At 69.6% G+C, this 112,993-nt stretch carries 110 protein-coding genes and 2 tRNA genes (2 of these 112 only partly in view); 52 read left to right on the forward strand and 60 right to left on the reverse strand.

Annotated features, from left to right (window positions below; translation table 11 throughout):
- From sufB to AC0NZN_RS00565, 9 genes are all read left to right on the forward strand, one after another.
- Positions 1–1,245, forward strand: partial view of a Fe-S cluster assembly protein SufB gene (gene sufB, locus AC0NZN_RS00525; RefSeq protein WP_474590314.1) — the 3' portion only. It extends 174 nt beyond the left edge of the window; 1,245 of the gene's 1,419 nt are visible here — the last part of the coding sequence; its start codon lies off the left edge, out of view; its stop codon occupies positions 1,243–1,245.
- Positions 1,246–1,247: 2 nt separating this feature from the next.
- Positions 1,248–2,414, forward strand: a complete 1,167-nt coding sequence (gene sufD, locus AC0NZN_RS00530; RefSeq protein ID WP_474590315.1) for a Fe-S cluster assembly protein SufD — start codon at positions 1,248–1,250, stop codon at positions 2,412–2,414.
- Positions 2,411–2,740 (forward strand): non-heme iron oxygenase ferredoxin subunit, encoded by a 330-nt coding sequence (locus AC0NZN_RS00535; RefSeq protein ID WP_474590316.1) that lies wholly within the window; start codon positions 2,411–2,413, stop codon positions 2,738–2,740. The genes sufD and AC0NZN_RS00535 overlap by 4 nt, the downstream gene beginning before the upstream one ends.
- A gap of 37 nt (positions 2,741–2,777) precedes the next feature.
- Positions 2,778–3,557 carry a Fe-S cluster assembly ATPase SufC gene (gene sufC / locus AC0NZN_RS00540; protein WP_474590317.1) on the forward strand — a complete coding sequence of 260 codons (780 nt, stop codon included), beginning with the start codon at positions 2,778–2,780 and terminating at the stop codon, positions 3,555–3,557.
- Between the two features lie 9 nt (positions 3,558–3,566).
- Positions 3,567–3,896: a metal-sulfur cluster assembly factor gene (locus AC0NZN_RS00545; RefSeq protein WP_286288828.1), complete on the forward strand. Its 330-nt coding sequence runs from the start codon at positions 3,567–3,569 to the stop codon at positions 3,894–3,896.
- A gap of 13 nt (positions 3,897–3,909) precedes the next feature.
- A complete protein-coding gene (locus AC0NZN_RS00550; RefSeq protein WP_474590318.1) occupies positions 3,910–4,896 on the forward strand; it encodes an epimerase in 987 nt (328 codons plus the stop codon).
- 67 nt (positions 4,897–4,963) lie between these two features.
- Positions 4,964–6,148 (forward strand): MalY/PatB family protein, encoded by a 1,185-nt coding sequence (locus tag AC0NZN_RS00555; RefSeq protein ID WP_474590319.1) that lies wholly within the window; start codon positions 4,964–4,966, stop codon positions 6,146–6,148.
- Complete coding sequence (locus tag AC0NZN_RS00560; RefSeq protein ID WP_474590320.1) at positions 6,145–7,500, forward strand: MFS transporter; 1,356 nt, start codon at positions 6,145–6,147, stop codon at positions 7,498–7,500. The genes AC0NZN_RS00555 and AC0NZN_RS00560 overlap by 4 nt, the downstream gene beginning before the upstream one ends.
- A 182-nt stretch (positions 7,501–7,682) precedes the next feature.
- Positions 7,683–9,281, forward strand: a complete 1,599-nt coding sequence (locus tag AC0NZN_RS00565; protein WP_474590321.1) for an ABC-F family ATP-binding cassette domain-containing protein — start codon at positions 7,683–7,685, stop codon at positions 9,279–9,281.
- A 57-nt stretch (positions 9,282–9,338) separates the two neighbouring features.
- On the opposite strand, the gene AC0NZN_RS00570 is transcribed toward AC0NZN_RS00565, so the two are convergent.
- The 4 genes from AC0NZN_RS00570 to AC0NZN_RS00585 form a co-directional block, all read right to left on the reverse strand.
- Positions 9,339–10,262 (reverse strand): SURF1 family cytochrome oxidase biogenesis protein, encoded by a 924-nt coding sequence (locus tag AC0NZN_RS00570; RefSeq protein ID WP_474590322.1) that lies wholly within the window; start codon positions 10,260–10,262, stop codon positions 9,339–9,341.
- Positions 10,259–10,483 (reverse strand): hypothetical protein, encoded by a 225-nt coding sequence (locus AC0NZN_RS00575; protein ID WP_474590323.1) that lies wholly within the window; start codon positions 10,481–10,483, stop codon positions 10,259–10,261. The genes AC0NZN_RS00570 and AC0NZN_RS00575 overlap by 4 nt, the downstream gene beginning before the upstream one ends.
- A complete protein-coding gene (locus AC0NZN_RS00580) occupies positions 10,480–10,863 on the reverse strand; it encodes a DUF3099 domain-containing protein (RefSeq protein WP_474590324.1) in 384 nt (127 codons plus the stop codon). Before AC0NZN_RS00580 ends, AC0NZN_RS00575 begins: the two co-directional genes overlap by 4 nt.
- A gap of 76 nt (positions 10,864–10,939) precedes the next feature.
- Entirely contained in the window at positions 10,940–11,503 is a 564-nt protein-coding gene (locus AC0NZN_RS00585) for a DUF4190 domain-containing protein (protein WP_474590325.1), read from the reverse strand.
- Between the two features lie 129 nt (positions 11,504–11,632).
- On the opposite strand from AC0NZN_RS00585, the gene fabG reads away from it, so the two are divergent.
- Positions 11,633–12,343, forward strand: a complete 711-nt coding sequence (gene fabG, locus AC0NZN_RS00590) for a 3-oxoacyl-ACP reductase FabG (protein ID WP_474590326.1) — start codon at positions 11,633–11,635, stop codon at positions 12,341–12,343.
- Between the two features lie 18 nt (positions 12,344–12,361).
- Here the strand turns inward: fabG and serB are convergent, their stop codons facing one another.
- Positions 12,362–13,003 (reverse strand): phosphoserine phosphatase SerB, encoded by a 642-nt coding sequence (serB, locus tag AC0NZN_RS00595; protein ID WP_474590327.1) that lies wholly within the window; start codon positions 13,001–13,003, stop codon positions 12,362–12,364.
- Between the two features lie 54 nt (positions 13,004–13,057).
- Positions 13,058–14,302, reverse strand: a complete 1,245-nt coding sequence (locus tag AC0NZN_RS00600) for a glucose-1-phosphate adenylyltransferase (RefSeq protein ID WP_474590328.1) — start codon at positions 14,300–14,302, stop codon at positions 13,058–13,060.
- A 46-nt stretch (positions 14,303–14,348) separates the two neighbouring features.
- Between AC0NZN_RS00600 and glgA the strand changes: the two genes are divergently transcribed.
- The 4 genes from glgA to AC0NZN_RS00620 all read left to right on the forward strand — a co-directional run bounded on the left by glgA (position 14,349) and on the right by AC0NZN_RS00620 (position 17,284).
- The gene (gene glgA, locus AC0NZN_RS00605; RefSeq protein WP_474590329.1) at positions 14,349–15,548 is read left to right on the forward strand and encodes a glycogen synthase; all 1,200 of its coding nucleotides are present in this window, start codon (positions 14,349–14,351) and stop codon (positions 15,546–15,548) included.
- 9 nt (positions 15,549–15,557) lie between these two features.
- Complete coding sequence (locus tag AC0NZN_RS00610; protein ID WP_474590330.1) at positions 15,558–16,343, forward strand: ABC transporter ATP-binding protein; 786 nt, start codon at positions 15,558–15,560, stop codon at positions 16,341–16,343.
- A gap of 125 nt (positions 16,344–16,468) precedes the next feature.
- Positions 16,469–16,729 carry a type B 50S ribosomal protein L31 gene (locus AC0NZN_RS00615; RefSeq protein ID WP_474590331.1) on the forward strand — a complete coding sequence of 87 codons (261 nt, stop codon included), beginning with the start codon at positions 16,469–16,471 and terminating at the stop codon, positions 16,727–16,729.
- Between the two features lie 72 nt (positions 16,730–16,801).
- Entirely contained in the window at positions 16,802–17,284 is a 483-nt protein-coding gene (locus AC0NZN_RS00620; RefSeq protein ID WP_474590332.1) for an ATP-dependent endonuclease, read from the forward strand.
- Here AC0NZN_RS00620 and AC0NZN_RS00625 read toward each other — a convergent pair.
- Positions 17,281–18,006 carry an exonuclease domain-containing protein gene (locus AC0NZN_RS00625; protein ID WP_474590333.1) on the reverse strand — a complete coding sequence of 242 codons (726 nt, stop codon included), beginning with the start codon at positions 18,004–18,006 and terminating at the stop codon, positions 17,281–17,283. The genes AC0NZN_RS00620 and AC0NZN_RS00625 overlap by 4 nt on opposite strands.
- A gap of 80 nt (positions 18,007–18,086) precedes the next feature.
- Between AC0NZN_RS00625 and AC0NZN_RS00630 the strand changes: the two genes are divergently transcribed.
- Positions 18,087–18,986: an alpha/beta fold hydrolase gene (locus tag AC0NZN_RS00630; protein ID WP_474590334.1), complete on the forward strand. Its 900-nt coding sequence runs from the start codon at positions 18,087–18,089 to the stop codon at positions 18,984–18,986.
- Here AC0NZN_RS00630 and AC0NZN_RS00635 read toward each other — a convergent pair.
- Positions 18,946–19,500, reverse strand: a complete 555-nt coding sequence (locus AC0NZN_RS00635) for a CGNR zinc finger domain-containing protein (RefSeq protein WP_474590335.1) — start codon at positions 19,498–19,500, stop codon at positions 18,946–18,948. The two genes, AC0NZN_RS00630 and AC0NZN_RS00635, sit on opposite strands and share 41 nt — an antisense overlap.
- Positions 19,501–19,575: 75 nt before the next feature.
- Between AC0NZN_RS00635 and AC0NZN_RS00640 the strand changes: the two genes are divergently transcribed.
- Positions 19,576–20,562: an EamA family transporter gene (locus tag AC0NZN_RS00640; protein ID WP_474590336.1), complete on the forward strand. Its 987-nt coding sequence runs from the start codon at positions 19,576–19,578 to the stop codon at positions 20,560–20,562.
- Here the strand turns inward: AC0NZN_RS00640 and AC0NZN_RS00645 are convergent.
- The gene (locus AC0NZN_RS00645) at positions 20,537–21,007 is read right to left on the reverse strand and encodes an Lrp/AsnC family transcriptional regulator (protein ID WP_474590337.1); all 471 of its coding nucleotides are present in this window, start codon (positions 21,005–21,007) and stop codon (positions 20,537–20,539) included. The genes AC0NZN_RS00640 and AC0NZN_RS00645 overlap by 26 nt on opposite strands.
- 155 nt (positions 21,008–21,162) lie before the next feature.
- Between AC0NZN_RS00645 and pdhA the strand changes: the two genes are divergently transcribed.
- From pdhA to AC0NZN_RS00660, 3 genes are read left to right on the forward strand one after another with little or no spacing between them, the layout of a single operon-like run.
- A complete protein-coding gene (gene pdhA, locus AC0NZN_RS00650; RefSeq protein ID WP_474590338.1) occupies positions 21,163–22,308 on the forward strand; it encodes a pyruvate dehydrogenase (acetyl-transferring) E1 component subunit alpha in 1,146 nt (381 codons plus the stop codon).
- Positions 22,305–23,369 carry an alpha-ketoacid dehydrogenase subunit beta gene (locus AC0NZN_RS00655; protein ID WP_474590339.1) on the forward strand — a complete coding sequence of 355 codons (1,065 nt, stop codon included), beginning with the start codon at positions 22,305–22,307 and terminating at the stop codon, positions 23,367–23,369. Before pdhA ends, AC0NZN_RS00655 begins: the two co-directional genes overlap by 4 nt.
- The gene (locus AC0NZN_RS00660) at positions 23,366–24,733 is read left to right on the forward strand and encodes a dihydrolipoamide acetyltransferase family protein (protein WP_474590340.1); all 1,368 of its coding nucleotides are present in this window, start codon (positions 23,366–23,368) and stop codon (positions 24,731–24,733) included. The genes AC0NZN_RS00655 and AC0NZN_RS00660 overlap by 4 nt, the downstream gene beginning before the upstream one ends.
- A gap of 20 nt (positions 24,734–24,753) precedes the next feature.
- On the opposite strand, the gene AC0NZN_RS00665 is transcribed toward AC0NZN_RS00660, so the two are convergent.
- Positions 24,754–25,353, reverse strand: a complete 600-nt coding sequence (locus AC0NZN_RS00665) for an SACE_7040 family transcriptional regulator (protein WP_474590341.1) — start codon at positions 25,351–25,353, stop codon at positions 24,754–24,756.
- Positions 25,354–25,458: 105 nt separating this feature from the next.
- On the opposite strand from AC0NZN_RS00665, the gene AC0NZN_RS00670 reads away from it, so the two are divergent.
- Genes AC0NZN_RS00670 through AC0NZN_RS00690 form a run of 5 tightly spaced genes read left to right on the forward strand, consistent with a single transcriptional unit; the run spans position 25,459 to position 31,599 of the window.
- The gene (locus AC0NZN_RS00670) at positions 25,459–27,087 is read left to right on the forward strand and encodes a carboxyl transferase domain-containing protein (protein WP_474590342.1); all 1,629 of its coding nucleotides are present in this window, start codon (positions 25,459–25,461) and stop codon (positions 27,085–27,087) included.
- Between the two features lie 5 nt (positions 27,088–27,092).
- Positions 27,093–29,090: an acetyl/propionyl/methylcrotonyl-CoA carboxylase subunit alpha gene (locus AC0NZN_RS00675; protein WP_474590343.1), complete on the forward strand. Its 1,998-nt coding sequence runs from the start codon at positions 27,093–27,095 to the stop codon at positions 29,088–29,090.
- A gap of 19 nt (positions 29,091–29,109) precedes the next feature.
- Positions 29,110–30,261, forward strand: a complete 1,152-nt coding sequence (locus tag AC0NZN_RS00680) for an acyl-CoA dehydrogenase family protein (RefSeq protein ID WP_474590344.1) — start codon at positions 29,110–29,112, stop codon at positions 30,259–30,261.
- Between the two features lie 4 nt (positions 30,262–30,265).
- Positions 30,266–30,793, forward strand: a complete 528-nt coding sequence (locus tag AC0NZN_RS00685; protein WP_474590345.1) for a MaoC family dehydratase — start codon at positions 30,266–30,268, stop codon at positions 30,791–30,793.
- On the forward strand, positions 30,790–31,599 hold the full coding sequence (locus AC0NZN_RS00690) for an HpcH/HpaI aldolase/citrate lyase family protein (protein WP_474590346.1): 810 nt from the start codon (positions 30,790–30,792) through the stop codon (positions 31,597–31,599). The genes AC0NZN_RS00685 and AC0NZN_RS00690 overlap by 4 nt, the downstream gene beginning before the upstream one ends.
- Positions 31,600–31,644: 45 nt before the next feature.
- Here the strand turns inward: AC0NZN_RS00690 and AC0NZN_RS00695 are convergent, their stop codons facing one another.
- Positions 31,645–32,250, reverse strand: a complete 606-nt coding sequence (locus AC0NZN_RS00695) for a histidine phosphatase family protein (RefSeq protein WP_474590347.1) — start codon at positions 32,248–32,250, stop codon at positions 31,645–31,647.
- 9 nt (positions 32,251–32,259) lie between these two features.
- Positions 32,260–33,111: a Sir2 family NAD-dependent protein deacetylase gene (locus AC0NZN_RS00700; protein WP_474590348.1), complete on the reverse strand. Its 852-nt coding sequence runs from the start codon at positions 33,109–33,111 to the stop codon at positions 32,260–32,262.
- A gap of 178 nt (positions 33,112–33,289) precedes the next feature.
- Between AC0NZN_RS00700 and AC0NZN_RS00705 the strand changes: the two genes are divergently transcribed.
- Positions 33,290–34,084 carry a TrmH family RNA methyltransferase gene (locus AC0NZN_RS00705; protein ID WP_474590349.1) on the forward strand — a complete coding sequence of 265 codons (795 nt, stop codon included), beginning with the start codon at positions 33,290–33,292 and terminating at the stop codon, positions 34,082–34,084.
- A 17-nt stretch (positions 34,085–34,101) separates the two neighbouring features.
- Here AC0NZN_RS00705 and AC0NZN_RS00710 read toward each other — a convergent pair whose 3' ends face one another.
- Positions 34,102–34,791, reverse strand: a complete 690-nt coding sequence (locus AC0NZN_RS00710; protein ID WP_474590350.1) for an SDR family oxidoreductase — start codon at positions 34,789–34,791, stop codon at positions 34,102–34,104.
- Between the two features lies 1 nt (position 34,792).
- A complete protein-coding gene (locus tag AC0NZN_RS00715) occupies positions 34,793–35,653 on the reverse strand; it encodes an SGNH/GDSL hydrolase family protein (RefSeq protein WP_474590351.1) in 861 nt (286 codons plus the stop codon).
- A 159-nt stretch (positions 35,654–35,812) separates the two neighbouring features.
- Here AC0NZN_RS00715 and AC0NZN_RS00720 point away from each other — a divergent pair, with 159 nt between their 5' ends.
- The 3 genes from AC0NZN_RS00720 to AC0NZN_RS00730 all read left to right on the forward strand — a co-directional run bounded on the left by AC0NZN_RS00720 (position 35,813) and on the right by AC0NZN_RS00730 (position 40,068).
- The gene (locus AC0NZN_RS00720) at positions 35,813–37,690 is read left to right on the forward strand and encodes a DEAD/DEAH box helicase (RefSeq protein ID WP_474590352.1); all 1,878 of its coding nucleotides are present in this window, start codon (positions 35,813–35,815) and stop codon (positions 37,688–37,690) included.
- 118 nt (positions 37,691–37,808) lie between these two features.
- Positions 37,809–38,906 carry a VIT1/CCC1 transporter family protein gene (locus AC0NZN_RS00725; RefSeq protein WP_474590353.1) on the forward strand — a complete coding sequence of 366 codons (1,098 nt, stop codon included), beginning with the start codon at positions 37,809–37,811 and terminating at the stop codon, positions 38,904–38,906.
- A 79-nt stretch (positions 38,907–38,985) separates the two neighbouring features.
- Positions 38,986–40,068: a hypothetical protein gene (locus AC0NZN_RS00730; protein ID WP_474590354.1), complete on the forward strand. Its 1,083-nt coding sequence runs from the start codon at positions 38,986–38,988 to the stop codon at positions 40,066–40,068.
- Positions 40,069–40,162: 94 nt separating this feature from the next.
- On the opposite strand, the gene AC0NZN_RS00735 is transcribed toward AC0NZN_RS00730, so the two are convergent.
- Positions 40,163–40,723, reverse strand: coding sequence for a sulfocyanin-like copper-binding protein (locus tag AC0NZN_RS00735; protein WP_474590355.1), 561 nt, complete (start codon positions 40,721–40,723; stop codon positions 40,163–40,165).
- 168 nt (positions 40,724–40,891) lie between these two features.
- A tRNA-Leu gene (locus AC0NZN_RS00740) sits at positions 40,892–40,976 on the reverse strand.
- Between the two features lie 101 nt (positions 40,977–41,077).
- On the opposite strand from AC0NZN_RS00740, the gene AC0NZN_RS00745 reads away from it, so the two are divergent.
- Positions 41,078–42,403, forward strand: a complete 1,326-nt coding sequence (locus AC0NZN_RS00745; RefSeq protein WP_474590356.1) for a M20/M25/M40 family metallo-hydrolase — start codon at positions 41,078–41,080, stop codon at positions 42,401–42,403.
- Between the two features lie 9 nt (positions 42,404–42,412).
- Positions 42,413–43,246, forward strand: a complete 834-nt coding sequence (locus tag AC0NZN_RS00750) for an undecaprenyl-diphosphate phosphatase (RefSeq protein ID WP_474590357.1) — start codon at positions 42,413–42,415, stop codon at positions 43,244–43,246.
- Between the two features lie 51 nt (positions 43,247–43,297).
- Here AC0NZN_RS00750 and AC0NZN_RS00755 read toward each other — a convergent pair whose 3' ends face one another.
- On the reverse strand, positions 43,298–44,173 hold the full coding sequence (locus tag AC0NZN_RS00755) for a PAC2 family protein (RefSeq protein WP_474590358.1): 876 nt from the start codon (positions 44,171–44,173) through the stop codon (positions 43,298–43,300).
- A gap of 93 nt (positions 44,174–44,266) precedes the next feature.
- On the opposite strand from AC0NZN_RS00755, the gene AC0NZN_RS00760 reads away from it, so the two are divergent.
- The 9 genes from AC0NZN_RS00760 to lnt all read left to right on the forward strand — a co-directional run bounded on the left by AC0NZN_RS00760 (position 44,267) and on the right by lnt (position 54,172).
- Positions 44,267–44,968: an HAD family hydrolase gene (locus AC0NZN_RS00760; RefSeq protein WP_474590359.1), complete on the forward strand. Its 702-nt coding sequence runs from the start codon at positions 44,267–44,269 to the stop codon at positions 44,966–44,968.
- The gene (locus tag AC0NZN_RS00765; RefSeq protein ID WP_474590360.1) at positions 44,965–45,990 is read left to right on the forward strand and encodes a tRNA (adenine-N1)-methyltransferase; all 1,026 of its coding nucleotides are present in this window, start codon (positions 44,965–44,967) and stop codon (positions 45,988–45,990) included. Before AC0NZN_RS00760 ends, AC0NZN_RS00765 begins: the two co-directional genes overlap by 4 nt.
- Positions 45,991–46,014: 24 nt before the next feature.
- Entirely contained in the window at positions 46,015–46,956 is a 942-nt protein-coding gene (locus tag AC0NZN_RS00770; protein ID WP_474590361.1) for an FKBP-type peptidyl-prolyl cis-trans isomerase, read from the forward strand.
- Between the two features lie 57 nt (positions 46,957–47,013).
- Positions 47,014–48,009, forward strand: a complete 996-nt coding sequence (locus AC0NZN_RS00775) for a helix-turn-helix transcriptional regulator (protein WP_474590362.1) — start codon at positions 47,014–47,016, stop codon at positions 48,007–48,009.
- The gene (locus AC0NZN_RS00780; RefSeq protein WP_474590363.1) at positions 48,006–48,965 is read left to right on the forward strand and encodes a helix-turn-helix transcriptional regulator; all 960 of its coding nucleotides are present in this window, start codon (positions 48,006–48,008) and stop codon (positions 48,963–48,965) included. Before AC0NZN_RS00775 ends, AC0NZN_RS00780 begins: the two co-directional genes overlap by 4 nt.
- A 62-nt stretch (positions 48,966–49,027) precedes the next feature.
- Complete coding sequence (gene tatA, locus AC0NZN_RS00785) at positions 49,028–49,273, forward strand: Sec-independent protein translocase subunit TatA (protein WP_474590364.1); 246 nt, start codon at positions 49,028–49,030, stop codon at positions 49,271–49,273.
- A 65-nt stretch (positions 49,274–49,338) separates the two neighbouring features.
- Positions 49,339–50,103, forward strand: coding sequence for a twin-arginine translocase subunit TatC (gene tatC, locus AC0NZN_RS00790; RefSeq protein ID WP_474590365.1), 765 nt, complete (start codon positions 49,339–49,341; stop codon positions 50,101–50,103).
- Entirely contained in the window at positions 50,100–52,577 is a 2,478-nt protein-coding gene (locus tag AC0NZN_RS00795; protein WP_474590366.1) for a DEAD/DEAH box helicase, read from the forward strand. Before tatC ends, AC0NZN_RS00795 begins: the two co-directional genes overlap by 4 nt.
- 35 nt (positions 52,578–52,612) lie before the next feature.
- Positions 52,613–54,172 carry an apolipoprotein N-acyltransferase gene (gene lnt / locus AC0NZN_RS00800; RefSeq protein WP_474590367.1) on the forward strand — a complete coding sequence of 520 codons (1,560 nt, stop codon included), beginning with the start codon at positions 52,613–52,615 and terminating at the stop codon, positions 54,170–54,172.
- A 1-nt stretch (position 54,173) separates the two neighbouring features.
- On the opposite strand, the gene AC0NZN_RS00805 is transcribed toward lnt, so the two are convergent.
- The 4 genes from AC0NZN_RS00805 to AC0NZN_RS00820 all read right to left on the reverse strand — a co-directional run bounded on the left by AC0NZN_RS00805 (position 54,174) and on the right by AC0NZN_RS00820 (position 57,053).
- Positions 54,174–54,557 carry an RNA polymerase-binding protein RbpA gene (locus AC0NZN_RS00805; RefSeq protein WP_474590368.1) on the reverse strand — a complete coding sequence of 128 codons (384 nt, stop codon included), beginning with the start codon at positions 54,555–54,557 and terminating at the stop codon, positions 54,174–54,176.
- A 185-nt stretch (positions 54,558–54,742) separates the two neighbouring features.
- A complete protein-coding gene (locus AC0NZN_RS00810) occupies positions 54,743–55,528 on the reverse strand; it encodes a glycerophosphodiester phosphodiesterase family protein (RefSeq protein WP_474590369.1) in 786 nt (261 codons plus the stop codon).
- Entirely contained in the window at positions 55,525–56,565 is a 1,041-nt protein-coding gene (locus AC0NZN_RS00815) for an SPFH domain-containing protein (protein ID WP_474590370.1), read from the reverse strand. Before AC0NZN_RS00815 ends, AC0NZN_RS00810 begins: the two co-directional genes overlap by 4 nt.
- Entirely contained in the window at positions 56,562–57,053 is a 492-nt protein-coding gene (locus AC0NZN_RS00820) for an NfeD family protein (protein WP_474590371.1), read from the reverse strand. Before AC0NZN_RS00820 ends, AC0NZN_RS00815 begins: the two co-directional genes overlap by 4 nt.
- A 166-nt stretch (positions 57,054–57,219) precedes the next feature.
- Here AC0NZN_RS00820 and AC0NZN_RS00825 point away from each other — a divergent pair, with 166 nt between their 5' ends.
- Both AC0NZN_RS00825 and AC0NZN_RS00830 read left to right on the forward strand, forming a co-directional pair.
- Positions 57,220–57,993, forward strand: a complete 774-nt coding sequence (locus tag AC0NZN_RS00825; RefSeq protein WP_474590372.1) for an SDR family oxidoreductase — start codon at positions 57,220–57,222, stop codon at positions 57,991–57,993.
- Between the two features lie 3 nt (positions 57,994–57,996).
- Positions 57,997–59,985 carry a S9 family peptidase gene (locus AC0NZN_RS00830; RefSeq protein WP_474590373.1) on the forward strand — a complete coding sequence of 663 codons (1,989 nt, stop codon included), beginning with the start codon at positions 57,997–57,999 and terminating at the stop codon, positions 59,983–59,985.
- 73 nt (positions 59,986–60,058) lie between these two features.
- On the opposite strand, the gene AC0NZN_RS00835 is transcribed toward AC0NZN_RS00830, so the two are convergent.
- Positions 60,059–60,616 (reverse strand): HdeD family acid-resistance protein, encoded by a 558-nt coding sequence (locus AC0NZN_RS00835; protein WP_474590374.1) that lies wholly within the window; start codon positions 60,614–60,616, stop codon positions 60,059–60,061.
- 80 nt (positions 60,617–60,696) lie between these two features.
- Positions 60,697–61,254 carry an HdeD family acid-resistance protein gene (locus AC0NZN_RS00840; RefSeq protein WP_474590375.1) on the reverse strand — a complete coding sequence of 186 codons (558 nt, stop codon included), beginning with the start codon at positions 61,252–61,254 and terminating at the stop codon, positions 60,697–60,699.
- Positions 61,255–61,442: 188 nt separating this feature from the next.
- On the opposite strand from AC0NZN_RS00840, the gene AC0NZN_RS00845 reads away from it, so the two are divergent.
- Genes AC0NZN_RS00845 through AC0NZN_RS00860 form a run of 4 tightly spaced genes read left to right on the forward strand, consistent with a single transcriptional unit; the run spans position 61,443 to position 65,406 of the window.
- Entirely contained in the window at positions 61,443–62,036 is a 594-nt protein-coding gene (locus tag AC0NZN_RS00845; RefSeq protein WP_474590376.1) for a sulfite oxidase-like oxidoreductase, read from the forward strand.
- Positions 62,033–62,761, forward strand: a complete 729-nt coding sequence (locus AC0NZN_RS00850; protein ID WP_474590377.1) for a ferredoxin reductase — start codon at positions 62,033–62,035, stop codon at positions 62,759–62,761. The genes AC0NZN_RS00845 and AC0NZN_RS00850 overlap by 4 nt, the downstream gene beginning before the upstream one ends.
- Complete coding sequence (locus AC0NZN_RS00855; protein ID WP_474590378.1) at positions 62,758–63,027, forward strand: DUF6510 family protein; 270 nt, start codon at positions 62,758–62,760, stop codon at positions 63,025–63,027. Before AC0NZN_RS00850 ends, AC0NZN_RS00855 begins: the two co-directional genes overlap by 4 nt.
- A 30-nt stretch (positions 63,028–63,057) precedes the next feature.
- A complete protein-coding gene (locus tag AC0NZN_RS00860) occupies positions 63,058–65,406 on the forward strand; it encodes an ATP-binding cassette domain-containing protein (RefSeq protein WP_474590379.1) in 2,349 nt (782 codons plus the stop codon).
- A 51-nt stretch (positions 65,407–65,457) separates the two neighbouring features.
- On the opposite strand, the gene AC0NZN_RS00865 is transcribed toward AC0NZN_RS00860, so the two are convergent.
- Positions 65,458–65,940 carry a MarR family winged helix-turn-helix transcriptional regulator gene (locus tag AC0NZN_RS00865; RefSeq protein ID WP_474590380.1) on the reverse strand — a complete coding sequence of 161 codons (483 nt, stop codon included), beginning with the start codon at positions 65,938–65,940 and terminating at the stop codon, positions 65,458–65,460.
- Positions 65,941–66,078: 138 nt separating this feature from the next.
- On the opposite strand from AC0NZN_RS00865, the gene AC0NZN_RS00870 reads away from it, so the two are divergent.
- Positions 66,079–66,450 (forward strand): cupin domain-containing protein, encoded by a 372-nt coding sequence (locus AC0NZN_RS00870; protein ID WP_474590381.1) that lies wholly within the window; start codon positions 66,079–66,081, stop codon positions 66,448–66,450.
- A 144-nt stretch (positions 66,451–66,594) separates the two neighbouring features.
- On the opposite strand, the gene AC0NZN_RS00875 is transcribed toward AC0NZN_RS00870, so the two are convergent.
- From AC0NZN_RS00875 to AC0NZN_RS00895, 5 genes are read right to left on the reverse strand one after another with little or no spacing between them, the layout of a single operon-like run.
- Positions 66,595–67,671, reverse strand: a complete 1,077-nt coding sequence (locus AC0NZN_RS00875; protein WP_474590382.1) for a sulfite oxidase — start codon at positions 67,669–67,671, stop codon at positions 66,595–66,597.
- A 23-nt stretch (positions 67,672–67,694) separates the two neighbouring features.
- Positions 67,695–68,543 carry an enoyl-CoA hydratase/isomerase family protein gene (locus AC0NZN_RS00880; protein ID WP_474590383.1) on the reverse strand — a complete coding sequence of 283 codons (849 nt, stop codon included), beginning with the start codon at positions 68,541–68,543 and terminating at the stop codon, positions 67,695–67,697.
- 26 nt (positions 68,544–68,569) lie between these two features.
- Complete coding sequence (locus AC0NZN_RS00885) at positions 68,570–69,910, reverse strand: Dyp-type peroxidase (RefSeq protein WP_474590384.1); 1,341 nt, start codon at positions 69,908–69,910, stop codon at positions 68,570–68,572.
- A 1-nt stretch (position 69,911) separates the two neighbouring features.
- Positions 69,912–71,060 (reverse strand): DUF4331 family protein, encoded by a 1,149-nt coding sequence (locus AC0NZN_RS00890; RefSeq protein WP_474590385.1) that lies wholly within the window; start codon positions 71,058–71,060, stop codon positions 69,912–69,914.
- A gap of 5 nt (positions 71,061–71,065) precedes the next feature.
- Entirely contained in the window at positions 71,066–71,614 is a 549-nt protein-coding gene (locus tag AC0NZN_RS00895) for a hypothetical protein (protein ID WP_474590386.1), read from the reverse strand.
- A 290-nt stretch (positions 71,615–71,904) separates the two neighbouring features.
- Here AC0NZN_RS00895 and AC0NZN_RS00900 point away from each other — a divergent pair, with 290 nt between their 5' ends.
- Together AC0NZN_RS00900 and AC0NZN_RS00905 are read left to right on the forward strand one after the other, a co-directional pair.
- Complete coding sequence (locus tag AC0NZN_RS00900) at positions 71,905–74,787, forward strand: DUF8189 domain-containing protein (RefSeq protein WP_474590387.1); 2,883 nt, start codon at positions 71,905–71,907, stop codon at positions 74,785–74,787.
- 270 nt (positions 74,788–75,057) lie between these two features.
- The gene (locus tag AC0NZN_RS00905; RefSeq protein WP_474590388.1) at positions 75,058–76,377 is read left to right on the forward strand and encodes an MFS transporter; all 1,320 of its coding nucleotides are present in this window, start codon (positions 75,058–75,060) and stop codon (positions 76,375–76,377) included.
- 3 nt (positions 76,378–76,380) lie between these two features.
- Here the strand turns inward: AC0NZN_RS00905 and AC0NZN_RS00910 are convergent, their stop codons facing one another.
- Together AC0NZN_RS00910 and AC0NZN_RS00915 are read right to left on the reverse strand one after the other, a co-directional pair.
- Positions 76,381–76,818, reverse strand: coding sequence for an SRPBCC family protein (locus tag AC0NZN_RS00910; protein WP_474590389.1), 438 nt, complete (start codon positions 76,816–76,818; stop codon positions 76,381–76,383).
- A complete protein-coding gene (locus tag AC0NZN_RS00915; RefSeq protein ID WP_474590390.1) occupies positions 76,815–77,195 on the reverse strand; it encodes an ArsR/SmtB family transcription factor in 381 nt (126 codons plus the stop codon). Before AC0NZN_RS00915 ends, AC0NZN_RS00910 begins: the two co-directional genes overlap by 4 nt.
- Positions 77,196–77,286: 91 nt before the next feature.
- On the opposite strand from AC0NZN_RS00915, the gene AC0NZN_RS00920 reads away from it, so the two are divergent.
- Positions 77,287–77,847 (forward strand): dihydrofolate reductase family protein, encoded by a 561-nt coding sequence (locus AC0NZN_RS00920; protein WP_474590391.1) that lies wholly within the window; start codon positions 77,287–77,289, stop codon positions 77,845–77,847.
- 5 nt (positions 77,848–77,852) lie between these two features.
- Here AC0NZN_RS00920 and AC0NZN_RS00925 read toward each other — a convergent pair whose 3' ends face one another.
- Complete coding sequence (locus tag AC0NZN_RS00925; protein ID WP_474590392.1) at positions 77,853–78,608, reverse strand: SGNH/GDSL hydrolase family protein; 756 nt, start codon at positions 78,606–78,608, stop codon at positions 77,853–77,855.
- A gap of 32 nt (positions 78,609–78,640) precedes the next feature.
- Entirely contained in the window at positions 78,641–79,681 is a 1,041-nt protein-coding gene (locus tag AC0NZN_RS00930; protein ID WP_474590393.1) for an LLM class flavin-dependent oxidoreductase, read from the reverse strand.
- A gap of 86 nt (positions 79,682–79,767) precedes the next feature.
- Between AC0NZN_RS00930 and AC0NZN_RS00935 the strand changes: the two genes are divergently transcribed.
- Positions 79,768–80,406, forward strand: a complete 639-nt coding sequence (locus AC0NZN_RS00935) for a phosphoribosyltransferase (protein ID WP_474590394.1) — start codon at positions 79,768–79,770, stop codon at positions 80,404–80,406.
- A gap of 6 nt (positions 80,407–80,412) precedes the next feature.
- On the opposite strand, the gene AC0NZN_RS00940 is transcribed toward AC0NZN_RS00935, so the two are convergent.
- Together AC0NZN_RS00940 and polA are read right to left on the reverse strand one after the other, a co-directional pair.
- Positions 80,413–82,086: a DUF885 domain-containing protein gene (locus AC0NZN_RS00940; protein ID WP_474590395.1), complete on the reverse strand. Its 1,674-nt coding sequence runs from the start codon at positions 82,084–82,086 to the stop codon at positions 80,413–80,415.
- A gap of 90 nt (positions 82,087–82,176) precedes the next feature.
- Complete coding sequence (gene polA / locus AC0NZN_RS00945; protein ID WP_474590396.1) at positions 82,177–84,810, reverse strand: DNA polymerase I; 2,634 nt, start codon at positions 84,808–84,810, stop codon at positions 82,177–82,179.
- A 70-nt stretch (positions 84,811–84,880) separates the two neighbouring features.
- Here polA and AC0NZN_RS00950 point away from each other — a divergent pair, with 70 nt between their 5' ends.
- A complete protein-coding gene (locus AC0NZN_RS00950) occupies positions 84,881–85,306 on the forward strand; it encodes a hotdog fold thioesterase (protein WP_474590397.1) in 426 nt (141 codons plus the stop codon).
- 67 nt (positions 85,307–85,373) lie between these two features.
- Here AC0NZN_RS00950 and AC0NZN_RS00955 read toward each other — a convergent pair whose 3' ends face one another.
- Positions 85,374–85,985, reverse strand: coding sequence for an ANTAR domain-containing response regulator (locus tag AC0NZN_RS00955; RefSeq protein ID WP_320940798.1), 612 nt, complete (start codon positions 85,983–85,985; stop codon positions 85,374–85,376).
- Between the two features lie 39 nt (positions 85,986–86,024).
- Here AC0NZN_RS00955 and AC0NZN_RS00960 point away from each other — a divergent pair.
- A tRNA-Leu gene (locus AC0NZN_RS00960) sits at positions 86,025–86,107 on the forward strand.
- Positions 86,108–86,168: 61 nt separating this feature from the next.
- Here the strand turns inward: AC0NZN_RS00960 and AC0NZN_RS00965 are convergent.
- The 24 genes from AC0NZN_RS00965 to carA all read right to left on the reverse strand — a co-directional run.
- The gene (locus tag AC0NZN_RS00965; RefSeq protein ID WP_474590398.1) at positions 86,169–86,552 is read right to left on the reverse strand and encodes a PLDc N-terminal domain-containing protein; all 384 of its coding nucleotides are present in this window, start codon (positions 86,550–86,552) and stop codon (positions 86,169–86,171) included.
- An 83-nt stretch (positions 86,553–86,635) separates the two neighbouring features.
- The gene (gene pyk / locus AC0NZN_RS00970; RefSeq protein WP_474590399.1) at positions 86,636–88,078 is read right to left on the reverse strand and encodes a pyruvate kinase; all 1,443 of its coding nucleotides are present in this window, start codon (positions 88,076–88,078) and stop codon (positions 86,636–86,638) included.
- Between the two features lie 46 nt (positions 88,079–88,124).
- Positions 88,125–89,591 carry a glutamate synthase subunit beta gene (locus tag AC0NZN_RS00975; protein ID WP_474590400.1) on the reverse strand — a complete coding sequence of 489 codons (1,467 nt, stop codon included), beginning with the start codon at positions 89,589–89,591 and terminating at the stop codon, positions 88,125–88,127.
- Positions 89,584–94,161, reverse strand: coding sequence for a glutamate synthase large subunit (gltB, locus tag AC0NZN_RS00980; protein WP_474590401.1), 4,578 nt, complete (start codon positions 94,159–94,161; stop codon positions 89,584–89,586). Before gltB ends, AC0NZN_RS00975 begins: the two co-directional genes overlap by 8 nt.
- A gap of 51 nt (positions 94,162–94,212) precedes the next feature.
- Entirely contained in the window at positions 94,213–95,193 is a 981-nt protein-coding gene (gene lgt / locus AC0NZN_RS00985) for a prolipoprotein diacylglyceryl transferase (protein WP_474590402.1), read from the reverse strand.
- Between the two features lie 9 nt (positions 95,194–95,202).
- Positions 95,203–96,012, reverse strand: coding sequence for a tryptophan synthase subunit alpha (gene trpA, locus AC0NZN_RS00990; protein ID WP_474590403.1), 810 nt, complete (start codon positions 96,010–96,012; stop codon positions 95,203–95,205).
- Complete coding sequence (gene trpB, locus AC0NZN_RS00995) at positions 96,009–97,220, reverse strand: tryptophan synthase subunit beta (RefSeq protein WP_474590404.1); 1,212 nt, start codon at positions 97,218–97,220, stop codon at positions 96,009–96,011. Before trpB ends, trpA begins: the two co-directional genes overlap by 4 nt.
- Positions 97,217–97,993, reverse strand: coding sequence for an indole-3-glycerol phosphate synthase TrpC (gene trpC, locus AC0NZN_RS01000; protein ID WP_474590405.1), 777 nt, complete (start codon positions 97,991–97,993; stop codon positions 97,217–97,219). The genes trpB and trpC overlap by 4 nt, the downstream gene beginning before the upstream one ends.
- Positions 97,994–97,995: 2 nt before the next feature.
- The gene (locus AC0NZN_RS01005) at positions 97,996–98,229 is read right to left on the reverse strand and encodes a DUF6704 family protein (protein WP_474590406.1); all 234 of its coding nucleotides are present in this window, start codon (positions 98,227–98,229) and stop codon (positions 97,996–97,998) included.
- A 40-nt stretch (positions 98,230–98,269) separates the two neighbouring features.
- Entirely contained in the window at positions 98,270–98,872 is a 603-nt protein-coding gene (locus AC0NZN_RS01010; RefSeq protein ID WP_474590407.1) for a Trp biosynthesis-associated membrane protein, read from the reverse strand.
- A complete protein-coding gene (hisI, locus tag AC0NZN_RS01015; RefSeq protein WP_474590408.1) occupies positions 98,869–99,243 on the reverse strand; it encodes a phosphoribosyl-AMP cyclohydrolase in 375 nt (124 codons plus the stop codon). The genes AC0NZN_RS01010 and hisI overlap by 4 nt, the downstream gene beginning before the upstream one ends.
- Positions 99,240–100,019, reverse strand: coding sequence for an imidazole glycerol phosphate synthase subunit HisF (gene hisF, locus AC0NZN_RS01020; protein ID WP_474590409.1), 780 nt, complete (start codon positions 100,017–100,019; stop codon positions 99,240–99,242). Before hisF ends, hisI begins: the two co-directional genes overlap by 4 nt.
- Position 100,020: 1 nt before the next feature.
- Entirely contained in the window at positions 100,021–100,863 is an 843-nt protein-coding gene (gene hisG, locus AC0NZN_RS01025) for an ATP phosphoribosyltransferase (protein WP_474590410.1), read from the reverse strand.
- Positions 100,864–100,904: 41 nt separating this feature from the next.
- Positions 100,905–101,168: a phosphoribosyl-ATP diphosphatase gene (locus AC0NZN_RS01030; protein ID WP_474590411.1), complete on the reverse strand. Its 264-nt coding sequence runs from the start codon at positions 101,166–101,168 to the stop codon at positions 100,905–100,907.
- Positions 101,169–101,215: 47 nt separating this feature from the next.
- Entirely contained in the window at positions 101,216–101,893 is a 678-nt protein-coding gene (gene rpe, locus AC0NZN_RS01035; protein WP_474590412.1) for a ribulose-phosphate 3-epimerase, read from the reverse strand.
- Between the two features lie 26 nt (positions 101,894–101,919).
- Positions 101,920–103,281 carry an RsmB/NOP family class I SAM-dependent RNA methyltransferase gene (locus tag AC0NZN_RS01040; protein WP_474590413.1) on the reverse strand — a complete coding sequence of 454 codons (1,362 nt, stop codon included), beginning with the start codon at positions 103,279–103,281 and terminating at the stop codon, positions 101,920–101,922.
- A gap of 62 nt (positions 103,282–103,343) precedes the next feature.
- Complete coding sequence (fmt, locus tag AC0NZN_RS01045; protein WP_474590414.1) at positions 103,344–104,264, reverse strand: methionyl-tRNA formyltransferase; 921 nt, start codon at positions 104,262–104,264, stop codon at positions 103,344–103,346.
- Between the two features lie 8 nt (positions 104,265–104,272).
- Complete coding sequence (locus AC0NZN_RS01050; RefSeq protein WP_474590415.1) at positions 104,273–106,270, reverse strand: primosomal protein N' family DNA-binding protein; 1,998 nt, start codon at positions 106,268–106,270, stop codon at positions 104,273–104,275.
- 13 nt (positions 106,271–106,283) lie between these two features.
- Positions 106,284–107,477 carry a methionine adenosyltransferase gene (gene metK, locus AC0NZN_RS01055; RefSeq protein ID WP_474590416.1) on the reverse strand — a complete coding sequence of 398 codons (1,194 nt, stop codon included), beginning with the start codon at positions 107,475–107,477 and terminating at the stop codon, positions 106,284–106,286.
- 102 nt (positions 107,478–107,579) lie between these two features.
- Positions 107,580–107,834 carry a DNA-directed RNA polymerase subunit omega gene (rpoZ, locus tag AC0NZN_RS01060; protein WP_474590417.1) on the reverse strand — a complete coding sequence of 85 codons (255 nt, stop codon included), beginning with the start codon at positions 107,832–107,834 and terminating at the stop codon, positions 107,580–107,582.
- 44 nt (positions 107,835–107,878) lie between these two features.
- Positions 107,879–108,802: a guanylate kinase gene (gmk, locus tag AC0NZN_RS01065; RefSeq protein ID WP_474590418.1), complete on the reverse strand. Its 924-nt coding sequence runs from the start codon at positions 108,800–108,802 to the stop codon at positions 107,879–107,881.
- 7 nt (positions 108,803–108,809) lie between these two features.
- Positions 108,810–109,625, reverse strand: coding sequence for an orotidine-5'-phosphate decarboxylase (pyrF, locus tag AC0NZN_RS01070; protein ID WP_474590419.1), 816 nt, complete (start codon positions 109,623–109,625; stop codon positions 108,810–108,812).
- On the reverse strand, positions 109,622–112,909 hold the full coding sequence (carB, locus tag AC0NZN_RS01075; protein WP_474590420.1) for a carbamoyl-phosphate synthase large subunit: 3,288 nt from the start codon (positions 112,907–112,909) through the stop codon (positions 109,622–109,624). The genes pyrF and carB overlap by 4 nt, the downstream gene beginning before the upstream one ends.
- Positions 112,902–112,993, reverse strand: partial view of a glutamine-hydrolyzing carbamoyl-phosphate synthase small subunit gene (gene carA / locus AC0NZN_RS01080; RefSeq protein ID WP_474590421.1) — the end only. 1,057 nt of this gene lie beyond the right edge of the window; the window shows 92 of its 1,149 coding nt (coding positions 1,058–1,149); the start codon falls outside the window, past its right edge; its stop codon occupies positions 112,902–112,904. The genes carB and carA overlap by 8 nt, the downstream gene beginning before the upstream one ends.

Below are 112,993 nucleotides of genomic sequence, written 5' to 3' on the forward strand. Positions count from 1 at the left end.
AAGGGCCTGCAGCTGTTCGGCCGCAAGCCCATGCCGACGTGGGGCGCCGACCTCAGTGAGATCGACTTCGACAACATCAAGTACTTCGTCCGCTCGACCGAGAAGCAGGCGCAGTCGTGGGAGGACCTCCCCGAGGACATCCGCAACACCTACGAACGCCTCGGCATCCCGGAGGCCGAGCGTCAGCGACTCGTCGCCGGCGTCGCCGCGCAGTACGAGTCCGAGGTCGTCTACCACCAGATCCGCGAGGACCTCGAGGCGCAGGGTGTCATCTTCATGGACACCGACACGGCTCTGCGCGAGCACCCCGAGTTCTTCGAGGAGTACTTCGGCACCGTGATCCCCGCGGGCGACAACAAGTTCGCGGCGCTGAACACCGCGGTGTGGTCCGGCGGCTCTTTCGTGTACGTCCCGAAGGGCGTCCACGTGGAGATCCCGCTCCAGGCGTATTTCCGCATCAACACGGAGAACATGGGCCAGTTCGAGCGGACGCTGATCATCGCCGACGAGGACTCCTACATCCACTACATCGAGGGCTGCACGGCTCCGATCTACAAGAGCGACTCACTGCACTCCGCCGTCGTCGAGATCATCGTCAAGAAGAACGCCCGCGTGCGCTACACGACGATCCAGAACTGGTCGAACAACGTCTACAACCTCGTCACCAAGCGCGCGATCGCGCACGAGGGCGCGACGATGGAGTGGATCGACGGCAACATCGGGTCCAAGGTCACGATGAAATACCCGTCCATCTACCTCATGGGCGAGCACGCCAAGGGGGAGACCCTGTCGGTCGCCTTCGCCGGACCCGGTCAGCACCAGGACGCCGGCGCGAAGATGATCCACATGGCGCCGTACACCCAGTCGTCGATCGTCTCCAAGTCGATCGCGCGCGGGGGCGGCCGGGCGGGCTACCGCGGCGAGGTCCGCGTCGATCCGAACGCCCACCACGCCGCGAACACGGTGCGGTGCGACGCGCTGCTGGTCGACACGATCTCGCGCTCGGACACCTATCCCGCGATCGACATCCGCGTCGACGACGTGCAGCTCGGCCACGAGGCGACCGTCTCGAAGGTCAGCGAGGAGCAGCTGTTCTACCTGCAGTCCCGCGGCCTGCCCGAGGACGAGGCGATGGCCATGATCGTCCGCGGCTTCATCGAGCCGATCGCCCGCGAACTGCCCATGGAGTACGCCCTCGAGCTGAACAAGCTCATCGAGATGGGCATGGAAGGATCGGTCGGCTGAGCATGACGACGACCTATACCGAGACCGAGCCTGCCTTCATTCCGGTCCAGACCCGCTCGGAGCGGCCGCATTCGTTCGATCCTTCCGACTTCGAGCGCCCCACGGGTCGCGAGGTCAATTGGCGTCACACGCCGCTCGACGCGCTTGCGCCCCTGTTCGACGTGGATGCCGCGACTGGCGACCTCGACGTGACGGTGACGGATGCCGCGGCATCCCGTCTGCGCGTCGGCGAGGCTCCGCGGGGAGAGGTGTTCCGTCCGGAGGACCTCCCGTCCGCGATCGCCTGGGTCCGCGCCGAGCAGGCCGACCACGTCGTCCTCGAGGGCGAGCGGGATGAGCCCGTCTTCATCGAGGTCACCGGCCGCGGGGGAGTGGCCCACGCCCACCTCGTGATCGAGGCGCGGCCGAACTCCCACGCAACGGTCGTCCTGCGCCACCGCGGCAGCACGACGCTCGCGCAGAACGTCGAGATCGTCGTCGGCGACGGCGCGCACCTCGAGCTCGTCACGGTCCAGGAGTGGATCGGCGGCAGCGTGCACGCCGCATCGCACCAGGCCCGTGTGGACAAGGATGCGACGCTCCGCCACGTCGTCGTCAGCTTCGGAGGCGCCGTCGTGCGGGTGAACCCCAGCATCGAGCTGGCCGGCACCGGCGCACGCGCCGAGATGTACGGCCTCAGCTACTCCGACGCCGGCCAGCACCTCGAAAGCCAGGTGTACCTCCACCACAAGGGCGCCGAGACCACCGGAGACGTCCTGTACAAGGGCGCTCTGCAGGGCTCGGGCGCACGCAGCGTGTGGATCGGCGACGTGCTCATCGGCCCGGAGGCGATCGGCACCGACTCCTACGAGGCCAACCGCAACCTCGTCCTCACCGACGGCGCGCGCGCCGAGTCGATCCCGAACCTCGAGATCGAGACCGGCGACATCCGGGGCGCGGGCCACGCCAGCGCCACCGGCCGGTTCGACGACGAACAGCTGTTCTACCTGCAGGCGCGCGGCATCCCCGAGCCCGAGGCCCGGCGTCTGGTGGTCCTCGGCTTCCTCAGCGAGATCGTCCAGCGCATCGGCGTCCCGGCGCTCGAGGATGAGCTCACCGAGCTCATCGAGCGCGAGCTCGCCCAGGGCATCTCCGCATCCGCACCCGTCATGAAGGGGGAGTCCGCATGAGCGCGACCCGTGTGTGCTCGCTGAGCGAGCTCGAGCAGGACGCTGCCCGGCGTGTCGTCGTCGACGGCGCCGCGATCGCGGTCGTGCTCGACTCTGCGGGCGAGGTGCACGCCATCGGCGACACCTGCACGCACGGTGACATCTCGCTCGCCGAGGGCTTCGTCGAGGGCGACACCATCGAATGCTGGGCGCACGGCTCGGCCTTCTCGCTGCGCACCGGCCGCCCCCTCAACCTCCCCGCGTACGAGCCCGTCCCGGTCTACGCCGTCCAGATCGACGGCGACGACGTGCTCATCGACCCCAGCGTGACCAAGCCGGCCTCCTGAGCCGACGCGTCCGCACCAGAACCCACGAAGGAAAACCATGTCTGTCCTCGAGATCCGCGACCTGCATGTGACGGTCGAGACCGATGCCGGCACAACGCCCATCCTCAACGGCGTCACGCTCACGATCCGCACGGGTGAGACCCACGCCATCATGGGACCGAACGGCTCCGGCAAGTCCACGCTCGCCTACACGATCGCCGGTCACCCGAAGTACACGGTCACGAGCGGCTCCATAACGCTCGACGGAGAGGACGTCCTGTCCATGACCGTCGACGAGCGCGCGCGCGCCGGGCTCTTCCTCGCCATGCAGTATCCGGTCGAGATCCCCGGCGTCACGGTGACGAACTTCCTGCGCACGGCGAAGACCGCCGTCGACGGCGAGGCGCCCTCGATCCGCACCTGGACCAAGGACGTCAAGCAGGCCATGAAGGACCTGCGGATGGACCCGAAGTTCGCGCAGCGCAACGTCAACGAGGGGTTCTCGGGTGGCGAGAAGAAGCGCCACGAGATCCTGCAGCTCGAGCTTCTCAGACCGAAGCTGGCCGTGCTCGACGAGACCGACTCGGGCCTCGACGTCGATGCGCTGAAGATCGTGTCCGAGGGCGTCAATCGCGCCAAGAGCGAGACGAATCTCGGTGTGCTGCTGATCACGCACTACACGCGCATCCTGCGCTACATCCACCCCGACTTCGTGCACGTCATGGTCGCCGGGCGCATCGTCGAGGAGGGCGGCCCCGAGCTGGCCGACCGTCTCGAGGACGAAGGCTACGACCGCTTCGTCGGCTCGTCCGAGCCTGCGCTCGACGTGGAGGCGTAGAGTCGTCATATGACCGCGACTCTCAGCCCGGAGAAGTTCGACGAGGTCACCGAAGCTCTCAAGGACGTCATGGATCCCGAGCTCGGGATCAATGTCGTCGACCTCGGTCTCATCTACGACCTGGCGTGGGATGACGAGAACGACGCCCTCGTCATCCACATGACGCTGACGTCCGCCGGATGCCCTTTGACGGACGTGCTCGAGGAGCAGACCGCGCAGGCGCTCGACGGCATCGTCGAGCAGTTCCGCATCAACTGGGTGTGGATGCCGCCGTGGGGCCCCGAGCGGATCACCGACGACGGCCGCGACATGATGCGCGCGCTCGGCTTCGCCATCTGAGACGTCCCCCTACGTGACGCGCCCCATCGCCGCCATCGCGGGAGCCAGCGGGTTCATCGGAACCGCACTGCGCCGTGCGCTGGTCGAGGACGGCTACGACATCCGCAGCATCGGCCGCAACGGCCCCGATGCGCGGTGGGATGACCCGGATTCGATCCGCCGCGCCGTCGACGGCGCCGATGTGCTCGTGAACCTCAGCGGCAGGAGCATCAGCTGCCGGTTCACCGATGCGAACCGTGAGGAGATCCTCCGCTCGCGCGTCGACACGACTCGCGCGCTGCACGAGGCCGTGCAGAAGGCAGCGCAGCCGCCGTCCGTGTGGTTCAACGCGAGCACCGCGACGATCTACCGCTACGCACTCGATCGCGCACAGACCGAAGCCGAGGGCGAGATCGGCGAGGGGTTCACGGTGGACGTCGCCCGGGAGTGGGAGCGCGAGTTCTTCGCGGGCGATCTTCCGGGCACGCGGCGCATCGCCCTGCGGCTCGGGGTCGTGCTCGGCGACGGCGAGGCCACCGCGCTGCTGTTCCGTCTGGCACGGCTGGGCCTCGGTGGCCCGCAGTACGACGGCTGGTGGTTCCCGCATCGCCGCTATCGCGGCATCGGCTCGGACCCGACAGGCAATGGTGCGCCGGAGTGGCATCGCTCCGGCGGCCGCCAGCGATTCAGCTGGGTCCACATCGACGATGTGATCGGCGCGATCCGCTTCGCCCGGGACAACCCGGATGTCGCCGGGCCGATCAATCTCGTGGCGCCGGAGTCGGTGGACAACCGCGCCCTCATGGCTGCGCTGCGCCACGTCGTGGGAATGCCGATCGGACTGCCCGCCCCGCGCATGGCCCTGGAGCCCGGGATGTGGGTCCTGCGAGCTGAGCCCGAGCTCGTGCTCAAGAGCACCTGGGTGGCGCCGGAGCGCCTGCTGGAGGCCGGCTACGCATTCCGCTTCGACGATGTCGAGCTGGCCCTGCGCGACGTGCGCTCCTCGAGCGCCGTACGCTGACGGTCCGCTTCGCAGTCCATGGCCGCTGCGGCCTCCGGCCGGCGAGCCGGGGCCGTAGGCTCGAACGGTGACTGCTGCACCTCTTCTCGCCCTGCCCATCGACGCGCTCCGTCAACGGTCGAGCACGAAGTGGCGCCGCTACCCGGCCGACGTCCTGCCGCTGTTCGTGGCAGAGACCGACTTCCCCCTGGCGCCCGCCATCACGGCCCGTCTCGCCCGGGCCGTCGAACTCGGCGACACGGGCTACACGCCGCCGGACCCGGGTATCCGCGACGCATTCGCCGACTTCGCCGTGCGCCGGTTCGGGTGGGATGTCGAGCCCCGCCGCATCCGCACGACGTGCGACGTCATGATGGGCGTCGTCGAGCTGCTGCGCCTCGTGACGAGGCCGGGCGACCGCGTCATCGTGACCCCGCCGGTGTACCCGCCGTTCTACGACGGCGTGCCCGAGGCGGGCTGCCGGCTGGAGCGCGTCCCGCTCCTCGAGACGGAGGATGGCTGGGAACTGGACCTGGCCGGGATCGACGCGGCGTTCGCGGCAGGCGCCACGGCGATGCTGCTGTGCAATCCGCACAACCCCACAGGAACGGTCCACAGCGCGGAGAGCCTGGCGGCTCTGGCCGAGATCGCCGATCGCCATGGCGCCCACATCATCAGCGACGAGATCCACTCGCCCCTGACGCAGCCCGATGTCGTGTTCACGCCGTTCCTCACGGCCTCGGAGGCCGCGGCACGCATCGGACTGACCGTCACGAGCGCCAGCAAGGCGTACAACCTCGCGGGGTTGAAGTGCGCGCTCATGGTGACGGCATCCGATCCCACGACCGCGTTGGTGGACAGTCTGCCCGATGAGGTCGAGTGGCGAACGGGACTCTTCGGCGCCTTGGCCGGCGTGGCGGCGTTCGATCCCGAGAGCGATGCGTGGCTCGACAGCCTGCTCACCACGCTCGACGAGAACCGTCGCCTCCTGGGCGACCTCCTGGCGGAGCACGTGCCCGGCGCGCGCTACCGCATCCCGGATGCCGGCTACCTCGCCTGGGTGGACCTCAGTGCGCTGGGCTGGGGCGACAACCCGGCCGTCAAGATCCTCCGTGACGCCAAGGTCGCGCTGCACTTCGGTCCCATGTTCGGCATCGAGGGCGCGGGCCACGTGCGGATCAACATCGGGTGCTCGCCCGAGGTGCTCCGCGAGGCTGTCGAGCGCATCGGCGCGCTCGCACGGGCGGATGTGCGGGCCGCCACCGCCCCGTGACCGAGCGGATCGATACCCGCGAGAGCATCTGGTCGGGCGGCTACATCGCGGTCACCCTCGGCGCCGTGGCGCTGATCTTCTTCGCCGCGCTGGAGTCGCTCGCGATGACGACGGTCATGCCCGTGGTCAGCCGCGAGCTCGACGGCGCTGCGCTGTACGCGGCCGCGTTCGCCGGCACCCTCGCCACGAGCGTCATCGGGATGGTCGTGGCCGGTGCGTGGTGCGATCGCGGGAGTCCGGTCGCTCCGCTTACCGCCGCGGTCAGCCTGTTCGTCGCGGGCCTGCTCGTGGCGGGACTCGCGCCCACGATGTGGCTGTTCGTCGCGGGACGGCTCCTGCAGGGTCTCGGCGTCGGCGGCCAGATCGTGGCACTGTACGTCGTCGTCGCGCGGGTGTATCCGCCACGCCTGCATGGGCCGCTGTTCGCGGCGTTCTCGGCCACGTGGGTCGTCCCGTCGTTCGTCGGACCGTTCGCCGCGGGAGCCGTCGCGCAGTACCTGCACTGGCGCTGGGTGTTCCTCGGGGTGGCTGTGCTCACGGCCGCGGCGTTCGTGCTCGTCTTCACGCGCCTGCACGGGCGGCGCCTCGGCACGAGCGACCCCTCGAAGGCGCGCATCGGACCGCGGGTCTGGCTCGCGGTCGCCGTCGCGGCGGGCGTGCTGGGGCTCAGTCTCGCGGATCAGCTTGCACCGTGGACGCTCGCGGTGGTCGCCGCATCCGCCGTCGTCCTACTGCTGGCGGTGCTGCCGCTCGTGCCGCGAGGGACGCTCCGGGCCGGCCGGGGCCTCCCGAGCGTGGTGCTCATGCGCGGGCTCATCGCGGGCACCCTCTTCGGCTCCGAGGTGTACCTTCCCTACCTGCTTGTGACGGAGTACGGGTTCAGCGTCACGTGGGCTGGGCTCGCCCTGACGGTCAGCGCTATCGCGTGGGCGATCGGCTCCGCCGTCCAGGGGCGATTCGGCGACCGCCTGGGCAACGCGCGCACCAGCATCATCGGCGTCGCGATGCTGACGACCGCGACGGTGCTCGCCACGGCGACGGCGCTCGGCCATCTGCCGCCTGGCATCGCGATCGCCGGCTGGTCGCTCGCGGGAGGGGGGATGGGCCTCATGTACCCGCGAATGACCATCCTCACCCTGGCGTACTCGACGCCCCAGAACCAAGGCTTCAACTCATCTGCGCTGTCGATCTTCGATGCCGCGGGATCCGCGACGACGATCGCGGTCATGGGTCTCGTCTTCACCGCGCTGCAGACGACGGATGCGGGCTTCGCGGTGGTGTTCGCACTCGGCGCGCTGCTGGCCCTCCTCGCGCTCGTTCCCGGGCTTCGGCTCGGTCACGCGCACGAGTAGCACCGCTGACGCGCCGGCGAGCGGCTCGACCCGCGTGTGTTCACTGCCCCGTTGGCGGTCTGGGTGGCATACGCGGCACGACCCGGTCACCGTCGCGTGGACCACGCCCGTTCCAGGCACCCCCGTATACTGGATGGCTGGCCCGTCGGCCAGCCTCCCTCCCCGCAGAACGGACCTCCGCTGTGCTCGCCGTGCATGACCTCGAGATCCGCGTGGGCGCCCGCGTGCTCATGTCGGATGTGTCCTTCCGCGTGGGCGACGGCGACAAGGTCGGACTCGTCGGGCGCAACGGCGCGGGCAAGACGACCCTCACGAAGGTCCTCGCGGGCGACCTCCTGCCCAGCGCGGGCAAGGTCGAGCGCCACGGAGAGCTCGGCTATCTGCCGCAGGATCCGCGCTCGGGCGACCCCGAGATGCTGGCGCGCACGCGGATCCTCGACGCCCGCGGGCTGGGAACGCTCGCCATCGGGATGCACGAGGCCTCGCTCGCCATGGGCGCCGAAGATGCCGCCGCCGCAGCGAAGGCGATGCGGAAGTACGCGAACCTGACCGAGCGCTTCGAGGCGCTCGGAGGCTACGCGGCCGAGGCGGAGGCCGCATCCATCGCCCATAACCTGTCGCTGCCCGATCGGATTCTCGACCAGCCTCTGAAGACGCTCTCGGGAGGTCAGCGTCGTCGCATCGAGCTCGCCCGCATCCTGTTCTCCGACGCGCAGACGATGATCCTCGACGAGCCGACCAACCACCTCGACGCCGACAGCGTCGTGTGGCTGCGCGAGTTCCTCAAGGGCTACCGGGGCGGTCTGATCGTCATCAGCCACGACGTCGAGCTGGTGGGGGAGACCGTCAACCGGGTCTTCTACCTCGACGCCAACCGCCAGGTCATCGACATCTACAACATGAACTGGAAGAACTACCAGCGCCAGCGCGTCGCGGATGAGGAGCGCCGCAAGAAGGAGCGCGCCAACGCCGAGAAGAAGGCGACCGCGCTCCAGCTGCAGGCCGCGAAGTTCGGCGCCAAGGCGACGAAGGCCGCCGCTGCGCACCAGATGATGGCCCGCGCAGAGAAGCTGCTGTCGGGCCTCGAGGACGTGCGCCAGGACGACCGGGTGGCGAAGCTCCGATTCCCCAAGCCCGCACCGGTGGGAAAGACCCCGCTCATGGGCAAGGGCCTGTCGAAGTCCTACGGCTCGCTCGAGATCTTCACCGACGTCGACCTCGCGATCGACCGCGGCTCCAAGGTCGTGATCCTCGGGCTCAACGGGGCAGGCAAGACGACGCTGCTGCGCATCCTCGCCGGGGTGGATGGAGCGGACACCGGCGTCATCGAACCCGGCCACGGCCTGAAGATCGGCTACTACGCGCAGGAGCACGAGAACCTCGACGTGCACCGCTCCGTGCTCGAGAACATGATGTCGTCGGCCCCGGACATCAACGCCACCGAGGCGCGCAAGGTGCTGGGCTCGTTCCTGTTCACCGGCGACGACGTGCTGAAGCCCGCGGGGGTTCTCTCGGGTGGCGAGAAGACACGCCTGTCCCTTGCGACGCTCGTCGTGTCCAGTGCGAACGTGCTCCTGCTCGACGAGCCCACGAACAACCTCGACCCGGCATCGCGTGAAGAGATCCTCGGCGCACTCGCGCACTACGAGGGTGCGGTCATCCTGGTCTCGCACGATCCGGGTGCGGTCCAGGCGCTGAACCCCGAGCGCGTGCTCATCCTGCCGGACGGCGTGGAGGACATCTGGGGTCGCGACTACATCGACCTCATCACGCTGGCCTGAGCCTCAGCGGCCCGCCTCGCCCGAAGGGCGTCAGCGGCCGGCCTCGCCCGCAGGGCGTCAGCGACCGGCCCGGTCGAGCAGATCGTCTTCGGCCGCCATGTCGCGGTCGATGCGCTTCTTGGGGAAGAGGGCGCGTGCCGATCGGCGGACGGATGCTGCTGCCTCGAGTTCTGCGGCGGCCGCCGGGTCTGAGGCGGCCATGGCGGCGATCGCCGCGGCGTCTTCGGCATCCTCACGGCGCGCACGGCGCTCCGACCGGATGACGTACCAGATGAAGACGAAGCCCATGACGGCGAACAGGATCCACTGCACGCCGTACGACAGGTACGGACCGGGGTCGTCCGAGGGGGCTTCGAGGGCCTGTGGAACGCTCGCGGCCGCCGGGGTCTCGGAGACCATCGTCCCGTACGCGCCGTGCTCGAGCGCCCTGCCGTGCTCGCCGCCGATCGTCGTCGCGATGAGCGGGAGGTTGATGGAGGGAACCTGACCGCGCGGCGCCGCCGCCCCCGAGGACGGCAGCGGCTCGCCCGGCTGCAGTCGTGTGACGACGGTCACCGTGCCCGACGGAGCCGACGGCACGTGGTCGGGCAAGGACTGCGTGTTGCCCGGGGCGAGCCATCCGCGGTCGATGAGGAACACGCGACCGTCGGTGAGGCGGAGCGGAACGAGGACCTCGTACGCCGCCGTGCCGCCGTGCACCCTGTTGCGGACGAGCAGCTGCTCGTCCGCAATGTAGCTGCCCGTCATCGTGACCTGCCGCCACTGGTCGTTCGGATCGAGCGTCGCGCCCGGCCGGAGCAGCTGATCCAGCGCCACGGGCGTCGAGTCGTAGTTGCGCGAGACCAGCGCGAGCTGCTCGGAACGGGCCGCGTTCTTTCCCAGCTGCCAGTTCGAGAGGAACGCGCAGGCGATCGCGAACACGATGGCGACGCCGATGTAGGCCGCCCAGCGGACGGCCGGGGGAGCGTTGCGGCGGCTCATGCGATCGCCTCAGCCTCTGCGGGCAGGGGGAACGGCCGCACCTCGAGGGGGAAGTCGCGGGCGGCGAGGAAATCCTGCAGATAATCGAGGTGCTCATCGCACGCAAGCCATGTCTTGCGCCGGTCGGCAGTGTGGATGCGGGGATTCCGCCACAGGATCTGCCAGCTCGCGTCCGCGACGCATCCGGCGCGCGAGCAGCGCGCCTCACCCGCCGCGATCACTTCGCGGCCTCGTCGGGGGCCCCAGGCTGCTCGACATGCGGAGTCTCCGCGATCCGCAGCACCGGGTGCGCCGCAGCAGACGAGGGGGGAGAGGCCGAGACCGGCGCCGCAGGCGGGAGGGCGCGTTCGGGATTCTCGGCGCGCACCGTCTTCGCATCCTGCCCGACATTGGCGATCACCACGGCGATGTAGGGGAGGAAGATGGCGCCGACGCCGAAGATCCAGGTGTACCAGCCGTACGGCTGGACGACGACCATCAAGACGAAGCACGCGACGCGGATGCCCATCGTCACGAGGTACCGGATCGAGCGTGCGCCGACCTCGTCGCGCGGTGCCCGGGGCAGGGACGTGGCGGAGGGGGTGGATTTCGAGCGCTTCACGGTGCATCCAGACTACGCCGCCTGGGATATGACGAGCGCCCGGCCGGGGATCCGACCGGGCGCTCGCCGAGACGGTTCAGTACGTGCGGTAGTTCTGATAGTTCGCCGCGATCGCCAGACCGAAGACGATGATCAGGATCGCCGCGAGGATGCTCAGCGCGAGGCCGACCCAGCCGAGGATGGTGCCGGTGAGCGCCATGCCATGGCCGCCCTCGCCCGTGCGCTTGATCTGGCCCAGCGACAGGTGGCCCGTGATCACGGCGACCAGGTGCGCGATGAAGGGCAGGAAGACGAATCCCGCGATGCCCGCCACCAGCGAGACGATCGCCAGCGTGTTGGTGCGGGGTCCGGCGGGAGCGGAGTAGGCCGGCGCGGCTGCGTATGTCGGCGCCTGGTACGCGGGCGGAGCGGTGTAGGCCGGGGGCGCCGCGTCGGGTGCCGGAGCGTACGCCGGCGTCGCGGGCGGCGCTTCCGCGGCCGGCGCAGGCTCGGACGCCCACGCGGGTGCGGCAGCAGGCGCCTCTGCGGCAGCAGGCTCGGCCGCAGGTTCCGCAGCGGCCGGCGTCGGCGCGGCCGGCTCCTCGGCGGGTGACGCGGCGGCGGGGACCTCGGGCTTGGGGTCTGGTGTTGTGTCGCTCACGGTAGGGCCTTTCGTAGGCGGATCGGCGGAGGAAATCCGCCTGTGCCTAGATTGGCAACGCCTATGGGGCGTGTCAAACACCCTCGCGCTACGCTGGATCGGTTTTGTCACATACAGACAGGAGCAGTCATGTCCGCAGAGCGCGTCGTCCTCGTCACCGGCGGCAACCGGGGCATCGGACGTGCCATCGCCGAGCGCTTCGTCGCGGAGGGCTACAAGGTCGCCGTGACCGCTCGCAGCGGAGAGGGCCCCGAGGGGACGCTCACGGTTCGCGCGGACGTCACGGATTCGGCGCAGCTGGATGCCGCGTTCCTCGAGGTGGAGAACACGCTCGGTCCGGTGGAGGTCGTCGTCGCGAACGCGGGCATCACGAAGGACACGCTTCTGCTGCGCATGTCGGAGGACGACTTCGACTCGGTCGTCGCTACGAACCTCGGCGGCACCTTCCGCGTGGTCAAGAGGGCATCGAAGGGGATGCTGCGCGCCCGGTGGGGACGCGTCATCCTGATCTCGTCCGTCGTCGGTCTGCTGGGCTCGGCCGGCCAGATCAACTACTCGAGCTCGAAGGCCGCCCTGGTCGGCTTCGCCCGGTCGCTGACGCGGGAGCTCGGCGCCCGCGGCATCACGGCCAACGTCGTCGCGCCCGGCTTCATCGAGACCGACATGACGGCCGAGCTTCCGGCCGAGACGCAGGCCGAGTACAAGAAGAGCATTCCGGCCGGCAGGTTCGCGACGGCAGATGAGGTCGCGGGTGTCGTGACGTGGCTGGCATCGGATGACGCGGCGTATATCTCGGGCGCGGTCATCCCCGTCGACGGCGGCCTCGGCATGGGCCACTGAGCGGACCCGTCCGACGGGTCAGGGCAGCAGCGCGACGACCTGTGAGAGGTCGACCGGGCCGACCACCAGGTCGGCCAGCGCCCGCACGGCGGGCTTGGCGTTGAACGCGAGGCCGAGACCGGCCTCGGCCATCATGAGCAGGTCGTTCGCGCCGTCGCCGATCGCAATCGTGCGACGGCGGGGAACTCCGAGCTGATCGGCCCACTCGAGGAGAGCCGCGGCTTTGGCCGCGGCGTCCACGATTCCGCCGTCGACGAAGCCGGACAGGCGCCCGTTCTCGACCGCCAGGCGATTGGCCCGCCAGACGTCGACGCCGAGCGCCGGCGCGATCTCGTCGAGGATCTCGTGGAATCCGCCCGACACGACTCCCACCGCGCCGCCACGGTGGTGGACGGCGGTCGTCAGCTCCAGGACCCCCGGCGTCGGCTCGATGCGCGACAGCACTCGGGCGAACGCCTCGAGAGGCACACCACGCAGAGCCTCGACGCGCGACCGGAGACTCGACGCGAAGTCGACCTCGCCGCGCATCGCCGCCTCGGTCGCTTCGGCCACCTCGGCCTCGCGACCCGCCTCCGCGGCGATGAGCTCGATGACCTCGTTGCGGATCAGCGTCGAGTCGGCATCGAGGACGACCAGGAACCGGGCACGGCGGGGGAGCATCCCTCCACCGTACCGAGCCGTGACGCGCCACCCGGACGGCGGCGTCTCAGACCGCTATGCCTCGACGCGGATGTTCTTCCCGACCACGGTGATGCCGGAATCCGTCACGGTGAAGCCCCGCGCCAGATCGCGCTCCCGGTCGACACCCACCGTCGCGCCGGGCGCCAGCACCACGTTCTTGTCCAGGATCGCGCGGTGGACGCGCGCACCCGGGCCGACGTTGACCTGGTCGAACAGCACGGAGTCGGTGATCGTCGATCCGCCGCCCGCGAGCGTCCAGGGCCCGACGACGCTGCGCTCCAGGTGCGTGCCCGACAGCACCGACCCCAGCGAGACCACCGAGTCGATCGCCGTGCCGATCCGGCCGACCGAGTCGCGCACGAACTTCGCCGGCGGCGAGTTCACCGCCTGAGCGTGGATCGGCCACTCCGTGTTGTAGAGGTTGAAGACGGGCAGCGTCGAGATCAGATCCCGGTGTGCGTCGAAGAACGAGTCGATCGTTCCGACGTCGCGCCAATAGGCACGGTCGCGATCGGTCGATCCGGGCACGTCGTTGCGCTTGAAGTCGTACACGCCGGCCTCGCCGCGACCGACGAAGTAGGGGACGATGTCGCCGCCCATGTCGTGGTTCGACGCCGACAGCTCGCCGTCCGACTCGACCGCATCGATGAGCGCGTCGGCATCGAAGATGTAGTTGCCCATCGATGCGAGCACCTCGTGCGGCGCGTCCGCGAGACCCGTGGGGTTCTGCGGCTTCTCCAGGAACTCGTTGATGCGCGTCGGGTCGTCGCCGACGACATCGATGACGCCGAACTGGTTCGCGAGCGAGATCGGCTGACGGATGCCGGCCACCGTCGCACGGGCGTCCGATTCGATGTGCGCATCCAGCATCTGGCGGAAGTCCATGCGATAAACGTGGTCGGCGCCGATGACGACGACGATGTCGGGCTTCTCGTCGTTGATGAGGTTCAGGCTCTGGAGGATGGCGTCGGCCGAGCCCGAGAACCACCGCTTGCCGAGGCGCTGCTGCGCGGGCACGGATGCGACGTACGAGTCGAGCAGCGCCGACATGCGCCACGTCTGCGAGATGTGCCTGTCGAGGCTGTGGGACTTGTACTGCGTCAGCACCACGATCTGTCTCAGCCCCGAGTTGATCAGGTTCGAGATGGCGAAGTCGATCAAGCGGTACTGGCCCCCGAACGGCACCGCGGGCTTGGCCCGGTCGGCCGTCAGGGGCATCAGCCGCTTGCCTTCCCCTCCGGCGAGGATGATTCCGAACACTTTCGGCGCTGCTGGCATGGCACCCACCATAGGTGCTCGCCCCAGCCTGTACTAGCGTTTCGTCATGCGCGTCGACATCGTGACCAAGGAGTACCCGCCGGAGATCTACGGGGGAGCAGGCGTGCACGCCGCGGAGCTTGTGAAAGCGCTGCGAACCGAGGACGGCCTCGAGGTGCGGGTGCATGCCTTCGGCGCCGAACGCGACGAGGAGGGCACGACGTCGCACGGCGTCCCACCCGGGCTCGCGGATGCCAACGGCGCCGTCCAGACGCTCGGCACTGACCTCGAGATCGTCACGGATGTGGCGGGCGCCGACGTCGTGCACAGCCACACCTGGTACGCGAACTTCGCCGGTCACCTTTCGTCGCTGCTCTACGGGATCCCGCACGTCGTCACCGCCCACAGCCTGGAGCCGCTGCGCCCGTGGAAGGCCGAGCAGCTCGGCGGCGGCTACCGCGTCTCGAGCTACATCGAGAAGACGGCCTACGAGGGCGCCGCCGCCGTCGTGGCGGTGAGCGACGGGATGCGGCGGGACATCCTCCGCAGCTATCCCTCCCTCGATCCCGCCAAGGTGCGCGTGATCTACAACGGCATCGACGTCGAGGCGTGGCATCCCGTCGACGATCCGGAGTACCTGGCCGCGCAAGGCATCGATCCGGGCCGCCCCTCCGTCGTCTTCGTGGGCAGGATCACCCGTCAGAAGGGTCTGCCGTACCTGCTGCGCGCGGCGGCCCTGCTCCCACCCGAGGTGCAGCTCGTGCTGTGCGCCGGGGCACCGGACACGCCCGAGATCATGGCCGAGGTCCAGGGTCTGGTCCGCGTCCTCCAGGAGACCCGCGACGGCGTCGTGTGGATCGACAGGATGCTCTCGCGCCCCGAGCTCTGCACGATCCTGACTGCGGCGACGACGTTCGTCTGCCCGTCGATCTACGAGCCGCTCGGCATCGTCAACCTCGAGGCGATGGCTTGCGGCGCCGCCGTCGTCGGGACGGCGACGGGCGGCATCCCCGAGGTCGTCGCGGACGGTGTGACGGGCCGGCTCGTGCCGATCGACCAGGTGCAGGACGGCAGCGGCACGCCCATCGATCCGGACGCCTTCGTCGCCGATCTCGCGCGCGTGCTGACGGAGGTGGCGACTGATCCCGAGCGGGCGGCCGCGTACGGCGAGGCTGGGCGGGCCCGCGCCACCGAGGAGTTCAGCTGGGGCGCGATCGCCGCCCAGACGGCCGCACTCTACGCGGAGGTCGCCGCCGAGTCTCGATAGGCTGGGCAGATGCCTGAGGTCCTCGAGTTCGCCGACGTCGTCGTCCGCCGCAGTTCCCGTGACATCGTCGACCAGCTCTCCTGGACCGTTCGGGACGACGAGCGCTGGGTGATCCTCGGACCGAACGGCGCGGGCAAGACGACGCTGCTGCAGCTTGCAGACACGCTGATGCACCCGACATCCGGGATCGTGCGCATTCTGGGGGAGCAGCTCGGCCGCAGCGACGTGTTCGAGCTCCGCCCGCGCATCGGCTTCGCCTCGTCCGCCATGGCACGCCGGGTGCCGCAGGAGGAGACCGTGCTGAACGTCGTCATGACGGCCGCTTATTCGGTCCTCGGGCGCTGGCGCGAGGACTACGACGACATCGACGAGCGCCGCGCATTGCGGGTCCTGGCCGAGTGGCGTCTCGATCACCTCGCCGACCGCACCTTCGGCACCCTGTCCGACGGCGAGCAGAAGCGGGTGCAGATCGCCCGCGCGGTCATGACAGACCCCGAGCTCCTGCTCCTCGACGAGCCGAGCGCGAGCCTCGACCTGGGGGCGCGCGAGGAGCTTCTCGCGCTTCTGAGCGGATACGCGCAGGCGCCGACGACTCCGGCGATGGTCATGGTCACGCACCACGTGGAGGAGGTCCCGGTCGGCTTCACGCACGTGCTTCTCCTCCGCGACGGGCAGGCCGTCGCATCCGGCCCGCTCGCCGACACCCTGACCTCCGACAACCTCACCGCGACATTCGGGATGCCGATCGTGCTCACCGAGGCGGACGGCCGCTACGCCGCGCGCGCCGCGGCCTGACGGCGCGGTTCGGCCTCGATTCCTCGCGTGACCGGGTTGCTGGTAGACTCGATCCTTGGTGCGCTCGCACCGCAGACTTCGTCCGCCCTGGCAAAATCCAGGGCACCACACTTGAAGGACTTCCCATGAAGACTGACATCCACCCCGACTACCAGGCCGTCGTGTTCCGCGACCTCGGCTCGGGCGAGCTGTTCCTCACGCGCTCCACTGTCACGAGCGACAAGACCGTCGAGCTCGAGGGCGTGGAGTATCCCGTCATCGACGTCGAGATCTCGTCCGCCTCGCACCCGTTCTACACGGGCAAGCAGCGCATCCTCGACTCGGCCGGTCGCGTCGAGAAGTTCAACCAGCGCTTCAAGAACTTCGGCGGCGGCTCCTCGAAGTAGTCGAGCCCCTGACGTTCCGAAGGCCCCGCTCCGGCGGGGCCTTCGTCGTTCTCGCGGCGGTACTGTGAGCCCGTGACCGTCATCCTCGTCGAGGGCGAGAGCGACCGGATCGCGGTGCGGACTCTCGCCGCGCGACTCGGGCTGCGCCCGCTCGACGTTCGCATCGCCGGGGGAGCTCAGGGGATGCGCCGGGTCGCGGCCGGGCTCGCGCAACATCGCCGGCTGGGGCTCGTCGACGTCGCTGAGCGCGCCGCGGTGGAACCGTTCGTCGACGAGCTGTTCGTCTGCGACCCGGACCTCGAGGGCGAGCTGATCCGCGCCCTCGGCATCCCCGCCGTCGAGCGGGTGCTGGCGGCAGAGGGCGAACTGGAGTCGTTCCGCCGGCTCCAGCGGCAGCCCGCGCAGCGCGTGCGGTCTGCGCCGGCGCAGCTCGCCCGCTTCATCGGGGGGCGCAGCGGCAACAAGGCGCGCTATGCGGGCCTGCTGACCGCGGCGCTGCCCCTCGCGGACGTCCCCACCCCGCTCGCAGAGCTCCTCGAGCGTGTCCAGCGCTAGCGGATCGGCCAGCGGCCGTCGAGGTGATCATCGGGGTCGATGCGCCCGACCCGCACGAAGTATTCGGTGAGGCTCTCGGCCTGCAGACGCGCCCAGGCGATCTGGCGGGTGTGCAGCTCACCGGCGGTGCGGGGGAGCGCGCCCGCGAAGCGCTCTGCGAGGGCCAGCGCGACCCGGCCGGCGGCGACGGCGTCGGCGGATGCGTCGTGGGCGTCCTCGAGCGCCACCCTGTAGTGCTCCGCCACGACCGACAGCGTGCGTCTGCCGGGACGGTAGCGGTCCATGAACTTGTCGAGCACGAGCGGGTCGATGACGGGGGACGGCCGGTCGATCGGTGCGACGCCGTGACGCACGGCCTCGTATCGCAGCATCGAGAAGTCGAACGGCGCGTTGTAGGCCACGACCGGGTATCCCGCGGCGAAGACCGCCGTCAGGGTCTCCACGACCTCCGCCACGACCTCCGCCGCGGGCCGACCGTGGGCGCGGGCCTGAGCCGTCGAGATGCCGTGCACTGCGCTGGCCTCGGCCGGGATCTCCACGCCGGGGTCCGCCATCCACGCCCGCGATCGCCGTACGGCGCCGTCCGGGCCGAGCACACCCACGTGCGCCGTGACGATGCGATCCCGCTCGACGTCGACGCCGGTCGTCTCGAGGTCGAACACGCCGACGCCGTACGCCCACTCCGGAGAGTCCATCTCGAAGAGCGGTGGGCCGTCGTGCATGCCGCCAACGGTATGCGCGGCCTCCGACAGCGGCCGTCCGGCGCGCCGTCGGCATCGACGCGGACTCGTAGACTCGACAGGTGCCCGCTGTGAATCCCTATGCCGCCCAGCTCGCCGAGATTCCGGTCGAGCGGCGAGAGGTCGAGGTCTGCGCAGGCACGACGGCGTACTGGGTCTACGGGCCCTCCGACGCAGAGACGACGATCGTCGTCGTGCACGGCTTCCGCGGCGAGCACCACGGGCTCGAGCCGGTGGTGGCGCAGCTGCCCGGCATCCGGATCGTGTCGCCCGATCTGCCCGGATTCGGCGAGTCGGCGCCGCTGCCCGGGCGCCGGCACACGCTCGACACCTATGCCGAGTGGCTCACGGCCTTCACCGCGACGACTGCGCCGGGCGCCGTCATCCTGGGCCACAGCTTCGGCTCGATCGTCGCATCCGCCGCCGTCGCCTGGGGGCTGCCGACCGACCGCCTGATCCTCGTGAACCCGATCGGGGCGCCCGCGCTCGAGGGACCTCGTGGCGTTCTCACACGACTCGCGATCTTCTACTACTGGGCGGGGGCACGCCTCCCGCGGCCGGCGGGTGAGGCGCTGCTGCGCAGCCCGCTGATCGTCCGGGCCATGAGCGAGTCGATGGCCAAGACGCGCGAGCCCGAGCTGCGGCGCTTCGTGCATGATCAGCACGACACCTACTTCTCGCAGTTCGCGGACAGGGATGTGCTGCACGACGCGTTCGTGGCGTCCGTCTCACACGACGTGCGCGAGTTCGCTCCCCTGATCGCCCAGCCGGCCCTGCTGGTCGCGGCCCAGAAGGACGACATCACGCCGATCGAGGCCGAGCGCCGGCTGGTCGCGATGTTCTCGGATGCGCAGCTCGTCGAGATCCCGGACGTCGGCCATCTCATCCACTATGAGACGCCGCAGCCCGCGGCCGCCGCCATCATGCGGTTTCTCGCGCCTTCCGACGACGGTACGCGTTGACGTTCATCCGGTTCCCGCAGTTGCCGGTGTCGCAGTAGCGCTTGGACCCGTTCTTCGAGTAGTCGACGTAGACGGCGTCGCAGTCATCGGCCGAGCACACCCGCACCCGGTCGTACTCGTCGGCGCGGATGACGTCCACGAACGCCATGGCCGCCTCGACGAGGATGCGGGTGTGCAGGGGCGAATCGTCGGCCGTCGCGTGGATGTGCCAGTCGTACCCGTCGTGGATCGTCAGCTGCGGGAGCGCGTTGCCGTCGCGCAGCATCTCGTTGACCAGCGGCACCGCGCCGACGCGGTCGACGTCCCACAGGGCGCGCAGGCGGGGACGGATGCCGCGTACGGCGGCGAGCTCGGACGCATCCCGTCGGAGCACGCCCGTGAACGGGTTGACCGCGAGGTACGCGTCGAGGTCCTCGAGGGTCTGCAGGGTGTCTTCGCGATCGATCCCCGGGAGCGAGTTGACGAGGTGCACGGCCGCCACCAGCGACTGGCGTGTGTCATGGATGAAAACCATGTTGACTCCTGACATCCTCGATCGATAGTGTCACCAGTGTAGACAACGTTCACCCATGACAGTCGGATGCCGCCCATGACCGTTTCGACCGCCTCCATCCCCGTCGCCCGTCCGGCACCGTTCGGCCGAGCGCACGTCCGGACGACCGGACTGCTCCTCGGGGTCGGATCGGCCTTGGCGTTCTCATCGAGCGGCCCGCTGGTGAAGCCGCTTCTCGAAGCGGGCTGGTCCCTCGGAGCCGCTCTGCTGATCCGGATGGGCGTCGCGGGGCTGATCCTCTCGCCGGCGCTGATCCGCGCCATCCGGCGGCAGCCCGGCTTCCTGCGCCGTCATTGCACCCTGATCGTCGTGTTCGGTCTGGTGCCGGTCCTCGGCTGTCAGCTCTTCTTCTTCACGGCGATGCAGCGGATGCCGGTGGCGGTCGCCTTGCTCATCCAGTATCTCGCGCCCGTCCTGCTGGTCGCCTTCACGTGGCTGCGCACCCGCCGCGCTCCCTCGGCGCTCGTGCTGTGGGGATCTGCGGTCGCGGTCGTCGGTCTCGTTCTCGTGGTGAACGTCGTCGGCGCGTCCTTCGACCTGGTCGGCACGCTGCTGGCGCTGGCCGCGGCGGTCTGCGTGTGCGTGTACTTCGTCGCGTCCGAGCGTGCCGGAGACGGCCTCCCGCCGCTCGCCCTCGCCGCGGGCGGACTGCTGACCGGAGCGGCGGCCATGGCCATTCTCTGCACGACCGGCCTCATGCCATTCCGCGCGCCTGCGGTCACCGTCGCACTGTCCGGGCTGGAGGTGCCCTGGGTCATCCCGATGATGTGGGTCGCCGCCGTCGGGACGACTCTCGGCTACGCCCTCGGAGTCATGGCGATTCCCCGTCTCGGATCGCGGGTGGCCTCGTTCGTCGGCCTCTCCGAGGTGCTCTTCGCACTCGGATTCGCCTGGCTGCTCCTGGGTGAGACCCCCGCCCCGATCCAATTCGTCGGCGGAGCGCTGATCCTCGTGGGCGTCGTCCTCGTCCGCGCCGACTCGTCGGCGGCGGACGCCGCTATCGCTCCCGCGCCAGGTCCATGAGCGGCGCGACGCGGTGCGGGATGACCTCGCCCATGACGAGGGATGTCTCCGTCCGCTCGACGCCCTCGATCGCCAGGATGCGCGCATCCGTCTCGAAGAGGTGCTGGGTGTCGAGGCACGCCACGCGCACCAGCAGATCGATCTGACCGCTCAGGCCGTGCGCCTGTACGACTTCGGGGATGCGCGCCAGCTCGGCGGTGATCTGGGGGAGTTCGACCTGACGCACCGTGACGTGGATGAACGCCTCGATCGGGAACCCGAGGGCCTTCGTCGACACAGCCCGCTCGAACGACAGGAACGCCCCCTCGCGCTCGAGTCTGGCCATGCGCGCCTGCACGGTGTTGCGCGAGAGCCCGAGGCGATCGGCCAGCGCGACGACGGTCGCCCGATGATCGACTGAGAGTGCGCTGAGGAGCTCCAGATCGACGCGGTCCAAGTTGCTCATGATGCGCAACTTTAGCACGCTCGGCACCGCCTTCGATGGGCAACATGCTCAAGAGAAGTTGTGATGCTTGAGCGGGGTGCGTATCGGACGTACCCTCGCATCAGATCGGCGAAGAAGCCGATGACGACCCGCGGAGCCCAAGAGGCCGATGCGGAATGGAGGTCACGACAATGGTGCACACCCTCACCCCCGCAGCCGAGCTCGGCGCCGACATCGACGACGTCGCTCGACTGATCACCGCCGACGGAGAGCGCATCGCCGACGCCGTCCTTGACCCCTGGGTCGCGGACGTGGATGCCGCGCAGCTGCAGGCCCTCTACCGCGACATGGTCGTGCTCCGGCGCATCGACGCCGAGGGCGTCGCCCTCCAGCGCCAGGGTCAGCTCGGTCTCTGGGCGCCCTGCACCGGCCAGGAGGCCACGCAGATCGGCACCGCGCGCGGTCTGCGCGCAGACGACTTCACCTTCCCCAGCTACCGCGAGATCGGTGTGGTCTACGCCCGCGGCGCCCGGCCGTCGGACTTCGTGCTGTCGTGGCGCGGCGAGGCCCACTCGACGCTCGAGCCCGAGACGATGCACTCGGCCGTTCCACAGATCATCATCGGGGCCCAGACGCTGCACGCGGTCGGCTACGGCATGGGCATCCAGCGCGACGGGACCGACCAGATCGCCGCGACGTACTTCGGCGACGGCGCATCCAGCCAGGGCGATGTGAACGAGGCGATGGTGTTCGCCGCATCCTTCGGCGCCCCCGTCGTCTTCGTCTGCACCAACAACCAGTACGCGATCTCCGAGCCCGTCCGCGTGCAGGCGGCCGCGCCGATCGCCGGGCGCGCGCCGGGCTACGGCATCCCGAGCATGCGCGTCGACGGCAACGACGTGCTCGCGTGCCTCGCCGCGATGCGGTGGGCCGCGGCGCACGCGCGCAGCGGCGCGGGCCCCGCCTTCATCGAGGCGGTCACGTACCGCATGGGTCCGCACACGACCTCGGACGACCCGACGCGCTACCGCGACCCGGCGGAGCTCGAGCGCTGGCGCGCCCGCGACCCGCTCGCGCGGGTGGAGGCGTACCTGCGCTCGCGCGGAGAGTTCGGCGAGGAGTTCGCGGAATCCGTGCAGGCCGCGGCCGACGACATGGCCGCGCAGGTGCGTGCCGCCTGCCTGGGTGCCGTGACGAAGCCCGCGCTCAGCGTCTTCGACAACGTCTACGCCGAGCCCCACACGGGTATCGCCGAGCAGATCGCCGAGTTCACCGCCTACCTCGACGGGTTCGCGGAGGCCGAGGGCGAGGTCGCGCGATGACCCAGCTGACGATGGCGAAAGCCCTGAACGAGGGCCTTCGGCGGGCGATGCAGGACGATGATCGCGTCCTCCTGATGGGCGAGGACATCGGCAAGCTCGGCGGCGTGTTCCGCATCACGGATGGATTGCAGAGCGAGTTCGGCGCGACGCGCGTCGTCGACACCCCCCTCGCCGAGTCGGGGATCGTCGGCACCGCCGTCGGCCTCGCCTACCGCGGCTTCCGCCCCGTCGTCGAGATCCAGTTCGACGGGTTCGTGTACCCGGCCTTCGATCAGATCGTGAGCCAGGTCGCGAAGCTCCACTACCGCACGGGCGGCAAGGTGCGCATGCCGATCACGATCCGCATCCCGTGGGCGGGAGGTGTCGGCGCCGCCGAGCACCACTCCGAGTCGCCCGAGGCCTACTTCGTGCACACGTCGGGCCTGCGCGTGGTGGCGGTCTCGAATCCGCAGGACGCGTACACCGTGCTCCGGCAGGCAATCGCCAGCGACGACCCCGTCGTGTTCTTCGAGCCCAAGCGGCTCTATCACACGAAGGGCGAGGTCGACCTCGAATCAGCGCTCGCCGACGCGGCGCCCATGGGGCTCGCCCGCGTCGTGCGAGAGGGACACGACGTGACGATCCTCACGTACGGCTCGCAGGTGCAGACGGCGTTGGATGCGGCGACCGCCGCCGAGGACGAGGGCACGTCGATCGAGGTCATCGATCTCCGGTCGCTCTCGCCCGTCGACTACCGGACGGTCACGGCTTCGGTGCGCAAGACCGGTCGGGTCGTCGTCACGCACGAGGCGGCCCGTGAGGCCGGGGTGGGTGCGGAGCTCATCGCCAGCGTCACGGAGCGGTGCTTCAACTACCTCGAGTCGGCGCCGGTGCGCGTGACGGGACACGACATCCCCTATCCGCCGGCCAAGCTCGAGAAGTACCACCTGCCCGACCTGGACCGGATCCTCGATGCGGTGGATCGCGTGATGGATCGGCCGAACTCGCTGACGCCCGTGGAGAGCGCGTCGTCGGAGGCGGCCGACCGCGGAGCGGCCGTCGATGGGAGCATGCAGGCATGAGTCAGGACTTCCGACTTCCCGACCTCGGCGAGGGGCTCCCCGAGGCGGAGCTCGTGCAGTGGCTCGTCGAGCCCGGCGACACCGTCACCCTGAACCAGACCATCGCCGAGGTGGAGACGGCCAAGGCCGTCGTCGAGCTGCCGTCGCCGTACGCGGGCACCGTGGGCGCCCTGCACGCCGCGCCGGGCGATGTGATCGCCGTCGGCGACGTCGTCATCACGATCGACACCGGGGAGGATGCGCCGGTCGAGGCCGCGCCCGCGCCGGCCGCGCAGACCGCAGAGCCGGCGGAAGCCGAGAAGGCGGTGCCGAACCTCGTCGGCTACGGCGCGGCACCCCGCGCGGGCGGACGGCCGCAGCGCAGGGCGCGCGGAGCGCGCGCGGCATCCGGTCCCGACACCGCCGTGCTCGAGGCCGCGCCGCACGACGCGATGCCGCGGCGCGAGGCTCCCGAGCCCGTGATGGAGCGCCCGCGGTCGACGCCGCCGGTGCGAAAGCTCGCCAAGGACCTGGGCATCGACCTGGCCCTGGTCGAGGCATCCGGCGTGACCGGGATCATCACCCGCGCAGACGTCGAGGCCTACGCGGCCCGCACGGCCCCACCGCAGCTGGTGGCGGCGACCGCAGTCGAGCCCGAGGTCGTAGCGTCCGCCGGTGCACGGCCGCGTGAGACCCGCACTCCGATCCGCGGTGTTCGCAAAGCGACGGCCGATGCGATGGTGCGCAGCGCCTTCACGGCGCCGCAGGCATCGACGTTCGTCACGGTCGACGTGACAGCGACGACCGAGCTCGTGGCGTCGTTGGCCGCCGATCGCGCACTCGAGGGTCACCGCATCGGCATCATGGCCATCGCCGCGAAGGCCGTGTGCCTCGCCCTCGGCGCGACGCCGAGCGTCAACTCGAAGTGGGACGACCAGGCGGGGGAGATCGTCGAGTTCGGCTACGTCAACCTCGGCATCGCCGCGGCGACCGAGCGCGGCCTCGTCGTTCCCAACATCCGGGATGCGGATCAGCTCACGCTCGTCGACCTGGCCGACGCGATCCGAGACGTGGCATCGACCGCCCGCGCCGGGCGCACGACGCCGAGTGCGATGATGGGCGGCACGTTCACGATCACCAACGTCGGCGTCTTCGGTGTCGACGGTGGAACGCCCATCGTCAACCCGGGGGAGGCCGCCATCCTGGCGCTCGGCGCCGTGCGCCGGCAGCCGTGGGAGCACCGTGGCGAGATCGCTCTCCGCGACGTGATGACTCTGAGCCTGTCGTTCGACCACCGACTGGTCGACGGAGAGCAGGCCGCGCGCTTCCTGCGCGACGTGGCCGGTGTCCTCGGAGAGCCCGGACGGGCGATGCTCCTGCGCTGAGCGCGACGATCGCGGCGCTGTCAGGCCGACAGCGCCGCGATCGCCATGTCATGCAGCACATCGCGCACGACGGCATCGTCGACGGATGCGGCGCGCGATGCCCGCAGGCTGTACGGCGTCGAGTTGATGAGACCGAAGCAGGCGTGCGCGCGCACGCGCAGATCGGCCTCGGGACGGTCGGGGTGCACCGCTCGGAGCACCTCGATCCAGGTGTCCACGTACTCGCGCTGCAGGTGACGGACCCGCGACCTGTCGCGGTCGGACAGGCTCGCGAGGTCGCGGTCCTGGACGCGGATGACGTCGGCCTCGTCGAGCGCGAAGTCGACGTGGAAGTCGACCAGTGCGTCCAACTGCCGGATCGCGAGGTCATGCTGCGCGACCACGGCCCGGCCGCCGTCGCGCAGGCCCTCGCTGACGCCGATCAGGATGGCTCCGAGGAGGGCCTGCTTGTTCGCGAAGTGTCGGTACACGGCCGGACCGCTGACCCCGACGGCGGCGCCGAGGTCCTCGAGGCTCACACCGCTGAAGCCGCGGTCCGCGAACAGGCGGGCGGCTTCGCGCACCAGGGCGGCCTGACGATCCGATTTCGCACGGCCGCGCTCGGTGGTTCCCCTTGGCATTTCAGTTAATCCTCACTAACATGGGCGAGAGGTTAATGAACACTAACCGCGCATCCGCGGTCCATTCAACGGACGTGATGCGATCGTGACGTCGAGGGAGATGGCATGACGGGAGCGGCTCTTCCGCCGGGGGAGCGGATCGGCACGGCGCCTGCCCGAGGCGAGGATTACGACGCGGGGTTCGCCGCTCAGCGCGGACTCGCCGAGGCCCTGCGCGAGCGCGTGGCCGCGGCATCCCTCGGCGGCCCCGAGCGCGCGCGCGAGCGCCATGCGTCGCGCGGCAAGCTGTTGCCGCGCGACCGGGTGCTGCGGCTGCTCGACGAGGGGAGCCCCTTCGTCGAGGTCTCGCCACTCGCCGCCGACGGCCTGTACGACGGCGACGCACCGGGCGCGGGTCTCATCACGGGCATCGGGCTCGTGCACGGCCGGCAGGTGATGGTGGTGTGCAACGACGCCACGGTCAAGGGCGGCACGTATTATCCGCTGACGGTGAAGAAGCACCTGCGCGCCCAGGAGATCGCGCTCGAGAACCGCCTCCCGTGCATCTACCTCGTCGACTCCGGTGGCGCCTTCCTGCCCAAGCAGGACGAGGTGTTCCCCGATCGCGACCACTTCGGCCGCATCTTCTTCAACCAGGCGCGGCTGTCCGCGGCCGGTGTCGCGCAGATCGCGGCGGTGCTCGGCTCGTGCACCGCCGGCGGAGCGTACGTCCCGGCGATGAGTGACGAGACCGTGATCGTGCGCAACCAGGGCACGATCTTCCTCGGCGGACCTCCCCTCGTGAAGGCCGCGATCGGCGAGATCGTGAGCGCCGAGGAACTCGGCGGGGGAGAGCTCCACGCCCGCCGCTCGGGGGTGGTCGATCACCTGGCCGAGGACGACGAGCACGCGCTGGAGATCGTCCGCGACATCGTCGCGACGCTGCCGCCCCCGCTCGATCCCGCATGGGCTGTGCACGAGAGCGTGCCGCCGGCGGCGGATCCGGATGAGCTCTACGGCATCGTGCCCGTCGACGTCACCAAGTCGTACGACGTGCGCGAGGTGATCGCGCGGCTGGTGGATGCGAGCGCCTTCCACGAGTTCAAGCGCAACTACGGAACGACCCTCGTCACCGGGTTCGCCCGCATCCACGGCCACCCCGTCGGGATCGTCGCCAACAACGGCATCCTGTTCTCCGAATCGGCGCTCAAGGGCGCGCACTTCATCGAGCTGTGCGACCAGCGCGGCATCCCGCTCCTGTTCCTGCAGAACATCACCGGCTTCCTCGTCGGGCGGGACGCGGAGGCCGGCGGCATCGCGAAAGACGGCGCCAAGATGGTCACCGCGGTCGCGACGACGCGCGTGCCGAAGCTCACCGTCATCGTCGGCGGCTCGTTCGGCGCGGGCAACTACTCGATGTGCGGCCGCGCGTACTCACCGCGGTTCCTGTGGTCGTGGCCGGCGAGCCGCATCTCCGTCATGGGCGGGCCGCAGGCGGCCTCTGTGCTCTCCACCGTGCGCGCAGACCAGCTCGCCGCGCGTGGAGAGCAGTGGCCCGACGACGAGCGGGCCGCATTCGAGGCGCCGATCCGTCGGCAGTACGAGGACCAGGGCGATCCCTATTACGCGACCGCTCGGCTGTGGGATGACGGCATCCTCGATCCCCTCGACACCCGCGACGCCCTCGGGCTGGCGCTCGATGTCGTCTCCCGCGTTCCGCTGCCCGAACCGCGCTTCGGCGTCTTCCGGATGTGAGCCATATGAGCACAGCACTGTCCACCGATGAGGGCGTGCAGGCCGCCGTCGGCTTTCACACGGTCCTCGTCGCCAACCGGGGCGAGATCGCGCGTCGCGTCATCCGCACGCTGCGCCGGCTCGGCATCCGCTCCGTCGCCGTCTTCAGCGACGCGGACGCCGACGCGCCGCACGCGCGCGAAGCCGACGTCGCGGTGCGGATCGGACCGCCCGCGGCGACGGCGTCGTACCTCGACATCGACGCGGTGATCGCGGCGGCGCGGGCGACGGGTGCCCAGGCCGTCCACCCGGGCTACGGCTTCCTGTCCGAGAACGCCGCGTTCGCCCGCGCGTGCACCGACGCCGGCATCGTGTTCATCGGGCCGGGCGAGCGCGCGCTCGAGGTCATGGGCGACAAGATCCGGGCTCGCGATCACGTGGCCTCCCACGGCGTCCCGATCGTCCCCGGATTCAGCGCCGCGGGACTCTCCGATGATGAGATCGCGGAGCGGGCGGATGCCGCGGGCTTCCCGCTGCTCGTGAAGCCGTCGGCGGGGGGCGGCGGCAAGGGCATGCAGGTCGTGCGGTCCGCGGCCGATCTGCGGCCCGCGCTCGCCACCGCCCGTCGCGTGTCCGCCTCCGCCTTCGGCGACGACACACTGCTCCTCGAGCGGCTCATCGAGCGTCCGCGGCACATCGAAGTGCAGGTCATGGCCGACGCGCAGGGGCACGTCATCCATCTCGGCGAGCGCGAGTGCACGCTGCAGCGACGCCATCAGAAGGTCATCGAGGAGGCGCCGTCGCCCATCATCGACGCGTCGACGCGCGCACGGCTGGGGGCGGCGGCGTGTGCGGCGGCGGCCAGCGTGGACTACGTCGGCGCCGGCACGGTCGAGTTCCTCGTCGCAGGCGACCGGCCCGACGACTTCTTCTTCATCGAGATGAACACGCGCCTGCAGGTGGAGCACCCCGTCACCGAGCTCGTGACCGGCCTCGACCTCGTCGAGCTGCAGCTGCGGGTCGCCGCCGGCGAGTCGCTGCCGCTCGACCAGGACGACGTCGTGCTGACCGGGCACGCGATCGAGGCCCGCGTGTACGCCGAGAGCCCAGCGCGCGGTTTCCTGCCGCAGACCGGGCAGGTGCTCGTGTGGCGGCCCTCCGCAGAGGCCCGGACGGATGCGGCGGTCGAGACCGGCTCCGTCGTCACGGCCCACTACGACCCGATGATCGCGAAGGTCATCACGCATGCGGACGACAGGGCGGGTGCCGTCGCGGCGCTCGACCGCGCGTTGGCCGACACGGTGCTGCTCGGTGTGGAGACGAACGTCGGATTCCTGCGCATGCTCGTGAACGATCCCGCCGTCATCGCCGGCGACCTGGACACCGGGCTGATCGACCGCCTTCCGCCCTACACCGATCCTGAGCCGTCCGCTGCCGCGCTTGCGGCTGCGGCGACCGAGGTGGCCACGAACGCCTCGGTGGTCGAGCAACGCCGGGCGCGGCACGCCTCGCCGCTGTGGCTCTCACGCTCCGGCTGGCGTGCGGACGCACCGCCCGTGGCCGTCGTCGAGAGCTTCGAGACCTCCGACGGCCGGGTCGTCACGGCCTCGCCCCGCACCGCAGGACGCGACGGCACCCTGCTCGTCCGCGACGCGGATGGACTCCTGTGGGTGCACGCGGACGGCGCGACGACCACCCTGCGACCACTGACGCGCCGCGAGGCGGCCGACCTCCGCCTGGCCCGGCGAGGTCGTGACGAGGGTGCGGCCGACCCCGACCTCCACGCTCCGATGCCCGGCGCAGTCGTCGCGGTCCACGTCGCGGACGGCGACGAGGTCTCGACCGGCGATCGGATCGCGACCATCGAGGCGATGAAGATGGAGCACCCCGTGACCGCGCCGCACGACGGCGTCGTCACGCTCTCGGTCATGGTCGGGACGCAGGTGCGCCTCGGCGAGAAGATCGCGCGGGTCGAAGCGCCCGCCCCCGAATCCGCAGAATCCGCCGCATCCGCGGGCGAATGACATCCCACGAGGAGACCCCATGATCGACAGCACTCTCACCGACGACGAGCAGGAGCTCGCACGGCTGGTCCGCGAGTTCGCGGACGAGGTCGTCGCACCTCGGTCGTACGAGGCGGACCGTGACCATGAGCTGCCGCTCGACGTCGTGGCGCAGATGGGCGAGTTGGGCCTGTTCGGACTGCCCTTCCCGGAGGAGGTCGGCGGCCAGGGCGGCGACTTCTTCGCCCTGTGCCTCGCGATCGAGGGGCTCGCCCGGGTCGACCAGTCCATTGCGATCACCCTGGAAGCAGCCACCTGCCTCGGTGCGATGCCGGTCTACGTGTTCGGGACGGATGCGCAGAAGGCTGAGCTCCTGCCCGACCTGCTGGCCGGCCGCGCCCTTGCGGGATTCGGCCTCACAGAACCCGAGGCCGGATCGGATGCCGGAGCCACCCGCACCACGGCCCGTCGCGACGGCGGCGAGTGGATCATCAACGGGACGAAGCAGTTCATCACGAACTCGGGCACCGCGATCACCCGATTCGTGACGGTGACCGCGGTCACCGGTGAAAGCGAGGGGCGCAAGCAGATCTCCACGATCATCGTGCCCAACGGAACCCCCGGCTTCACGGTCGAGCCGGCGTACGACAAGGTGGGGTGGCACGCATCCGACACGCATCCCCTCACCTTCGCGGACGCCCGCGTCCCGGAGGAGAACCTGCTCGGACGGGAGGGGCGCGGGTTCGCGAACTTCCTGCAGACGCTCGACGAGGGCCGCATCGCCATCGCCGCGCTCTCGACGGGCGCGGCGGAGGGATGCCTCGAAGAGGCGCTCGCATACTCCAGAAGCCGGACGGTCTTCGGCAGCTCGCTGTCGACGCGCCAGCACGTGCAGTTCCTCCTCGCGCGCATGCAGGCGCGCGTGCACAACGCCCGCCTGGCCTGGCACCACGCGGCGCGCCTGCGCGACAGCGGCCGTCCGTTCAAGACCGAGGCGGCGATCGCGAAGCTCACGGCGAGCGACGCGGCGATGGACAACGCGCGCGACGCCACCCAGCTGTTCGGCGGCAACGGCTTCATGAACGAGTTCCTCGTCGCACGCCATTACCGTGACTCGAAGATCCTCGAGATCGGCGAGGGCACGAGCGAAGTGCAGCTCCTCGTCATCGCGCGCGCCCTCGGAGTAGCGTGACCACATGACCGTGATCGAGCAGCGCGGTCTCTGGTTCGAGGAGTTCGAGGTCGGCGCACGCTACCTGCACCGTCCGGGACGCACCGCCACAGAGGCCGACAACGTCCTGTTCTCGTCGCTCACGATGAACACGCAGGCGCTTCATCTGGATGCCGCGTACTCTGCGGCTCAGCCGTTCGGCCAACGCCTCATGAACTCGATGTGGACGCTCGCCACGATGGTGGGCGCATCCGTCTCGCAGCTCACGCAGGGGACGCTCGTCGCTCAGCTGGGCCTCGGCGACATCTCCTTCCCCGCCCCGTTGTTCGCGGGTGACACGCTCTACACCGAGACCGAGATCACCGCGACGCGCTCGTCGCGGTCTCGCCCGGGGCAGGGCCTCGTGACCATGGTCCACACGGGACGCAATCAGGACGGCGTCGTCGTCGCGACGGCGACGCGCGTCGCCCTCATGTGGTGCCGGCCGACGGATTCCACGACCGATGACGGCGGCGAGTCGGACGACGCCGTGATCCTGGACAGCCACGCATGACCCCTGGGTTCGGCTACGGTCCCGCGATCCTGTTCTGCCCCGCGGACCGGCCTGAGCGCTATGCCAAGGCGCTCGAAGGGGCCGACGCCGTCATCGTCGACCTCGAGGACGCCGTCGCCCCGGCCGACAAGGCCGCAGCGCGCGGCGCTCTCATCGACGCCGAGCTGGAGCCCGAGCGCGTCATCATCCGCGTCAATCCGGTCGGCTCGCGCGCCTTCGCCGACGACATGGCGACCCTGTCCCAGACCGACCACCGCACGATCATGCTCGCCAAGGCGGAATCGCCCGAGCTCATCGCCGCCATCGATCCACGGTTCTCGGTCGTCGCGCTCTGCGAGAGCGCGCGCGGTGTCGAGAACGCGGGCCGGATCGCCGCGCTCGAGCGTGTCACGGCGCTCATGTGGGGCGCCGAGGACCTCGTCGCGTCCCTCGGCGGCACCGCGAGCCGGACGGCCCGCGGCCGCTATCGCGACGTCGCCCGCTACGCCCGCTCGCGCGTGCTCGTAGCCGCCGGCGCCCACGGCAAGGCGGGCATCGATGCGGTGCACCTCGACATCGCCGATACGAAGGGACAGCGACGGGAGGCGAGGGATGCCGCGGCCTCCGGCTTCGCCGCGACGGCCTGCATCCACCCGAGCCAGGTCGACGTCATCCGCGAGGCGTACCGGCCGTCCCCGTCCGAGGCGAAGTGGGCGCGAGACGTTCTCGCGGCCGCAGAAGGGGAGCGGGGCGTCTTCGCGTTCGAAGGGCGGATGGTCGACGAGCCCGTGCTCCGGCACGCGCGACGCGTGCTCGACAGAGCCTGAACGGTTCCCGCCCCGTCGATCGGGGCGGAGCGGACCGGCTCCGAGTCAGTCGATGCCGGCCGTGTAGGAGAGCAGACGCATCCGCTCGCGCTCCCACATCACCCGGTGCGCGGAGCCGTTCGGCAGCCGTTCGCCGTCGCGGGGGAGCGTGCCTCCGGAGGCGTGGTGGATGACCTCGCGGATGAGCGCGCCGTGGCTCACGATCACGAGCGTGGGCGCCGGCGCCCCGACGGAGGAACGCGCATCCGCGACGGCCGCGCGCAGCCCGCGCAACGCACGCACCCGCAGGTCATCGCGCGTCTCGGCGTCCGGCACCTCGGCGGAGTGCCACGCCCCCCAGCGCAGCGCGAACTCGTCGATGTCGATGCCCTCGGCCTGACCGTAGCCGCGCTCACGCAGATCCGAGTACAGGCGAGGCGTCGCCGCGCCGAGCGTCTCCGCGATGATCTCGGCCGTCTCACGCGCCCGGGCGAGGTCGCTCGCTGCGACGACGACAGGAACAGTGGGATCGAGCTGATGCAGGAGGCCGGTCGCGGCATCCCTCGCCTGTGCGCGTCCCGTGTCGTTCAGCGGGATATCCGTCAGACCCTGGATGCGTCGTGCGCGGTTCCACTCGGTCTCGCCGTGGCGCACGAGAGTGAGGACGGTCATGATTCGAGCCTAACGAGCGGTGGAGAGGCGCCCGGACAGGGCGCTCAGCACCTCTGTGGTGCCGGCGTGGATCTTGACCGTGGCCCAGGGGTCCGCGCGCGTCTCTCCGCGGTTGACGATGACGATCGGCATGCGGCGGCGCCGCGCGCGCTCCACGAGGCGCACACCGGAGTTGACGACGAGGGACGAGCCCGCGACGATCAGCGCCTCGCTGGCATGGACGAGCTGCTCCGCCTCCTTGAACTTGCCGGCCGGGATGAACTCGCCGAAGAAGACGACATCCGGCTTCAGGGTCCCGCCGCACACCGTGCAGACCGGGAGGACGAAGCCCTCGACGCTCTCGGGGGTGACATCGCCGTCGGGGCCGAGGACGATCTCGCCGTCGCGCGCGAGCCACGGATTGTCGGCGTCGATGCGCGCAGACACATCCCGCCGGTCGAAGATCTGGCCGCAGCGCAGGCACTGGATGCGGCGCATCGTGCCGTGCAGCTCGACCAGACGCCGCGTGCCGGCGCGGAGGTGGAGGCCGTCGACGTTCTGCGTGATGACCCCGGTGACGACACTGCCGTCCTCGAGGCGGGCGAGGGCCTCGTGGCCCGGGTTCGGGTCGGCGCGGGAGAAGGCCCGCCAGCCGAGCTGGCTCCCCACCCAGTAGCGGCGGCGCGCAGCATCCGATTCCAGAAACCGGTCGACGGTCATCGGCGTCCGGACGGGCGCGCCTTCGCCGCGGTAGTCGGGGATGCCGGAGTCGGTGGACACACCCGCACCGGTCAGGACGGCGACCCGCCGACCGGCGAGCACCTCGACGGCACGGTCGACGAGCATGGCCGTCTGCGCATCCAGCGCGAGAGTCGCGGTCATGGAGCACCCAGTGCTTTCTTCTCGCGGGGACTCCCCGCGAATTCCGGTGGTCAGGCGTCGAGCCGTCATCTGCGCGACCCCTGGCGGCGAGTCTAGGCCGACGACTTTTCGGGCATGTTACGGACACCCGGGACCTCGCCGCTCGCTCTCACGGATCGGACTGGGGCATCCTGGATGGATGCGCGTGGCGACCATCGGCGACCCGGACGATCCGCGGCTCACGGACTACCGGGCTCTGACGGATGTCGCGCTGCGCCGCCTCCTGGAGCCGGAGGGCGGGCTCTACATCGCGGAATCGACCAAGGTCATCGCCCGCGCGCTGGGGGCCGGCCACCGGCCGCGCTCTGTGCTGGTGCAGGAGAAGTGGCTGGGCGACGTCGAGCGGATGCTGCCGGCGGGGGACGACACCGACGTCTACGTCGTCCCCGCCGAGGTGGCGGAAGCGGTCACGGGGTACGCCGTACACCGGGGCGCCCTCGCCGCCATGCACAGACCCGAGCTGCCGTCCGTCCCCGACATCGTCGCGGGCGCCCGCCTGGTCGTCGTGCTGGAGGATATCGTCGACCACACGAACGTCGGCGCGATCTTCCGCGCGGCCGCAGGACTCGGAGCCGATGCCGTGCTCGTGAGCCCGCGGTGCGCGGACCCGCTCTATCGGCGGAGCGTGCGCGTCAGCATGGGCACGGTGTTCCAGGTGCCGTGGACGCGCCTCGAATCCTTCGACCAGCTGCACGAGGCGGGTCTGCACGTGGCCGCGCTCGCCCTCGCGGACGACGCGGTGACGCTCGAGGGCTTCTCCGCCGATCGGCCGGAACGCGTCGCACTGCTCCTCGGCGCCGAGGGCGACGGGCTGAGCCGCCGAGCTCTGGCCGCCGCCGACACCATCGTGACCATTCCGATGGCCGGGGGAGTGGACTCGCTGAACGTCGCCGCCGCGAGCGCCGTCGCGCTCTGGGAATTGCGAGCCCGCTGAGCTGCGCAGGCGCCGACTCAGACGCCGGGACGAACCATCAACTCGGTGATCTGCGCATCCCGAGGGAGGTCCAGCGCCGTCAGGATCGTCGTGACGACGGAGGAGGGCTGCATCCACCTCGTCGCGTCGTACTCGGCCCCCTCTTGGCGGTGGACCTTCTCCTGCATGGGGGTCGCGGTGCGGCCGGGATAGACCGTCGTGACGCGCACGCCGTTCGCCCGCTCCTCCTCGCGCAGCGCGTCGGCGATCGCCCGCACCGCGAACTTGCTCGCCGCATAGGACCCCCACTCGGGGTGCACGCGCAGGCCGGCACCCGAGTTGACGAAGATCACATGACCGCGACCGGCCCGCAGGGCGGGGAGCAGGATGCGGGTCAGCTCCGCCGGGGCGACGGCATTGACGTCCAGCTGCTCCTGCCAGGCCTCGACGGGGGTGTCGGCGATACGACCGAGCTCGACGACGCCGGCGACGTGGAGGAGCGAGTCGAGGCGATCCGGCAGCTCCTGCGCCGCGAGCGCGGAGGCAAGACTGCGCGGGTCGGACAGGTCGGCGACGAGGATGCGCGCACCGGGGAGCCGCTCCGCGAACTGCGCGGAGCGCTCATCGTCGCGAGCGATCAGCCACAGGTCATCGCCGCGCTCAGCGAGCCGCTCGGCGAGAACACCGCCGATGCCCGAGCCGGCGCCGGTCACAAGGTGCGTCGCCATCTCAGCCCTGCTCTCCAAGGTCGGTCGCCTCATGCTTCGCCGAGGTGAGGAACGTCACAGGCAGCGGCTCCGGTCGCTTCGGCGTGATCAGGTCGCCCGAGGACTGGTGGCGCACGCGCCGGAGCACCCACGGCACGAAGTACTCCCGCGCCCAGATGAGGTCGCTCGCGCGGGCAGCGCGCCAGCTGCGCAGCGGGATGGCGTCCGGCTGCATCGGCTTCAGATCGTTGGGCACATTGAGTGCGCGCAGGACCATCCGCGCGACCTCGTGGTGGCCGAGGCGGTTGTAATGCAGGCGGTCGTCGTCGAAGAACCGCATGTCCTGCACCTCCTTCAGCGCCCACTGGTCCGCCACGATGCAGTCGTACCGTTCGGCGATCGCCCGGATGTTCTCGTTGTAGATCGCGATCTTGCCGCGGATGCCGCGGAACACCGGTGTGAAGTTCGTGTCGATGCCGGTGAACACGATCAGTGTCGCTCCCTGGTTCGACAGCCGCACGACGGCATCCTCGAAGAGCTCGGCGATGGCGTCCGGGTCGCCGTTGGGTCGGATGACATCGTTGCCCCCCGCCGAGAACGTGATGAGGTCGGGCTTCAGCGCCAGCGCGGGCTCGACCTGCTCGTCCACGATCTGGCGGATGAGCCGCCCCCGGATGGCGAGGTTCGCATAGGCGAAGTCGTCGACCTGCTCGGCGAGCACCTCCGCGACCCGGTCCGCCCAGCCGCGGTGGCCGCCCGGCGCGTCGGGATCGGGGTCGCCGATGCCCTCGGTGAACGAGTCGCCGATCGCCACGTAGCGACGCCAGGGATGCGGTCCGTCGTTCGGGACGTAGGGTGTGCGGTTCGCGTCCGTCGTGCTCATCTCGACCTTCAATCCGGGATGATTCGAGCCTATCGCCGCGGGTGCGGCGGAGCCCCGGCGCGGGGTGTCTGCGAGGTCGACTATCGTGGTGCCCCGTGTCTCTGCGCCGACGTTGCGGGAGACACCGACGGAACGAGAAGGCGAACGGCGGGGGGTCGTATGGAGGATTTCTCCGCCGCCGAGGCGGTCGAGGCCCTCGACGCGTCCCGTCCCGATGAGGGATCCGGTCACTTCGGCGGGTTCGCCGCCGAGCACCTCTCGCCCGCGTTCCCGCAGCGCGCGCCGTGGGGCACGGCCCAGCGCCTGCGTGCGTGGCAGGCCGAGGCGCTCGACCTGTACTTCTCGCTGGACGGCCCCGACGGCGTCGGCAAGGGGCCGCGAGACTTCCTCGCGGCCGCGACGCCCGGCGCCGGCAAGACCACCTTCGCCCTGCGCCTCGCGAGCGAGCTCCTGCGCCGCCGGGTCGTCGATCGCATCGTCGTCGTGGCGCCCACGGAGCATCTCAAGACGCAGTGGGCGGATGCCGCGGCCCGCGTGTCGATCCGGCTGGATCCGGCGTTCAGCAACCGCCATGTGGCGCCGTCACGGCAGTATCACGGCGTCGCCGTGACCTACGCGCAGGTGGCGGTGAAGTCGTCGGTCCACGAGCGGCTCGTCATGGATCGCCGCACGCTCGTGATCCTCGACGAGGTGCATCACGGGGGCGACGCCCTCAGTTGGGGCGAGGCCCTCCGTGACGCCTACCAGCGCGCGACCCGGCGCCTCCTGCTGTCCGGAACGCCCTTCCGGTCGGACACGGCACCGATCCCCTTCGTCGAATACCACCCCGATGAGAAGGGGATCCGCGTCTCTCGGACCGACTATGCGTACGGCTACCGTCGTGCCCTGGAGGACGGTGTCGTCCGGCCGGTGATCTTCCTCGTCTACGCCGGCAAGATGCGGTGGCGCACCAAGACCGGCGACGAGATGGAGGCGCATCTCGGTCAGGACAACACGAAGGACATCACCTCGCAGGCGTGGCGCACGGCGCTCGACCCCGAGGGGGACTGGATCCCTGCGGTCCTCCGATCGGCGAACCGGCGACTGAGCGAGGTGCGCGAGCAGGTTCCGGATGCGGGCGGCCTCGTGATCGCGACGGATCAGACGGCGGCCCGGGCTTACGCGGCGATCCTTGCTGAGCTGACGGGGGAGGCACCCACGGTCGTGCTGTCCGACGAGGCCGAGGCCTCTGGTCGCATCGAGACGTTCTCGAAGAGCAGTGCGCGCTGGATGGTCGCCGTCCGCATGGTCTCCGAGGGCGTCGACGTGCCGCGCCTCGCCGTCGGCGTCTACGCCACGAGCGCGTCGACCCCGCTGTTCTTCGCGCAGGCCATCGGGCGCTTCGTGCGCGCCCGCCGACGCGGCGAGACCGCGAGCGTGTTCCTCCCCAACGTCCCGCAGCTGCTCGCACTCGCGAACGAGCTCGAGCGCCAGCGCGACCACGCGCTGGATCGTGAGAGCGACGGCGACGACTGGAACGCCGAAGAGGATCTGATGGATGCCGCCGAGCGGGAGGACTCGGCATCCGACGCGCTCACCGAGGAGTTCACCTATCAGGCTCTGGGCTCGCTCGCGCATTTCGACCGGGTGCTGTTCGACGGCAAGGAGTTCGGTCAGCTCGCCGTCCCCGGCACCGTCGAAGAGGAGGAGTTCCTCGGAATCCCCGGGCTCCTCGAGCCGGAGCACGTCCACGAGCTGCTCATGCACCGGCAGGCGCGCCAGGGACGCCACCGCAGGGAGCGTGAGGCGCGCGAGAGCTCGGAGGAGCACTCCGCACCGGACGAGGCCGCGCTCCCGCAAGCTCTGCACCGCAGCCTCAAGGAGCAGCGACAGCTGCTGAACAGCCTCGTCGGACTGTATGCGCGGCAGAGCGGCGAGGCCCACGGGCTCGTGCACGCGGAGCTGCGACGGATCTGCGGCGGTCCTGCCGTCTCGCACGCGACGGTGGCGCAGCTCCAGGCGCGGATCGACGTCCTCCGCAAGCGCGTCCACTCCTGACCCACTCGCCGTTCGGATCCCCGAAATGCTGGCAATCACGGGATTCCGCGAGTGCCCGGCCCTGCTGGCGGATAGCCTCGAACGGTTCCCCCCACCCACCGCAGCCGAGGAGGCTCCCGTGAGCGCGCCCGCCCCGCCCACTGCCCGCGAGCGTCGCCGCTGGACGCGGTACCTCGTGAACGAGCGCGCCGAGGCCCGGGTCTACCGCGAGCTCGCCCAGCGGCGCTCGGGGGAGGAGCGCGAGATCCTCCTCGCCCTCGCCGACGCGGAGGGACGGCACGAGCAGCACTGGCTGACGATCCTCGGCGGGGAGCCGGCATCCCTTCCCCGTGCGTCGTTCCGCACGCGCGCCCTCGGGTGGATGGCGGGGCGCTTCGGCTCGATCTTCGTCCTCGCCCTCGCGCAGAACGCCGAGGACCGCTCGCCGTACGACGACGACCCGCACGCCACCGCGGCGATGCGCGCCGACGAGAAGGTCCACCGCGAGGTCGTGCGCGGCCTCGCCGCGCGCGGACGCCGGCATCTGTCCGGCACGTTCCGGGCAGCGGTGTTCGGCGCCAACGACGGGCTCGTGTCGAACCTCGCGCTCGTCATGGGCATCGGCGCGACGGGCGCCCCGCCTCAGCTCGTCCTCTTCAGCGGCATCGCAGGACTCCTGGCGGGCGCCCTCTCGATGGGGGCCGGCGAGTTCGTCTCGGTCCAATCGCAGCGCGAGCTCCTCGCCGCCACGGAGCCGGGCTCCGACGCTGCGGAGGTGCTGCCCGATCTGGACCTCGACGCCAACGAGCTGGCCCTGGTCTACCGCTCCCGCGGACTGACCGAGATCGCGGCGCAGGAGCGCGCCCAGCAGACCCTCGAGCAGGCGAAGGCAGCGGCATCCGATCGCCCGCTCTCCTACCGCCACCGCGCCGACGTGACGGAGACCCACGAGGTGATCGGCGATGCATGGCGGGCCGCCCTGTCGAGCTTCCTCTTCTTCGCGTCCGGGGCCGTGATCCCCGTGCTGCCGTGGATCTTCGGGCTCTCCGGCCTCACCGCGGTGGTCCTCGCGCTCGTGCTCGTGGGCATCGCCCTGATGCTCACGGGCGCGATGGTGGGACTGCTGTCGGGGACCTCCCCGTTGATGCGCGGGCTGCGCCAGCTCTCGATCGGATTCGGGGCGGCGGCGGTCACTTATGTGCTCGGTCTGCTGTTCGATGTCACGATGGGCGGCTGACCTTCGATTTTTCACACTGAGCGTATGAGAGCGTTTCGGCGCTCCGGCCCGTAAAATCAAGCGGGGGGTGGAATTGGCGATGACGCAGATCGTGTTCACCGCCGACGGGTGCGCCCGCGAATCCCTTGCGATCGGCGTCGCAGGTGTCGCGTCCGGCGCCTCGATCGTTGCCGCGCTGCTGGTCTTCCGTCTCGCGCCCGCTCCGATCGCGGGACCGGGGTCCGTCGGCCAGTTCGCGGCGATCGCGGCGACCGTCGCAGCCATCGTCGTCTTCGTGTTCGGTCGGTACGTCGTTCGCGATCCGAAGCATTCGCCGCGGCTCATGGACCTCGTCGACCTCGGCGTGGTCGCCCTCGCCCACGCGGTCATCGCGCTGCTGTCGTGGACACTGCTGTCGGCGATCCTGGCGCAGAGCTTCGCCAGGGCCGTCGTCGACCCGATCCCGGTCCTGTTCGTCGCGGGCGCGGTCACCGCTGTCACGACTTATCTGGTGCTGCACGCCGCGACGGGGAGCAGCCTCATGACACTGGCGGTGGTCCTCGCGATCTTCCTCGCCGAGGGACTCGTCGCGAGCATGCTCAGTGCGAGCAACCCGCACTGGTGGCGGGACAACCTTAGCGCCCTCGGCATGACCAGGGACACCTCGGCCCTGACCTTCAACCTCACCCTCATCGTCGCCGGGATGATGATCACGACGCTCACGCGCTACATCACGCGCGCGCTTCCCGGGGCGAGCGCGAGCGGCGTCGCGAGGCTCCGCATCTTCCTGGTGCTGATGGGCGTGCTGCTCGCCTTCGTCGGGCTGTTCCCTGTCGACGACTTCTTCTGGATCCACACGCTGTCGGCATCCGGGATGGGCGTCGTCTTCTGCATCCTGGCCCTCCGGGTGGAGTCGTGGATGCCGGGACTCGCCCGCGGATTCATCTGGCTCGGACGCGTCTTCGTCGGCGTGACGGTGCTCATCGGCTCGTTCTACGCGGTGGGGTACTACACGCTCACCGCGGTCGAGCTCATCGCCGCCGTGATGGCGTTCGCGTGGATCATCCTCTTCATCCGCAACACCGCGCTCGCCACCGTGCTCGTCACCGAGGTCGCCACCGAGCCCGCGGGCGCGACCGCGGTCGCTGCCGAGCTGAAGACGGAGCCCGTGCTGGTGACGTGAGGGCGGTGCGACCACCGCACGTGCGCGGTTCCCAGGGATCGAGGCCATTGAACGACGCGCACCAGATCTGCCCTCTCGTGCGCCACGACAGTGGTCACGGGGTCGCGGCGAACTCCTCGTACATGCCTGCCGCGTAGTGGCCGGGGAAGTTGCAGACGAGTTCGTAGCGGCCGGCCGGCAGAGTCAGCGTGACCCAGGAGACCGACCCGGGCGCGATTCCGTCACCGCCGCCCGCCGCGCACGAAGCCGACGCCTCGCCGACGGCTCCGGTCTCATCGATGCGCCCGTCCGTCCCGATCGGGCGCGATCCGGCGATCTCGTCCGGCGGCAGCGGCAGGACGACGAGTTCGTGCGGCATGCTGCCCAGGTTCGTGACGATGAACGAGACCTCGCCGTGCGGCGCCGCGGTGCTGCCCGCCGCGAGCCGCATGCTGTGGTACGGCATCGCTCTGCGCCCCATCCCGGCACCCATGTCGGTCGCCGTCACCTGCACGGTGGCGCCGGGAAGAGGGGGCACCGAGCAGGAGGCGACTCCTGGAAGGCGGCCGGAGGGCGCACCCCAGACGGCGACCACGATCAGAGACCCGGCGACCAGCAGGAGAACCGCCGGAACCGCGATCAGCGCCGCGGTCGTGTTCCCGCGCCTCACCGTCATCGCGCTCGCCTCCCCGCCGCTCTCCTCAGCGTCACGCTCGAGGCGATGAAGGACAAGGACTTTCGACCCCTCGACGGCCTGCACCAAGGCGGACCGCGCAAGCGCGCGAGACAAGGAAAGCCCCTGATCTGGAACCTAGAATCCCAGATCAGGGGCTATTCTCAACTGTGCGCGAGGGGGGACTTGAACCCCCACGCCCTATACGGGCACTAGCACCTCAAGCTAGCGCGTCTACCTATTCCGCCACCCGCGCAGGTGGTGTCGGCTGCTCTCGCAACCGAGGACTGACACTATCACGTAAAGCGCCGGCCACAGAATCGGTGCACCCGCGAGCGTGCCGATAGCCTGGGACGCATGCCCGAGAACCCGGACTCCCCGCACGCACCAGAGGAGCCCCGAGCGGAGGTCGTGCGGGTCGCACGGGATCTGATCCGGTTCGACACCACGAACTGGGGAGGCGGCCGCTCCCGCGGCGAACGCGAGGCCGCGGAATACGTGGGCGCCTACCTCGCCGCGCTCGGTCTCGAGCCGCAGTACTACGAGCCCATCGATCGCCGCACGAACGTGTCGGCGCGCGTGCGCGGAAAGAACCCCGACAAGCCGGCGCTGGTCGTCCACGGGCACCTCGACGTCGTCCCCGCCATCGCCGAGGACTGGAGCGTCGACCCGTTCGCGGGCGAGATCCGCGAGGGGATGCTGTGGGGCCGCGGCGCGGTCGACATGAAGAACATGGACGCGATGATCCTGACATCGGTGGCGGACATCCTCCGCTCGGGCGAGCAGCCTGAACGCGACCTCGTGCTGACGTTCTTCGCCGACGAGGAGAACGGGGGTGTCGAGGGCTCCGCCCTCGTCGTCCGTGATCGCCCGGAGTGGTTCGCCGGAGCGACGGAGGCGATCAGCGAAGTCGGCGGGTACTCGATCGCCGTTGCGAACCGCCGTGCGTACCTGCTGCAGGTGGGGGAGAAGGCGCTCGTCTGGATCCGCCTCGTCGCCCGCACGCGGGGCGGCCATGGCAGCCGCTTCCACCCCGTGAACGCTGTCACGCTCCTCTCGGAGGCCGTCGCGCGCCTCGGGCGCGCCTCCTGGCCCGTCACGCTCACTCCGACGACGCGAGCACTCCTGGAGGGTCTCCAGAGCCTCGGAGCGTCCGCCGAAGGCACCGACCCCGACATCGTCGCGGACGCTGCGGGACCGGCATCCGGATTCCTGAAGTCGTCGTGGCGCACGACGACCAATCCCACGGGCCTCACGGCCGGCTACAAGCACAACGTCATCCCCGATCTCGCGGAGGCGACGATCGACGTGCGCGTGCTGCCGGGCACCGAGGACGCCGCGCTCGCAGAGATCCGCGAGATCGTCGGACCCGACGTCGAGATCGAGACCGTCGTCCGCGACATCGGCTTGGAGACCCCGTTCGAGGGAGCTCTCGTCGAGGCCATGGTCGGCGCACTCGGCGCCCATGACCCCGGCGTGCCGGTCCTCCCGTACATGCTCGCCGGTGGCACGGACAACAAGGCTCTGTCGCGGCTCGGCATCACCGGCTACGGCTTCGCGCCGCTGCGCCTGCCCGTCGACTTCGACTTCACAGGCATGTTCCATGGGACGGACGAGCGGGTGCCGCTCGATGCGCTGGAGTTCGGGCAGCGCGTGCTGACCGACCTCCTGCGCACGTACTGAGAGGCGTCCATGCACCTCATCGAGGCGATCTTCCTCGGACTCGTGCAGGGGCTCACCGAGTTCCTCCCGGTCTCATCCAGTGCGCACCTGCGCATCGTCGGAGCATTCCTCCCGGATGCGCAGGATCCCGGCGCCGCGTTCACCGCCATCACCCAGCTCGGAACGGAGACCGCGGTCGCAGTGTTCTTCTGGCGCGACATCGTGCGCATCGTAGGCCGGTGGTTCCGGTCGCTGATCGGGCGCGTGCCCCGCAGCGACCCCGATGCGCGCCTCGGCTGGCTCATCATCATCGGCACCATCCCGATCGTGGTGCTGGGAGTCCTGTTCCAGAAGCAGATCGAGACCGCGTTCCGCTCGCTGTGGATCATCGCGGCCACGCTCATCCTCTTCGGCGTGCTCCTCGGCATCGCCGACATGGTCGGGGCGAAACGGCGCACGCTCGCGGAGCTCACGGTCGGCCAGGGCGTGATCTACGGATTCGCGCAGGCGCTGGCGCTCCTTCCGGGCGTCTCGCGCTCCGGCGGCACGATCACCGCCGGCCTCTTCCTCGGCTACGAGCGCGCCGCGGCCGCTCGCTACGCCTTCCTCCTGGCGATCCCCGCAGTCTTCGGCAGCGGCTTCTTCGAGCTCTTCTCGAGCCTCAAGAAGCCGGAGACAGCCGTCTATTCACTGCTCGAGACGGCGGTCGCGACGGCCGTCGCCTTCGGCGTGGGCCTCGCCGTCATCGCCTTCTTCATGAGCTGGATCTCGAAGCACAGCTTCCTGCCGTTCGTCGTCTACCGCGTCTTCCTCGGCACGCTGCTGCTCGTGCTGCTGTCGCTCGGCGTCATCCAGCCGTTCTGATGTGCAAGAGGCGATGAAGGGATGCTCAGAGGCATCCCTTCAACGTGCGCGTCAGCGGCGAGGAGGGTCGTCGCGCCCCGGCTTCCGCGAGTCGCCCGGCCCGTCGCCGTTGCGACGCAGGTAGCGCTCGAACTCCCGCGCGATGGCATCCCCCGATGCATCCGGTGAATCCCACGTGTCGCGGGTGGCCTCGAGCTGCCGGATGTACTCGCGCATCTCGTCGTCATCGGCTGCAGCGGCGTCGATGGTCGCCTCCCACGTGGCGGCCTCGGCGGCCAGCTCGCCCCGCGGCACAGGTGCGCCCGTCACATCCTCGAGTCGGTCGAGAAGAGCCAGACTGGCCTTGGGGGAGGGCGTGTGCCCTGCGACGTAGTGCGGCACGCTCGCCCACAGCATGGCGGAGGGGATGCCGGCGGCCTCCGCGCCGGCGGCGATCACGCTCAGGATGCCTGTCGGTCCCTCGTATGTGCTGCGCTCGAGGTCGAGCGACGTGCGCAGCGCCTCGCTCTCGCTCGATGCGAAGACCGAGATCGGCCGTGTATGCGGCACGTCGGACATCATCGATCCCAGCCCGACGAAGCCCGTGATGTCTTCGCGGAGGGCGACGTCGATGATCTCGGCGGCGAAGCCCTGCCAGGCACGCGCCGGCTCGGCGCCGGTCAGCAGCCACAGCTGGGGCCCGCGTCGCGACTTCGCGGGACGCAGGATCGTCGCCTCCGGCCAGCGGAGCGTGCGGTGGCCCTCTGCGTCCAGGGCGACGACCGGCCGCGTGTACTGGTAGTCGAAGTACAGCTCGGGGTCGACGCCGAAGACTCTCTCGTACGAGCCCTGGTCGCGCATCAACGCCACAGCCGACGTCGCGGCCTCTCCCGCGTCGTTCCAGCCGTCGAAAGCGGCGACGAGGATCCGTCGGCCGAGTCCATCCACACGAGCTCCTCCCGTTTCCTCCCAGGATAGGCCCGCCCCCGCGCGGGCGGGCGGAGCGAGGGCGCACATCGGACCGGTCGGTAGAGTCGTCTCGTGACAACGCCCGGCCTCGCCGCCGTCCTGTGGGACATGGACGGCACCCTCGTCGACACCGAGCCGTACTGGATGGCAGCCGAAGGAGAGCTCGTCGAGAGCTTCGGCGGCACGTGGACGCACGAGCAGGCGCTCGGCCTCGTCGGAGCCGGCCTCGAGGACGGCGCGCGGGTGCTCCAGGCCGCCGGCGTACGGATGGCCGAGGAGCACATCGTGCAGTGGCTGACCGATCAGGTCATGACGCAGTTGGAGAACGAGCGCGAGGCAGGGGGCCGAGACCCGTTCCGTCCCGGTGCGCGCGCGCTGCTGCGCAGTCTGAAGGATGCCGGCATCCCGACCGGCCTCGTCACGATGTCGCGACGCCGCATGGCCGACATCATCGTCCAGCGCATCGGCTTCGACGCCTTCGACGTCGTCCTGGGCGGGGACGATGTGACGCGGCCCAAGCCCTACCCCGATCCCTACCTGCTGGCGTGCGAGGCCTTGGGCGTTCGCTCCGCCGACGCCGTCGCGATCGAGGATTCGCCGAACGGCCTGCGCTCCGCGGTGGCCTCGGGCGCCGTGAGCCTCGGCGTGCCGCTCGCCCTCTCGCTCGAGGGCGTCGGCGCCCACGAGCTGTGGCCGACGCTCGACGGACGGACGGCAGACGATCTCCGGGCGCTGCACGCCCGTCACGTCCGAGAGGAGCGCACCCGCGCATGACTGACACCGACCTGCGCCCGCGCGGGCCCTTCCGCTTCGGCGACCGGGTCCAGCTCACCGGCCCCAAGGGGCGCCTGCACACGGTCACGCTCCGCGAGGGCGGCGAGCTGCACACCCACCACGGCGTGCTGCGCCACGAGTCGCTCATCGGGCTTCCCGACGGCTCGGTCGTCGCGAACAGCTCGGGCATGGAGTACCTCGCCCTGCGCCCGCTCCTGCGCGACTTCGTGATGTCGATGCCGCGTGGCGCGGCGATCGTCTATCCGAAGGATGCGGGGCAGATCGTCGTGCAGGCCGACATCTTCCCCGGTGCGGTCGTGGTCGAGGCCGGCGTCGGCTCCGGGGCCCTCTCGCTCTCCCTTCTGCGCGCGGTGGGCGACGAGGGGCGGCTCGTCTCGTTCGAGCGCCGCGACGAGTTCGCCGACGTGGCGCGCGCGAACGTCGAGACGTTCATGGGCGGGATGCCGGGCAACTGGGATGTGGTCGTCGGCGACCTCGTCGAGGCCCTGCCCCGCACGCTCGAGCCCGCATCCGTCGATCGCGTGGTGCTCGACATGCTCGCTCCGTGGGAGTGCATCGACGTCGTCGCAGATGCGCTCGCGCCGGGCGGCGTCGTGATCTGCTACGTCGCCACCGCGACCCAGCTCAGCCGTGTGGCGGAGTCCATCCGCGGCACCGAGCTGTTCACGGAGCCGCAGGCCAGCGAGACCATGGTCCGCGGCTGGCATGTCGAAGGTCTCGCGGTGCGCCCCGACCACCGCATGGTCGCCCACACCGGGTTCCTCATCACGGCGCGCCGGCTCGCACCGGGCGCGATGCCGCCCGATGTGCGCAAACGCGCGGTGAAGAAGGCCTCGTACGGCGACGAGGACGTTGAGCTGTGGACACCGGGAGCCGTCGGCGACCGCACCATCACGGACAAGAACCTGCGCAAGCGCGTCCGCGAGGCCCAGCGCGCCGCGGACGGCGCGCGTCTGGCGGCAGGGGTCCCGGGCGACGACGAGCTCACGTCGGACTCATAGGGTCGCGCCGCCTAGACTTTTCCGGTGCGAACTCTGCCTGCTGTCCTCGCCGTCATCGGCCTCTCCGCCCTCGCCCTGACCGGCTGCGCGTCCGGCACGACCGCCGCCTCGTGCCCGACCCCCTCGTCGGTCGGCGACGCCGCCGGCCTGATCGACGTCAGCGGAGCGGTCGGCTCGAAGCCGACGGTGCGCATCGGCACTCCGTTCCACACCTCCGACACGTCGTTCACGACCGTGGAGACGGGCAAGGGCACGCCCATCACGGCGGACGACCAGCTCGTCGTCCTCGGCATCACCGTCGTGAGCGGCGCCGACGGCAAGGTGCTCGGCACCACCGCGTACGGCGACCTGTCGCAGGTTCAGCCGCTGTCGTTCTGGACGAAGATCCTGCCCGGAATCCGCGACGCGGTGCAGTGCGCGACCCCTGGCACCCGTGTCGCCGTGGCGCTCCCGCCGAAGGGCGTCTCCGCGGACTCGGGCCTCGCCCTGGGCTCGCACGATTCCTCGGTCGCCGTCATCGACGTCGAGAAGGTCTACTTGACCAGGGCCGACGGGGCGGACCAGTACAACGCCGGCTTCGGACTGCCCGTCGTCGTCCGCACAGACAGCGGCCGCCCGGGCCTCATCGTCCCCGACGGATCCGCACCGAACGACCTGGTCGTCCAGACGCTGAAGAAGGGCGACGGCGCTGCCGTCACCGGCGCGGAGCCCGTGCGCATCCATGCCCTCGAGGTGACATGGGACGACAAGAAGGTCGTCAACACGACGTGGGACAACGAGCCCGAATCGGTCGACCTCTCCAGCGTCTCACCTGATCTCGCCAAGGCGCTGAAGGGTGCCACCGTCGGATCGCAGGTGCTCGTCGTGGTGCCCGCGAGCAAGGACGGCGCGTCCAGCGGCGACCAGAAGCAGGCGCACATCTACGTCATCGACATCCTCGGTCTGGACGTCGCAGCCTCGAGCTGACACCCGACGCGCGCGAACCTCCCGACGGAGACCTGCGGTCGATAGCTCGCCCATAGGATGGGGTTCGTGGCGACGAACACGGCTCCCGAGGAGCGCCTGCTCAATCTCGTGGTGGCCCTCATGGCCACCGAGCAGGGGCTCACGAAGGACACCATCCTCGAGTCGGTCTCCGGCTATCGCGAGCAGTCCGAGGGCGGCGCCGGCCGGGACGCGCTGGAGAAGATGTTCGAGCGCGACAAGGAGAGTCTGCGCAGGCTCGGCGTGCCGATCGAGACGATCGGGGATGCCGCGGACCCGGACGATCTGCGCGAGGCCCGTTACCGCGTGCCATCGGGGGAGTACGAGCTGCCCGTCGACATCGACTTCACGCCCGCAGAGATCGCCCTGCTGAACCTGGCCGGGAGCGTGTGGGGCGAGGGATCGTTGTCGGATGAGGCCCGCAGCGGCCTGCGGAAGATCCGGGCACTCGGCATCAGCGTCGACGAGCCGATCATCGGATACGCCCCGCGCATCAGCCTGCGCGACCCCGCTTTCGCGCCGCTGCAGCAGGCCATCGAACAGTCACGTGTCGTCACCTTCCCGTACCTCAAGCCGGGCGAGCCGTCGCCGCGGGTGCGCCGGATCCGTCCCCTCGCGCTCGTCGACTACGAATCCCGGTGGCACGTGTACGGCTACGACCTCGTCGCCCAGGCGGACCGCACGTTCCTGCTCTCGCGCATCGTCGGCGACGTCGTCATGACCCGCGAGGGATTCGACCCTGCGCAGCGCGAGGGCGCGGGGGACCGGGCCCTGAAGGGGCTCGAGGCGGTCGCCGCGCGCATGTCGGCCCTGCTCGAGGTGAACCCGGGAACCGAGGCAGCGCTGCGGCTCGGCCGTCGCGCGATGCCGGCGGATCAGGGCATCCGCGTGAACTACGTCGACGTCCACATCCTGGCCGATGAGCTCGCCTCGTACGGCCCGGAGGTCCGGGTGGTCGAGCCCCTCGAGCTGCGCAACGAGGTCGTCCGTCGCCTGCGCGCGACGCTGGCCGTACACACGGGGAGCGCCGCATGAGCCCGCGTCCCGCTCAGGCGTCCGCGCGCGCCGCCCTGATGCTGCAGCTCGTTCCCTACCTCGTCGCGAAAGAGGAGGTGTCGATCGCCGAGGCGGCCGCCGACTTCGACGTCTCGAAGGAGCAGATGCGCGCGATGGTGCGCCAGCTCACCATGATCGGCCGCCCCGGGGATGCGGGGTACTGGCAGATGCCGAACGACCTGTTCGACATCGACTGGGAGCTGCTCGACGAGCAGGACGCCATCGTCATCACCAACACCGTGGCCCTCGAGCGCGCGCCGAAGCTCACGGCCCGCGAGGCCGCCGCCCTCCTCGCCGGTCTGCAGCTCGCCCGCTCGCTGCCGGGCGTCGACTCGAGCGGGGTCGTCACCGGTCTCCTCGCGAAGCTGTCCAAGGGAGCGGCCAGCGCTCCTGCGGAGGTCATCGTCGTGCCGCCCCCGGTCGACGCCGTCCGCGTCGCCGTCGATGAGGCGCTGCGCTCCGGCGTCGCGCTCTCCTTCACGTACAAGGCGCCGGATGCCGCGGCCACCACGCGCACTGTCGACCCGGTCAAGGTGCACATCGCGAACGGCGAGTGGTACCTGCAGGGCTGGTGTCACCTCCGTCAGGCCATGCGCACGTTCCACCTCGACCGCGTGAGCGATCTCGAGCTCACCGACATCCCGATCACGCACGGCGACGAGAGCGTGCCCGCGCTCTTCTCGCCCGGCGAGAACGACATCGATGTCCGCGTGCGGTTCGCCGACGACGTCGCGCCGCTGCTCGGCGACTATCTCGACCGGGCGATCCTGGAGTCGGCGGGTGGCATCACCACGGCGACGCTGCAGGTCGCGGATGAGCACAGCCTCAAGCGCCTCGCCGCTCGACGCGGGGGAGCGGTGGAGATCGTGTCGCCGCCCGCCGCCCGCGCGGCAGCCGCTGCCTGGGCCGAGGCCGGACTCGCCCAATACCGCTGAGACTCGCGGACAGCTGTTGCGCACCGTATTAGACTGAGCTCAAACGACTTGGAGGTCTCACCATGGGCGCATTCGGATGGCCTCACCTGCTGATCATCCTCGCCGTCATCATCCTGATCTTCGGCGCGGCGAAGCTGCCGGCGCTGGCGAAGAGCCTCGGGCAGTCGGCGCGGGTGTTCAAGGGCGAGATGAAGGCCATGAAGGAAGAGGACTCCGCGACGACGGCCTCGAAGACCGAGCAGCCGAACGCGGACGACGCGGCGAAGGCTTCGGTCGACTCGGGCAAGCCCGCCGAACCCAACTCCTGACGCTCGTGGCCACGGCTGGTACCTCCCAGCTCAGCGAGCCGGAGGCACATCGCAACGAGAAGCGGATGTCTCTCGTCCAGCATCTCGTAGAGCTGCGCAAGCGACTGTTCATCGCTGCCGCGGCGCTGATCGTCGGCATGGTGATCGCATTCATCGTGTCGGGGCCGATCATCGATCTCCTCTCATGGCCGATCCAGCAGATCGCGAATGAACACGGACACCACCTCACCGCCCTGAACTTCACGACGGTCTCGAGCGGGTTCGATCTGCACATGCGCATCGCCTTCGCGATCGGCCTGCTGATCTCAGCCCCCATCTGGCTCTGGCAGATCTGGGCATTCATCATGCCGGGCCTGACGCGCAAGGAGATCCGTTACACCATCGGGTTCCTTGCGGCGGCGGTCCCGCTGTTCGCGGCGGGCCTGTTCGTCGGCTGGTGGATCATGCCGCACATGGTCATCCTGATGTCCAACTTCGTGCCCGAGGGCAAGGGCATCTCGCAGTTCTACGACTACTCGACCTACTACGACTTCGTCTTCAAGCTGCTGCTCGTGATCGGGGTCTCCTTCGTCACCCCGGTCTTCCTCGTGGCGCTGAACCTCGCGGGCATCGTGTCCGGGCGCGGCATCCTCAAGGCGTGGCGTGTCGCCATCATCGTCATCGCGATCTTCGCGGCTGCGGCGACGCCAGCGGCGGACGTGACCTCGATGCTCCTCCTCGGCGGAATCCTCGGGGTCCTCTACTTCGCCGCGGTGGGCGTCTCGATGCTCTTCGACAGACGCAAGCGCAAGCGTGACAGCCTGATCCTGCCGCCGGAGCCCGCGGGGTGAGTTCCCCGTCCGAGAGGTATGCCGAGGCTCGTGAGGTCGCAGCGCATCCCGTGTCGGCGGCGTTCGCGGAATCTCAGCGGTTCTCCCTCGATCCCTTCCAGATCGAGGCGTGCCGGGCTCTGGAGGACGGGCGCAGTGTGCTCGTGGCCGCACCGACCGGCGCCGGAAAGACGATCGTCGGCGAGTTCGCCATCCACCTCGCGATGCGGGAGCTCGATGAGAAGGCGTTCTACACGACACCGATGAAGGCGCTCTCGAACCAGAAGTTCCGCGAGCTCGTCGACGTCTATGGGGCCGAGGATGTGGGCCTGCTCACAGGCGACACGAACATCAACGGCAATGCGCGCATCGTCGTCATGACGACCGAGGTGCTGCGGAACATGCTGTACGCGGACTCGCCCGCCTTGCGCGGGCTGCGGTTCGTCGTGATGGATGAAGTGCACTACCTCGCCGACCGGTTCCGCGGCGCCGTGTGGGAGGAGGTCATCATCCACCTCCCGTCCGCCGTGCGGCTGGTGTCGCTGTCGGCCACGGTCTCCAACGCGGAGGAGTTCGGCGATTGGCTCGACACGGTGCGCGGCGACACCGAGGTCATCGTCTCCGAGACGCGGCCGGTCCCTCTCGAGCAGCACGTGCTGGTCCGCAGCGACCTCCTGCCTCTGTTCGACGACCGTGCCGGCGTGGCGACCGCGCGCGTGAATCAGGAGCTCATGCGCATCCGCTCGTTCAAGGGGCAGACCTACGACAGCAACCGGCGCGCCCAGGCGTCGAACAGCGCGCGCCATGCCGGCTACGAGGCGGCGCGGCATCGGCCGAACAAGGGTGGCAAGCGACCCGTGCGTTCGGCCAATGTGAGCCGCATCGAGCGGCTCGACCGTCCCGACGTGGTGGAGCTGCTGAGTCGGGCGAACCTTCTGCCCGCGATCTTCTTCATCTTCAGCCGCGTGGCGTGCGACGCCGCTGTGCAGCAGGTGCGCCGCGCCGGACTGCGACTGACGACGCCGGAGGAGCGGGCCGAGATCCGCGCGATCGTCGACGAGCGCACGCGGATGCTACTCGATGAGGACCTCGCGGTCCTCGGGTACTGGGAGTGGCTGGACAACCTCGAGCGCGGCGTCGCCGCGCATCACGCCGGGCTCTTGCCCGCATTCAAGGAGGTCGTCGAGGAGCTCTTCCAGCGCAAGCTTCTGAAGGCCGTGTTTGCGACCGAGACGCTCGCCCTCGGCATCAACATGCCCGCGCGCACCGTGGTCCTGGAGAAGCTCGAGAAGTTCAACGGCGAGGCGCGGGTCGCCATCACACCGGGGGAGTACACCCAGCTCACGGGCCGCGCCGGCCGCCGCGGCATCGACGTCGAAGGCCACGCGGTCATCCAGTGGACCGAGGGCCTCGACCCGCAGGCGGTGGCCGCCCTCGCCTCCCGTCGCACGTACCCGCTGAACTCGAGCTTCCGGCCGACGTACAACATGGCCGTGAATCTCATCGAGCAGTTCGGACGCCCGCGGGCGCGCGAGATCCTCGAGTCGTCGTTCGCGCAGTTCCAGGCCGACCGCGCCGTCGTCGGCCTCGCCCGCCAGGTCCGGGAGCAGGAGGAATCGCTCGCCGGATACGCGGAGGCGATGAGCTGCGATCGCGGCGATTTCGCGGAGTACTCCGGGATCCGTCGCGAGCTCGGCGACCTGGAGAAGATCAACCGCAAGGACGCGAACGCCTCCCGCTCCACGCGCGACGCCAGGCAGAAGCAGATCGCCACACTGCGGCGACGGATGCAGCGCCACGCGTGCCATTCCTGTCCCGACCGCGAGAACCACGCGCGCTGGGCCGAGCGGTACTGGAAGCTGCGCCGAACCGCCGATCGCCTGCGGCAGCAGATCGAGACGCGCACCGGCACCGTCGCCCGGGTCTTCGACCGGGTGGTCGAGGTGCTCGGCGAACTCGGCTACGTCGAAGGCACGGGGGCCGCGACACGGGTCACGGCATCCGGTGCGACGATGCGGCGCATCTACGGCGAGCGCGACCTGCTGGTGGCCGAGTCTCTGCGGCTCGGGATCTGGAATCGATTGGATGCCGCATCCCTCGCCGCGATCGCGTGCTGCCTCGTCTATGAACCGCGGCGGGACGGGGACGGCCCCGGGGCGAACGGTCTTCCGCGCGGCCCGTTCCGGGCCGCGCTCGTCGCGACGCAGGATCTCTGGCAGGAGCTCGACGACCTCGAGCGCGACCACCGCCTGCCCGGCTCGAACACCGTGGCGACCGGGCTCGCGACAGCGATGCACTCTTGGGCACGCGGGATGCCGCTCGACCGTGTGCTCATCGAGGCCGACATGGCGGCGGGCGACTTCGTACGCTGGGCGAAGCAGACGATCGACCTGCTCGACCAGCTCTCGCTCGTCGCGCAGACGGCGCTGGCCACCACCGCGCGCACGGCGCTCGACGAGGTGCGGCACGGCATCGTGGCGTACTCCTCGTTGTGAATCCCGCGCATTTCTCGGTGGCTTAGGCTCGATCCGTGCCGCCGTCCCGCCCGTTCCTCCCCCTGTGGGCGGCGATCCTCAGCGCGATCATCGGCGGCCTCGCCCTGACCACGGCCTTCCCGAACCTGGCGTGGTGGCCCATGTCGTTCGTGGGTGTGACGCTGGGGCTGCTCAGCCTCATCGGGCGGACCGTCTGGGGCTCCATACTCGTGGGCTTCCTGTTCGGACTCGCGTTCTTCCTCGTGAATGTGTCGTTCACGGCGCGGTACCTCGGCCCTGTGCCATGGCTGGCCCTTGCGGTCCTGGAGGCGACCCTCACAGCCATCGGCTCGATCCCGATCGCCATGGGCTACCGTTGGCTGCCGCGCGTGATGCCGGGCACATGGTCGCGCCTCATCGCCTTGCCGCTTCTCGTGGCCGGGCTCTGGACGACACGCGAGCAGTTCGTCGGAGCGTGGCCCTACGGCGGATTCCCCTGGGGGCGCATCGGACTCACGCAGTCCAACAGTCCGCTCGCGCACCTCGCCTCCTGGGTCGGCGTGTCCGGCCTGACGTTCCTCATCGTGGCGCTGTGTGCGGGGACCATCGAGTACGCCCGGATGCGATCGCCGCGCGATCTGCGCACCGCCATCCCGGTCGTGGCGCTGATCGTCGTCCTGGTCGCCGTGCCGCAGTTCCCGACGACCGCCGCGGGCACCATGCGCGTCGGCGCCGTGCAGGGCAACGGGCCGTCCGGCTATTTCGACAAGCATGACGACTACGCGGTCCTGAACGCTCAGGTCGCGGCATCCGAGCCGCTCTTCGGCAAGAAGCTCGACCTCCTCGTCTGGCCCGAGGGCGGCATCGACTACGACCCCACGCAGGACGAGCCCACCGCCACTGTGCTGAATGAAGTCCAGCGGAAGGCCGGCGCGCCCTTCCTCGCGAACGGCATCGTCCAGAAGGGTGACGAGTACTTCAACACGTCGTTCCTGTGGCAGGCGGGCGCGGGGATCACGCAGTCGTATGCCAAGCGGCATCCCGTGCCGTTCGGGGAGTATGTGCCGGACCGATGGCTCTACGGTGCGCTCGCACCGGATCTCATCAACCTCATCCAGCGCGAGTACACTCCGGGAATCGACCCCCCCTACGTGCGTGCGGGCGGCGTCGGCATCGGGCTCGCGATCTGCTTCGACGTCATCTACGACGATGTGATCTGGGACGGCGCCCAGGCCGGGGCGGAGTTCTACGCGTTCCAGACGAACAACGCCGACTTCCGCGGCACCGACGAGAACCTGCAGCAGCTCGCGGTCGCCCGGATGCGCGCGATCGAGACCGGCCGCTCGGTCGTCAACATCTCGACGGTCGGCACGAGTCAGGTCATTGCGCCCGACGGCGGCACGATCCAGAGCCTGCCCGCCGACACGGCGGGCCACCTGCTGGCCGATGTGCCGCTGCGGACCGGACTGACGCCCGCCGTCCTCCTCGGATCATGGGTGCAGATCATCCTCGGATGGGGAAGCCTGGCGCAGCTCATCGCACTCGGGGTCATCGTCTACAGGCGGAACGCGAAAACGCCGGCTCCCGAAGGAACCGGCATCGCGCTGCAACCCTGAGTCAGGCGCTGATCTTCTCCGCGGTGACGTCCTCACCGGCGCCGCGACGCGCGCGAACATACGCGAGCCGCTCCTCGAGGAGCTCCTCGAGTTCCGGGAGCGTGCGGCGCTCGAGCAGCATGTCCCAGTGGGTACGGGGCGCCTTGTCGTCGCTGTGGTCGACCGTGATGGTCGTGTCACCGACGCGCCGGGCGGCCTCAGCACCACAGGTGCGGCACTCCCAGGTATCGGGCACCTCGGCGTCGGCGGCGAACGTCAGGGTGGTGTCGCGCCCGCACGCGGTGCAGGTGTAGGTGAACTGCGCGCGCTCGTGGAACACGACGCCGTCTTCGCTCTGAAGGCTCTGGGCGCCGAGTCGAATGCCGCGCAAGCTGCGGTCTGCCATTGTGTGGTCCTCTCCTCGCTCATCAGGTATAACGAGGCGACCTGGACGGATCATCCGAACCGGCCCCTCACCGGGAGGTTTCCCAGACGATGCTCAGCGGGGTGAGCACCGGCACCCGGATTCGGCGGCTCGGCAAGGAGGCCGGACGAGTTCGCCATCGTCGTCGAACGCATTCGGCATCGTCGTCACGCGTACTCGGCAGCCACCGCGAGACCGACATCAGCGCGGTCCGTCACCAGGCCGTCGACGCCGAGCGAAAGGAGACGCTGCATGTCCTCCCGATCGTTCACCGTCCACACATGGACCTCCACGCCGTGGCGGTGCGCAGCATCCACGAACCGGCGCGTCACGATGCGCACGGCACCGCGCCGTTCCGGCACCTGCAGGGCGTCGAGGCCCGACAGGGCACGGGTGAGCAGGCGATCGGACCTGACGGCGACGGCCCCGACGACGCGGGCGATCGTGCGCGACCCCGCGGAGGTCGCAGGAAGGATGCCGTGCCCCGACGCTGCAACGGCGCCGAGCACTCGGATGCGGCGCTGGTCGGAGAAGCTGGCGACGAGCACACGGTCGGCACAGGGGGCGATGTCGCGCGCCATCTGCTCCTCGACACCGTCGGCCTTCGCATCGAGGTTGAAGCGCACGGTCGGAAACGCCTCGAGTGCCTGGGTGAGCGTGATGAGCCCGCCCCGCGCGGCCATCAGGCCGTCGAGCTCGCCGAGCTCCACGTCGGCGATCCGGCGCGGGTCGCCCGTGATGCGCGTGAGGGTGTCGTCGTGGAAGAGCACCACGTGCCCGTCCGCCGTCAGATGGCAATCCGACTCGACGTACGTGGCTCCTGCCGCGTGCGCTGCAGCCACGGCGGCGAACGAGTTCTCCGCGATCCCTGCCGCGGAGCCCTCGGAGGTGACGAGCCCGCGATGCGCGAGAATCCGCGGGCGGGAGGCGCCCGCGAACCAGGGATGCGTCACTGAGCCGGAGAAGCGGGGGGCGCGGCGGGTGCCTCCGGAGCCGGCGGAAGCGCCGGCTCGTCGGTCGCCACGGCCAGGGAGGCCGTGCGTGCGGCTGCTCGCGACGCCGGCGCGGCCGCGGGCACGAAACCGGGGGAGTCGGATCCCTTGCCGATGAAGCTGGCACTCAGCCCCTTCAGCGCCTCGGTGAACTCACTCGGGATGATCCACAGCTTGCTCGAGGCGCTGTCTGCGATCTTCGGCAGCGTCTGGAGGTACTGGTAAGCGAGAAGCTTGTCGTCCGGGTTGCCGATGTGGATGGCGTTGAAGACCGTCTCGATCGCCTTCGCCTCACCCTCTGCGCGGAGCACCGCGGCCTGCTTGTCGCCTTCGGCGGTCAGGATCACGGCCTGCCGATGCCCCTCCGCCTCCAGAATCGCGGACTGCTTCGTGCCCTCTGCCGTCAGGATCAGGGCACGCCGGTCGCGCTCTGCACGCATCTGCTTCTCCATGGAGTCCTGGATGCTGTGGGGCGGGTCGATGGCCTTCAGCTCCACGCGCGAGACACGGATCCCCCACTTGCCGGTGGCCTCGTCGAGCACGATGCGGAGTTGTCCGTTGATCTCATCGCGGCTCGTCAGCGCCTGCTCGAGATTCAGCCCGCCCACGACGTTGCGGAGCGTGGTGGTCGTGAGCTGCTCCACGGCACCCAGGTAGTTCGCGATCTCGTACGTCGCGGCGCGCGCATCCGTCACCTGGAAGTAGACGACGGTGTCGATGGACACGACGAGGTTGTCTTCGGTGATGACCGGCTGTGGCGGGAAGGACACGACCTGCTCGCGCATGTCGAGGAGGGGCCGGAGCCTGTCGATGAACGGAATCAGCAGGTTCAGACCGGGGGAGAGGGTCTTGTGGTAGCGGCCGAGGCGCTCGACGATGCCCGCCGTCGCCTGGGGGATGATCCGGACCGAGCGGAAGATGACGACGAAGACGAAGATGACGATCGCGGCAGCGAGCAGCCAGCCGATCGCCGTCGGGATGATGGCGTCGGGATTCATGCGTCGACCTCCGGGGGCGCGGTTACGGCGGAAATGACGGAGACGTAGGCGATGGCTCCGTCGATGCGGTCGACACGCACGGACGTGTCGACCTGGATCTCGGAACCGGACGCCGTGGTCCTCGCCGACCAGGTGTCACCGTTGGAGAGCTTCACGAGACCGCCCAGAGCTGTGACCGTCGAGGAAACCCGGCCCGGCATCCCGATGAGGGCTGCGACGTTCGACGGCGTCGGATCCTCGCCGCGCCGCAGGCGCCGCAGCAGCGGCGGCCGGAGTCCGAAGATCAGGAGTGCCGCAACGATGGCGGCGATCAGGACCTGCAGCCAGATCGGGGCACCGAACAGATCCGCGATCAGGCCCGCCACGCCACCCACCGCGAGCATCAGGAACGTGAACGTGAGAGTGAGCATCTCGATCACGAGGCAGGCGGCGATGAGGACGATCCAGCCGATCCACGCGAACTGCCCTATTGCGGTGAAGACATCCACGACGACCTCCTGGACTGAACATTACACGCGCGCCGGGACACGGGATCCGAGGCTGTGGATAACGGGCTGTGAACCCGATTGGTAGGGTCGATCCGTAGCCCGCGGACCTCGGCGGGACCACGCATCCGCCCCGCTCCGGAGGGCGGGAAGCACGACAGGAGAACCCGTGACCGACTCGCCGACCATCCTCGAACCCGGTTCGCTCGACGGGAAGGTCGCGCTTGTCACAGGCTCCTCCCGCGGCATCGGCGCGGACACCGTCCGCTACCTCGCCGAGGCCGGCGCCAACGTCGTCATCAACTACCGCAACAAGGCTCCGCGCGCCGAGAAGCTCGCGGCCGAGGTCCGCGAGATGGGCGTGCAGGCCCTCGTCGTCGGCGCCGATCTCACCGACCCGATCTCGGTGGGCGGCATGATGGCCCAGATCGAGCAGCTGTTCCGCAAGCTCGACATCCTCGTGCTGAACGCGTCGGGCGGCATGGAGAGCGGCATGGCCGAGGACTATGCGCTGCAGCTGAACCGCGATGCGCAGCTTCGCGTGCTCGGTGCGGCGCTGCCCCTCATGCGCCCGGGCTCGCGCGTGGTGTTCGTCACGAGCCACCAGGCGCACTTCATCCGCACCACGCCGACGATGCCGGAGTACGAGCCGGTGGCGCTGTCGAAGCGAGCCGGCGAGGATGCCCTGCGCGAGCGGATCCCCGCTCTCACCGAGGCGGGCGTCGAGTTCGTCGTGGTGTCCGGCGACATGATCGAGGGCACGATCACCGCGACCCTCCTCGAGCGCGCCAACCCCGGCGCCATCTCCTACCGCCGCGAGGAGGCCGGGCGCCTCTACAACGTCGCCGAGTTCGCCGCAGAGATCGCGCTTGCCGCGGTCGAGCCCATCCCGGAGGACAACACGCGCCTCGTCGGCGACACGAGCTCCTTCATCGCGGACTGAGCCGTGCGCGCTGAGGACATCGAGACGCTGATCTCGGTCGGCCGCCCGCAGGTGGCACCCGACGGATCGTTCGCCGTGTTCGCGACGTCGAGGCCCGACATCGAGGCGAATCGCTCCGTCGGGCAGCTGTGGCGCGTCGAGCTGCCCGACGGCCGGCCGCGACGTCTCACGCGCGGCGTCGCCGACGCCTCGCCTCGCCTGTCTCCCGACGGCGGGCGCATCGCCTTCCTCCGCGCAGACGGCAAGGGCCGCGCGCAGATCTTCGTCGTGGGTGCGGGCGGCGGCGAGCCGGTCCAGGCGACGGATGCGCCCGCGAGCGTGACCGAGTTCGCCTGGTCGCCCGACGGCGCGATGCTCGCGTTCGTCGCACGTGTTCCCGAGAACGGCCGCTACGGAACCGTAGAAGGTCTGGATGCGGCGGCCGAGGCGCCGCGGCGGGTGACCGGCATCCGCTGGCATGCGAACGGACTCGGCTACATCGCCGACCGCCCCGCGCAGGTCTTCCTGATCGCAGCACCCGACCTCGACGCGGAGCCGTTGTACGAACCGGCACCGGCGCTCCGTGCTGAGGACGCGGAGGCCGCCGGACGGCGGGTCGTCGCGGCCGAGGCGAGGCAGCTGACCGAGGGGGAGGTGTCCCATGCCGGCGTGGCCTTCACCGCGGACGGATGGGAGATCCTCACGATCGCGGGCGAGATCGAGGAGCGCGAGCCCGATCTGCGCACGCGCGTCATCGCTCTGCGCATCGACAGGTCCGGGCAGCGCGAGGTGGTCGGACGCGAGGCGAACCTGTCGGTCAACGCCGTCGCGGTCGGCCCCGACGGCACGATCGCCCTTCTGGCGGAGGATGTCGGCCCTGGCGGCATCGACTTCATCGCGCCCGCGAGCGCGCTGTGGGTCGTCGAGACGACGGGTCCGCGCCGACTGACCGACCCCGAGACGCTCGACCTCGGCGAGGTCGGCAGCCACATCGGATTCGTCGGCTCCGACTTCCTGCTGCAGAACCGCACACGCGGGCGCGTGGAGCTCGTGCGGGTCACGCGCGAGGGGGAGGTGTCCACGGTCCTCGACGGCGACGTGGAGGTCACCGGCCACGGTGCCGGGGGAGACCGCATCCTCGCCGCCGTCGCAGGACCCGACTCGTTCGGCGAGCTCGTGCTCGCTCGTCACGGCACGCTGACGTCGTTCGGTGATGCGGCACAGTCGTCTGGTATCGCCGAACCGCGCGAGCTCGTCGTCACCGGTCGCGACGGCTACCCGATCCACGGCTGGGTCGCGACCCCAGACGGCGAGGGGCCGTTCCCCGTCATCCTGCAGATCCACGGCGGGCCCTACGCGTCCTACGGCGTGCACCTGTTCGACGAGACGCAGGTGCTCGTGGACGCCGGGTACGCCGTCGCGTACTGCAACCCGCGCGGGTCCGCCGGCTACGGACGCGATCACGGCCGTGCCATCCGTCAGGCGATGGGCACGGTGGACTTCGCCGACGTCATCGACTTCTTCGAGGGCGCGGTCGCCTCGGACGAGCGCATCGACGGCACGCGAGCGGGGATCATGGGCGGTTCGTACGGCGGATACCTGACGGCGTGGGTGATCGCGCACGACCACCGCTTCGCCGGCGCCATCGTGGAGCGTGGCTTCCTCGATCCGGCGACCTTCCAAGGCACGAGCGACATCGGCACATTCTTCGGCGACGAGTACGTCGGCGTCGCGCCCGACGACATCGCGCGCCAGAGCCCGATGGCGGTCGTGGACCGGGTGATGACGCCGACACTCGTGCTGCACTCGGAGCTCGACTTCCGCTGCCCGCTCGAGCAGGCGACGCGGTACTACGCGGCGCTCAAGCGCAGCGGCGTCGACGCCGAGATGCTGATCTTCCCCGGCGAGAACCACGAGCTGACCCGCGGTGGCCAGCCGCGCCACCGCGTGCAGCGGTTCGACGCCGTGGTGGGATGGTGGTCACGCCACCTGCCGGTCGAGAACGCGTCGTAAGCGCGCCGGCCGGATGCCCGGACGCGTGAGCGACCGGGAGGCTTTCCGGGGCGCCCGTTGAGGATGCGATGACTCAGAACAGCGTGCGGATGGTGAACGCCCGCACGATGTTCATGATGCCGAGGACCACCAGCAGCACCCCGAGCACCCACCACAGTGCGAGCGTGGCGGCGATCGGTGCGACGAGCACCACGATGCCTGCGATGACGCTCAAGATGGCGAATGCGATCGACCAGCCCCGCGAAGGCGCATCCCCGAGAGTCGACAGCGAGACGATGCCCTCGACGATCCACATGATGCCGATCAGGATGCCGAGCAGCCGCAGCGGCGACCCGTTCGGCGACGTCAGGTTGATGAGTGCGATGACGCCGACGACGAGGCACACGAGCGCCAGCACGATGTGACCCAGTCGGGCCCAGCCGCGGGTATTTCGCGAGAAGATCCCGATCGCGAGGTACACGAGACCGGCGGCGATGGCATAGCAGGCGACGATGGCGGCGACGACGAGGATCGTCTTTCCTGGCCACGACAGGATCAGAATCCCGGCGATGACGGCGAGCACGCCGCCGACACCGAGGGATCTGCGGATGCGGGTCGCAGCGGCCTCGCCGCGCTCCTGGGCAGTGGACATGGCAGCCCTTCAGAGATTCGGGTGGAGTGCGAGACGGGCGCCCGGGAATTCTCCCGGACGCCCGTCTGACGGCGCCTGGATCAGGCCTTGCGTGCGAATGTGAACGCGCGGACGAGGTTCACGATCCCGAGGACGATCAGCGCGATGCCGAGGATCCACCAGAGGATCGCCACTCCCCACACGGGCGAGAAGATCAGGAAGATGCCCGCGATGATGCTGATGATCGCGAAGATGATCGTCCAGACCTTCGAGGCCGCGTCGCCGAGCGTCGTGAGCGAGACGATGCCCTCCACGATCCACATGACGCCGACGAGGATGCCGATGAAGAACGCCAGCCAGAGCGTCGCCTGGTTGAGGTTCGCGAACGCGATGACACCGGCGACGATGAACACGATCCCGAGCAGGATGTGGCCGATGCGCGGCCACGCCCGCATCCCACGCGAGAAGATGCCGAGACCGGCGTAGACGAGGCCGCCTACGATCGCGTAGATCGCGATCAGGATGGTGACGACCGAGGCCGACTTCGCCGGCCAGACGAGGATGGCGATGCCGAGGAGGATGGCGAGGATGCCGCCGATGCCGAGCGCGGTGCGCAGGCCGTTGACGGCAGACTTCTCATCCGCGGTGAGATCAGACATGATGACCCCTTCCCTGAGAGATTGCTGAACACGGAACTGCGCTAACCATAGCGCGATCCGATGACGCGGGATCCGTGTTCCCGCGCGTGTCGTCGCCGCGCTCGGATCCCGTGAGCGGGTACCGGTGGGCGCGCATGCCCGCTACGGTGAGCGTGCGCGGCGAAGCCGCGAGGCGAGGAGGGTCTGTCATGGCTGTCGTGTCACGAGGGTTCGGTGCCCGCCGTCGGGAGAGCGATCCGCATCTGCCTCCCGGGCAATACCTGACCGAGGACTTCCCGGTGCTCTCCGCCGGCCCCACCCCGCGCATCGACCGTGCGACGTGGCGATTCGAGCTCCGCGAGGGGTCGGAGCTGCTCGCACAGTGGTCGTGGGACGAGTTCCTGGCACTCGGGGTCGAGGACATCCGCACCGACATCCACTGCGTGACGCGCTGGTCGAAGCTCGGCACCTCCTGGCGCGGCGTGTCGATCGACAGGCTGCTCGCGGGGGTCGAGTCCACAGCTTCCTACGCGATGGCCCATTCGTACGGCGGATATACGACCAATGTGCCCCTCGCCGAGATGCGCGACGGGCGGGCTTGGGTCGCCTTCGAGTTCGACGGCGCACCGCTCGATCCGGAGCACGGCGGACCGGCGCGGCTGCTCGTGCCGCACCTGTACTTCTGGAAGAGCGCCAAGTGGGTCCAGGGTCTGACACTGATGGATCAGGATGCGCCCGGCTTCTGGGAGCAGAACGGGTACAACATGCACGGCGACCCGTGGACGGAGGAGCGGTACTGGTGATCGCGGGGGACTGGCGCGCGGCGACGGTGGCCTCAGTGACGATGGCGACGCCCTCGGCCCGCGTGCTGCGGCTCGAGGTCCCCGGATGGCCGGGAAGCGCGGCCGGCCAGCACATCGACCTGCGACTGACCGCGGAGGACGGCTACCAGGCCGTGCGCTCGTATTCGCTGGGATCGTACGGCGCGGGCACCCTGGTCGAGATCGCGGTCGACGAGGTCCCCGACGGCGAGGTGTCGCCCTACCTCGTGCGCGATGTCCAGCCGGGGGACGAGCTGGAGGTCAAGGGACCACTCGGCGGCTACTTCGTCTGGCGTCCCGCCGATGCCGGGCCGGTGCAGCTCATCGCGGGCGGTTCGGGCGTCGTGCCGCTGGTCGCGATTGCGCGGGCGGCGACGGATGCGGGGGCCGCAGCATCCTTCCGTCTGCTGTACTCCGTGCGCCGGACCGAGGACGCGATATATCGCGATGAGCTCACGCGCGGCGCCCAGGGCGGGGGAGTACCGGTGACCTGGGCCTACACGCGCGCCGCGCCGCCCGGGTGGGACGGCGACGTCGGACGAGTGGATGGCGTGCGCCTGCGCGCATCCGTCTGGCCGGCCGAACAGAGTCCGCTGGTCTACGTCTGCGGGCCGACGGGCTTCGTCGAGCATGTCGCGGATGCGCTCGTCGAGCTGGGTCATCGGCCGACGGATATCCGCACCGAGCGATTCGGAGGGGCATCGTGAGCGAGCACGACGAGCAGGCGATCGTCGACGGGAACGCGATCGCGGGCCTTCTGTCGGAAGTGTTCGCGGGGGACGCGACGATGTTCGTCGGAGTGTGCGGGGGTTGCGGAGCGGTTTCCGTCCTCGCTGAGGCCGTCGTCGAGATGGACGATGCCGCCGCCATCGTGCGCTGCCGCAGCTGCACCCACACACTGTTCACCGTGCTGCACGACGGCGACTCCATCCGCGTCGTCATCGGCGCGCTCCACGAACTGCGTCCGAGCTGAGCGGTCGCCCGCCCCTCTAGAGTGAACCGCATGGCCTCGGACTTCGCCGCAGACATACACGATGCGATCCGCGTGGAGGGCGCCCGCGAGCACAACCTCAAGGACGTCAGCCTCTCGATACCCAAGCGCAGATTGACCGTGTTCACCGGCGTCTCGGGCTCCGGCAAGAGCTCGCTCGTGTTCGCCACGATCGCCGCCGAGTCGCAACGGCTCATCAACGAGACGTACAGCGCGTTCGTGCAGGGCTTCATGCCGTCGCTCGCGCGGCCGGATGTCGACGTGCTCGAGGGCATCACCACGGCGATCCTCGTGGACCAGGAGCGGATGGGCGCGAATGCGCGGTCCACGGTCGGCACGGTGACGGATGCGAACGCCATGCTCCGGATCCTCTTCAGCCGCCTGGGTGAGCCGTTCGTGGGCTCACCGCAGGCGTTCTCGTTCAACATCCCGACCGTGCAGGGCAAGGGCGCGATCACGGTCGGCGGCGTCACGACCCGGCGCACGTTCAGCCAGACCGGCGGGATGTGCCCGCGCTGCGAGGGCATGGGGACGGTGTCGGATGTCGACATCCACCAGCTTTTCGATGAGACGAAGTCGCTCGACGACGGAGCGATCACGATCCCGGGCTACACGGCGGGCGGGTGGTCGGTGCGGCTCTACGCCGAGTCCGGGTTCGTCGACGCGGGCAAGCCGATCGGGGAGTACAGCGAGAAGGAGCTGCACGACTTCCTCTACAAGGAGCCGACGAAGGTCAGGATCAACGGCATCAACCTCACCTACGAGGGGCTGGTGCCACGCATCCAGAAATCGATGCTGTCGAAGGATGTCGACTCCCTCCAGCCGCACATCAGAGCCTTCGTGGAGCGAGCCGTGGCGTTCGCGACCTGCCCCGAGTGCGGCGGAACCCGCCTGAACGAAGGTGCGCGGTCATCCAAGATCAAGGGGATCAGCATCGCGGACGCCTGTGCGATGCAGATCAGCGACCTCGCCGCCTGGGTCGCCGCTCTGGACGAGCCCACGGTCGCGCCGCTGCTGGCCTCCCTCCGTCAGCTGTTCGACTCGTTCGTCGACATCGGTCTCGGGTACCTCTCGCTCGATCGCCCGTCCGGGACGCTGTCCGGGGGAGAGGCGCAGCGGACCAAGATGATCCGACACCTCGGCTCGTCCCTCACCGACATCACCTACGTGTTCGACGAGCCGACGGTCGGGCTGCATCCGCACGACATCCAGCGCATGAACGAGCTGCTCCAGCAGCTACGCGACAAGGGGAACACCGTGCTGGTCGTCGAGCACAAGCCCGAGGCGATCGAGATCGCGGACCACGTGGTCGATCTCGGGCCCGGGGCGGGGTCAGATGGCGGCACGATCTGCTTCGAGGGGACCGTCGACGGGCTGCGCGCCAGCGGCACCGTGACCGGACGCCACCTCGACGACCGTGCGCAGCTGAAGCCCTCCGTACGTCCGCACAGGGGTGCCATCGAGGTGCGCGGCGCCTCGACGCACAACCTGAAGGCGGTCGACGTCGACGTGCCGCTCGGCGTGCTCACGGTCGTCACCGGAGTCGCCGGCTCGGGCAAGAGCTCGCTCATCCATGGATCGGTCGCCGGTCGCGAGGGCGTGGTGGCCATCGACCAGTCCGCGATCCGCGGCTCGCGGCGCAGCAATCCGGCCACATACACGGGGATGCTCGAGCCCATCCGCAAGGCGTTCGCCAAGGCGAACGGGGTCAAGCCGGCCCTGTTCAGCGCCAACTCCGAGGGCGCATGTCCGAACTGCAACGGCGCCGGGTTCATCACGACCGACCTCGGGCCCATGGCATCCGTCGAGACGGTGTGCGAGGTGTGCGAAGGCAAGCGGTTCGACGCATCCGTCCTGGAATACCGGCTCGGCGGCAAGGACATCAGCGAAGTGCTGGCGATGTCGGTCGCCGAGGCCGCAGAGCATTTCGCAAGCGGCGAAGCGAAGACGCCGGCTGCGCACACGATCCTGTCGCGACTGTCGGACGTCGGCCTCGGCTATCTGCAGATCGGTCAACCGCTGACGACGCTGTCCGGCGGCGAGCGTCAGCGGCTCAAGCTCGCGACGCATCTCGGCGAGAAGGGCGGCGTGTACATCCTCGACGAGCCGACGACCGGTCTGCACCTCGCGGACGTCGATCAGCTGCTCGGCCTGCTGGATCGTCTCGTCGACTCGGGCAAGACCGTCATCGTGATCGAGCACCACCAAGCCGTCATGGCGCACGCGGACTGGATCATCGACATCGGACCCGGCGCCGGCCATGACGGCGGCCGGGTCGTCTTCGAGGGAACCCCGGCCGATCTCATCGCCGACCGGTCGACGCTCACAGGCCAATTCCTCGCGGAGTACGTCGGGGCCTGAGCCTGGGGGAGCGGGGGCGAGAGCGTGCGCGCGCCCCCTCGCTCCCGGCGGTCAGGTGGACAGGAGGGTCGGCAGATCAAGGAATGGCGAACTGCCGCCCATCAGGGTGAGCTGGCGGGCGAACATGTCGATCTCCGTCGCTCCGAACGAGTCGCGCCAGCCGTCGACGTACCGATCGAAGTACCCCGCGCTCACCCTCAAGAGGTCGTCGCCCCTTTCGGTCCGATGAATTCTGACGGCGCGTCGATCATGCGGATCAGCCTCGCGGCGCACGTATCCGAGCGCTTCGAGCGACTGCAGCCTCTGCGCAGCCGCCTGTTTGCTGATCGACAGCCGGTGCGCCAGTTCGTTCACGGTCGGCGCATCCTCCGCGATCGCCTGGAGGGCGAATCCGTGCACCGGGCGTGCATGGGGATGACCGTGATCGGCGAGGTAGTGATGCAGGCCGCTGATCATCGCATTCAGTGCTCCCGCCAGGAGCAGCGGTATCCGCCAGCCCGGCTCGATCGGAGAACCGTCGTCGCCTGTCGTCACGCGCCGCTCCCTCTCTGCTAGAGTTAGACAAGCCCCTTGTCTATTGGAGTCATCATCTCACCTTCACACGAATCCCGCACCACCGTGACGCCTGGCGCCGAGAGGGCCAGATCGGACACCCATTCGCCGGCTGCGGCCATGCCGCGGAATCCACTCGCACCGACCGGCAGGTTCGGGACGGACGGGTTCGTCCTGCGGCCGATAGCGGTGCCATCGAGCGGCAGCACTCAGCTGGCGATCTGGCACGTTGAGGCCCCACCCGGCACGAGCAGTGCGGTTCACAGCATGAGTCGCGAAGAAGCCTTTCTCGTCACCAGCGGCGAGATCGTCGTCGTTCTGCAAGGACAGCGCGTGCGAGCCAGAGCGGGAGAAGCGATCCTTGTCCCGCCGGCTACGGAACTTCGCGTCTTCAACGACACGAGCGAGCCGGCGACTCTGAGCGCCGTCACGACGGTCGGAATGCGGGTGACCATGCAAGGACGCACGTTCGACCCGCCCTGGGCACAGTGATGGATGCTGTGGCATCGACGCCGCAATGCGACACGGAGAATGCCTCGCACACTCGCCGATAATGCACATTATGTCAGCTCAGACTGACACACCCTCTCCCTCGTGGCCCACAACCGCGCGATCCTCGTCTACGGTCTTCGCCCGTCAGACGACGTCAACGTAGATCACTTCGACGGCGTTGTTGCCATAGCCGAGCCGGTTCCATTCCGGCACTTCGGGTTGCACGTTGCCGGCCGCGTCGGTGGCCCGCACCCGCAGGGTGTGGCGTCCGATGGACGCGTCCCAGTCGAAGCTCCACTCCTGCCAGTGGTACGGGCCGGTCGGCGGTGCGAGGGCGGCCGCGTGCCATTCTCCGGCGCCGGTGAGGCTGACTTCGACGCGTGTGATCGGTCCGGTGCCCGACCAGGCCTTGCCGCGCACGATGGTCGGCCCGGCCGGGATGACCGATTCCGGTTCAGGCTCGGTGAGCCGCGCCCTCACCCGCATGAGGGCGACCGGTTCGTGCGGGCGGTCCGGCCATTCGTAGATGTAGTGGCCGGTCTGGAACTCGCCGGCGAACGGCTCAGTGAGCACGTCGATTCGCTTGAGCCACTTCACCGATGCGACCGCGTACCAATGCGGCACGACGATCCGGAAGGGGGCCCCGTGGTCGCGGCCGAGCGGCTGCCCGTTCATCTCATACGCGATGAGGATCTCCGTGTTGGGGTCCGTGGCAAGGCCGAGCGGCAGCGCTCGCTCGAATCGCAGGTCCTCGCGGTCGATGTCGGTGAGCACAGGGTTCAGATGGTAAGCGCCGTGGTCGGCGCCCGTGAACAGCACGTCGACGCCAACGGCGGCGGGCGCGGCCTGCGCCAGCACATCGCTGAGGAGGGCGCCCTTCCAGCGCGCCGTCGACACGGCGTAGTCGCCCCAGGGCTCCCCCGTCGGCAGGGGTCGCATCTGCAGACGCCCATTCCCGGCGCATTCCAGCGTCACCGCATGTTCATGCGCGGGGAATGCGAGCAGGTCGTGGAGCGTGAGCGTGAGCGGGTGATCGACCGCGCCGGCGATCTGCAGGGTTCCGTCGTGATCCGGCAGGGAGAAGTTGCTGCGGACGTAGTGGTACTCGGTCGGGGTGATCTCGCCGACGAGTGCCGCCGGGGGTGCTTCGGCGTTGTACGGCGTCGGGTTGATCAGCTGCAGTCCCGCTCGCGCCGTCCTGAGGTCTTCTGTCGCATCCATGGCTGGCTCCCCTTCGTATTCGATCAGAAATCGGCGTCGCGAAAGTCGGGGTCGCGATCGTCGTTGAAGGCACCGATGCCCTCGGCGCGGTCGGGGTGGATGGCGGAGCGCCAGTGCGCATCCAACATGATCGCGATCGCCTGCTCCGTGGGCTGTCCTTCGCCGAGCTGCACCGCGCGCTTCACGGCCTGAACAGCGGTCGGCGAGTTGCTCGAGATCCTCTGCGCGATCCGCATCGCGGCATCGACGAGTCCGTCCTGCGGATGGATCTCGTTGACCATTCCGAGCCTGTGTGCCTCGGCCGCGCTGATCGGGTCGCCGGTCATCAGCATCTGCATGGCCCTGCCGCGCCCGAGAAGACGCGGCAGGAACACCGGCGAGCCGCCACCCGCGGACAGCCCGATCATCGCCTCCGGCTGCCCGAAGGTGGCGTTCTCGGAGGCGATGATGAAGTCGCAGCTCTGCGCGAGCTCACTGCCCCCGCCGTACGCGATGCCGTTGACGGCCGCGAAGATGGGCTTGCGCAGCTGTCGCACCGTGTAGAGCGTTCGGTCGAACGCCTGACGCTGGCGCAGCCAGTCCTGCTTCGTCATCTGATTGCGCTGCCGCAGGTCGCTCCCGACTGAGAACGCCCGCTCCCCCGCACCGGTCAGGATGACGACCCGCACCACGGTCTTCACGGCGACTTCCTCCACCGCCTCGGTCAGGCGGGCGCCCATGTCTGTGGTGATCGCATTGTCCGCGTGCGGCCGGTTCAGAGTGATCACCGCAATGCGTCCATCGTCGCGGTACTCCAGCAGAACCGACGATTCGGGCTCTTGTGCATCGGCGGCCGGCACCGGGAAGTCGAGGCTCGTCCAGCGGTCGGTCATCGCGATGTCTCCTCGGTTTCAGGCGTTCAGTCGAGTTCGGCCAGCCAGCGCATCGCGGACAAGCTCGGGGCAAAGAGGTACTCCCCGCCGCGGGTGGTCACGAACGGCGGGATGTCGTGAAGGCGGCGCCTGATAGGCCGCTGGGGAATGGTGAAGTCAGTGGCGCCCGCGGCCGACCCGATCAACGGGTCCGCCTCGTTCGGGGCGCCGATGAAGATCCCGTCGTTCAGCCACTGCGTCTTGACGAACTCGAACTGGCGCTTGATGTGCGCTCCCGCGAACACGAAGACAATGCCGCGATCCGCGCCATCGTCCTCAAGCACCCCCTCCGGCAGTTCCGGCCCGTAGCTCGTGCCGCGCCGGATCATCCGGTGCAGACGGACGTTGACACTGCCGTCGCCGTCAAGTGCGTCGCGGGGATTTCCACGGCGCGCGTGGGCGCCGATCGGGCACTTGAACCCGCGCGGATCGTCGCCATACATGAACGCGTTGTTGCGGTGGGGGTCGGCGCCGAGCTCCGGAGCGTCCTGGTCCGGGGCGACCGCGAGCGGGGCGCCGGACTGCCAGCGGCCGACCATCTTCGCACCGAGGAGGGCTTCCTCTTTGCGGTCCGCCGCCCTGGCACGCAGGTACCGCCGGTACCCTGCCACGTCGGTGTGCAGCTTGCGGAACACCACGTATGTTCCGTTGCGGCCCAGCACGTCGGGGGTCGGCATCGGCGGCAACTCACCGGTCTCATCGGGGTAACCGAGCACGATCTCGCCCGCCTTCAACGGCTGCTCGTGCGGGTTCGACGGTGTCCTGCCGCTGCCCTCGACCGATGGCTGGCCGATGCCGTCCTTGAACCCGAAAGAGGTGCGCCCCGTGGGGAGCTGATAGCAGTCCTGCCGCCACACGACTGTGATGCCCGGCAGCTCCTCGTGCGCAGTACGGGCCTGCATGGCGACAGCCTCCAGCGTCGCATTATCAGGTGCGAGCACTGCGATCGCCACATGAACTTCGCCCGAACCGAGCGGCGCCTCCCAGTTCTCGGGAGCGCTGGGACCGACATCTCCGAGCTGATCGGCCCGGGCAGCCATGCCCTCACGGAACTCAGGGGCGAAGCTGTCGAGGGATGCCTGCGGCACGCCGAGCGCCGACAGACCCTGGTGGGAGAACCCCACGGTGATCCAGGCATCCCGCCCCGAGTCGCTCGATAGCCCGCCCGACGCGATCAGCGGCACCAGCCGTCGTACGAGTTCCTGTCCGTCGGCGCGGTCGTCGATGCGAAGCAGCAGATATGTGCCGACGTAGGGCGACGGCCGTTCGTGCAGAGCACCGCTCTGGATGTCATCGAGCTCGAGGAGCACCTCAGCCGTCTCGCCCATGTCAATGGTGCTCCGGCTTCTCGGGCGGGTTGGGGTTGGGGGCCGCGAGATACGGGAAGGTCTGCGACGACGGACGGGAGGAGGCATCCACACCATCACGGATCTCCGCCCCGTTGCCACCGGTGATGAACGTCGTGAACCAGGTGTCCATCATGTCGTCGTTGAGCGCGCGGCCGCCGCATGTCTCGTGCGCACGGCCCGCAAGCGAGGCGAGCTCGATCTCGAGGAACGACCCGTTCTCTTGATATGGCTTCGAGATGTCGATGAGGAGGAAGTCCGCGAACACGAGCTCGGTGAGCGGATGCACGCCGTCGACGAGCGGCCAGTCCGTCTTGCCGTCGAGCCTGTCCCAGAACGCGAGGTTGGCGTTCAGACGCGCGCGGTACGCGTTGCCGTATCCCTCCTCTTCGTGGAACGCATCCTCCATGTTGTAGAGGTCGCGGATCTCGATGTCACGGTTGAGCTCGTCGAACTGCTTGGGGGCGAGGAGGAGGTTCTTCACCTCGGGGCGGCCCGTGCGCTCGATGCGCACGTTGAAGACACCGCGCGTCAGAGTCTCGCCGATGACGGCGAGGAGTGTGTGAGCGCCGAAAAGCGCGCCGTCGACCTCGAGGACCATCCCGAGGACGTTCTTTCCGTCCATGAAGATGGACCCCGGGTCGGTGAAGGCAAGCTGACCAGTCGCGACGGTCTTGAGAGCGGCCGGCGCATCGAGGATGAAAGGATCCCAGCGCGCTCCGGCGAAGACCCTGACGCCATTCGTCTCGAGCCCGGACTCGTCGCCTACCTCGAAGGCCACGGTGTCACCCGCCGGCGTCGTGACCGTGCCGTGTTGCGTGAACGTGCCGTCGTCGGCGCGGACCGGCGGTTCGAACACGATGTCGAAGCGGTATTCGTGATCGCCGTCGTGGTCATGCTCGTGCGCGTGGGCCGGCGCGAACGGGGCCGCGCCGCCGGTCGCGATCGCCGCGCGCACACGCAACCGGTAGACGAGCCCCTCGGAGAACGCGTCGGTCACCTTCGCGAACGGGAGTGTGTTCAACACCAGCACGAGATTCCCTGTCCGCTCGGGGCTCGGGAAGGCGTACAGGTCAGTGATGTCTGCGATGGGATTGGCCAGGGCCCGCGGGCCCGAGATATGGTCCGACATGCCGGTCAGTCCCCGGCCTCTTCGAGGAGAGGTCGCAGCGCAGGATGCGAGAGCGCCTCGGCGGCATCGGCGTGGTCGAGGACCTGCTGGAATGCCGCATTCACGCGTTGCGCTTTGCGCACCTCTTTGACGGTGCCGGGGTAGTTGCGTGCGTATGCTGCCGCCCGCTCCTGTGCGCCGAGGATGAATGCCTTCTCGGCGGCCAGGTCTGGTAGGCCCTCGTAGCCTTGCGTGTGCCGGAAGATCACATCGAACAGGGCGAGCGTCGGGCCCGAATTGAAGAAGTCGTCCATGTACGCGTCCCACGACCCGTCGAAGCTCGTGATGAACGCGAGCCGCGTGTCATTGTCGAAGAGGACGAACCGTGCCTCGTGGATTGTCGCGACCGCCATGCCGTAATCGCCTGGTCGGTATCCGGGGTGATTCTGCAAGTCTTCGAGCGCGGTGCGCAGCGACGGCCCCTCCCCCGGCTTCACGTGGAAGAACAGGCTGAATTCACTCGTCGCCCCGACTGTGACCCCAGGACCTGATGTTTGCGCCGCCTCTGCGACCATTGTGTTCCCCCATTCCGATGACGTCTCATCTTGCACCGCCAGGCGTTCGGGATGCTAGGGAGCGACGCTTCTTGAAGCTCTCCCCTGCCAGCGATCCGCGAATTCACGTCGCGCGACTGAGGCGCTCTGAAGTGGGGTCATCCATCGACACACTCATCCTGTTCGCCGCAACTGTTTCGAAAGGTGGATTTCGGAAGTTTCTATATGGGTCTGTGAACGTGGTCGCGTCGATACGATCGGGCCCGGACAGCCCTCGCTGTCTGACCGGTCTGACCAATGGAGGATGCAGCGTGGCCAACTCAGATGATGTTGCCAAGACCCGTTTCGAGATCTCACGGCGGGCGCTGCTGGCCCTGGGGGCCAGCACGGGCGCAGCGATGGTGTTGCTGGATTTCCCGAAGCCGTTGACGGCGTTCGCAACGACGCCGACGACCTACTACGTGGCAACGACCGGCAACGATGCGAACGCGGGCACGGACGACAAGCTGCCGCTTCGCACGATCAACGCGGCAGCGCAGAAGGCTAACGCGGGCGACACCGTGATCGTCGGCGCGGGGGTCTACCGCGAAGAAGTCATCTTTCCGCGGGGCGGGACCTCGGACGCGTCCCGGATCACCTACCAGGCCGCGACCGGCGCCGCGGTCACGGTCACAGGTTCCGACGTGTTCACCGGGTGGAGCAAAGTCACCGGTACCGCCGACGTCTGGACCCTGACGATCCCGAACAGCTACTTCGGGGGGTTCCACCCCTACGCCGAGCAGGTGCACGGCGACTGGTTCGATGGGAAGGGTCGAATTCACCGACGCGGCATGGTCTACCTCAACGGTGCGTGGCTGCCGCAGGCGACCAGCGCCGCCGCGGTCAGCTCGTCGGCGTCAGCGTCGTGGTGGTCCGACGTCGACGGACTCGTCGACGGCACCGCGCCCAGCTACACCCCGCAGTACAACGCCGCAGGCAACACCGTCATCACCGCGAAGTTCCCCGCGGGCTCGAACCCCAACAACGGATCGGTCGAGGTCGGCGTGCGGGCCACGGTGTTCAAGCCGGCCGCCGCCCTGTGCGACTACATCACCATCAGCGGGTTCACACTGACGAACGCGGCAACGAACTGGGCCGCCCCGACCATGGGCCAATGGGGCCTCGTCAGCGCCTACTGGTGCAAGGGCTGGATCATCGAGAACAACGAGATCGCCTACTCGCGCTGCTCGGGAATCGCGCTCGGCAAGTACTCCGACCAATACGACGGCCTACGCGGCACCACCGACGGCTACTACTCCACCATCTCCGACGCGCAGACCATCGGTTCGGACGGAACACCAGCGAGCCGGTGGACCTTCGCGAACATCGGCGGCCACATCGTCCGCGGCAACACCATCCACCACTGCGGACAGACCGGAGTCGTCGGCTCGCTCGGCGCCATCGGCAGCACCATCACCGACAACGAGATCTACCAGATCCACACGCAGGGCATCTGGGATGGCGCCGAAATGGCAGGCATCAAGATCCACGCCGCCATCGACACCGTGATCTCAAGCAATCACATCTACAACGTCGGTGCGATATCCGGGATCTGGTTGGACTGGATGGCGCAGGGCACGCGCATCCTCGGCAACCTGATGCACGGCAACGTCAAGGATCTCTATCTCGAGGTCGACCATGGGCCGATGCTCCTGGCCAACAACATCATGATCTCCTCCACCGCGTTCTACTGCGGGTCGGATGGATTCGCGTGGGCACACAACCTCGTCACCGGCGCGACCTCCGCGTCTGCAGACAGTCGGCAAACGCCGGTCTTCACCCCGCACACGACCGCGACCGTCAAGAATGCCGCGATCCCGCTGGGTGGGCAGCAATGGGCCAACAACGTCCTCGGCAGAGCCGCCAACCTCACCCTCTGGGACAGCGCGAGCGGTGCGAACGCGATCTCCATGAAGGCGAACGTCTACACCGCCGGTGCGACGAAATCCGCCCAGGAGTCAGGCGGAGTGATCGCGTCCTCGGTCGACTACGTTCCCGTCCTGTGGAAGGACTCGGATGGTTGGTACCTCACCGTTCCGCGCGATGAGGCCTGGAAGACCGTCCAGGCACTGGTGAGCACCGCGTCGCTGGGCATCACGGCCACGTCGCAGCAGGATTTCACCAACCCGGATGGCTCCCCCATGTCCGTCTCCACCGACTACCTCGGTGTGGCTCGAAACACCACGACTCCGTTCCCCGGCCCCTTCGAGTCCGCCGGCGGAGCCACGGCGATCAAGGTATGGTCGCGCGTTGTCCCCACCACAGACGCATGGGGTCTCGTAGTAGCTCCAGCCAACCCCATCAGCGGCCCGGCCGCCGCCTCGGACACCAGCGGAAACATCACGGTCGATCTGCGTGGCACTGACAACGAGATCTGGCAGCAGGCGTTCATCGGCGGCGCCTGGGCTCCGGCGTGGGCCGCGCTGGGCGGACCGACCGGTGGCAAGTTCAGAGGTGCACCCGCGATCACGGCGTCGGCAGGACGCACTGATGTGTTCGTGCGGGGTCTCGACGACCAGTTGTGGCAGAAGACCTGGACCTCGACGGGCGGCTGGAGCGGCTGGTCCGCGCGCAGCGGGGTCCTGGCTGACAGCCCCGGCGCCGCCTCGGATGCCAACGGAAACATCACGGTCCACGTCCGCGGCACCGACGGTCAGATCTGGCAGACCGCGTTCCCCGGAGGCACCTGGTCTCCGGCATGGGTCGCCCTCGGCGGCCCGACCAGCGGCACGTTCACGGGTGCGCCTGCGCTGGCAGCCTCGGTCGGTCGCACCGACGTGTTCGTGCGGGGCCGTGACGACCAGTTGTGGCAGAAGACCTGGACCTCGGCCGGCTGGACCGGCTGGACCGCACGCGGCGGCGTGCTGGCCGATAGCCCCACCGCCGCCTCGGATGCCAACCGAAACATCACGGTCCACGTCCGAGGCACTGACGGTCAGATCTGGCAGACCGCGTTCGCCGCAGGAGTCTGGTCTCCGGGATGGGTCGCCCTCGGCGGACCGACCAGCGGCAAGTTCACGGGTGCGCCTGCGCTGGCAGCCTCGGTCGGTCGCACCGACGTGTTCGTGCGGGGCCTCGACGACCAGTTGTGGCAGAAGACCTGGACCTCGGCCGGCTGGACCGGCTGGACCGCACGCGGCGGCACGTTCGGATAGCCTCGGCGGTTCCCGAGTACCCCGGGTTGCGGGCGATCATTGCAGGCTCACCTGCAATGATCGCCCGCAACTCTTTCCGCCTCTGGCACGCGAGACCTGACGCGCATGCCGGCGCGGTCCGATAGGCGCCGCGCGCTTCGGAGGCGGCAGACACCGCGTCCTGACGCGGTCATACGATGGAGAGGTGCCGGCCGCCCGATCCCTCCCCCTCGCTCGGGCTGGAGGCCGCTCGGGCGACGATCGAGTGCACCCGGATGACCGCGGGACCGCATGAGCGGGGCACCGACACGGGCGCGCCAGTGGCGGATGTGGATCATCTGGGGCATCGCCGTCGCAGGCTACGTGCTCTCGGTGACCAACCGCACGTCTCTGTCCGCGGTCGGCGTCGACGCTTCCGAACGATTCCACGCGGATGCCTCGACCCTGGCGATGTTCGCGGTGCTGCAGCTCGGCGTCTACGGGGCGATGCAGATCCCGGTCGGTGTGATGCTCGACCGGTTCGGCGCCCGCCCGATCATCACCATCGGCATGGGCCTGATGGCGGTCGGCCAACTCGTGATGGCGCTCTCCCCCAACGTCGGCGTGGCGATCGCGGCACGCATGCTGCTGGGCGCCGGCGACGCGGCGGTCTTTCCGAGCGTGCTCCGCGTGATCGCGACCTGGTTCCCCGCGCAGCGCGCACCGGTCATGGTGCAATCGACGGGCATCGTGGGCCAGGGTGGCCAGATCCTCGCGATCCTGCCGATCGCCGCTCTGCTCCACGCGACGAGCTGGGAGGTGGCCTTCGGCAGCCTGGCCGGTCTCAGCGCCCTTTTCACCGTCCTGGTCTTCGCGGTCATCCGCAACCACCCGCCCGAGGTCGACGCAGATGTCTCCGTCGACACGGACACCGGCGCGATACGTGTGGTGAAGAGCTCCGCCGATCTCCGGCAGAGCATCGGCGAGGCGTGGTCGCATCCCGGCACCCGCCTGGCGTTCTGGTCGCACTTCACGACGCCGTTCGCCGGCACCGCGTTCGTCATGCTGTGGGGCTTCCCGTTCCTCATCTCCGGCGAGGGCCGGACGGCGGGCGAGGCATCCCTCATCACGACGATCTTCGTGGTCGTCGGCATGTGCATCGGGCCCGTGATGGGCGCGCTGTCAAGCCGCAATCCGACCCGCCGCTCGCACCTGCTGGTGCTGCCGGCGGTGGCGGTACAGGTCGTCGCCTGGCTCGTGGTGATCGCGTGGCCCGGACCGGCGCCGCTGTGGCTCCTCATCGCTCTGGCGATATCGCTCGCCATGGGCGGCCCGGCGTCGATGATCGCGTTCGATCACGCACGCACGCACAATCCCAGTCACCGGCTCAGCACCGCGACCGGCATCACCAACGTCGGCGGATTCCTCTCGGCTCTCATCGCGATCTTCCTCATCGGCCTCGCGCTCGACCTCCAGGGCGCGGGAACCCCTGCGACCTATTCGCTGAACGCCTTCCGGATCGCCTTCCTGACCCAGGTGCCGCTGTGGCTCCTCGGCATCTTCTTCATCACGGTCGAACGGCGCCGCACACGCGTGCGGATGGGACTGCACACGCCGCGGCGCCGTCCGTAGGGGTCATACGCTCGCGAGCACCCGCTCCATGTCGTCGATGAAGCTGTCGTAGCCCGCGATCGTCGCCGCCACCTGCTCGTCAGTGAAGTCGGAGCGATCCTGACGGATCGTGAGCAGGGTGCCCCCGTCGACCTCCTCCAGGTCGAACAGCACGGGCAGGCCCGCGTACTCGTCGGGGCGATCCGTGAGGGTCATCGCGAGGTGGGACGGCCGCTCGACCGCCACGTACTCCCCCGCCCAGTGGATGACGGTGCCGTCGGGCAGCACCATGTCGGCGCGCATTTCGCCGCCCGGCCGCACATCCATCGACAGCGACTCGGCGGGGACCTCGACCGCCGCCGTTCCGAACCAGACGGCGAAGTGCTCGGGTGTCGTCAGGACGTCGAAGACGAGGTCGCGGGGTGCGGCGAGGGTGCGGGTGACGGTGAAGTACTCAGTCATGTCGGGGCTCCTTGTTCGTATTGGGTGTCATCTGTCTGATCGGAATGGAAGGTCAGCTGCTGGAGGACGTTCAGGTAGACGTCGATGGCAGCGACGTTCTCCTCCCAGAAGCGCGCGTAATCGGAGATCCAGCCGGATGCGGCGGCCAGCGGCCGCGCGTCGAGCATCGCGGGCCGGTACTGCGCCTCCCTGCTGCGCGTCACGAGCCCCGCGTTCTCCAGCACCCGCAGGTGCTTCGAGACCGCGGCGAGCGTCATGTCGAAGGGTTCCGCGAGTTCGTTGACCGTCGCCGCTCCCCTGCTGAGTCGCTCGAGCATCGCGCGGCGCGTCGGGTCGGCGAGCGCTGCGAAGGTCTGGCTCAATGCATCCGCTGACATTCGCCCTCCTTTCAACCGATTAGTAGAATACCGCTCGGTTGAATACGCGTCAACCCCTTCGCGGTTGTGTTGCCGCCTCTAGCGTGGGCGTATGACCCGCGCCATCTTCTACACCGCCTGCACGCTCAACGGATTCCTCGCGGACGAGCACGACTCCCTGGAATGGCTGTTCGCGGTTCCGGATGCCGACACCGCCGAGGGCTTCGACGACTTCCTCGCCGGGATCGGCGCCCTCGTCCAGGGCTCATCCACCTACGAGTGGGTCGTCGCCCATGAGGATCTCGTCGCGCATCCGGAGAAATGGCCGGGCTACTACGGAGACAGGCCGACATTCGTCTTCACGACCAGGGATCTCCCGGTCGTGCCGGGGGTCGATATCCGGTTCGTCTCCGGGAAGGTCGAGGATCATTGGGCCGACATCACGGCGGCGAGCGGCGACCGGGATGTCTGGGTCGTCGGTGGCGGCGATCTCGCCGGGCAGTTCGCGGATGCCGGGCGCCTCGACGAGCTCGTCGTCACCTTCGCCCCGGCGACCCTGACCGCAGGAAAGCCGCTGCTCCCCCGCAACCTCGGCGCAGACCGCCTCACCCTCGTGGACGCCGTGCGCAAGGGGCCTTTCGCCGAGCTCCGGTATCACGTCACCGCGCCCTGAGCTGCTCAGGGCTCGACGACGATCCACTCTCCGAACTTGGCCGCGCGACCATCGCCCGACGACGTGCCGGTAAGGCGGCGCCTCACCCACGGGCCGACGTGCTCGCGATAGTAGGACAATCCTCGAGGGGCACGCGCATCCGTCATCTCCGGAAGCGACCACCAGCCACCCGGCGGCTGCTCCCCCAGTGCCGTCAGCACGCGCGCCGCCACCCGATGGTGACCGCGCGCGTTCATGTGCAGTCGATCCTCGGACCAGTACGGCGGCGTCGAGAGCTCCCGGTCGGGCCAATTCCACGCCGTGATGACATCGGGTCGCTCGGCCAGGCGCATCGCCACCGCGGCCGACAGCAGGTCGCCGCGCCGCTGGATCAGCCGGCTGAGCGGCAGCTGACCCGATGGGTTGGCGCCGGAGAGTGCGATGAGCTTCACGCCCTCCTCGTCACAGCGTCGCAGGACGACCTCGAAGGCGTCGACCACGTGCGAGATCGACGTCCGGGGGCGCAGCATGTCGTTGCCGCCGCCGTTGAAGGACAGGTGCGTCGGTTTCAGCGCCAGCGCGGGCTCGAGCTGGTCGGCGATGATGGGCCAGATCAGCTTGCCGCGCACGGCGAGATTCGCGTATTCGACAGGCTCGCCGCTCGATCGGGCCCACCCCTCGGCCACGAGGTCGGCCCAGCCGCGGACGTGTCCGTCCGGCAGTTCGTCGCCGACGCCTTCGGTGAATGAGTCGCCGATGGCGACGAAGCGAACGGATGCCACGACTCCAGCCTAAGTCCGCCCCTCCCGCCTGCTCAGCCGTCGGACGAGAGGATGTCATGCACGATCGGCGCGACGCGGGTGCCGAACAGCTCGATGCTGCGCAGCATCTTCTCGTGCGAAAGCGTGCCCGTGGAGAACTTCATGTCGAAGCGGTCGGCGCCGAGGGTGCGCACGGTGTCGGCGATCTTGCGCGCGACGGTCTCGGGCGAGCCGACATACAGGGCGCCCTCCGGTCCCACATCGTGCTGGAAGCGCAGACGGCTGTACGGCGGCCATCCGCGCTCGCGGCCGATCGTGTTGTTCATCGACTCGAACCCCGGGTAGGCCTCGTCCCACGCCTGCTGGTCGGTCGCGGCGATGTGACCGGGCGAATGAACACCGACCGGCAGCCGAGCGCGCCCGAAGCTGTCGAGCGAACGGTGATAGAGGTCGACGAAAGGTCGGAATCGGTGCGAGGGCCCTCCGATGATCGCCAGCATGAGCCCGTACCCGTACCGCGCGGCGCGCACGACCGACTCGGGAGTTCCGCCGACTCCGACCCAGGCCTTCAGGCCGTTCTCGGTCTTCGGGTAGACGTCCGCGTTCTCCAGCGGCGCCCGCGTGCGCCCGGCCCACGTCACCGGCTTCTCCTCCATGAGGCGACTGAACAGGTCCAGCTTCTCGTCGAAGAGCAGCTCGTAGTCCTTCAGGTCGAAGCCGAACAGCGGGAACGACTCGATGAACGAGCCACGGCCGAGGATGACTTCGGCGCGCCCTTCGGACACGGCATCCAATGTGGCGAAGCGCTCGAAGACGCGAACCGGGTCGTCCGAGGAGAGGACCGTGACCGCGGTGCCGAGGTGGATGTCCTTGGTGCGGGCGGCGGCGGCCGCCAGTACGATTTCGGGACTCGAGACGGCGAACTCCGCACGGTGATGCTCTCCTACGCCGAAGAACGAAAGCCCGACCTGGTCGGCGAGCACCGCCTGCTCGACCACATCGCGGATGGTCCGCGCGTGGGTGACGAGCTCGCCGCCGTCATCGCGGGTGATGTCGCCGAACGTGTCGAGACCGAGCTGGACGGTGTGGGCCATGCGAGACCGCCTTTCATTCAGATGGATGCAACGACACCGGAGCAGGGGCCATTCCCCCGCATCGCGGCGCGACGTATCGTGGCGACATGGTCATCTTCGCGGATCGGGCGGCGGCGGGCCGCGAGCTCGCGGAGGTGCTCGGCGCGAACCGCTATCCGGATGCGGTGGTCTTCGGCATCCCACGCGGTGGCGTCGTCGTGGCCGCCGAGGTCGCCCGCGCACTCGAGGCACCGCTCGCGGCCGTCGTCGTCCGCAAGCTGGGGGCGCCGTCGAACATGGAGTTCGCGATCGGCGCCATCGCGTCGGGCATCACGGTCGTGAACCCCGATGCCGTGCGCCACGCCGCTGTCACCGCGGAGCAGCTCGCCTTCATCGAGGACCTCGAGCGGGTCGAGCTCAACCGCCGGGTCGGAGTGTTCGCATCGGATGACATCGACCTGGGCGGTCGGACGGTCATCGTCGTCGACGACGGCGTGGCGACCGGCGCCACCGCGACGGCCGCATGCCAGGAGCTCAAGCAGCGTGGTGCGGGTCGGGTGGTGCTCGCGGTGCCGGTTGCCCCGGCGGACTGGCACGCCCCGCGTGATGCCGTCGACGAGTTCGTGTGCGCACACCCGGAACGCGAGTTCTGGGCCGTCGGACAGTTCTACGAAGACTTCACCCAGACGACGGACGCGGAGGTCGTGGAACTGCTCTCCCACAACCCCCGCGCCGGTCAGGAGTGACGCAGCTCAGCTCGTGAGCGCCGTGCGCAGCGTGTCGAGGCCGACACCACCCATGTCAAGCGCCCGCTTGTGGAACGCCTTGATGGAGAACGAGTCGCCCTCGGCGGCCTGCACCTGGTCACGCACCTGCTCCCAGATGCGCTGACCGACCTTGTACGACGGCGCCTGCCCCGGCCAGCCGAGGTAGCGGTTCACCTCGAAGCGGATGAACTGGTCGGACATGTTGACGTTCCCGCGCATGAAGTCGAGCGCGTAGTCCGCGTCCCACGTGCCGCTGCCGTCGAGGCGCGGCTTCTCGAGGTGGACTCCGATGTCGAGCACCACACGCGCTGCGCGCATCCGCTGACCGTCGAGCATGCCGAGGCGGTCCGCCGGGTCCTCGAGGTAGCCGAGCTGCTCCATGAGCCGCTCGGCGTACAGCGCCCAGCCCTCGGCGTGGCCGGAGGTGCCGGCGAGCAGGCGGCGCCACGTGTTCAGCTGCGCACGGTTGTAGGTGCCCTGAGCGATCTGCAGATGGTGACCGGGGACGCCCTCGTGGTAGACCGTCGTCAGCTCGCGCCAGGTGTCGAACGTGTCGACGCCCTCGGGAACCGACCACCACATGCGACCGGGCCGTGAGAAGTCATCGGTCGGGCCGGTGTAGTAGATGCCGCCCTCGTTCGTCGGGGCGATCATGCACTCGAGCTTGCGGATCGGGTCCGGGATGTCGAAGTGTGTCTTTCCGAGCTCCTCGATCGCGCGATCGCTGGTCGCCTGCATCCACTTCTGGAGGGCATCGGTGCCCTTCAGCTGACGGCTGGCATCCGCCTCGAGGAACGCGACGGCCTCCTCGACGGATGCGCCGGGCTTGATCTCGTTCGCGATGGCGGTCTGCTCGGCGACCATGCGATCGAGCTCCTCGCGCCCCCACTCGTAGGTCTCGTCGAGGTCGATGACGGCACCGAGGAAGCGACGCGAGTGCAGCGCGTACATCTCGCGTCCGACGGCATCCTTCTCCGTGGCGGCGGGAGCGAGTTCGCCGCGGAGGAACTCGGCGAGCTTCTCATAGGCAACGCGCGCAGCACCGGACTGGTCGGCCAGGTCGCGGGCGAGGGATGCGGGCAGCTGCCCCTCCTCGGGCGCGGCGCTGCCGACGAAGGATGCGAAGAACCCGTCGTCGCTCGTGTAGCGGTCGATCTGGGTCGCGACCTCGTTCACCTGACGCCGCGCCGGCACGACGCCCTGAGCGATGCCCTCGCGGAGCGTCTCGATGTAGCCGTCGATCGCGCCCGAGACCGCGCCCAGACGACGCGCGACCACCGACCAGTCGTCGACGGTGCCGGTCGGCATGAGGTCGAAGGCGCTGCGGATCTCCTGAGCGGGCGACTCGATGACATTGAGCTTGCGCAGATGCCACTTCGCCTCGTGGAGGTCGAGTTCGAGGCGCAGCTCTCCGGTGAGGTCGGCCTTCGTGATCTCATCGATCTCGTCGACCGGCGCCGCACCGTCGAGCGCGGCGAGGGTGGAGCGCACGGCCTCCGCGAACCGCTCTTCGCCCTCGGGCGAGTAGTCGCCGTAGCGATCGTTGTACTCCGAGCGGCCGATGTACGTCGCCAGCGTCGGCGACAGCTCGGCGAGGGAATCGACCCAGGCGTCGGCGATCGTGTCGATCGGCGTCGGGATGCGTTCGGGTTCAGTCATGACCACGAGCCTAGGCACATGGCATCCGGTGCCGCAAAGCGCGATCTCCCGGTCCCCCAACGCCACGCTGTGCGCCGGCCGGGGACGAGGTCAGTGGCCGGCCTCGTTCCAGTCCGCGCCGCGGCCGATCTGCACGTCCAGCGGCACCGACAGGTCGGCCGCATCGCCCATGCGGTCCTTGACGATGGCGGCTGCCGCATCCCACTCCCCTGGCGCGACCTCGACGACGAGCTCGTCGTGGATCTGGAGGAGCACCCGCGAGGAGAGCGACGCCGCGCGGAACTCGTCATGGATGCGGAACAGCGCGATCTTCATGATGTCGGCCGCGCTCCCCTGGATCGGCGCGTTGAGCGCGGCGCGCTCGGCGTTCTCGCGGAGCACCCGGTTGGGGCTCGTGAGGTCGGGGAATGGGCGGCGGCGGCCGAAGATCGTCTCCGTGTAGCCCTCGATGCGCGCCGTCTCCACCGACGAGCGGAGGTAGTCACGCACCGCGCCGAAGCGCGCGAAGTACTCCATCATGAGCTGCTTCGCCTCCGACTGCTCGATGCGCAGCTGCTTCGACAGCCCGAAGGCGGAGAGTCCGTAGACGAGCCCGTACGACATCGCCTTGACCTTGGTGCGCATCGCGGGGGTGACCTCGGACGGCTCGACGCCGAACACGCGCGCACCCACGAAGCGGTGCAGGTCCTCCCCCGAGTTGAACGCCTCGATGAGACCAGGATCGCCGGAGAGGTGCGCCATGATCCGCATCTCGATCTGCGAGTAGTCCGCCGTCAGAAGCGTCTCGTACCCTTCGCCGACCTCGAACGCGGCGCGGATGCGGCCGCTCTCGTCGGTGCGGATCGGGATGTTCTGCAGGTTGGGGTCGGTGCTCGACAGCCGGCCGGTCTGGCTGCCGGTCTGGACATACGTGGTGTGGATCCGGCCGTCGGCCGCGATCGCGGCATCCAGCGATTCGATGATCTGGCGGAGCTTGGTCGCCTCACGGTGCTGCGACAACTGATCGAGGAACGGGTGCGGATTCGTCTCCTGCAGGTCGACGAGGGCCGTCGAGTCCGTGGAGTAGCCGGTCTTCGTCTTGCGGGTCTTCGGCAGTGCGAGCTGGTCGAACAGGACCTCCTGCAGCTGCTTCGGCGAGCCCAGGTTCACCTCACGGCCGATCGTGGCGTACGCCTCGAGTGCGATGGCGTCGGCCCGTGTGCCGAGCTCCGCCGAGAACGCGCTCAGCTTCTCGTGCGAGACGGCGACACCTGCCAGCTCCATGTCGGCCAGGGTGCGGAGCGTCGGAAGCTCGATGGTCTCGAGCACCTCGGCGACGCGAGCGGGCAGCTCGGTCCGCAGCGCATCGGCCACCCGCAGCGTGTACCAGGAGAGCTGTGCAGGCGTTGCCCCCTCCGTCTCAGGGACGAGCTGGTTGGGGTCGGCCTCCGGCAGCCGCTCGTGCAGGTAGCGGTCGACGAGGTCGGCGAGCGTCTTGTCCGGGAAGCTCGGACGCATGAGCCAGCCGGCGAGCGACACGTCGTAGGAGATGGCTCCGACCGCGGCGCCCGCCCGCGTGAGCGCCTTCAGCTGGGGCTTCGCGTCGGCGAACACCTTGGGCGCGTCGGAAGCGAGCCACGGGGCGATGGATGCCGCCACCTCCGGCGTCCAGCTCGCCTCGGCCGCGGCATCCCGCGTCGCGAACCCGATGCGGGTCGGCAGTCCGCCCGCGATCGTCAGGGTGACCCCGACGTCTCCCACTGCGGACTCCAGCCAGGCGCCGAGCCCGGCGGCGTCGAGCTGGGCGACGGCCGGCGTCTCCTGCGACGGCTCGGCGACGGCGGCCTCTGCCGACGCGCCGGCGGCCTCGAACACGCGCGGCAGCAGGGTGCGGAATTCGAGGCGCGAGAAGATGTCGCGCACCGCGACGGCGTCGATCGGCTTCACCTCGAGATCGGCGGGCCCGACCGGAAGCTCGACGTCGCGCAGCAGGCGGTTGAGCGAGCGGTTGCGCCGCACGTCCTCGATGTGCTCGCGGAGGTTGCCCCCCACGACGCCCGTGATCTTGTCGGCATTGTCGAGCAGCGTCTCGAGGGACCCGTACTGCGTCAGCCATTTGACCGCGGTCTTCTCGCCGACCTTCGGCACTCCCGGCAGGTTGTCGCTCGTCTCGCCGACGAGCGCCGCGATCTCGGGATACTGCGCCGGCTCCACGCCGTAGCGCTCCCGCACCGCGGCCGGGTCGTACCGCTTCAGCTGGGACACGCCCTGCACGTTCGGGTACAGGAGCGTGACCTCGTCCGTGACGAGCTGGATGGTGTCGCGATCGCCCGAGCAGACGAGCACATCGAATCCCTGCGCGACGCCCTGTGTCGCGAGTGTCGCGAGGATGTCATCCGCCTCGACGCCCTCCTTCAGGAGGACCGGGATGCTCATCGCGGCGAGGCAGTCCTGCAGGATCGGGATCTGGCCGCGGAACTCCGCCGGCGTCTCGGAGCGGTTCGCCTTGTACTCCGCGTACTGCTCGGTGCGGAACGAGACACGCGAGGTGTCGAATGCAACGGCGATGTGCGTCGGACGCTCCGCCTTGATGAGGTTCACAAGCATCGACAGGAATCCGTAGATGCCGTTGGTGTGCTGGCCGTCCTTCGTCGAGAAGTTCTCGACCGGGAGGGCGTAGAACGCCCGGTAGGCGAGCGAATGGCCGTCGACGACGAGCAGGGTAGGCTTTGCGGAGTCCGTCACCTCCTCAGCCTACTGAGGGCTGCGGACACCATCCGGCGCTCGGCGCCGGCCTCCGCAGCGAAGGCGCACGATGACCGACAATCCCCCCTCCGACGTCAACGGCCTGCTCTGGGCGACACAGCGCGGGATGGGAGCGCTCGGCGAGAAGATGGGTCTCTCCTTCACCGAGTTCTCGATCGAGCGATGCGTCGCGACGATGCCCGTCGAGGGCAACACGCAGCCGGTGGGACTCATGCACGGCGGAGCATACGTCGTCCTCGCGGAGTCGCTGGGCTCCATGGCCGCGAACATGTTCGCGGGCCCCGGCAAGCTGGCGGTCGGCGTCGACCTCAACGCCACCCACACGCGCTCCGCGACCTCGGGTCTGGTCACCGGAGTCTGCACGCCCATCCACCTCGGCCGGAGCATGACGGTGCACGAGATCGTCGTGTCGGACGATCAGGGCCGGCGCTGCTCGACGATCCGCATCACGAACTACATCAAGTCCATCGACTGACGCCGCGCGCCGGGAGACGCCGAAGCCGCGCGCCTCACGGCCACGCGGCTTCGAACGACGTGTTCGCTCAGCTCTTCTTGGGTGCCAGCTGCTCGATGATCGCCTTTGCGACGTCCTGCATCGTGAGGCGGCGGTCCATCGACGCCTTCTGGATCCAGCGGAATGCCTCGGGCTCGCTCAGTCCCATCTTCTCGTTGAGCAGGCCCTTGGCCCGGTCGACGAGCTTGCGGGTCTCGAAGCGCTCGACCATGTCGGCGACCTCGGCCTCGAGAGTGATGATCTGGTCGTGGCGCGCCAGCGCGATCTCGATCGCCGGCAGCAGGTCGTTCGGCGTGAACGGCTTCACGACGTAGGCGAGGGCGCCGGCCTCGCTCGCGCGCTCGACGAGCTCCTTCTGGCTGAAGGCGGTGAGGAGGACGACGGGTGCGATGTGGTTCTTGCTGAGCTTCTCGGCGGCGGAGATGCCGTCGAGCTGGGGCATCTTCACATCCATGATCACGAGATCGGGACGCAGCTCGGTCGCCAGCTGCACGGCCGTCTCACCGTCGCCGGCCTCGCCGACGACATCGAATCCGTTGTCGCGCAGGATCTCGACGATGTCGAGGCGGATCAGCGATTCGTCCTCGGCGACGACAACGCGTCGCGGGGCGCTGGTCCCGTTGGTCTCTTGCTCAGTCACCTTTGAATCCTACGGTATGGTTCTTGTCGGACGACGCCGGCCGGTGTGGCGGAATGGCAGACGCGACCGACTCAAACTCGGTTGCCCGCGAGGGCGTGTGGGTTCGACTCCCACCACCGGCACGATCCGGACATGAGAGAGCGGATGCCTCGGGCCGAGGCATCCGCTCTTTCATTCCTTCGATCAGGCGCCGTAGTACTTGTTTCCCAGCGCCTTGCTCTTGAGTGCGTCGAATTCACCCTGCGAGATCGCACCGGAGTCCAGCAGTGCCTGCGCCTTTGCGATGTCACCGGCCGGGTCCGCAGATGCCGTCGGCGTGTAATCATCGGCCTCGGCGACTCCATACGAGCGGGCCGCGTATTCGCGCTCTGCGATGCCTTTGCCGCGCGCGATGACGTAGATCAGCCCCGTGAGGAACGGCACGAAGATGAGCAGAATGATCCACAGAGCCTTCAGCCACCCGTTGAGCTTGTCGTCACGGAAGAGGTCGCGGATGACGAAGAAGATGACATAGAAGTAGGCCAGGAAATAGAACGACCACAGAATCCACCAGAAGAACACGGACACCGCCCTTTCACCAATTCGTGAGCCCAGCATAGAGGCCCGCACCCCAATAGGGTGCGGGCCTGCGCAACATTTGTCGCCTTCGGTTACTGCCGATAGATCGGTGCCGCTCCGTGGACGGCGTCGCCGACCTTGTGGACGCGGATGTCGTTCGTGGAGCCGACGATTCCGGGAGGGGATCCGGAGATCACGACCACCTTGTCGCCGACCTTCGCCAGGTCATTCGAAAGCAGGTAGTCGTCGACCTGGATGAACATGCGGTCGGTGTGCTGCACATGCTCGACGAGCGTCGAGCTGATGCCCCACGTCACGGACATGCGACGACGGATCTCGGGCAGCGGCGTGAACGCGATCATCGGGATCTTCGAGCGCAGCCGCGACATGCGGCGCGCCGAGTCGCCCGACTCCGTGAAGATGCAGAGGTACTTCGCCTCGACGAAGTCGGCCACCTCGCTCGCGGCGAGCGTGATCGCACCACCCTGCGTCCGCGGCTTCGTGGTCAGCGGCAGGATGCGCTCCAGGCCGTGATCCTCAGTCGACTCGATGATGCGCGCCATCGTCTCCACGACGACGACCGGGTACTCCCCCACGCTGGTCTCGCCGGAGAGCATCACCGCGTCGGCGCCGTCGAGGACGGCGTTGGCCACGTCGCTCGTCTCGGCGCGCGTCGGCACCGGGCTCGTGATCATCGACTCGAGCATCTGCGTCGCGACGATGACGGGCTTCGCGTTGCGACGCGCGAGCTCGACGGCACGCTTCTGCACGATCGGCACGGCTTCGAGCGGGAGCTCGACGCCCAGGTCGCCTCGGGCGACCATGATGCCGTCGAACGCGTCGACGATCTCCTCGAGGTTGTCGACCGCCTGCGGCTTCTCGATCTTGGCGATGACGGGGACGTGGCGCCCCTCCTCCGCCATGATCACGTGCACTCGCTGGACGTCCTTCGCGTCGCGCACGAACGAGAGCGCGATGAGGTCGGCGCCGGCGCGCAGGCCCCAGCGGAGGTCGGCCTCGTCCTTCTCGGACAGCGCGGGCACGTTGACCGCGACGCCGGGGAGGTTGATGCCCTTGTTGTTCGACACGGGGCCGCCCACGACCACCTTCGTGGTGACGACGACGTCATCGGTCTCGACGACCTGCACGCGGACCTTGCCGTCGTCGATGAGGAGGAAGTCGCCCGGCTTGACGTCCTGCGGCAGACCCTTGAAGGTCGTGGAGCAGATGTCCTTCGTGCCGGGGATGTCCTCGACGGTGATCTTGAAGATGTCCCCGGGAGCGAGCTCGTGCGGCCCGTCGGCGAAGCGGCCGAGACGGATCTTCGGACCCTGCAGGTCGACCAGCACCGCGACGGCGCGTCCTGCGTCGTCCGCTGCGCGTCGCACGTTGGCGAGGTTGGCGTCATGCAGCGAGTAATCGCCGTGACTGAGATTGAGGCGGGCGACGTCGACACCGGCGTCGATGATGGCGCGAACCATCTCATACGACGATGTGGCGGGGCCCAAGGTGGCGACGATCTTGGCGCGTCTCATTCGGGGTTCAACTCCGGGGGATTTGTTGGCAAAACCGCGTTACAGCCTACGCGGACTGCAGACCGATGGCGACGTCGGTCGGGCGGACGGGGGCTGGCAGGGAGGTGTCCCCCATGAGGTACCGGTCGACGCCCGCGGCGACCGCGCGGCCCTCGGCGATCGCCCACACGATGAGCGACTGGCCGCGGCCGGCGTCGCCGGCGACGAACACGCCGGGAACGGTCGTCTGGTAGTCGTCCTCGCGCTCGACGTTGCCGCGGCCGGTGAATCGCGCGCCCAGCTGATCCTCGAGCAGCTCGCGCTCGGGACCGGTGAAGCCCATCGCGATCAGCACGAGGTCGGCGGGGATCTCACGCTCGGTGCCGCTGCGCGGTACGCGGCGACCGTCGACGAACTCGGTCTCGGCGACGCGCAGCGCGCGCACCTCACCGACCTCGTTGCCGAGGAACTCGACCGTCGACGCGAGGTACGAGCGCTCGCCGCCCTCCTCGTGCGCCGACTGCACTTCGAAGACGTTCGGCATCATGGGCCACGGCTGGTGCTCGGAGCGGGACTCCGGGGGCCGGCGGCCGATCGCGAGGTTCGTGACGCTCAGCGCACCCTGGCGGTGAGCCGTGCCGATGCAGTCGGCGCCGGTGTCGCCGCCGCCGATGACGATGACGTGCTTGCCCTCGGCCGTGATCTGGTTCGGCACCCGCTCGCCTGCGACGACCCGGTTGGACTCGACGAGGTACTCCATGGCGAAGTGGACACCGGCCAGGTCGCGTCCGGGCAGCGCGAGCTCCCGCGGCGCCGTGGAACCGGTGGCGATGACGACGGCGTCGTAGCGCGCGCGCAGGTCACTCCATGAGATGTCGACGCCGATCTCGACGCCCGCGCGGAAGCGCGTGCCCTCGTCCTGCATCTGACGCAGGCGCGACTCGATGTGGCGCTTCTCCATCTTGAAGTCGGGGATGCCGTAGCGCAGCAGGCCGCCGATGCGGTCATCACGCTCGAAGACGGCCACGGTGTGGCCTGCGCGGGTCAGCTGCTGCGCGGCCGCGAGACCGGCCGGCCCCGAACCGACGACCGCGACGGTCTTGCCGGTCAGACGACCGGGCGGCTGGGGCTCCACCCATCCACGCGCGAACGCCTCGTCGATCGTGGAGACCTCGATCTGCTTGATCGTGACCGCGGGCTGGTTGATCCCCAGGACGCACGCGCTCTCGCACGGCGCCGGGCACAGGCGTCCGGTGAACTCCGGGAAGTTGTTCGTCGCGTGCAGGCGTTCGATCGCCGAGCGACCCTCGCCGCGCCACATGAGGTCGTTCCACTCGGGGATGAGGTTCCCGAGCGGGCAGCCCTGGTGGCAGAACGGGACGCCGCAGTCCATGCAGCGGCCCGCCTGCCTGCGCAGCACGGCTGAGTCGCCCGGCTCGTAGACCTCTTTCCAGTCCATGATGCGAACCGGCACCGGCCGGCGCGGCGGCAGCTCGCGCTCGGTCGTCTTCAGAAAGCCCCTGGGGTCAGCCACCGGTCACCTCCAGAATGCGGCTCCAGACCACGTCGCCATCGGGGTCGAGACCCTGGGCGACGGCATCCTGCCGGGTTTGCAGTACAGCCGCGTAGTCCCGAGGGAGCACGCGCGTGAAGTTCGCCAGCTCGGCGTCGAAGTCGGCCAGCATCGCAGCAGCGAGGGCCGAGCCCGTCTCGGCGACATGCTGCTCGAGCAGGTCACGGAGGATCTCCGCATCCGCCGATCCCAGCGGGCCGAGCTCGAGCTCGCCGCCCGAGAGCGCCTCCCGGTTGACACGAGCCTGGTCGAGTCTGTGGATATAGGCGGTGCCGCCTGACATCCCCGCGCCGAGGTTGCGCCCGGTCTCGCCGAGGATCACCGCCAGACCGCCGGTCATGTACTCGAGCGCGTGGTCGCCCACGCCTTCGACCACCGCGGTGGCGCCCGAGTTGCGGACGAAGAACCGCTCGCCGACCACGCCCCGCAGGAACATCGTGCCCTGCGTCGCTCCATAGCCGATGACGTTGCCCGCGATGACGTTGAGGGATGCGTCGAACGTCGCCTCGCGCGGCGGGCGGATCACGATCTGACCGCCCGAGAGGCCCTTGCCGACGTAGTCGTTCGAGTCGCCCTCGAGCCGCAGTGTGATGCCCGCGGGCAGGAACGCTCCGAACGACTGTCCGGCCGACCCGGTGAGGTTGATCTCGATCGAACCCGACGCCAGCCCGTTCTCGCCATGCGCCTTCGTGACGTGGTGCCCCAGCATCGTGCCGACCGCGCGCTCGGTGTTGCGGATCGGCAGGTCGAACGCGACGTGGCCGCCGTGGCGGATGACGTCCTGGGCACGCTCGATGAGCGGCACGTCGAAGTGCTCCTCGAGCTCATGGTTCTGCGCACGCGCGCGGCGGCGCGGCTCGTCCTCGGCGAATGCGGGCCCGTCGAGGATCGGCGTGAGGTCGAGACCGTTGGCCTTCCAGTGCGCGACCGCGCCGTCGACGTCCAGCAGCTCGCTGTGGCCGATCGCCTCGTCGAGCGACCGGAAGCCGAGCTGAGCGAGGAGCTCGCGCACCTCCTCGGCGATGAACTCCATGAAGTTCACGACGAACTCGGGCTTGCCGGAGAACCGCGCCCGCAGGACGGGGTTCTGCGTCGCGACGCCCACGGGACACGTGTCGAGGTGGCACACGCGCATCATGATGCAGCCCGACACGACCAGCGGAGCCGTGGCGAAGCCGAACTCCTCCGCGCCGAGCAGGGCGCCGATGATGACGTCGCGTCCGGTCTTCAGCTGCCCGTCGACCTGCACCGACACACGGTCGCGCATGCCGTTGAGCATGAGCGTCTGCTGCGTCTCGGCAAGGCCGAGCTCCCACGGCGTGCCCGCGTGCTTCAGCGAGTTGAGGGGGCTGGCACCCGTTCCGCCGTCATGGCCCGAGACGAGGATGACGTCGGCCAGCGCCTTCGCCGTGCCGGCGGCGACCGCGCCGATGCCGGACTGGCTCACGAGCTTCACGTGGACCCGCGCCTCGGGGTTCGCGCGCTTCAGGTCGAAGATCAGCTGCTTGAGATCCTCGATCGAGTAGATGTCGTGGTGCGGCGGCGGCGAGATGAGGCCGACGCCTGCCGTGCCGCCGCGGGTGCGGGCGATCCACGGGTACACCTTGCCGGGCGGCAGCTGACCGCCCTCGCCGGGCTTCGCGCCCTGGGCGAGCTTGATCTGGATGTCATCGGCCTGCGTCAGGTACATGCTCGTGACGCCGAAGCGGCCGGACGCGACCTGCTTGATCGCGCTGCGCCGCTCGGGGTCGACGAGCCGATCCACATCCTCGCCGCCCTCGCCCGTGTTGGACTTGCCGCCGATGCGGTTCATCGCGACGGCCAGCGTCTCGTGGGCCTCGCGCGAGATCGAGCCGTAGCTCATCGCACCGGTCGAGAACTTCTTCACGATGGCGGAGACGGGCTCCACCTCGTCGATCGGCACGGCGGGACGCACACCGGCCTTGAGCCGGAACATTCCCCGCAGCGTCTTCAGCTCCGTCGCCTGGTCGTCGACCATCTTGGTGTACTCGCGGAAGATGTCATACCGGCGCGTGCGAGTGGAGTGCTGCAGCCGGAACACCGTCTCCGGGTTGAACAGGTGCGGCGAGCCGTCGCGCCGCCACTGGTACTCGCCGCCCGTCCACAGGCGCTCGTGCACGCGCACGGTGCCGTCCTCGGGGTACGCGAAGGCGTGGCGCTGCGCGCCCTCGGCCGCGATGACCTCGATGCCGACGCCGCCGAGCTTCGACTCGGTGCCGGTGAAGTACGCGTCGATGAATGACCGCGACAGACCGATCGCCTCGAACACCTGTGCACCCGCGTACGACGAGACCGTCGAGATGCCCATCTTGGACATGATCTTCAGCACGCCCTTGCCGAGCGCGTAGATGAGATTGCGCACCGCCTTCTCGGGCGTGACGCCGGTGATGTAGCCGGCGCGCACGAGGTACTCGACGGTCTCCATCGCGAGGTACGGGTTCACGGCCGACGCGCCGTAGCCGATGAGCGTCGCGACATGATGCACCTCGCGGACGTCGCCCGCCTCGACCACGAGGCCGACGCGCATGCGGGCCTCGTTGCGGATGAGATGGTGATGCACGGCCGCCAGCATGAGCAGCGACGGGATGGGTGCGAGGTCCTTGTTCGAGTCGCGGTCGGAGAGCACGATGAACTCGGCGCCGTCCTCGATGGCCTCGTCGACCTCCTGGCACATCTGGGCGAGGCGCCTCTCCATGCCCTTGTGGCCGGCCTCGACGCGATACAGGCCGCGGACCGTCACCGACGAGCGTCCAGGGAGCGCCGTGTCGATGTGCTGGATCTTCGCGAGCTCGTCGTTGTCGATCACCGGGAAGTCCAAGATGACGTTGCGCGTGTGCGACGGGCCCCACGAGAGCAGGTTCCGCTCCGGGCCGAGCCCGAGAGCGAGCGAGGTCACCACCTCCTCGCGGATCGAGTCCAGTGGCGGATTGGTCACCTGGGCGAACTGCTGCGTGAAGTAGTCGAACAGCAGGCGCGGGCGCTCGCTGAGCACGGCGACCGGCGTGTCGCTGCCCATCGCGCCGAGCGGCTCCGCGCCGCTCTGACCCATCGGGGTCAGGAGGATGCGGACCTCCTCCTCGGTGTAGCCGAACGTGCGCTGGCGTCGCGTGATGGATGCGATGGGGTGCACGATGTGCTCACGCTCGGGAAGGTCGGCGAGACGCACCCGGCCCTCGTCGAGCCACCGCTGCCACGGCTCCAGGGCGGCGAGGTCGGCCTTGACCTCCTCGTCCTCCACGATGCGGCGGGCGGCGGTGTCCACGAGGAACATGCGGCCCGGACGCAGCCGACCGCGGCGCTTGATGCGCGCCGGCTCGAAGTCGAGCACACCGGTCTCACTGCCGATGACCACGAGGCCGTCCGTGGTCTCGGTCCAGCGGCCGGGACGCAGTCCGTTGCGATCGAGCGTCGCGCCGACGAGGGTGCCGTCGGTGAAGATGAGGGCGGCGGGCCCGTCCCACGGCTCCATCTGCATGGCGTGGAACTCGTAGAACGCGCGCAGCTCGGACGAGATCTCGGTCTGCTTCTCGTACGCGGCGGGGACCATCATCATGACGGCGTGCGGCAGGCTGCGGCCGGTGAGGGTCAGCAGCTCCAGCACCTCGTCGAACGACGCCGAGTCGCTGGCCCCGTCGGTGCAGATCGGCAGGAGGGGACGGATGTCGCCCAGCAGCTCGGACTCGAGCTGCGACTGGCGGGCCCGCATCCAGTTGCGGTTGCCGTTGACCGTGTTGATCTCGCCGTTGTGCGCGAGCATGCGCAGCGGCTGCGCCAGCGGCCAGGACGGGAACGTGTTGGTCGAGTACCGCGAGTGGACGACGGCCAGCTCGGTCGCGAAGCGCTCATCCTGCAGGTCGGGGTAGAACGGCTCGAGCTGGAGCGTGGTCACCATGCCCTTGTAGCCGAGGGTCCGCGACGACAGCGACACGAAGTAGGCGTCGAGCTCGTGCTGGGCGCGCTTGCGCAGACGGTAGATGCGGCGGTCCAGCTCGATCCCCGACAGGGCGGGCGAGTCGCCGACGGCCGGGCGCGAGACGAAGATCTGCTCGAACGAGGGGCGGGCCTCGAACGCGAGCTTGCCGAGGTGCTCCTCCTCCACGGGCACGGTGCGCCAGCCGAGGATCGTCAGAGCCTCGCTCTCGGCGATCCGCGCGATGCCCTCCTTGAGGGCGGCACGCTCGTCATCGTCGCGCGGCAGGAAAGCGAGTCCCGCGGCGTATTCGCCGACCGGCGGCAGGTCGAAGTCGACCACCGCACGCAGGAACGCGTCCGGCATCTGGGTCAGGATGCCGGCGCCGTCACCGGTGCCCGCATCCGACCCGATCGCACCTCGGTGCTCCAGGTTGCGCAGTGCGGTCAACGCCAGCTCGACGATGTCGTGTCCGGCCTCGCCGCGCAGTGTCGCGACCATCGCAAGGCCGCAGGCGTCCTTCTCGAACGCCGGGTTGTACATTCCCTGCTTGGCCGGGAACGCGCCGGCAGCCGCGCCGCGGGGTGGGCTCGAGGCCATACCTACCGTCCTCAGTTGATACTCAAAATGGGACGACGTCGGCCCGTTCTCCTACTTGGTGGCGGCGGTGCTTGTGGCTGTGCCCTCGACTTCCGTCGCGGGCGGCTCGCTCACGTCGACGTAGTCATCGGTGTCCCCAGAGTCTACAGGCAGTTTGGACTTGGGCTGGCGGCCGGACATATAGACCGACGGCTCGAAGCCCGGGTGCCGGCGCCTCTGCACGAGCATGACCACGAGACCCAGGATGACGCCGAAGATCGCGGCCCACACATTGGTGCGCAGACCCAGGTAGACGTCGCTCGGATCGATGCGGATGGACTCCCACACGATGCGGCCCGCGCTGTACCAGATGAGGTACAGGCCGAAGAGCCGGCCCCACTGCAGGCGGAAGCGACGACCGGCCCAGATGAGCACGGCCGCACCGATGAGGTTCCAGATGATCTCGTAGAGGAACGTGGGGTGGAAGAGCGTGCCTGCCGGCAGCCCCGGCGGGAACGCCGGATTCGTCGACTCGATCTGCAGGCCCCACGGCAGCGTCGTCGGCAGGCCGAAGAGCTCGTGGTTGAACCAGTTGCCGAAGCGCCCCAGCGCCTGGGCGATGAGCAGGCCCGGCGCGAGGGCGTCGGCGAAGCTCGTGAAACGGATGCCGGTCCACCTGCACCCGAGCCACGCGCCGATCGCGCCGCCGATGAGGGCGCCGTAGATCGCGATGCCGCCTTCCCAGATGTACAGGGCGCTCAGCGGATTCTTCCCCGGACCGAAGTAGAAGCCCCAGTGCGTGAGCACGTGGTAGACCCGGGCGAAGACGATCGCCAGGGGCACCGCGATCAGCGCGATGTCGATGACCACCCACGGCTCGCCGCCCCGCTTCGTCAGCCGGTAGTTGGTCATCAGCGTCGCGACGACGATGCCGGCGATGATGCACAGGGCGTAGTAGTGGATCTGGAACGGGCCCACCGCGAAGTAGCTCGCGGGCGGGCTCGGGATGCTGGCGAGCGCGCCGGAGAGCGCGCCCGAGGCGGGGAGGGTCATGCGTCGATTCTAGGCGGGCCGCGACGGCGCTCCTGCGCGCACCGTCCCTGCCGCGATCGCCCGAGTGGTAGCCGCGAGGCCGTCCAATCCGCCGTCGCGCAGCGCGCGCACGAGGGCGGTGCCGACGATCGCGCCGTCGGCGTATTCGAGGACCGCCGCAACCTGCTCGGCGTTCGAGATGCCGATGCCGACGCATGCCCGCTCCGCACCGTGTGCGCGCAGGCGGCCGACGAGAGTGCGCGCCGCAGCATCCAGCCGAGCCCGCTCCCCCGTGATCCCCATCGTCGACACGGTGTAGACGAAGCCCGTCGAGCTGGCCGAGATGAGGTCGAGGCGCGCATCGGTGGAGGTCGGTGCCGCGAGGAAGACGCGGTCGAGGCCGGTGCGCTCGCTGGCCGCGATCCACTCCGGCGCGTTCTCAGGCGTGATGTCCGGGGTGATGAGCCCGGCGCCGCCGGCCGCGAGCAGGTCGTCGGCGTACCGGTCGACACCGTACTGCAGCACGGGGTTCCAGTACGTCATGACGAGCACCGGCACGTCCACCCGGGTCGTGATCTCCCGTACGGCGGTGAACAGATCCGGCAGGTGGAACCCGGCCGCGAGAGCGGCCTGCGTCGCCTCCTGGATCACGGTGCCGTCCATGACGGGGTCGGAGTAGGGCGGCCCCAGCTCGATGACGTCCACGCCGTTCTCGGCGAGGGTCACGGCGGCGTCGATGCTCGTCTGCAGGTCGGGGAAGCCGACCGGGAGGTACCCGACGAAAGCGCCTCGTCCCTCGGCGTGGGCGGCGTCGATCGCTGCGGCGACGCGAGAGGTCATACCTGCGCTCCCTCGTCGTACAGCCCGAAGTACCGGGCGGCGGTGTCCATGTCCTTGTCGCCGCGGCCGGAGAGGCACACGGCGAGGATGGCGTCGGGTCCCATCTCGCGGCCGATCCGCAGCGCGCCGGCAAGTGCGTGCGCGGACTCGATGGCGGGGATGATCCCTTCGGTGCGCGAGAGGAGTCGGAGCGCCTGCATCGCCTCGTCGTCGGTCGCCGGGATGTACTCGGCACGGCCGATCGAGGCGAGCCACGAATGCTCCGGACCGACACCCGGGTAGTCGAGACCCGCCGAGATCGAGTGCGACTCGATCGTCTGGCCGTCGGCATCCTGCAGCACGAACGTCTTGGCGCCGTGCAGCACGCCCGGACGACCGCGCTCGATGGACGCCGCGTGCCGCGCGGTGTCGACCCCGTCGCCGGCGGCCTCGACGCCGTACAGGCGCACGCCGTCGTCGTCGAGGAATGCGTCGAACATGCCGATGGCGTTCGAGCCGCCGCCCACGCAGGCGAGGACCGCATCGGGGAGGCGCCCGGTCTCGGCCAGCAGCTGCTCGCGCGCCTCCTCGCCGATGATCTTCTGGAAGTCGCGGACCATCGACGGGAACGGATGCGGGCCCGCCGCGGTGCCGAAAATGTAGTTGGTGGTCTCGACACTCGCGACCCAGTCGCGATAGGCGTCGTTGATCGCGTCTTTCAGCGTGCGGGAGCCCGTGGTGACGGGCACGACCTCGGCGCCCAGCAGACGCATGCGGGCGACGTTCAGCGCCTGGCGCTCGGTGTCCACCTCGCCCATGTAGATCGTGCAGTCGAAGCCGAACAGCGCCGCAGCCGTCGCGGTCGCGACGCCGTGCTGGCCCGCCCCCGTCTCGGCGATGACACGGGTCTTGCCGAGGCGCTTCGTCAGCAGCGCCTGACCGATGACGTTGTTGATCTTGTGCGACCCGGTGTGGTTGAGATCCTCGCGCTTGAGGAACACCCGGGCGCCGCCCGCGTGCTCGGCGAAGCGCGGCACCTCGGTCAGCACCGACGGGCGACCGGCGTACGAGTGGAGGAGCTCGCCGAGCTCCGCGATGAAGGCGGGATCGGCCATCGCCTGCTCGTAGACCTCGGTGAGCTCGTCGATCGCCGCGATGAGCGACTCGGGCATGTAGCGGCCGCCGAACTCGCCGAAGAACGGGCCTCTGGCTTCGCGCAAAGTCGTCATTCGGAACCTCCGAGGAATGCGTTCAGCGTGGCGACAGGATCGCCGGTGACGAGCGCCTCGCCGACGAGGACCACGTCGGCGCCGGCGCGACGGTAATGGGCGACGTCGGCGGGCGCCAGCACCGCCGACTCGGCGACTTTCACCGCATCGGCCGGAATGCTCTCGGCCAGACGGCCGAAGAGGTCGCGGTCGAGCTGGAAGGTCGACAGGTCGCGGGCGTTCACGCCCACGAGCCGGGCGCCGATGTCGGCGGCGCGCGCCACCTCGTCGGCGGAATGGGTCTCGACGAGCGGAGTCATCCCGAGCTGCAGCACGAGGTCGTGCAGCTGCGCCAGGAGCGGCTGCTCCAGCGCGGCGACGATGAGCAGCACGAGATCGGCGCCGGCGGCGCGCGCCTCCCACACCTGGTAGGGCGTGGCGATGAAGTCCTTGCGCAGGATCGGGATGCCGACCGAGGCCTTCACCGCTTCGAGATCGGCGAGGCTGCCCTTGAAGCGGCGCTCCTCGGTGAGGACGGAGATCGCGGACGCCCCGCCCTGCTCGTAGAGCCGCGCCTGCAGAGCCGGGTCCGGGATGGCGGCGAGGTCACCGCGCGACGGGCTGGCGCGCTTGACCTCCGCGATGATCTTGACGCGGTCGGCGGGAGCGAGTGCCGCAAGGGCGTCCAGAGCGGGACTCTGCGAGAGGGCCGCGCGCTCCACCTCGGCGAGCGGGCGGACGGCCGCTCGGGCCTCGGCATCCTCGACTGCGCCGGCCGTCAGGTCGGCGAGCATGATCAGTGCTCTTTCGGCGTGTACTTCGGGCCGTTCACGCCATAGCCGGCGCGGGCCATCGCCCAGCCGACGAGCAGACCCACGACGATGAGGACCACTCCGGTCCAGACGAGCCACGGCACCTCGAGGAAGAACGCGACGGTCGCCAGCGCGATCGCCGCGAGCATGATGATGACAGCCGTCCAGGCCGCCGGCGAGTGTCCGTGGCCGGGGTCGCCGATGGGGTTGCTGCTCATGTTTCTCCTTCGGGGGCGAGCGCGACTGCGCCCGGCCAGTCTATCGGGGCTGTTCGCCGGCGGTGGGATCCTGACCCCGGGACAGATCGTCCCACGAGTCGATCGCGTCGAGCGGACCGGATGCGGCTGCATGCGGGGCGGCGTCGGCACGATAGCGCCGGCCGCCGGTGCCCCAGCCCCCGGCCGTGGCGAGCGTGAGGATCCCCGCCACGGCGAGGACGACCCACGCCAGCAGGGTGATCGCCGGCCACGCGGTCGCGGTGATCCTCTCGACGAGCTGGCCGATGGGGCCGAGCCCGGCGATGCCGGTCGCCTTGGTGACGACTGCCTGCACCGCGCTCACGGGCAGGGTGAAGACGATCACGGCGGTCTGCCACAGGAGGATCGCAGCGATCACGACGCTCAGCGCACCGAACACGTAGCGCAGGGCACGCCCGACGATCGAGAGGGCGAGCCCCAGCGCCATGACGGCGAGGCTGAGCGGGGCGAGGATCGGCAGCGCCGAGGCGCCCGGCACGGGCAGGTCGTGCGACGAGCCCACGTCCACCGTGACCGTCAGCCACGTCTGGGTCGACGAGACGACGCCCACCGCGCCCGCGATGAGCATGAGGACGACCGAGATCAGCCTCGCGCGCGCCCTCATCGCTCCGGGCCCCGAACCGGATCGAGGTCGTCGGCGTCGAAGCAGGTGCGCGTGCCCGTGTGACAGGCGGGCCCGATCTGGTCGACCTCGAGGAGGATCGTGTCGCCGTCGCAGTCCAGGCGCGCACCACGCACGAGCTGGATGTTGCCGGAGGTGTCGCCCTTGCGCCAGTACTCCTGACGGGAGCGCGACCAGAAGGTGACCCGGCCGCTCGTGAGCGTGCGGCGCAGGGCCTCGGCATCCATCCATCCGAGCATGAGCACCTCGCGCGTGTCCCACTGCTGGACGATCGCGGCCACCAGACCGTCGGCGTTGAAGGCGACTCGCGCCACGCGGTCCTCGACAGGTTCGGGAACAGAAGTGTCGGTCATGAGCCCTCCCGCGTCTCGCGGATGTCGATGCCTGCGGCAGCGAGCGCGCGCTTGACGGCGCCCACGGTGAGCTGGCCGGAGTGGAAGACGGATGCCGCGAGCACGGCGTCCGCGCCCGCGTGCACCGCAGGCGCGAAGTCCTCGAGCTTGCCGGCGCCGCCCGAGGCGATCACCGGGACGCTCGAGATCTCGCGCATGAGGCCGACGAGCTCCAGGTCGAAGCCCGCCTTGGTGCCGTCGGCGTCGATCGAGTTCACGAGCAGCTCGCCCGCACCGCGCTCGATGGCCTCACGCCCCCACTCCACGGCGTCGAGGCTCGTCTCGGTCCGGCCGCCATGGGTCGTGACCACGAAGCCGGACTCGGTGACGCCGCTGCGCTTGACGTCGAGCGACAGGACGAGCACCTGCGCGCCGAAGCGGTCGGCGATCTCGTCCACGAGCGCGGGACGCGCGATGGCCGCCGAGTTGACGCCGATCTTGTCGGCTCCGACCGACAGCAGCCGCGCCACGTCGTCCGCTGAGCGCACGCCACCGCCCACCGTGAGCGGAATGAACACCTGCTCGGCGGTGCGGCGGACGACGTCGTAGGTCGTCGCGCGGTCGTCGACCGTGGCCGTGACGTCGAGGAACGTCAGCTCGTCCGCGCCCTGATCGAAGTACAGACGGGCCAGTTCGACGGGATCGCCCATGTCGCGGAGGTTCTCGAAGTTGACGCCCTTCACGACGCGGCCGCCGGCCACGTCGAGGCACGGGATGACCCGGGTCGCGAGCGTCATGTCAGAGCCTTGCGGCGTGGATCGCAGTCACGAGGATGGCGCGGGCGCCGATCGCGTAGAGCTGGTCCATCACCTGGTTGACGCCCGAGCGCGGGATCATGACCCGCACGGCCACCCACTCCGGATCGCGCAGCGGAGAGATCGTCGGGGACTCGATGCCGCCGGCGATCGATGTCGCCTGATCGACGAGGGTCGCCGGCAGGTCGTAGTCGATCAGTACGTAGCGGCGTGCCACCATGACCCCGCGCAGGCGGCGCAGGAACGTCTCGGTTCCCTCGGCCTCCGTGGGCCCGGCGATGAGCACCGCATCCGACTCGAGGAGCACAGGGCCGAAGATCTCCAGACCCGCCTGGCGCAGCGTGGTGCCCGTGGAGACCACGTCGGCGACGGCGTCCGCGACGCCCAGCTGCACCGCGGACTCGACGGCCCCGTCGAGCGGCACGAGATCCACGGCCACGCCGTGCGCGTCGAGGTAGCCGTCGACCAGACCCGGGTACGCCGTGGCGACCCGCATCCCGTTGAGATCCTCCAGTGACGTGAATCGGCCGGGGGGACCCGCGAAGCGGAACGTCGAGCCCGCGAAGCCCAGCGCCTCGATCTCGCGGGCGCCGGGCATACGGGCGTCCAGGAGCAGGTCGCGACCGGTGATGCCGACGTCGAGTGCACCGGCTCCCACATAGGTCGCGATGTCACGCGGACGCAGGTAGAAGAACTCGACCTCATTCACGGGGTCGGAGACGTAGAGATCCTTCGCGTCGCGGCGGCCGGAGTATCCGGCCTCCGCGAGCATATCGCCGGCGGTGTCGGCGAGTGAGCCCTTGTTGGGCACGGCGATTCGCAGCATCGGGGTTGCTTTCGGTTCGTGGCGGACGGATGGGCGTTCGCTCACAGATGTCGGTAGACGTCCTCCAGCTGCAGGCCCTTCGCGAGCATCATCACCTGCAGGTGGTACAGCAGCTGCGAGATCTCCTCGGCCGCCGCATCCTTCGACTCGTACTCGGCCGCCATCCAGACCTCGGCGGCCTCCTCGACGATCTTCTTGCCGATCGCGTGCACGCCCGCGTCCAGGCTCGCGACCGTGCCGGAACCGGCGGGCCGCTCGGCCGCGGTCGCGGTGAGCTCGGCGAACAGCGAGTCGAACGTCTTCACCCTGCCAGCGTAGCGAAGCGGCGGACCGGCTCGGACCGCCGCGTCGCTCAGTGACGGTGCCGCGCGGCGGTCTCGCGCAGCGCCGCGATCGCGCGCTCGGGATCGTCGGCACCGAACACGGCCGAGCCCGCGACGAAGGTGTCGGCGCCCGCTTCCGCAGCCTGTTCGATGGTGGATGCCCCGATCCCCCCGTCGACCTGGAGCCACACCGAGCTCCCCCGGCGCCGTGCCTCGTCCGCGAGGCGCCGCAGCTTGGGCATCATCTCGCTCATGAACGACTGGCCGCCGAAGCCGGGCTCCACCGTCATCACGAGGATCTGGTCGAAATCGTCGAGGAGGTCGAACAGACCCTCCACAGGCGTGGCGGGCTTGACCGCCACGCCGGCGCGCGCACCGATCTCGCGCAGGCGCCGCGCGAGCGCCACGGGCTCGGCGGCCGCCTCGAGGTGGAAAGTCACGGATGCCGCGCCGAGTTCGGCGTAGCCGGGAGCCCAGCGGTCGGGATCCGCGATCATGAGGTGCACATCCAGCGGGATCGGGCTCGTCGCCTGGATGCGCTCGACCATCTGAGGACCGAACGTGAGGTTCGGCACGAAGTGGTTGTCCATGACATCGACGTGGACGAAGTCGGCGGCCGCGATCCGGGCGAGCTCGGCCTCCATGTTCGCGAAGTCGGCGGCGAGGATGCTGGGGTTGATGCGCGGCGCGGGGGGAAGATCGGGCACGCGCCCATTATCCTGGGCGCCCGCGGTCAGCGTCGGCGCAGCAGCGCGATGAACATCGCGTCGGTGCCGTGGCGGTGCGGCCACAGCTGCGCCCGCCCCGATCCGTCCGCGGGCTCGGCGAGGTCGAGCGGCGTCCGGGCGACGGACTGCAGCACCGCCCGCGCATCCATCTCCTCGATGCGGTCCCCCCAGTCACGGCGGAGGTCCGCGATCACGCCGCTCGTCTCGGCGAGGTGCGGCGAGCAGGTGACATACGCGAGGATCCCACCCGGCTTGAGGGCGCCGATGGCGGTGGATGCGAGCTCCCGCTGCAGGGCGACGAGCTCAGGCACGTCGGCCGGCGTCTTGCGCCAACGCGCCTCCGGCCGTCTCCGCAGGGCCCCGAGGCCGGTGCAGGGCGCGTCGACGAGGATGCGGTCGTACGTCTCCAGGGCGGCGGTCGCGCGGAGGCGGCCGTCCTCCTCGCTCACGGGCACCTCGAGGGGAACGGCGGCGAGGGCCTGACGAACCAGACCGGCCCGTGCGGGGGCGATCTCGTTGGCCTCGAGCTGCGCGCCGTGCGCCAATGCCTCCGCGGCCAGGACCGCGGTCTTGCCGCCCGGGCCGGCGCACAGATCGAGCCAGCGCTCGCCCTCGGCGATCGGCGCGGCGTGCGTCAGCGCGTAGGCCGCGAGCTGCGATCCCTCGTCCTGCACGCGCAGCCGTCCGTGGGAGCCGTTGACGATGGGCTCAGGGTCCCCACCGCCGAGACGGAACCCGGTCGGCGAGTAGGGGGTGCGCGAGGCGGACTCCGGGATGTCGGCGAGTCCGGGCAGAGCGGTCATCGTGACCTTGGGCGCCTCGTTGTCGGCATGAAGGAGATCGTCCAGCTCGTCCGCGCGACCCTCGGCGGCGAGAGCCCGCCGCAGCGCCCGCACGACCCACACGGGATGGGCGCTGCGCAGGCCGATGCGCTCGTCCTCGCTGCGGGCGGATGCCTCGACCTGCGACATCCACTCCCCCGGCGTCTCGCGCGACACGCGGCGCAGGACGGCGTTCGCGAATCCGGCCGCGCCCTTCCCGCTCGCCCTCCGCACCAGCTCGACGCACTCGTTGACGGCGGCATGCGAGGCGATCCTCGTTGCGAGCAGCTGATGCACGCCGAGCCGCAGCGCGTCGAGCACGGCGGGATCGATATCGTGCGCCGGCCGGTCGGCGGCGAGCGCGATCACCGCGTCGTAGGTGCCCTGGCGGCGCAGCGTGCCGTAGGCGAGCTCCGTGGCGAGCGCCGCATCCGCCGTCGAGAGCCGAGCCGAGGCGATGGCTCGCGGCAGCAGGAGATTCGCGTACGCGTCGGACTCGTGCACGGCGCGCAGCGTGTCGTAGGCGACGAGGCGCGCCGAGGTCACTCCTCCCGGCCGGTGATCTCCGGAGCGACCGGACGACGATGCGGTGCGAGCGGACGCCGAGCTCATCGCAGCACCACGGGACCGATGCCGCGGAGCCCGCGCCACCAGTCCGCGGCCGCCATCGATCCGCGACCCGCGGGCTGGACCGTCACGAGCACGATCGGCTCGTCGGCGGTTCCGGCGAGCACGTCCTTGCCGACGAGCGCCACCTCGCCGGGAGCCAGCTCATGGGCCGTGGCGGCGGTGCGCGCCGCGAGGATCTTCACCCGCGCGCCGTCGAGCTCCGCGTGCGCGCCCGGCTCGGGGGTGACGCCGCGGACGCGGTTCAGGACGTCGTGCGCCGGTTCGTCCCAGCGGACCCGACCGTCGTCGAACGTCAGCTTGGGTGCGCGTGTGGGACTCCCCTCCTGGGGCGTCGCGACGGCCGTCCCGGCGGCCAGCTGGTCGACCACATCCTCGAGCAGATAGGCACCGCGATGGGCGAGGTCGTCGAGCACATCGCCGGCCGTCTCGCCGCCGACCGGCCGGTGTTCGAGGGATGCGTACACGTCACCGGCATCCAATTCGGGGACCAGCTGGAACACGGCCGCGCCGACGACCTCGTCGCCGGCGATGAGCGCGTGCTGCACGGGGGCCGCGCCGCGCCAGCGGGGCAGGAGCGAGAAGTGGAGGTTGATCCAGCCGAGCCTCGGCGTCGACAGCAGGGGCTCGCGGACCAGGCCGCCGTAGGCGACGATGACGCCCAGGTCCGGGTCCAGCGCGGCGATGCGCGCGGTGGCCTCGGCATCCAGTCGATCGGTCTTGAGGACCGGAAGACCGAGCTCCTCGGCCGCGCTCGCGATCGGCGACGGGGTCACGATGCGCTTGCGGCCGAGGGGTGCATCGCGGCGTGTCACGACCGCGACGATCTCGTGCCGGGAGGCGGCGAGCAGCCGCAGCGAGGGAACAGCCGGCTCAGGGGTCCCGGCGAAGACGACGCGCATGGATCTCCTCACAGCTCGGGCTCGAGCACGTCGAGCCGCACCTTGAGTGTATTCCGGGCCCGGGGACCGCGGTCACGCGGAGCCCGTCTGCTCGTCAGGGCGGCGTGCACGACCGAGGCTCGGAGACTCTCCGCGACGGCACGACCCTGGGCGTAGTCGAAGCGGACGAGCGCGCGGTGGAGGGCGGAATCGTCCCCGACGGCGATCGGACCGACGACGGCGTCGCCGGCGAGCGCCGGCACCGCCTCGCGCAGTGCGCCCAGCGCTCCCGCGACAGCGGCCGGTACGCCTTCGACCGCGGCCACCCGCACCGCGGGCGGCATCCGCAGCGGTGCCCGCTCGGCGAGCTCGCTCCGGGCGTAGGCGGCGTGGGACCACGTGGCGAGGGCGCGCGCGACGGGCCCGACGACGCCCGCGAGGTGCACCGGCGCCCCGGGTCGCGCGAGCGCGGCGGCGTTCGACCACCAGCGCAGGCACGACTCCCCGATCCGGAGATCCTCGGACATCAGCATCCGCTCCCCGTCGAGCAGGAGGACGGCGCGGTACCCGCCGTCGGCGACCGGCTCCGCGCCACGGGTGGCGACGACGAGGGCGGGCCGAGCATCCACGCGGAGCACCGGATGCGCGCCGTCCGCGACGACGATGCGCACACCGGGGAACGCGCGGCCCAGCTCATCGGCCGTGCGCTCGCTGCCGGAGGACGCCATGCGGACCTTGTCCGACCCGCAGTTCCCGCATGTCCAGCCCGTCGCCGCACGGCCGCACCATGCGCACCCGGGGGTCACGCCGGGTCGGCGCGCCCGTAGGGGCCCGGTGCAGTGGGCGCACCGGGCCGGGCGACGGCAGTCTGCGCACACGAGCGCCGGGGCGTAGCCGGGACGCGAGACCTGGACGAGCACAGGCCCGTCGGCGAGCGCGTCGCGAGCCGCGGCCCATGCCGCCGACGGGATGCGCGCACCGCGGGCGTCGGGCGGGCTCAGGACGACCCGCGGGGACACGCGGCGTCCGGCCGGCAGGTCGTGGACCCAGCCCACCGTCACGAGACGTTCGACGTCCGTCGTCCGCGTGTGGCCGAGCATCAGCAGGGCTCCTCCATCGAGCTCCTGGCGCACGAGAGCGGCGTCGCGCGCATGCACCCCGGGGCTCAGCGGCTCCGCCAGCAGCGGGTCGCCGTCATCCCAGATCGCGACGAGTCCGAGGTCGTGCACAGGAGCGTAGACCGCCGAGCGATTGCCGATCACGACGCAGGGCGCGTCGGCGAGCCGTCGCAGGTAGGCGCCGTAGCGCGCGGGTCCGCTCTGGCTCGCGTCGTCGCGGACGAGGGCGGATGCCGGGATCCTGCCCTCGAGGGCAGCCGCGACGCCGTCGAGATCGCGGTGGTCCGGGACCACCACGACGACGCTCCGACCGGCCGCCAGCACGTGTGTCGCAGCGGCTGCGAGGAGGGTCGCCCACCGGCCGGTCGTCTGGCCCGAGGGCAGCTCGACGGGCACGGGGGGTGCGTCGACGGCGATGCGCCGCCCCTCCGTGAGCGCGTCGGCGAGGCCCGGGAAGGGGCGAAGCTCGCCCTGCGCCCACTGGGCGGCGTCTGCTGTCACGGGTTCGGCGACGGGAGGGTCGCCGGCGCACCACGCCTTCTCGACACGCACCATCCGCTTCGGGATGGCCAGACGCAGGATGTCGCTCGCCGAGCCGGCGGCACGATCGGCGACGCGGCGTGCGAGCGCGTAGAGTCGCTCCGGGAGCACCGCCACGGTGGACACGACGGCGTCCAGCTCCGACAGCGGCCGTGGAGGCGGATCCTTCGGCTCGCCGGAGTCGTCCGCATCCGCGGTCTCCACGAGGTAGCCGTCGACGACCCGACCCGCGGTGCGCAGCGGCACCCGCACCCGGACGCCGGGCACAGCGTCCTCCGCGAGCTCGTCGGGAATCGCGTAGTCGAAGAGCCGGTCGAGCTGCGGCAAGGGCGAGTCGATGAGCACGCGCGCGATGCGCCGCACCGTCATCGAGGTGCCCGGGTCAGAGGCCTGCGGCGCGCCGCAGGTCGTCGACGCGGTCCAGGCGCTCCCACGTGAAGTCGGGCAGCTCGCGTCCGAAGTGTCCGTACGCCGCGGTCTGGCGATAGATCGGGCGGAGCAGGTCGAGGTCGTCGATGATCGCCTTGGGCCGCAGGTCGAAGACCTCGCGGATGGCCGAGACGATCGTTTCGTCCGCGACATGGCCCGTGCCGAACGTCTCGACGTAGAGGCCCACGGGATGCGCAGCGCCGATCGCATAGGCGACCTGCACTTCGAGGCGGTCGGCGAAGCCCGCCGCCACCGCGTTCTTCGCCACCCACCGCATGGCGTATGCGGCCGAGCGGTCGACCTTCGAGGGGTCCTTGCCGCTGAAGGCGCCGCCGCCATGACGGGATGCGCCGCCGTAGGTGTCGATGATGATCTTGCGGCCGGTCAGGCCCGCGTCACCCTTGGGACCGCCGATCACGAAGGGCCCGGCCGGATTGACGAGGTAGGTCACGTCGGAGGCGTCGAGGCCCGTCGACTCCAGCACGGGGTCGATGACCTCCTCGCGCACGAGGGCGCGCAGTTCGGCCTGGCTCACGTCCGGGTGGTGCTGCGTGGAGAGGACCACGGACTCGATGGTCCGGGGAACCGCCCCCTCGTAGCCGAGCGTGACCTGGGTCTTGCCGTCCGGGCGGAGGAACGGCAGCCGTCCGCCCCGCCGCGCACCGGCCAGGTTCTCGGCGAGGCGGTGCGCCGTCCAGGCGGCCATCGGCATGAGCTGGGCCGTCTCGGTCGTCGCGTAGCCGAACATGATGCCCTGATCGCCCGCGCCTTGCGCGTCGCGCGGGTCGACCGACCCGCCCTCGCGGTGCTCGAGCGCGTTGCCGACACCGGCGGCGATGTCGGGCGACTGGGCGCCGATCGACACGCTGACGCCGCACGAATCGCCGTCGAAGCCCATGTCGCTCGACGTGTAGCCGATGCTCGTCACGACGTCGCGGACGATCGCCGGAATCTCGACATACGTGCTCGTCGACACTTCGCCCGCGACGTGGACGAGCCCGGTCGTCACAAGCGTTTCGACCGCGACGCGCCCGTGCGGGTCGTCGGTGAGGATCGCGTCGAGGATGCTGTCCGAGATCTGGTCGCAGACCTTGTCGGGATGGCCCTCGGTGACGGACTCGGACGTGAACAGGCGCAGTTCTGTCATCGACCCTCCAGGATCAGTGGCTCACAATCGGGCGGCGGCGTGCGGACCAGTATGCCGACGGCCGGGGACATGCGTCCGCCGGCCGTCGCGCGAGGTCATACGTCACTCAGCGTGGCGCAGACGCAGCTTGTCCTCGTTGATCTCGTGAAGGGCGATCGTGAGCGGCTTGTCCTCGACGGTCGAGTCGACGAGCGGGCCCACGTTGTCGAACAGGTTCCCCTCGTGCAGGTCGGAGTAGTAGTCGTTGATCTGACGCGCGCGCTTCGATGCGTAGATCACCAGCTGGTACTTCGAGTCGACCTTCTCGAGAAGGCTGTCGATCGCGGGCTCGATGATGCCCTGATTGTTTCCGGCCATGGCGAATCCTCCTGGTTTCGGGTGTGGCGGCAAAGATGCGGCGCTCAGGCGCGCGGAAGCGCGCGCGAAGGCGCCTGAGCCAATTCTACGACCTCTCGAGCCGCAGTGGCGACATCCTCGTTCACGACGCGGTAGTCGAACTCGTTCTGGGCGGCCAGCTCGACCTTCGCCGTCCGCAGCCGCCGCGCCCGCTCCTCGGCGTCTTCGGTGCCGCGGCCGACGAGTCGCTGCACCAGCTCGTCCCAGCTCGGCGGTAGCAGGAACACGAGCGTCGCGTCGGGCGCGGCTGCCCGCACCTGGCGGGCGCCCTGGAGGTCGATCTCGAGCAGGGCCGTCCCGCCGGCGTCCAGCACGCGCTCGATCGGCTCGCGCGGCGTGCCGTACCGGTACTTGTTGTGCACGGTCGCGTGTTCCAGCAGCGCACCCGTGGAGACGAGGCGATCGAACTCGGCGTCGTCGACGAAGAAGTAGTGGATTCCGTCGACCTCGCCGGGCCGCGGCGGACGCGTGGTCGCCGAGACCGAAAGGTGGATGTCGGGGTGGTGCTCGCGGATCTGGGCCGCAACGGTGCCCTTGCCCACCGCGGTGGGACCGGCGAGCACGATGAGCCTGCTGCGGCCGCCGCGCGGGGCGGGCTCCGGCATCCGCTCGTCGAGCCAGGCCTGCAGGGCGCCGCGCTGGCGCGTGCCGAGCCCGCCGAGGCGCTTGACGGGCGAGATGCCGAGCGAGTCCAGGATACGGTCGCGCTTTCCCTCGCCGATCGCCGGCAGGGAGATCAGGAAGTCCGTGATCCGCAGCGTGCCGGCCGTCGACGAAGGGTCGGCGAACGCGCGGGACAGGACGGTCTGAGGCGAGACGACGCGCGCGGCGAGATCGCGCTTCAGGCTGGCACGGGCACGACGGGCGGCGACGGCATTGCGGGAGGCGGCGACGCGGTCGACCTCGGGCGGAGTGCGGCTGTCAGGCATGGGATTTTCAAGCGTACAGCGCGGCACGCTCCGCAATGCGCGCCGCGAGACCCGCCGGACCGGCCGAGAGGATGCTGCGGCTCTCACTGGCGACCACGTTGCCCGCGACCGCCCCGAAGAGCGACGACAGCTCCTGCGCACGCGCCCCCTGGAACCCGAAGCCGGGAGCGAGGATGGGCGTTCCCTTCAGCAGGTCGTCCGTGAGACCGAACGCAGCCCGGTCGAGCGTTGCGCCGACGACGAGACCGAAGGAGCCGAGGCGCGCACCGCCGTTGCGGGCGCCGACCTCGCCGGCCACCTGCGCAGCCACGGACCGCTCCCCCGCGTCGGCCGCCTGGATCGTCGCGCCCTCGGGATTGCTCGTCGCCGCGAGCACGAAGAGTCCCTTGCCGTGCTCGGCGGCCAGGTCGAACGAGCCCGCCAGGGCTCCTACTCCGAGGTACGGGCTGACGGTGAGCGCATCGGCCTCGAGCGGTGATCCGGGAGTGAGCCACGCACGGGCGTACGCATCCATCGTCGATCCGATGTCGCCGCGCTTCGCGTCCGCGATCACGAGCAGGCCCGCGGCGCGCGCCGCCGCCAGCACGTCCTCGAGCGCGGCGAAGCCGGCAGACCCGTGCCGCTCGAAGAACGACACCTGGGGCTTGACGATGCCGACGCGGCCCGCGGCCGCCTCGATCACGCGCAGCCCGAACTCGCGGGCGCCGCCTGCCGACGCATCCATCCCCCACTCGGCGAGCAGGGATTCGTGCGGGTCGATTCCGACGCACAGCGGGCCGTGCGTCGCGAGGACGCCGGCCAGCCGCGCGCCGAAGTCGGTCACGCGCGTGCCGCCCGGGCCTCGGCGTACTCCTGCAGGCTCGTGACCTCGAAGCCGTCCTGCATCGCATCCATCGCCGTCACGGCCGCGCCCAGAGTCGCGATCGTCGTGAAGAGGGCCTTGTCGGCGGCCACCGCCGCCGCTCGGATCTCGTAGCCGTCTGCCCGCGCGGACATGCCGCTCGGCGTGTTCACGACGATGTCGATCTCGCCCGCGTTGATCAGGTCGACGATGTTGGACTCGCCGCCCTCCTGCGTCTCGCTGAACTTGCGCACGACGCCCACCCGGATGCCGTTGCGTGCGAGGATCTCGGCCGTGCCCTCGGTCGCGACGAGCGTGAAGCCGAGCTGCTGAAGACGGTGCGCGGGCAGGATGACGGCCCGCTTGTCGCCGTCTGCCACCGAGATGAACACCGTTCCGGACAGCGGCATCCCGCCGTACGCGGCATCCTGGCTCTTCGCGAACGCGGTCGGGAAGTCGCGGTCGATGCCCATGACCTCGCCCGTCGAGCGCATCTCGGGGCCGAGCACGGAGTCGACCGTGTGACCCTCCTTCGTGCGGAAGCGCTTGAAGGGCAGCACGGCCTCCTTCACGGCGACCGGGGCGTCCAGCGGGACGCGCGACCCGTCGACCGCGGGCAGGAGACCCTCGTCCTTCAGCTCGGCGACGGTCGCGCCGGCCATGATCCGGGAGGCCGCTTTCGCGAGCGGGATGCCGAGCGCCTTCGACACGAACGGCACCGTGCGGCTCGCACGGGGATTCGCCTCGATGACGTACAGCACGTCGGCGCTGATCGCGAACTGGACGTTCAGCAAGCCGCGCACGCCGATGCCCTCCGCGATCGCGAGGGTGGCGGTGCGGACCCTGTCCACATCGGCGCGCCCGAGGCTCACCGGCGGCAGGGTGCAGCTCGAGTCGCCGGAGTGGATGCCGGCCTCCTCCAGGTGCTCCATCACGCCGCCGATGTACAGCTCGGTGCCGTCGTACAGCGCGTCCACGTCGATCTCGATCGCGTCGTCGAGGAACCGGTCCACGAGGAGCGGCATGCCGGGACCGATGATCGCCTGGTCGGCGACGCGCACGAAGTAGTCGCGCAGGGTCGCGGTGTCGTAGACGATCTCCATGCCGCGGCCGCCGAGGACGAAGCTCGGCCGCACGAGGACGGGGTAGCCGATGTCCTCCGCGATGACCACTGCGCCCTCGACATCCGTCGCCGTGCCGTGGCGCGGGGCCATGAGGCCCGCCGCATTCAGGATGCCGCTGAAGAGGCTCCGCTCCTCCGCCAAGTCGATCGCCTCGGGGCTCGTTCCGAGGATGCGGTAGCCCGCATCCTGGATGCCCTTCGCCAGGCCGAGCGGCGTCTGGCCGCCGAGCTGGCACACGACGCCGAGGATCACGCCGGACTGGGCCTCAGCGTGCAGCACCTCGAGCACATCCTCGAGCGTGAGCGGCTCGAAGTAGAGGCGGTCGCTCGTGTCATAGTCCGTCGACACCGTCTCGGGGTTGCAGTTGACCATGACGGTCTCGTAGCCGGCGGCGGACAGGGCGAAGGACGCGTGCACGCACGAATAGTCGAACTCGACCCCCTGCCCGATGCGGTTGGGGCCCGAGCCGATGATGACGACCTTCGTCCGGTCGGACGGCGCCACCTCGGTCTCACTGTCGTAGCTCGAGTAGTGGTACGGCGTCAGGGCGGGGAACTCGCCCGCGCACGTGTCGACCGTCTTGTAGACCGGCCGTACGCCGAGGCCGTGCCGCACGCCCCGGATCTCGGCCTCGGGCTCGTCGCGCAGCTGCGCGATCTGCGCATCGCTCAGGCCGTGCTCCTTCGCGATGCGGACGGTCGCGGCATCCAGCTCGGGCGCGGCCGCGACGAACGCGGCGACCTCGTTGATGAGCACGATCTGGTCGAGGAACCAGGGGTCGATCTTCGTCGACTCGAAGAGCTGCTCCACCGTGGCGCCCTTGCGCAGCGCCTGCTGGACCGCGATGATCCGGCCGTCGGTCGGGGTCGCCGCCACCGCGAGGAGCTCCTCGACGGAGCGCGGCTCGTCACCCCAGTGGAAGCTCGACCCGCGCTTCTCGAGCGAGCGCAGCGCCTTGTTGAGCGCCGTCGCGAAGTTGCGGCCGATCGCCATGGCCTCCCCGACGGACTTCATGGTCGTCGTGAGGGTCGTGTCGGCGTTGGGGAACTTCTCGAAGTTGAACCTCGGCACCTTGACGACGACGTAGTCGAGCGTCGGCTCGAAGCTCGCCGGCGTCACCCGCGTGATGTCGTTCGGGATCTCGTCGAGGCGGTAGCCGATGGCGAGCTTCGCGGCGATCTTGGCGATCGGGAATCCGGTGGCCTTGGAGGCGAGGGCCGACGAGCGCGACACGCGGGGGTTCATCTCGATGACGATGATGCGGCCGTTCTCGGGGTCCACCGCGAACTGGATGTTGCAGCCCCCCGTGTCGACGCCCACCGCACGGATGATGTCGATGCCGATGTCCCGCAGCTTCTGGTACTCGCGGTCGGTGAGGGTGAGCGCCGGTGCCACCGTGATCGAGTCGCCGGTGTGCACGCCCACCGGGTCGACGTTCTCGATCGAGCAGACGACGACCGTGTTGTCGGCCGTGTCGCGCATGAGCTCGAGTTCGTACTCCTTCCAGCCGAGGATGGACTCCTCCAGGAGCACCTCGTGCGTCGGCGAGTCGTGCAGCCCGGCGCCGCCGATGCGGCGCAGGTCCTCCTCGTCATGGGCGAACCCCGACCCGAGGCCACCCATCGTGAAGGACGGGCGGACGACGACCGGGTAGCCGAGCTGCTCGGCTCCGGCGAGGAGGTCCTCCATCGAGTGGCAGATGACGGATGCCGCGACGTCCGCCCCGGCCTCGATCACGAGCTCCTTGAAGATCTGGCGGTCCTCGCCCTTGCGGATGGCGTCGACCTTCGCTCCGATGAGCTCGACGCCGTACTTCTCGAGGATCCCCCGGTCGTGCAGCGCCATGGCCGCGTTCAGCGCGGTCTGCCCGCCGAGCGTCGGCAGGATCGCATCCGGCTTCTCCTTGGCGATGATCGTCTCGATGACCGCCGGGGTGATCGGCTCGATGTACGTGGCGTCGGCGAAGTCCGGGTCGGTCATGATCGTCGCCGGGTTGGAGTTGACGAGGATGACGCGCACGCCCTCCTCGCGCAGCACGCGGCAGGCCTGCGTGCCCGAGTAGTCGAACTCGCACGCCTGGCCGATGACGATCGGCCCGGAGCCGATGACGAGGACGCTCTTGATGTCGTCGCGCTTAGGCATTCTTGGTCTCCAGGTTCGCGACGACGAGGTCGCGGAAGCGGTCGAAGAGGTAGTTCGCGTCGTGCGGTCCGGCTGCGGCCTCCG

Source organism: Microbacterium sp. sgz311019, from assembly GCF_056135325.1.

Coding starts and splice junctions, on each gene's coding strand:
- AC0NZN_RS01050 (WP_474590415.1), bottom strand. CDS start 106,270: ATGACGGTGCGGCGCATCGCGCGCGTGCTCATCGACTCGCCCTTGCCG.
- AC0NZN_RS00670 (WP_474590342.1), top strand. CDS start 25,459: ATGACGGGAGCGGCTCTTCCGCCGGGGGAGCGGATCGGCACGGCGCCT.
- AC0NZN_RS00680 (WP_474590344.1), top strand. CDS start 29,110: ATGATCGACAGCACTCTCACCGACGACGAGCAGGAGCTCGCACGGCTG.
- AC0NZN_RS00765 (WP_474590360.1), top strand. CDS start 44,965: ATGACTGACACCGACCTGCGCCCGCGCGGGCCCTTCCGCTTCGGCGAC.
- sufC (WP_474590317.1), top strand. CDS start 2,778: ATGTCTGTCCTCGAGATCCGCGACCTGCATGTGACGGTCGAGACCGAT.
- tatC (WP_474590365.1), top strand. CDS start 49,339: ATGTCTCTCGTCCAGCATCTCGTAGAGCTGCGCAAGCGACTGTTCATC.
- serB (WP_474590327.1), bottom strand. CDS start 13,003: ATGCTCCCCCGCCGTGCCCGGTTCCTGGTCGTCCTCGATGCCGACTCG.
- fabG (WP_474590326.1), top strand. CDS start 11,633: ATGTCCGCAGAGCGCGTCGTCCTCGTCACCGGCGGCAACCGGGGCATC.
- sufD (WP_474590315.1), top strand. CDS start 1,248: ATGACGACGACCTATACCGAGACCGAGCCTGCCTTCATTCCGGTCCAG.
- rpoZ (WP_474590417.1), bottom strand. CDS start 107,834: ATGGCCGGAAACAATCAGGGCATCATCGAGCCCGCGATCGACAGCCTT.
- AC0NZN_RS00710 (WP_474590350.1), bottom strand. CDS start 34,791: ATGGCGACGCACCTTGTGACCGGCGCCGGCTCGGGCATCGGCGGTGTT.
- AC0NZN_RS00535 (WP_474590316.1), top strand. CDS start 2,411: ATGAGCGCGACCCGTGTGTGCTCGCTGAGCGAGCTCGAGCAGGACGCT.
- AC0NZN_RS00860 (WP_474590379.1), top strand. CDS start 63,058: ATGGCCTCGGACTTCGCCGCAGACATACACGATGCGATCCGCGTGGAG.
- trpB (WP_474590404.1), bottom strand. CDS start 97,220: ATGACGACTTTGCGCGAAGCCAGAGGCCCGTTCTTCGGCGAGTTCGGC.
- AC0NZN_RS00635 (WP_474590335.1), bottom strand. CDS start 19,500: ATGGTTTTCATCCATGACACACGCCAGTCGCTGGTGGCGGCCGTGCAC.
- gltB (WP_474590401.1), bottom strand. CDS start 94,161: ATGGCCTCGAGCCCACCCCGCGGCGCGGCTGCCGGCGCGTTCCCGGCC.
- AC0NZN_RS00660 (WP_474590340.1), top strand. CDS start 23,366: ATGAGTCAGGACTTCCGACTTCCCGACCTCGGCGAGGGGCTCCCCGAG.
- AC0NZN_RS00570 (WP_474590322.1), bottom strand. CDS start 10,262: ATGAGCCGCCGCAACGCTCCCCCGGCCGTCCGCTGGGCGGCCTACATC.
- AC0NZN_RS00885 (WP_474590384.1), bottom strand. CDS start 69,910: ATGGGCGAGACGGCTGAGGTGCTCCTCGAGCTCGATGACATCCAGAGC.
- hisI (WP_474590408.1), bottom strand. CDS start 99,243: ATGACCGACACTTCTGTTCCCGAACCTGTCGAGGACCGCGTGGCGCGA.
- AC0NZN_RS00675 (WP_474590343.1), top strand. CDS start 27,093: ATGAGCACAGCACTGTCCACCGATGAGGGCGTGCAGGCCGCCGTCGGC.
- hisG (WP_474590410.1), bottom strand. CDS start 100,863: ATGCTGCGAATCGCCGTGCCCAACAAGGGCTCACTCGCCGACACCGCC.
- AC0NZN_RS00935 (WP_474590394.1), top strand. CDS start 79,768: ATGGTCATCTTCGCGGATCGGGCGGCGGCGGGCCGCGAGCTCGCGGAG.
- AC0NZN_RS00840 (WP_474590375.1), bottom strand. CDS start 61,254: ATGTCTGATCTCACCGCGGATGAGAAGTCTGCCGTCAACGGCCTGCGC.
- AC0NZN_RS00545 (WP_286288828.1), top strand. CDS start 3,567: ATGACCGCGACTCTCAGCCCGGAGAAGTTCGACGAGGTCACCGAAGCT.
- AC0NZN_RS00730 (WP_474590354.1), top strand. CDS start 38,986: ATGACGCAGATCGTGTTCACCGCCGACGGGTGCGCCCGCGAATCCCTT.
- AC0NZN_RS00715 (WP_474590351.1), bottom strand. CDS start 35,653: ATGAGCACGACGGACGCGAACCGCACACCCTACGTCCCGAACGACGGA.
- AC0NZN_RS00705 (WP_474590349.1), top strand. CDS start 33,290: ATGCGCGTGGCGACCATCGGCGACCCGGACGATCCGCGGCTCACGGAC.
- trpC (WP_474590405.1), bottom strand. CDS start 97,993: ATGCTCGCCGACCTGACGGCCGGCGCAGTCGAGGATGCCGAGGCCCGA.
- AC0NZN_RS00950 (WP_474590397.1), top strand. CDS start 84,881: ATGACCGACAATCCCCCCTCCGACGTCAACGGCCTGCTCTGGGCGACA.
- AC0NZN_RS00930 (WP_474590393.1), bottom strand. CDS start 79,681: ATGGCCCACACCGTCCAGCTCGGTCTCGACACGTTCGGCGACATCACC.
- AC0NZN_RS00870 (WP_474590381.1), top strand. CDS start 66,079: ATGCCGCGGAATCCACTCGCACCGACCGGCAGGTTCGGGACGGACGGG.
- AC0NZN_RS00720 (WP_474590352.1), top strand. CDS start 35,813: ATGGAGGATTTCTCCGCCGCCGAGGCGGTCGAGGCCCTCGACGCGTCC.
- AC0NZN_RS00690 (WP_474590346.1), top strand. CDS start 30,790: ATGACCCCTGGGTTCGGCTACGGTCCCGCGATCCTGTTCTGCCCCGCG.
- AC0NZN_RS00940 (WP_474590395.1), bottom strand. CDS start 82,086: ATGACTGAACCCGAACGCATCCCGACGCCGATCGACACGATCGCCGAC.
- AC0NZN_RS00780 (WP_474590363.1), top strand. CDS start 48,006: ATGAGCCCGCGTCCCGCTCAGGCGTCCGCGCGCGCCGCCCTGATGCTG.
- AC0NZN_RS00645 (WP_474590337.1), bottom strand. CDS start 21,007: ATGAGCAACTTGGACCGCGTCGATCTGGAGCTCCTCAGCGCACTCTCA.
- glgA (WP_474590329.1), top strand. CDS start 14,349: ATGCGCGTCGACATCGTGACCAAGGAGTACCCGCCGGAGATCTACGGG.
- pyk (WP_474590399.1), bottom strand. CDS start 88,078: ATGAGACGCGCCAAGATCGTCGCCACCTTGGGCCCCGCCACATCGTCG.
- AC0NZN_RS00640 (WP_474590336.1), top strand. CDS start 19,576: ATGACCGTTTCGACCGCCTCCATCCCCGTCGCCCGTCCGGCACCGTTC.
- AC0NZN_RS00625 (WP_474590333.1), bottom strand. CDS start 18,006: ATGCACGACGGCCCACCGCTCTTCGAGATGGACTCTCCGGAGTGGGCG.
- AC0NZN_RS00615 (WP_474590331.1), top strand. CDS start 16,469: ATGAAGACTGACATCCACCCCGACTACCAGGCCGTCGTGTTCCGCGAC.
- AC0NZN_RS00600 (WP_474590328.1), bottom strand. CDS start 14,302: ATGCCAGCAGCGCCGAAAGTGTTCGGAATCATCCTCGCCGGAGGGGAA.
- gmk (WP_474590418.1), bottom strand. CDS start 108,802: ATGCCTGACAGCCGCACTCCGCCCGAGGTCGACCGCGTCGCCGCCTCC.
- tatA (WP_474590364.1), top strand. CDS start 49,028: ATGGGCGCATTCGGATGGCCTCACCTGCTGATCATCCTCGCCGTCATC.
- lgt (WP_474590402.1), bottom strand. CDS start 95,193: ATGACCCTCCCCGCCTCGGGCGCGCTCTCCGGCGCGCTCGCCAGCATC.
- pdhA (WP_474590338.1), top strand. CDS start 21,163: ATGGAGGTCACGACAATGGTGCACACCCTCACCCCCGCAGCCGAGCTC.
- AC0NZN_RS00910 (WP_474590389.1), bottom strand. CDS start 76,818: ATGACTGAGTACTTCACCGTCACCCGCACCCTCGCCGCACCCCGCGAC.
- hisF (WP_474590409.1), bottom strand. CDS start 100,019: ATGACGCTCGCGACCCGGGTCATCCCGTGCCTCGACGTGGCCGGCGGC.
- AC0NZN_RS00655 (WP_474590339.1), top strand. CDS start 22,305: ATGACCCAGCTGACGATGGCGAAAGCCCTGAACGAGGGCCTTCGGCGG.
- AC0NZN_RS00610 (WP_474590330.1), top strand. CDS start 15,558: ATGCCTGAGGTCCTCGAGTTCGCCGACGTCGTCGTCCGCCGCAGTTCC.
- AC0NZN_RS00915 (WP_474590390.1), bottom strand. CDS start 77,195: ATGTCAGCGGATGCATTGAGCCAGACCTTCGCAGCGCTCGCCGACCCG.
- AC0NZN_RS00700 (WP_474590348.1), bottom strand. CDS start 33,111: ATGACCGCGACTCTCGCGCTGGATGCGCAGACGGCCATGCTCGTCGAC.
- trpA (WP_474590403.1), bottom strand. CDS start 96,012: ATGACCTCTCGCGTCGCCGCAGCGATCGACGCCGCCCACGCCGAGGGA.
- AC0NZN_RS00685 (WP_474590345.1), top strand. CDS start 30,266: ATGACCGTGATCGAGCAGCGCGGTCTCTGGTTCGAGGAGTTCGAGGTC.
- AC0NZN_RS01005 (WP_474590406.1), bottom strand. CDS start 98,229: ATGAGCAGCAACCCCATCGGCGACCCCGGCCACGGACACTCGCCGGCG.
- carB (WP_474590420.1), bottom strand. CDS start 112,909: ATGCCTAAGCGCGACGACATCAAGAGCGTCCTCGTCATCGGCTCCGGG.
- fmt (WP_474590414.1), bottom strand. CDS start 104,264: ATGCGCGTCGTCTTCGCCGGGACCCCTGAGCCGGCTGTTCCCTCGCTG.
- AC0NZN_RS00665 (WP_474590341.1), bottom strand. CDS start 25,353: ATGCCAAGGGGAACCACCGAGCGCGGCCGTGCGAAATCGGATCGTCAG.
- AC0NZN_RS00890 (WP_474590385.1), bottom strand. CDS start 71,060: ATGTCGGACCATATCTCGGGCCCGCGGGCCCTGGCCAATCCCATCGCA.
- AC0NZN_RS00775 (WP_474590362.1), top strand. CDS start 47,014: ATGGGGTTCGTGGCGACGAACACGGCTCCCGAGGAGCGCCTGCTCAAT.
- AC0NZN_RS00750 (WP_474590357.1), top strand. CDS start 42,413: ATGCACCTCATCGAGGCGATCTTCCTCGGACTCGTGCAGGGGCTCACC.
- AC0NZN_RS00895 (WP_474590386.1), bottom strand. CDS start 71,614: ATGGTCGCAGAGGCGGCGCAAACATCAGGTCCTGGGGTCACAGTCGGG.
- AC0NZN_RS00920 (WP_474590391.1), top strand. CDS start 77,287: ATGACCCGCGCCATCTTCTACACCGCCTGCACGCTCAACGGATTCCTC.
- AC0NZN_RS00815 (WP_474590370.1), bottom strand. CDS start 56,565: ATGAATCCCGACGCCATCATCCCGACGGCGATCGGCTGGCTGCTCGCT.
- metK (WP_474590416.1), bottom strand. CDS start 107,477: ATGACAGAACTGCGCCTGTTCACGTCCGAGTCCGTCACCGAGGGCCAT.
- AC0NZN_RS00905 (WP_474590388.1), top strand. CDS start 75,058: ATGAGCGGGGCACCGACACGGGCGCGCCAGTGGCGGATGTGGATCATC.
- AC0NZN_RS00875 (WP_474590382.1), bottom strand. CDS start 67,671: ATGGATGCGACAGAAGACCTCAGGACGGCGCGAGCGGGACTGCAGCTG.
- AC0NZN_RS01010 (WP_474590407.1), bottom strand. CDS start 98,872: ATGAGGGCGCGCGCGAGGCTGATCTCGGTCGTCCTCATGCTCATCGCG.
- AC0NZN_RS00695 (WP_474590347.1), bottom strand. CDS start 32,250: ATGACCGTCCTCACTCTCGTGCGCCACGGCGAGACCGAGTGGAACCGC.
- AC0NZN_RS00845 (WP_474590376.1), top strand. CDS start 61,443: ATGGCTGTCGTGTCACGAGGGTTCGGTGCCCGCCGTCGGGAGAGCGAT.
- AC0NZN_RS00805 (WP_474590368.1), bottom strand. CDS start 54,557: ATGGCAGACCGCAGCTTGCGCGGCATTCGACTCGGCGCCCAGAGCCTT.
- AC0NZN_RS00835 (WP_474590374.1), bottom strand. CDS start 60,616: ATGTCCACTGCCCAGGAGCGCGGCGAGGCCGCTGCGACCCGCATCCGC.
- AC0NZN_RS00735 (WP_474590355.1), bottom strand. CDS start 40,723: ATGACGGTGAGGCGCGGGAACACGACCGCGGCGCTGATCGCGGTTCCG.
- AC0NZN_RS00880 (WP_474590383.1), bottom strand. CDS start 68,543: ATGACCGACCGCTGGACGAGCCTCGACTTCCCGGTGCCGGCCGCCGAT.
- AC0NZN_RS00745 (WP_474590356.1), top strand. CDS start 41,078: ATGCCCGAGAACCCGGACTCCCCGCACGCACCAGAGGAGCCCCGAGCG.